Genomic DNA, 83,589 nt, shown 5'->3' on the forward strand with positions numbered 1-83,589 from the left:
ACATCAACTTCTATTTTATCTTCTAATCCTTTAGCAAATCCGCGCAATATTTGTGATAAAATAACACCGGAATTACCTCTAGCTCCCATAAGAGCACCTTTTGCTAAGGCCTTAGCAACTTTACCTACAGGCTCATTCTTTAAATTTTTTATTTCTTCTACTGCAGCTTTAAAGGTCATAGACATATTTGTACCAGTATCTCCATCTGGTACTGGGAATACATTTAATGAGTTTACGTATTCCTTTTGTTCTTCTAATGTATTACTGGCGTTAACCATCATATTATAAAATATTTCACCATTAATTTTTAAAATGCTCATTTATGTCTTTCCCCCTTAGACTCTTACACCTTGTACATTGACTGTTATAGTTGATACTTTTATTCCTAAAAAGTTTTCAACATTGTACTTTACTTTTTGTATTATATTGTTTGCTATTACGGAAATTTTAGTACCGTATTCTACAACCACAAATAATTCTATAGCAAGTTCTTCTTCTTTGTAATTTATTTTAACTCCTTTGTGTAAGTTTCCACCTTTTATTAATTCCCAAAGTCCATCTGTTGCATTTTTAGAGGCCATACCTACAACTCCATAACATTCCATAGTTGATAGGCCTACAATATTAGCTATAACTTCTTCTGTATAACCTACCAAACCATATTCGTTAGTTATCTTAATCATAATAACTCCTCCTTGATCATTTCCATATAGTTTATTTTATATTAATTATTACTTATATTCAAGGAAATAATAATAAATAGTCTTTAATATCATTATTAATTTTATATTTCACTTGCATGTTTTATACATTGTATGCTAAAATAATGATTGTTTGAATTGAAGATGAAAAATCTTGATGTTTAATTAAGGAGGTGTTTTCAATGTCAAGAAAATGTGATATTTGCAATAAAGGTGTTGTCTTCGGTGTTCAATATAGTCATTCACACCGTCAATCAAAGAGAACATGGACTCCGAATATCAGAAGAGTTAAGGCAATAGTAAATGGAACTCCAAAAACTATACACGTTTGCACTAGATGCTTACGTTCTGGAAAAGTTCAACGTGCAGTTTAAAAATAAAAAAATGCAGTTGTCGTTAAACAATTGCATTTTTTTATTTTATGTTATTTTCGCATAAATATTTTTAATATTGAGGAAAGAAACTTTGGCAACTTAATAGCAATAATTTTCATAGATCCTCCTCATTTCAATTGCTAATGATGGTTGTGATTCATTATCTGCCATCCAAGGATTATGATACCTACACCGGATGCAGCTATCCATCCCCAAATGGGTACTATTATAGTTAGTACAATACCACCACCGATGCATGTTAGCACAAGTCCTAATTTTTTTCTAATTTTTCTGGACAGTTTCAACTAACTAATCACACCTCATCATTATTTCAATAACTATTATATGACTAGAAAACTTAATATGTTCCAAAAAATTAATCTTTGGTATAAGCAATTAATAAAATCCCTTTATTAAAAGTAATTTCCACATCTTTTCCAATAAATTCATTAGATATGGTTATGTTATCATAGGGTAATAGATTATAACCATTAAGCGCATACTTACCATTTTTAATACTAAGTCCTTCTACAGTGCCACCATAAGAAATTAAGGAGAAATATACATCTTTATTTGCTTCTAAAGTAGTACTTTTATCTACCATAAATAAAGTATTATTATCGTCTTTTATCGCCGCCTTTACCCCTGCCTTTAAACATTGATAAAGCAAACCTACATTTGCCAAAGTATGATCTATTCTACTACCTGTGGAACCCAAGAAGACAATTTCTTTAACATTTAACTCTAAAGCTTTTTTTAGAGCTAATTGACTGTCGGTAAAATCCTTTTCCTCAGGAACTCTAAGAACTTCTGTAACTTTATCCTGTATATCTTTTAGCAAAATTGGATTAATCGAATCAAAATCACCAACAATAATATTAGGTTTTATCTTATTTTCATACAGGCACTCCATTCCCTTATCAATAGCAACAATATAATCTGCATTTTTAGCTTCATCTAAAAGTAAAGCTTTAGAAGGAGCATTTCCACCAGCTACCAATAAAGCTTTCATACACACTTTCTCCTTTCTTTTTCCTTGTATACAACTGTTTAGCTTTATAATTGAAATATAAGCTTATACTACTTATTATAATTTCATTTATTGCAAATTTACAGTATAAGTTATTACTCCACCTTCTTCAAGTTCTTCCCCTGCTTTAGGATACTGATCAACTACATGATATCTTACATATCTACTATCTCTAATATACTTAGTTTTGCCAATTTTAAAACCATTCTGAGGAACAATTATTTTGGCTTCAGATTCATATTTTCCTATAAGATTAGGAACTTTTTTCTTGGCTACACCGCTGCTGACTTTAACTTCAATAATTCCACCTTTCTCAACGGATGTTCCCATTTCAGGATTGGTACTTATTACTTTCCCTTCTGCAACCTCATTACTATTTTCTATCACTTCTTTATATACTAAACCAATAGATTCAATAAGATTTTTAGCTTCTTCTTTGCTCTTTTCAGTTATATTAGGTACAACCACAGTATTAGCAGCTTTTACTCCTTCCTTATGAATATTAATTATTCCAGCAATACTCATAACTGCTACTATTCCAATTATAAAAACCAGAATACATACCAAAGTATACACTATATAATTTTTAGTTTTATCATTTACTTTAGGTTTAGTTACATCTTTATCCTGTTTATGCAGAAAATCTTCTTCATATGGTTTAGGAATATTAATAGCAGGCATCACCTGAGTATGATCTTTTTCAATTGAATTTGATACCATCCCATAATTAAACTCCTTTTGTATACTTAGCAAATCAACTAAAATTTCACTAGCATTTTTATATCTGTTGTTAGGATGTTTTTCTATAGATTTCATAATAATATTATTTAAATAAACCGGTATACTACTATTAAGCTCTATCGGTTGAAGTACTGTTTCTTCTTCATTCTTATTGGATGGTTTTAATAGATTTTCATATTTAAAAGGAAGTTTTCCTGTAACCATTTCATACATTACTATACCTAAAGAATATATGTCGCTTCTCTCATCTGCATAACATTTTGCCAACTGTTCTGGAGATAAATATGGTACCATCCCTAACAATATGTTTAAATTAATTGTTATTAAATGTTTATCACCTTTTATTAAAGAGAAATTAGTTACCTTAACGGTTCCGCTTTCTGTTATCAATATATTTTCAGGTCGAATATTTCCATGAATTATATTACTTTTATGAGCACATTCTAAAACTTTTGCTATTTGAATAGCTATATTTACAGCTCTTTCATAGCTGAGTCTTACATTCTCAACTATCAAATCTTTTAAAGTTTTTCCTATAACATACTCCATGACCATGTAATTTAAATCTTCTTGATATACTACATCGTATATATTCTCTATATTACTATTAGATAGCTTAGCTAACTCAGTTGCTTCCAATTTCAACTTTTCAAGTACAAAAGGAAGGTTTATGCAATTCTTTTTTATCATTTTAATAGTAACATATCGATTTAACTTGTTACATCTGGCTTTATAAACTTCAACTAAATTATCTTCTCCAATCTTCTCCAAGATTTCGTATCTGTCATTCAATGTTTTTCCTATCATTATTCACTTCCCTCCTATAACCAAACTTTATAGTACCTTTGCACTTTATCGATTTACGCCTACTAGTTTAGGAGACATTTTCATTTTATTGTACTTACTATTAATTTATTCATAGAATCTTTGTTCTGAATTTTTATAATCCATTACCTAAAAACATAAATATCACCCAGAATAATGATGTTACTTCTTTATTCTGGGTGAATCTCATACATTAGTTATTATAAGTTTTTATCTTTATTAGTTCTTCTAACATAGTAAGATAACTATTATATCTATCTATGTTTATTATCCCCTTATCTACAGCAGCTTTTACAGCACAATTAGGTTCCTTATGATGAAAACATCCTTTAAATTTACATTCAGCTATATAATCTTGAAATTCCGGAAAACAATATTGCAGTTCTTCCTTTTTTATCATGGTTATATCTAGAGAAGAGAATCCAGGTGTATCTACAATAAACCCACCTTCTACATCTATAAGTTGACTGTGCCTTGTAGTATGTTTACCTCTATTGTTTTTCTCACTAATTAGGCCAGTAGCCATAACTTCTTTTCCACAGAGTTTATTAATCAAAGTAGATTTACCTGCTCCAGAAGGGCCACAAACCACAGTAACATTATTAGCTAGATGTCTTTGAAGCTTTTCAACCCCTTGATTATTCTTAGCTTCTATAAAAAAATATTCGTATCCTATGTTTCCAAAATATCTTTCTACAAAAGCTTTATCCTCTTCATTAGCCAAATCCTTTTTATTAATACAAACTAAAATCTTTAGATTTTTGCTTTCACATAATACTAGAAATTTATTCAAGAGGTCTAAGTTAATATCAGGGCTTTTAATAGAAAACACCACAAAAGCTTGAGTCACGTTTGCTACATTAGGTCTAATCAATTCATTACCTCTAGGTAATATTTTTTCTATAACCCCTTTATTATTTTTTATGCTTATCTCAACCCTATCGCCCACTAACGGAGTAAGTTCATTATGTCTAAACTTACCTCTTGCCTTACATTCTATAACATCTTCTTCAACTTTTACATAATAAAATCCACCAATACCTTTAATAATTCTTCCTAACATATTTGCACCTCTAGTATTATAGTGTTACTTTATGGATTTGGAGGTAGATTATTATCGCTAGTTTCACTCCCACCATTTGCTCCTCCTACTTCACTTTCTGCTCCAGGATCTGGTAATTGAACTGCTAATCGAATTGTGGTTCCAACATCCACTTTAGATCCAGCACTATAACCATCGACTTCCACAACAACAGCAGAATCGCTCGCATTTGTAGGAAATGGTTGTATTTTGAATTTATTATTTTTTACTTGTGGAAGCTTTTTTACATCTCCAAGACGCATCCCTATAAGGTTTGGTAATTCTACTTGCTCTAAAACATAGTAGCTTACACTTATCTCTTTTCCTTCTTCTACTTCTGTATTTGGGGCTATACTTTGATCAGATACTTTCCCTACTTTGTTTGGATCATCAGTTGTTTTTGGATTTTTCTCTTTAAGGGTTAACTTTGCATCAATAAGTAATTTTTCTACTTCATCAATGCGTTTATCTTTTAATTCTGGCACTTTAGTCATCTTAATCTCTTTACCTTGGCTAATTACAAAATCAATTTTTCCACCTTGCTCTAATTGTTTACCAGCTTCGGGAATTTGCCTAATAACCTTGCCCTTATCAACGGTATCACTATACTCTCGAGTTATTTTACCAATTTTAAAACCATAGGATCGTAACACCTGTTCTAGTTGTTCTTCTTGTATTTCTGACATATTTGGAACTATCTTAGTTTCTGCACCAAGACTAATTCTGACTTTAACCCTTCTTCCTTCCTTAACTTTAGATCCTACTTCTGGTTCCACCACAGATATAACCTTATCTTTCTCAACCTGTGAATCATTTACGAATTCTTCCTCATAAACTAAACCTTTAGCTTCAATAGCCTTTCTAGCTTCATCTCTTTCCATTCCTACCACATCAGGAACTTCTACTTCTCCCTTTTGGCTAACTTCACCTTTATTATTGGTATTATTTTGATTTCCTCCTATAAGCTTAACAGCACCTATAGCTCCAATAACCAAAATAAAAAATATTACTAAGGCAATAATTAAATATTTTTTAGTCTTATTATTTAACTTAGGTTCATCATCATAAATATATTCATCCTCTTCTTTTTCACTATATCTAGGGGCATTAACCGGTTCCAAAACTCTAGTATTATCATTTTCTATAGTTTTTGTATCAATTTTATAATCTAAATTTTTTTGCAGGTTAAGTAAATCTATTAAAACTTCTCTAGCAGATTGATACCTGTTATTAGGATCCTTCTCTATACACTTCATAATTAATGCATTTAATCCGCTAGGTATATTGCTGACTAGTTGAATTGGCGGAATAGCCTTTTCTTGTATATGCTTTAAAGCAATAGTAACAGGGCTTTCAGCATCGAAGGGTACCTTTCCAGTAACCATTTCATATATTACTATTCCTAAAGAATATATATCAGTTCTTGCATCAACATAATTACCACGGGCTTGCTCCGGTGAAAAATAATGAGCTGAGCCAATAACCTTATTGGAATTTGTTATAGTTACATTGCTACTAGCCTTAGCTATACCAAAATCAGTGACCTTTACTACTCCCTCTTCAGTTATCAAAATATTTTGCGGCTTTATATCTCTATGAATAATATTATTTCTATGAGCACAATCTAAAGCCTTGCTAATTTGAATTGCAATATCTATAGCTCTTTCATAACTTAGTCTAACATTTTCATTAATTAATTGCTTTAATGTTTTTCCCTTAACATATTCCATTACTATGTAGTTAATATCACCTTGAGTTCCTACATCAAAAATATTTACTATATTGCTATCAGATAAATTAGCAACGGCTGTGGCCTCACGCTTAAACTTTTCCACTACAAGGGGATCGTTGTTAAGATTATCCCTTTTTAATATTTTTACTGCATTATACCTATTTAACTTATGACATCGTGCTTTATAAACCTCTGCCATGCCACCTTCGCCGACTTTTTCCAGTATTTCGTATCTGTTATTCAATATGGTTCCTATCATCATTACACTCCCCTTCAATAACCATCAACGTTATGTTATCCTTGCCTCCTCTTTCCTTAGCCAAATTTACTAAATCACGACATACCTCCATATTATTGCTATTTCCCTTAATATATTGGTAAATCTCTTCCGGTTGCACTTCGTTTGTAAGTCCATCGCTACATAAAATAATTTTGCTAATACCTATAGGATCAAGTACAAAGATATCTACATCCACATTAGGACTAGTACCAATTGCGCGAGTGATTATATTCTTATTAGGATGATGCTTAGCCTCTTGTTCTGTTATAGTTCCCTCATCGACTAACTGCTGAACTAAAGAATGATCTTTTGTAATTTTACTAATTTTATCTTCCTTTATTATATAACAACTAGAATCACCTACATTGGCTACCAGAGAGTAATTACACTTTTTAAAATAAGCTGTAATAGTTGTCCCCATTCCTTTTAAGGAAGAATTTTCTTTAGCCTGATTATAAATAACACTATTAGCATATACAATAGCATCCTTTAGTAAAGCCTTTAAATCCTCTGTATCCTTATGTTCTTTAATATATTGTATAACTGATTCCACAGCTAACTTGCTGGCAATTTCACCAGCATTATGTCCTCCCATACCATCAGCCACTATATATATTTTAATATTGTCTATAATAGAGTATGAAAAATAATCTTCATTTATTTGTCTTACATTCCCAACATCCGTTAATGCCCCCAGCATATATTCACCCCTCTCTTAAGCCTTATTACTTTCGATATAGCTTTTTCTTAATTGACCACAAGCAGCATTTATATCAGATCCTAATTCTCTTCTGATAGTTGTATCAATTCCTCCTTCTATTAATTTTTGCTGAAAAGATTGAATACTAGAAAGGGAAGATTTTTTAAAAGAACTTTCTTTTACTTCATTCATAGGAATCAAATTCACATGACATAGCATACCTTTTAATAGTTTAATTAACTGATCTGCATCTTCTTTCCTATCATTTACATTATTTATCAAAGCATACTCAAAAGTTATCCTTCTTCCAGTTATATTTATATAATATTTACAGGCTTCAACAATGTCAACAATTAAATACTGATTTGCTATTGGCATTATTTTCTTTCTTTCTTCATTCCAAGGGCTATGTAAGGATATGGCTAAGGTTATCTGTAGCTTCTTATCTGCTAGCTCATAGATTTTTGGAACTATGCCACAGGTAGAAAGTGTTATATGTCTTTGACCTATATTTAAGCCCTGTTCCCAATTTACCAACTCAATAAATTTGAGCACATTATCATAATTAACTAAAGGCTCTCCACTTCCCATAATAACAACATTAGAAATTCTTTCACCTATAAAGTTGCCAGCTACTATAACCTCAGCTAGTATTTCTCCAGCTGTCAAGCTTCTAACTACACCATTAATAGTGGAAGCGCAAAATTTGCAACCCATTCCACAGCCAACCTGTGACGATACACATACGGTGTTACCATACTTATACTTCATAACAACCGTTTCAATTACATTACCATCATGATATTTTAATAGCAATTTTACTGTGCCATCTATATTAGATTTGTAATGGGTTACTATTTCAGGAAGTTTAGTGGTAAAGTTACCTTTAAGCTTCTGTCGTAAGCTTAAAGGAATATTAACCATATCCATAAAGTCTAAAGTTCCTTTATAAATCCAATCAAAAACTTGCTTAGCTCTAAAGGCCTTTTCTCCGTTGTTTTTCATCCAGCCCTGTAATTCTGCTAATGTAAAATCAAAAATATTTTCCATATTCACGTCTCCTATTTTTTTCTCCTTAATTTAGCTATAAAGAATCCATCCATATCAGTGCTGGGCAAAATAGTTAGCATGCCATCTTCATTATATAGAAAATTAATATGCTCACCAAAATTTAATTTTTCCACTTCAAACTCCTTATTGTTCTTCAAAAATTTATATATCCTTTTTTCATTTTCCATTACATTTAAGGTACAGGTAGAATATACTACGGTTCCTCCTCTTTTTACATATCTACAGGCATTTTCTAAAATTTTATCCTGAATATGATACAAAGCTTCCAGATCTTTTTGATTTTTAGTCCACTTTATCTCTGGTTTTTTTCTTATTATCCCAAGACCAGAACAGGGTACATCAACTAGTACACCATCAAAAGTATCTTTAAGCTTATCATTAAATATAGTAGCATCTACTACATCAGCATTAATATTATTAATTCTCAGCCTTTTAGCATTATCTAATATCAAATCTATTTTATGATCATATAAATCCCAAGCTAAGACGCTACCGGTGCCCTGAAGTAGCTCTGCCATATGAGTACTCTTTCCACCAGGAGCCGCACACATATCTAAAAGCTTCTGATCTTTTGAAACCCCTAAAGCTAACACTGCTAGCATTGCACTTTCATCTTGAACCGTTATAGCTCCCTCTGAAAAAAGAGGGTTATTTTCTACATTGCTACCTTTTACAATTCTTATAGCAGCAGGACAAACAGCACCCTTTTCCACATTATAATTGAGACTTTTTAATCGCTGATAAACTTCATCAGGATTCCAATGTAAACTATTCACCCTAACAGTAATGGAAGGAGTGCTGTTCAGTCCAGAAAGAATTTCCTTAGCTTTTTCTATACCATATTGATTTACAAAGAGCTTAACCATCCATTTTTCAAAGGAATGTTCAAAAGCTAACTCACTAACTATTTCTTTTTCATTATTGAATGCTTTATCTTTATTTCTAAGATAAGCTCTAAGAACTCCATTAACGAATTTACTTGCACCAATGGAAATCTCTTTTGCTAAATTTACAGCTTCGTTTACAATGGCATATTCAGGAACTTTATCAAGATACATAAATTGATATAGAGAGATTCTTAATATATTTAAAACTTTCCTATCTACCTGCTTAAAGGACTTATTAATTAAATTAGACAGTATTATATCTAATTTATACTTATATCTTAAAGTTCCATATACTATTTCTGTAATAAGCCCTCTATCCTTTTCCTCTACCTTATATTTATTTAAAAGTTGTCTTATTGAAATATTTGAATAAGCTCCTTCATACAAAACCATATTCAATATTTCTACAGCAATTTTTCTACTGTTCATACATATTACCTCAACTTATTCCAATATAATACCTTCTTCTATACTGTTTCCATTTAGAAAGCTCTCTACAGACATTCTCTTTCCGTTAGGAAATTGTACTTCCTTTATCAATACATAATTATCTAAAGCAGCTACTAAAATACCTTCTTTTGAAACCTTCACAATGGTACCTGGCTTCTCATCTTTATTTACTCCTTTAACTTCTGCAGCAAATATTTTCATAGCCTTATCTTGATATTTACTGAAAGCTACTGGCCATGGATTTAATCCTCTTACTAGATTAACTATATCAGCTGCTCTTTTTTCCCATTGTATATGGGCCATTTCCTTATTAAGCATTGAAGCATAACAACTTTCACTATCCTTTTGCTTAATAGGAGTGATTTCATTATTGGACATAGCCTTAATGGTTTTCACCATAAGCTCTGCCCCATCTACCATTAATATATCATGCAATTGTCCAGCAGTCATAGTATCAGTAATTTCTACTTTGCTTTGGAGAAGTATATCCCCTGTATCCAGTCCTACATCCATAAGCATAGTAGTATTACCAGAATACTTATCTCCATTTATTATGCACCAATTAATAGGAGCTGCCCCTCTATATTTAGGAAGTAGTGAAGCGTGCAAATTGATACATCCGCACTTTGGTATATCCAGCACTTCCTTAGGTAGAATTTGACCATAAGCAACCACTATAATAAAGTCTGGAGCCATTTCCTTTAATTTTTCAATGGTCTCTTTATCTTCCTTAAGTTTTATTGGCTGGAATATTTCTATGTTATGTTTTAATGCTTCCTCTTTAACCTCACTATAACCGACTTTTTTCCCTCTACCCTTAGGCTTATCTGGCTGAGTAAAAACTGCAGTCACATCAAAATTCTCTATACAAGCTTTTAATGTAGGTACTGCAAATTCCGGTGTTCCCATAAAAACAATTTTCATAGCTATTCTTCCTCGTTTCTAACTAATTTATCTGTAAATAAAATACCATTTAAGTGGTCAACTTCATGACAGATAGCTCTAGCAAAAAAGCCTTCAGCCTCCAATTCAAATTCCTCACCCTTTTCGTTAAGAGCCTTAACTTTTATTTTTGCAGGTCTTTCAACTTCTCCTTGTCTTCCAGGTAAGCTTAGACATCCTTCAACATCAATACAACTTCCGCTTTCTTCTATGATTTCAGGATTGATAAATACATGTACACCTTCCCCTACATCCACTACAGCAATACGCTTCAAAATTCCTACTTGAGGTGCTGCTAATCCAACACCATCTTCATGATACATTGTTTCTATCATATCCTCTACTAAAACCCTAATTCTATCATTTATTTCATCAACAACTCTACATTTCTTTCTTAATATTTCATCATTATCTTTTCGTATATTTCTTAAAGCCATAATTATACTCCTTCCTTTAAGTTAAATTATTCGGATTAACATCTAAATTTAGTTTTACTTCTGTATAAACATCTTTTAACTCTTCATAAACAATATTTTTAATTTTTCCTGCAGTATCAAAAGGAAACTCTCCTTTAAGTATTATCTGCCATCTATACATATCTTTTATCTTTGAAATTGCACAGGGACAGGGTCCAAGCATACTAATTTCGTTATTACTCTTTAAAAAATCCTGAATTTTAATACCTAAGGATTTTATAGTACTAATTAGTAGTTTTTCTTTCTTACAACTAAGATTAATATTAATCATTTCCTTAAAAGGTGGATAATTCATATCCTCTCTTATCTTTATTTCTTCATTATAAAAACCATTATAATCATTAGTCAGTGAAAATTGAATACTATAATGATCTGGAGTATAAGTTTGAATTATCACTTCTCCAGTTTTGCTACTTCTTCCTGCTCTACCAGATACTTGAGTCAACAGTTGAAATGTTCTTTCTGCCGATTTATAATCTGGTAAATTCAAGGTTAAATCTGCTGCCAATACTCCCACTAAGGTTACATTAGGAAAATCTAATCCTTTAGCAATCATTTGAGTACCTATTAGAATTTGGGCTTCTCCCCTCTTAAAACTTTCATATATATCAATATATGAATTTTTCTTTCTTGTGGTATCCATATCCATTCTTAAGGTTTTTGCCTTAGGAAAATGCTTTTTTACTTCTTCCTCCACCCTCTCCGTTCCTATTCCAAAATACTTAATATATTTGCTGGAACATTTAGGGCACTTGCTTTGAGTGGGCTCTCTATAACCACAGTAATGACAATGCATTAAATTATCTTCTCTATGATAGGTCAATGTTATATCGCACTGTTTACACTTGTATACAAAACCGCATTTTCTACAGGAAACAAAGTTGGAAAATCCCCTTCGATTTAGAAATAATATTATTTGCTCCCCTCTAGCCAAAGTCTCATTAATAGCACTGTGCAACTTTACACTAAAAATGGATTTATTTTTGTTAGCTAATTCTTCTCTCATATCTACTAATGTCATATTAGGTAACTTAGCATTATCTACTCTATTTTTAATCTCTAACAGTTCAAATTCACCTAATTTTGCTCGATAATATGAGTCTAAAGATGGAGTAGCTGTACCTAGAACCAGTTTACATCCTTTTCTTTCAGCTATAAACTCAGCCACTTCACGGGCGTCATATTTAGGATTACTTTCAGATTTATAGCTGTTTTCATGCTCTTCATCAATTATAATTATGCCTAAATTTTCAAAGGGTAAAAATAAGGCTGATCTAGCTCCAATAGCAATCTTTGTTTTTCCTTTCTTAATACGCATCCATTCATCAAATCGTTCACCATCAGACATTTTACTGTGAAAAACACTTATATTATTACCAAATCTGCCCTTAAAACGCTCTACCATTTGAGGTGTTAGGGATATTTCCGGTACTAGTACAATACTATCCTTTCCTTCTGCTAACATCTTATCCACTAAATGAAGATAAACTTCCGTTTTGCCACTACCAGTAACTCCATGTAACAGAAACTTGCCTGTATTTTTACTTAATATTGATTTAACAACCCTTTGCTGTTCATCATTAAGCACCTTTGCAGAATAGATATTATATTGCCTTGAATCTAATCTATCTATAACAGTTTCTTCTGTAGTAAGAATATCATGCTTAATTAGCGTATTTATAGAACTTAATGAATATCCAAAGTTATTACTTAAAGCACTTTTTGTATATATACCAGCATTGATCTTTACAGTATTATAAATTTCTATATAGGGACTTTTGCAATACTTTCCTTCCAAAGGAGATTTAACATATAATAAGTCAGCAGTTTTTTTTCTAATGCCTTTTGTTATGCCTGTAGGTATAATTAACTTAATACAGTCTATGTAAGTAGCTAGATAACGCTCTTTCATCATATTTATTAGATTTAAATCTGATTCTTTAAATAAAGGAAAATCGTCACAAATTGCTTTAATGCTTTTTATATAGGGTATTTTTTTCTCCAGGTCTTCCTTTAATTCCAGAACAAATGCATCAATTAATTTATTCCCTAGCCCAAAGGGAACCTTTACCCTATGGCCAATTTGAATTATTCCTTTTAATTCCTCTGGAATCTTATATGTAAATAGTTTATCCACCATTATAGACTCATTATTAACTACTACACCGGCATATTTATATTCCATGACCTCTCCCCTTAAAAGAAAAAAGCGCTCTAGCGCCTTTTCATAATAGTATTAAAAATTTCTCTTGCTGCTTCCCTTTTGCTCATTTTATCAAGAGCTTTAATCTTTCCATCCCTAGAAATTATATTGATTCTATTATAATCGGATCCAAAGCCAGTATCATTTCCTGTAATATCATTGGCTATAATATAGTCCAAATTTTTCTTTTTTAGCTTAGTGGTTGCATTCTGAATCAAGTCATTGCTTTCTGCAGCAAAACCTACTAGTATCTGATTTTCACTCTTTCTCTTTCCTAGCTCCGCTAATATATCATTATCTTGAATTAGCTTTAAGTTTAGAACTTCACTATTCTTTTTTATTTTTAGGTCACTATATTCTTCTACCTTAAAATCAGACACAGCGGCACACTTTATAATTATATCATTACTATCACAATTTTCTAAGACAGCATTCATCATTTCTCCATTAGTGTTAACTGATATAATATTCATTCCTTGAGGTTTTTCTATTTTTGCGTGGCCTGTTATTAACGTTACTTCAGCTCCTCTATCTCTTGCTTCCTCAGCTATAGCATACCCCATTTTACCTGAAGAGTGGTTTCCTATATATCTAACAGGATCTATAGGCGCTATAGTAGAGCCAGCGGTAACTAGAACCTTTTTACCTTCCAAATCTTTATTTACATATAATTGTGACAAAACTAATTCCGTTATATACTTAGGATCCGGTAACTTGCCCTTACCTACATCTCCACAGGCTAGTCTTCCAGAATCCGGTTCAATAAATTTATAGCCAAAGGACTTTAGTTTTTCAATATTTTGCTGTACTATAGGATTCTCATACATATTCGTATTCATGGCAGGGGCAAAAATAACTGGTGCTTTGGAAGCCATTATAGTAGTTGAAAGCATATCATCTGCAATACCATTGGCAATCTTACCAATAATATTTGCTGTTGCTGGTACCACTAAAATTAAATCAGCTTTTTTTGCCAATGAAATATGTTGAATCTCCCATACCTTAGGCTCTTCAAACATATCTACTATTACTGCATTTGAGCTTATAGATTGAAAGGTCAGTGGCCTTACAAACTCTGTAGCATGTTCTGTCATAATCACATCTACATTTATATCTTTCTTCTTCAAGGCACTTACTATATCTAAAGCTTTATATGCGGCAATACCACCACAAACTCCTACTACAACATTTTGCTTGTATAACATTACTTGATACCTTCTTTTTGTGTTTCGTAAAGTATTTTACCAGCATTCACTTCGTTTATCGCAACAGTTAAAGGTTTGTTTGAAGGTACTCTAACCATTGGCTCAGAACCATCTATTAACTGTCTTGCTCTTTTCGCTGTAACAGTAACCAATGTATATCTATTATCTACTTTAGTTAATAATTCAACTATTGATGGATTAATCATAGAGTTGTTCATGTATTAAGCCCTCCTTAGAATCTAAAATATCATCTTTTATTCTATCAACTCGACACTTTTCCGCAACTATTATTGCTTGGATCTTTTTAACCGCATCCTCTACAGTGTCATTAACTACAGCATAGTTATATTTTGAAACATAATTAATTTCTTGATATGCTGCTTTAAATCTTGTCATTAAAGATTCTGGTGTTTCACTTCCTCTTTGTATTATTCTTTTTTTAAGTTCTTCCATTGATGGTGGTAATATAAAAATGAATACACCACCTTGATAAGCCTCTTTCACTTTTAAGGCTCCTTGAATATCAATTTCTAGAATTACATCTTTTCCTTCATCTATAGCTTTCAAAGCTTCTCCCTTTGGGGTACCGTAATAATTGCCATAAACTTCAGCATATTCCAAAAAGTCATCTTTCTCTATTCTTTCTAGAAACTCTTCCTTAGTTATAAAATAATAGTTCTTACCATGTACTTCTCCTACTCTTGGAGCTCTAGTAGTTGCAGAAACTGATAACCAAAAATCTGATTTCTCTAATAAAGCTTTACAAATAGTACCTTTTCCAGCACCGGATGGTCCAGATAAAACTATCAAAATCCCCTTTTTTTTCATTATTCATCAACCTCATCAATTGTTTCTTCATCCTTAGAAGATAATCTGTGTGCTACAGTTTCTGGTTGAACTGCTGAAAGAATAACATGGTCACTATCTGTGATAATAACAGCTCTTGTTCTTCTTCCGTAAGTTGCGTCAATCAACATACCTCTATCTCTTGCCTCTTGAATTATTCTTTTTATAGGTGCTGATTCTGGACTTACTATGGCAACCAGTCTGTTAGCAGATACAATGTTACCAAAACCAATATTAATTAACTTAATGCTCATTGTTTTCCTCCTGAATTATTCAATATTTTGAATTTGCTCCCTAATTTTTTCTATTATATTTTTTATATTTAAAGCAGAATTGTTTATATCAATATCATTGGATTTTGAAGCGATGGTATTAGTTTCTCTGTTCATTTCTTGAACTAGAAAATCTAATTTTCTACCTACCGGCTCATCAGAATCTAATGTAACTTTCATCTGCTCAATATGGCTTTTCAATCTTGTTATTTCTTCATCTATACTACACTTATCAGCATAAATTGCCAACTCTAAATTTAATCTGTTCTCATCTATTTCTACATTATCTAACAGTTCCTTTAATCTATCCATTAATTTAGCCTTATATGTAGGAACCAAAGAGTCAGCTTTTCCTTCAATTAAATTAACCTCTGTAACGATTTGATTACACTTACATAATATATCTTCCTTAAGCTTGCTTCCTTCAACTCTTCTCATTTCTTTAAAGGATTGAATAGCTTCCAATATAGGATTCTTAAGCATTTCCCAAAGAAGATCTACATCTTCTTCATTTTCTTTAACATAAATAATATCTGGATATCTTGCAACTAAAGATACTGATATATCATCCTTAAGTTGTGGATATCTATCCTTTATATCAGCTAAACATTTTACATAACTGTCAGCTAAAGTTTGATTTAACTGGGCACTAACTCCTAATTTCTCATAATTATTATATGTAATAAAGAGATCTATTTTTCCCCGGCTTATATTTTCACTAATTAATTTTCTAATCCTATCTTCTAAACTATTTAATAATCTTGGCATTCGGATATTAATATCAAGATATCGGTGATTAACGCCCTTTATTTCCACATTAAAGCTTATTTTACCTTCAACTTCATATCCAGAACGACCAAACCCTGTCATACTATATATCACTATAAATCATCTCCAGTCATAATACACTCTTCTAACAATTATACTAATTATACAAAATCTTCACCTACTATTTCAAGGAGTTTTTTTTATTTGCTTCATCTTATTCGTTAATTCTCCTATTTTCTTTATTTTAATAACTTATTTCTCCTTGAATATAGCTCTAACTTCGTCCATATTTTTAGTTTTGCTTAAGGCCAATATTAACTTTATTCTTGCTTTTTGCCCAGGCATATTATCTACAAAAATAACTCCCATATCTCGGAGCATTTTACCTCCTCCAACATAACCATAGGAATCATGTACTCTACCTTCAAAACATCTTGACACCATTGCTACAGGAATACCCTTTTTAATTGCTCGATCTATACCTGTAAGCATAGCTGGTGGAACATTTCCTCTACCTAAAGCTTCTAAAACTATTCCTTCATCTCCCTTATCTATGCAATAATCTATTAAACTTGAGTCTTGCCCCGCTGTACATTTAATTACATCAACCTTTGCATTAATGTTATCTACCAAAATCTTCTTTGATAAAGTGTTTTTTCTATAGAAAATAACTTCATTATTATCTACAATACCTAAAGGCCCAAAACCTGGTGTGGAAAAGGCATCTATACTTAGAGTATTTACCTTTGTTACTTCACTTGCACTATTTAATTTTCCATTAAAACATACAAGCACGCCTCTTTTCATAGCCTGTTCTGAAATAGCTGTGCAAATTGCTTCAGCTAAGTTAGAGGGTCCATCATATCCAAGTTCTGAACTGCTTTTCATAGCACCAGTAAATACCACAGGCTTAGGTGTATCAATAGTTAGATCTAATAAATATGCTGTTTCCTCCATGGTATCTGTACCATGGGTTACTACTACACCATGAATATCCTCTCTAGCTAATAGCTTTTTTACAAACTTAGATAGCTCCAACATATTTTCTATACTCATATGAGGACTAGGTAAATTAGAAAAAGTATATGTTTCAATTTCACAAAAACGTTCTATACCTGTAACCATCTTCATTATCTCCTCACCAGTTAGACCTGGTACTGCTGCCTTTATCCTTTCGTCAACTATCATTGATATAGTTCCACCGTTAAATACTACTGCTACTTTCTTCATATGTCCTCCAAATTTCATTAGTTATTTCGAAATATATCATTGTCAGTGATAATTAACTCCGACAGTGATACATATTATCTTTTGTCTGAATCCATTTCCTTTAATAGTGTGCTGTTCTTTTCTTCAAAAAGTTATTCAATCATAACAGCCCTATTTTTATATTCTATATCTATATACCCTTTAGATTCAATAACTTTTTTAGCTTCTTGAAAATCCATGGATAAACCTCCTTTATTAATTAATAATAATGTCGAGTACTATTTCTCTTTATTTTTCTATTAACCATTATTTTATTGAAAGGACGTGCTTTTATGTGGAAAGAATTCAAGAAGTTTGCTATGAGAGGTAATGTAATAGATCTAGCAGTAGGTATTATAATCGGTGGAGCTTTCAACGGTATAGTTTCTTCATTAGTTGAAGATATTATTATGCCTTTAATCGGTATTTTGATTGGAAAAATTGATATCAAAGGACTAACATTGATAATCGGTTCTGCAAAAGTAACTTACGGTATGTTCTTACAAAATATTTTAAACTTTTTAATCATATCTTTCTCTGTATTTATAATAGTTAAAACCATTAATAGGCTTAGTAACTTAAGAAAGGTAGAAGAAGAGAAAGTTGAAGAAATAAAGCAAATATCAAGAGAAGAGGAACTTCTATCAGAAATTCGAGATTTATTAGCATCAAAAATTAAAAGTAAATAAAAAGCATCTATTTAGATGCTTTTACCCTTCTCTGTGAAGCATTTCAATATGTGGTATATTATCTTCTAAATATGGCTCTGACACTGGCAAAAATCCTACACTTCTATAAAATTCTAACAAATATAATTGAGCTGATATTCTAATAGTCCCTTCATTAAATTCTCTCTTAATAAACTCCATAGCTACTTTCATCATTTCTGAAGCTATTCCTTTTCTTCTATAATCTTTTCTTACTACCACCCTGCCAATGGATGATTCATTGTAAGATATACCTTTAGGTAATATTCTCACTGAAGCAATAATTTCACCTTGTTGATTTTTTCTAAATAGTTGATAAGAAACCTTATCTTTATCGTCGCAATCCAAATATATACACTGTTGTTCAACTACAAAAATTTCACTTCGCAGTTTTAAAATATTGTACAGTTCTTCTGGAGATAGATCTTTAAAATGTTTTATTTCCCAGTCCATTTAATTCCTCCTTTAGTGTAATACCATATAAATATTTACTGCATATATAGTATCACATCATAATTAAAGGTACCATAGCTAAGCAATATTAACTTCTATCTCCTTTTTCGCTTAATAAGTATAAAAAATGAGCCGTTTAACCTCGGCTCAATATTATGTTTAAGAACTTAAATCATAGGTCACATCTTCTGCATTTACTCTATAAGCTAAACTTGCTAATTCGCTTTCTAATTCTTCAATTCTATGATTTAATTCTTCAATAGTATCCTTTAATATTAAGTTTTCTCTTGTTTTTTCATCAATTTCCTTCAAATCTAAATCCACATACTTTTTATCCGGTGACTTTTTACATACTACACACTCTACAGTCCAAATTTCCAAATCCTTGTCCTTTTTCACTCTAGCTTTAAATTCTTTACTATTACATTTGCTACAGATATTTTCTAGGGTCTCATACTTATCCAGTTTTATATTAGCTACAACAGTGCCACATTCAGAACATATGGCATCATATTCACCAGACCTTTGATTCAAATTAAATACTACACTTCCACATTTAAAACAGCTTTTTGTAATCTCCATACCAATCACCCCTATAACTATTTATGCTTATAATGGTAATTTTATTACAGAGCTAATATATAAAAATATCTAAATTCTTCTAAATTATTTTCCTATTATTTAATAGAACTCTGTAAACTTCCATAGCATATAACAATATACTAATGCTGAATGATCAATTTATAAGAGGGATATAATTTGCAGGAGAAAGACCGATGCACAATTAAAAAACGTTGCAAATTATCAATACTTTTCTTAACAATTTTACTGTTCTCAATACCTATACTTCTTATTTATGATTTCCTATTAGTACACCAATCAAAGGAAAAAAATCTTTTCAATGCTACTACCAATTTCCCAAGAAAAAATGATATCACAAACTCAGCAAAGGATAATCAAATAAAAAAATCCTTTCCTTCCGTTGCTGCAGAAGAAGTTTATACCTATGGCCGAAGTGAGGGAAAAAAATATGCTTTTTTAACCTTTGACGATGGACCAAACCCCATAGTAACACCTCAGATATTAGAAATTTTAAAAACTCATGATGTGAAAGCTACATTTTTTGTATTAGGATGTAATGCTAATAGCTACCCTGAAATTTTAAAAAGAATTTTTGACGAAGGACATGCTATAGCAAACCATACCTACAGTCACGATTATAAAAAAATATATCCAAATAACAAAGTAAATACTGAAGCATTTCAAGATGAGGTAAATGAAACAAAAAAAACCATTGTAAAAATTTTAGGTTCTCCCTCTTCTTCACGAGTTGTAAGGTTTCCCGGTGGTTCCTTCGAAAATTGGAAAAAATCAATGAAAGATAAACTAATATGTGAAGGCATGTATTTTATTGATTGGAATACTGAAAATCATGACGGATTAAAACATAATGTATCAACAGAAGAGCAATTAAACACTATAAGCCACAATATTGACTGTGCCGAAAGTCGTGATGAAAATCTTGTAATTTTAATGCACGATTCTGTTATGAAACAATCAACAGTAGATGCACTGCCAACTATAATAGAATTGATAAAAGCTAAGGGCTATACTTTTGCAATAATACATTAAATAAATCCACAAAACCCTTCTGTAATTTGCTAAAGCAATGTCCAACACATTGCTTTTTTATTTTGAATAATTAAAAATCTTTTGTGAAAAATAGTTATGTAAAAAACTATTAGCAGTTAAATTTACCATTGAAAATCTTTATGTTGAAGTTATATTACTTTCTAAATTATCAAATAATAGATTCAGGAATTATTTAAGGAGTTGGTTTTTATGACAGTTTCAGCAAATGTAAAGCAAACACTGGCTAATTTAAAAGGTGTAGAAAGTACATTGAAAGTTTACTCTCTACAAAGTAGCAATAAAGAAGAAAAAGAAATTTATAAGTCCGCTTTAAATACAACTAATGAAGTTATAAAAGACCTGGAAAACAGAATAAAGGTACTTGAATTCCAAGAACCTCAATATAAAGGTAATTAAGTAGGTGAGAAGAATGGAAAATTGGATAATTGTACTTATAAGAACTATTGCTATGTTCGCTTTAACTATCCTCTTGATCAGACTATTAGGTAGAGGTAGTTTATCAAAAATAACCCCATATAAGTTTGTTAATTATACAATAATTGCCTTAATGATCACCCTTATCACTTTAGGTTTCGTCCCCAACATTACACATTCTATCATAGCTTTAGCTGCATGGTTTGCCTTATTTTTCAGCTTAGACTTCTTATCCTTAAAGAGTAAGGCCTTGCATGATGCCATTAACGGAAGAGAAACCATAATAATGAAAGATGGTAAGGTTATGGAGGAAAATTTAAAAGAAGTACGATTAACTGGTGAGGAGCTTTTAAGAGAATTACGATCAAAAAATATCTTCAACTTAGCGGACGTTGAATTTGCTGTTATGGAATCCACTGGTGAAATAAATGTGATGCTTAAATCTGATAAGAAACCTATTACTGCTCATGATTTACAAAGAAAGGTTGCTCCAAAATCAGAACCACAAACTGTAATATTAGATGGTAATATATTAGATGAATCCCTAGCTAATCGCGGTTTAAATAGAGCTTGGTTAAAGGTAGAATTAGCTAAAGCTGGAGTTTCTTTGGATAATGTGTTTATAGGTCAAGTTGATTCTTCCGGTGATTTATACTTAGATTTATTTGATGATTCAGTCCAAGTACCACAACCTAAGGTGAAAGAATTGTTATATGCGAATCTTCAACAATGTCATGCAGATTTACTTTCCTATGCTCTTGAAACAGAGGATAAAAACGCAAAAGAAATGTATACTAAAAATGCAGACAAACTAAAAGTTTTGATAAATAAACTTGAACCTTATTTATTAAGTTAGAAGGTGGTGACTTTATGTCAAATAAGAAAAAGAAAAAGAAAAAGTTAACCCCTACTCAACAGGAATATCAAGATTTGGCTAAAGAAATTGCTCCAAAGCGACCAGTGTTAAGAAATTGTTTTAGGGCCTTTATTGTAGGTGGGTCTATTTGCGTATTTGGTGAATTATTAAAATGGTTTTTCATTAAGTATTTTAACTTAACTGAGGATACTGCTGGCGATCCTGCTATGGCTATTTTGATAATTTTATCTATTCTATTTACAGGCTTAGGGATTTTCGATCACCTTGGTCAATGGGCTGGTGCAGGGACAGCTATCCCTATAACAGGTTTTGCAAACACTATGGCTTCTGCGGCTATTGAGCATAGGACAGAAGGATATGTTTTAGGTGTTGGTGGTAATATGTTCAAACTATCTGGGTCCGTAATTGTTTTTGGTACGGTGGCTGCTTTTATTGTGGCAATTATAAAACTAATTATTAGATCGTTAGGTGGGATTTAAATGTTAAAAGGACATCAAACTTGGGTATTCAATACTAAACCTACAATACTTGCATCAGCGGCCATCGGTGGTCCTTTCGAGGGTAAAGGACCTTTAGCAGATGATTTCGATGTACTTCATCAAGATGTTTGGCTAGGACAAGATAGCTGCGAGAAGGCTGAAAAAAAACTGTTAGAGCAAGCTTGTGAAACCGCAATAAGTAAAGCTAATGTAAAAAAGAAAGATGTTAACTTTTTTATTAGCGGAGACTTAATGAATCAAATAATATCTAGCAGTTTTACTGCTCGTACATTAGGTATGCCTTACCTAGGAATCTTTGGTGCTTGTTCTAGTTCTATGGAAGGATTATCATTAGCTTCTTTAATAGTAGACAGTGGCGCTGCAAATTATATAGTAACTGGAGCCTCTAGCCATAATATAGCTGCAGAAAAGCAATTTAGGTATCCAACAGAATATGGAGGTCAAAAACCCCCTACTTCACAATGGACTGTAACAGGAGCTGGTGCTGCCCTATTGTCTAGCAGTGGTTACGGACCAAAAGTTGCAGCTGCAACTATCGGTAGAATTGTAGATATGGGCCTTAGCGATCCTTTTGATATGGGAAGTGCCATGGCTCCTGCCGCAGTGGATACCATCGAAGCTCATTTTAGGGATTTAAATTTACCTCTAGATTATTACGATTTAATTGCCACAGGAGATTTAGGAAGTGTAGGCCATAAAATTGCTGGACAATTACTAATTAAACATGGTTTAGAAATACCACCGGAAACATTTACAGATTGTGGAATGTTGATATACGGTAAGGATCAACCAGTTTTTGCAGGTGGTAGCGGTTGCGGTTGTTCAGCTACAGTAACTTACGGCCATTTTTTACGCAGAATGAGAGAAGGAGAGCTAAAAAGAATTTTGATTGTAGCTACTGGAGCACTACATTCGCCTCTATCCTATCAACAGAAGGAAAGTATCCCATGCATAGCACATGCAGTGTCTATAGAAATATGATAGGTTGCCTTTTAATGATTTTTACTTGAAAGGAGGTGAAAATTATGACAGTAGCAACTCAGATGCAGCAAGCTATTGCAGGTATTGAAAGCGCTTGTGCTACAATGAAAACATTCGCTCTTGAAACAGAAGATCAGCAAGCAAAAAAAGATTTTCAAGCAATAGCAAAAAATTTAGACAGCGCTTTGCAAACTCTAAAGGGCAGACAACAATACATTGAACAACAAGAACCTCAGTATAGACAGCAGTAATTTAATAAAAGAGCATCATGGTTTTATGCTCTCTAATATAAAATTCATACAAAGCATCAAGCCTAGGCTTGATGCTTTTTTATATTCTTTTTAACAAATATCTAGAATTTTTATATATAGTATATCACATTTAAGCTGTTTATAATATACTATATATGATATTATAATATTATAATGTAGCATAATTTAATAAAGGAGGATTGCAAGTTGTCTACTATTTTAGTTATGGGTGGTACAAACTTCGTCAGCAGTTCACTGGCAAAATATTTGATAAAAAAAGATCATAATGTGGATATTTTGACCAGAGGGATACGCAAGATTGATTACACAGGATATAGAAATCATATTATCTGTGACAGAAAATCCTTAAATGAACTACTAAAGTCTTTACATGATATTAAATATGATTATGTATTTGATATCTCTGCCTATACAAAAGAAGATGTAGAACTTCTGTTAAACTCTTTAGATTTAAGTAAATTAAAAAAATATATATTTTGTTCTTCTGGTGCAGTTTATAAACAAAGTAACAATATACTGGTTGAATCTGCAGAAAAAGGATTTAATCCTAATTGGGGTATCTACGGTACGAATAAATTAGAAGCAGAAAACTTCATTATCAACAGTAAAATCCCCTACATAATTCTTAGGCCTACTTACATTTACGGAGAATACAACAATTTATATAGAGAAGCCTATTTTTTTCATAGAATTATAAATAAAAAAGCTATACCTATTCCTTGGGGTAATAATACTCAAACTCAATTTTTACATATTAATGATTTCGTTAGAATATGCGAAAGTGCTATGATCAGTAACATTCACAATAGAATATATAATGTTACTAATCCAGATATTATAGACTGGGAAACTTTAGTATTAACTTGCGGAAAAGCTATAAATATAGATCCTATAATCAAAAAAGTAAATGTTAATGAAATTGACTTGGAAGCACGATGCTACTTTCCTTTTAGAGATGTGACCTACCTACTTTCAATAGAAAGATTAATAGAGGATAAACTATATGTCCCAGCTATTACACTATTGGATGGCCTAAAATCTGCTTATAAATGGTACGTGTCCAGCGATTTTCAATATGTAGATTATAGGATGACTAAAATGGATGAGCTAATCTAATATATAATGGTTTTCTGCTTTGATACTAACTTATTTTAAATCAATGACATAAAAAGTTGCTAATATTGTTATGAACAAAAAGCCACTAGTTAAACTAGCGGCTTTTTATTTAATTTAAGTTAAAATCTTTGTAACCTAAGTATATCTTGAAAATTGCTTTATAATTTGTACACTATGCTACGGTAATTTATTACCTGCAGCTCTATATATTTCATACCATTCTTCTCTAGTTAAATTAACTTCAGATGCTTTACAGATTTCTTTTAATCGTTCACTATTTGTAGTCCCTACTATAGGCTGAATCTTAGCAGGATGGCGCAATATCCAGGCTATAGCAATAGCGGAACTTGTTACGTTCCATTTCTGAGCAATTTCTTGCAGTTTTGCATTTAATTCTGGAAACTTTGGATTATCTATAAAAACACCTTCAAAAAAACCATACTGAAAAGGAGACCATGCTTGAATTGTTATATCTTTAAGCCTACAGTAATCTAATATACTACCATCCCTACTGATAGAAGCTTCATTTTTCATATTTACATTTAAGCCAGCATCAATCATTCCAGTATTTGTAACACTTAACTGTAGTTGATTAACAATTAGTTCCTGTTTAATATACTTAGAAAGTAACTCAATTTGCATTGTGTTATGATTACTTACGCCAAAATGCCTTACCTTTCCACTGCTGTATAAAATATCAAAAGCTTCAGCAACTTCCTCTGGTTCCACTAGGGCATCCGGTCTATGTAATAATAATATATCTATATACTCTGTTCTTAATCTCTTCAAACTACCTTCTACTGAATTTATAATATGCTCCTTTGAAAAATCGTAATAACCTTTTCTTATACCACATTTTGATTGTAAAATAAAATTGCTTCGTATGCTCGGTCTCATATCTACAGCCTCAGCAAATATTTCTTCAGATCTACCTTCACCATATATATCAGCATGTTCGAAAAAATTTATACCTTCCTCCAAAGCTGTATTCACGTGATTAGATACTTCTTTAACTGAAAGCTCAGAAATTCTCATACAACCAAGAGAAATTTCTGAAGCTGTTAATTTTCCTTTTCCTATACTAATTTTTTTCATATGTTTCCCTCCTATTCATCGAATTAAATCATAACTTTATTATAATTAATTATCACATAAAAAGATACTTTTTATAAAATAATCTATAAAAAATAGCGACCAAAGGCCGCTGATAATAATACTGAATCTTAATATTAATTTAGGTAATTTAATAACATTAGTAATAATTTTATTAATCCATATGTAAATCAATAACTATTTTTCCGTCTATAAGTTGAAAAATTTTATTATGCTTTAAGGATTTTGAGTTATCCTTAACTATATCACCAGACTTGAAAACAGAAAGCATTATTCCTATAAGGACCATGTTTACTGTTATACTTGTACCTCCATAGGATATTAATGGTAGTGTTAAAGGACTAATTAGAATTATTCCTAAATTACTAAAAATATAAAGCAAGGCTTGCATAATAAGAGTACTTAATATTGATAAAGTAATTAGTCTTGACACCACACTTTTTTGTTTTAAGCAAAGGTTAATTGAGCGAATTAGAAAAGTTCCTATTACTGCTACAATAACTGCAAATGATATCCACCCATATTTATAAATTAGTGCAGTTAAGAAGTAATCAGTATCTTGACATGGAAGTTGTCTTAGATAATCTCCCCCCAAGTCACCAATACCTATAAAATTTGAATGTCTAATCATATTTTTCAATATACTATAGATATATCCATCACCCGTTGGATCTGTAGAAGAAGGATTAAAAATGTTTTCCAGTCTTCGAACCCTATAAGCATTATTTATAAGGAATGTTGGTAGTATTAAAATACTGGGAACATAATAAAACAATATTGCTTTTATTTTACTTATATTAAACCACCCTTTAATGATTGCATAGGTAACTAAACTATAGCAAACAAAGGCATATATCATTATGCTTGAAATAGTAGTTAAAAAAATACCGATAAATAAGGGTATAATAAAATACAACCAACTCAAAATAATTCCATAGTAGCCTTTATTTCTTAAGTTGTATATTATAGCCGCATAGACTGTTGGTAAAAGCATAAATAAAAAACTAACATGAGGACTGTATCCATAAACATTACTGTATCCAAAATAAACACCAAAAATAAGCAAAATCACTCCAATGTAAATTCCTTTGCTGTGTTTAACTATAAAGGTAAAATCTAAAAAAAACATAATAATCATACAACAAATAGCTATAATAGTGCATACAATATTTGCTGTTAATGTAGAAGACATAGAATTATCAATTACAATAATTCGTATGGTCAAACCTAGGAAAAGCCAAAATGCCGTTAGAGCAATTATACTCCATTCAGTTTTAGGTCTATGAGTTCTGTCAAGCTCAGAACCAACTAATATAGGATCTCCCATTTCCTTAATTGCTTTTTCAGTGGCCGTTGACTCATCCATTCCCATTTGTATAAAAGCATCTCTTTGATCAATTATGTGATTTTCTAATTCTTCTGAGATTACATCATGGGCTTTCTTCCATCGTATCTGGTTGCAAACTTCCTTTAAGTAATCACTTATTTTACTATCCTTATGCAAAACTTCCGCCTCCTTGCAAAACTCTATTAACCGCAGTAGTATATTCTTTCCACTCCTCTTTTTTCTCCGCTAACACTTTTCTTCCTTTCTTGGTAATAGAATAGTATTTTCTAACTCTCCCACCATCAACCTGTTCCTCGTAAGAATCAATTATTTCCTGTTCTTCAAGGCTGTGCAATAAAGGATAAAGGGTTCCTGCTTTTAAAGAAAAAGTGTTATCCGAACGCTTAGAAAGTTCCTCAATCATCATATAGCCATACATATCTTTTTCTTCAAGCAATTTAAGTATAAGCATAGTAGTACTACTTGTTAGAAGACTTTTATTAATTGACATATCAGCACTCCTTTCTATATATCGAAAATCTATATATATTATATATAGATTTTCGATATATAGCAAGGATTAATTGTAATAAATTTACTTGATTTCAAAAGTAATTTTATAAAATAAAAGTATAGCTCTTTAATACCTTATATCAAAAACACCTTATATGAATAAAAAATAAATTATAGTCAAATAATTTAGAATGTTCCCTTATATAAGAGAGTAGTTTTCCCCCACTAGTCCAACTACTCTCTATTTTAATTAGATATTATTGCTTAAATTTATGACTTGAAAACTAGCAAAAGGATTTTTTATCTTCTTGGCAAAGCAATAAAATTAAAATTACAAGAATTATTAATATAGGAACCTTAAAATCTATCTTTTTCTTATCTAATTTATGAAAATCGCAACAACAGTCGATTTTTTCGCAGCACTTGCAAAATTTATAACAGCAATTATCACATTTGCAAAAACACTTGGAAAAAGACTTTTTCACAAATCCTCTCTCCTTTGTTATAAAATTATTCTAAAATTTTTCATTTTATATTCCTAAATCCATATTATGAATTACTGTTGCATTTTGTTACAATTTATACTATATTTCGACAAACTATATAAAAACCTAGAGGAAATTTACCTCTAGGTTTCTCTTTGTTAATTTAGCTATCACTTCTCTCAATCTTCATAATTTATGTTCTAAAAATAACCTCTTCTCTACTAAACATATATCTTGCAAATAATATAGATCCTACTATATATACTGCAATCCACACAAATGTTATAGCTATATGAGTGTAGTTATATATGCCTGATATTAATTCTTTTATAATACAAGATACATTTGCTAAAGGAATATGGAAGAAAAAATTTTCTATATTTTTAGCATCCATCATATATGTTGCATAGGTTGGAAGAAAAGCTATTATCATAAGCGGTGATATATATGTCTGTGCTTCTTTGAAAGATCGCGCAAATATACTAATAGCTAACTCTAGAGCTCCAAACAACATAGTTAATAATAAAGTTATTAAGCCAATTAGTATTATAGTTTTTATATCAAGACTGCCTGCACCTCCATAAAATATTCCCTTGTTCTGTTTTGTTGCAATATAGAGACCTAACAAGGAAGACAAGGTGCTCAAGAATCCCATCACTGTTATAGCAAAAAATTTACCCCATAACAATGATAATCTTCCTGCCTGTGTAGTTAAGAGAGGTTCAAGAGTACCTCTTTCCTTTTCACCTGCTCCTAAATCCACTGCTGCTCCCATTGGACCAACTATACTGTATATTATCAGTAAAAGAGGTAGCATTAAAGATAACATTAATTTTCCAAAGCCATCCTCTTCATTTTCTGTAGTAACTACTTCCACATTAATAGGATTTAAAAATTCTCCACTTATATTTCTAGCCCTCAGTCTTTGCTCAACAATTTGTTTAGAATATCCTTCTATAAGCAAATTTAAATTTTCAACAGCAATTTGTGAGGATTGACTTGAATTATCATATATCATTTTTAGATTAACGTTTTTTTCATTTTTAATACTTTCATCAAAGTTTTCTGGTATCTCAATAGCCAATAATATCTTACCCTTCTTTATGTCTTCATCTAAATCCGTTGACTCAACTACTTTTATATTTTTTTGCTCCTTTATAAAATCTACTAATTGACTACCTTGTCCTTTGTCCTTAATAGCAATATTTATATTCTCCTCAACCTTTTTTGACATATTGTCTATACTATTACCCATTACAAAAAACAAAAGAGGAAATATAACAATAGGCACTAATATACTTGATATTATAGTCTTTCTATCTCTAAACAAATCCTTAAGTTCCTTCTTAAAGACTATCCAACTTACTTTACTTCCCATCAGTATCACCTACTAACTGCATAAATATATCTTCCACATTATCATTCTTATATTTCCTCTTAAGATCCTCTACAGTACCCTCTTCAATGATTTTACCCTTATGAATAATAATAACCCTATCACAAATTCTCTCTACTTCAGACATACTGTGACTTGAAAAAATGATAGCTTTATTATCCTCCTTACATTTTCTTATAAAGTCTTGTACAATTCTTGCTGCTGTTACATCTAATCCTGCGGTGGGCTCATCAAATAACATAACAGAAGGATTATGAACAATAGACCTTGCAATAGCAACTTTCTGCTTCATTCCCCTAGAAAACTTTCCTACTCTTCTATCTATGTAGTCCTCCATATCCAACATTTCTACTAGATAATCAATGCTTTTCATAGTTTCTTTAGTTCCCATACCATTAAGTTCTGAGAAGTATCTAATATTTTCTCTAGCAGTTAGTCTATCGTATAATCCTACTTCTCCTCCAAAGAGTATACCTATTTCTCCCCTAACTTTCTTTTGATCATTAACTATATCATATCCATTGACCAATGCGGTACCCCCTGTTGGCTTAAGCATAGTTGCAATCATTCTTAGTGTAGTAGTTTTACCAGCTCCATTTTCCCCAAGTAGACCTACAATTTCCCCTTGCTCAACCTTGAAACTAATGCTATCAACTGCTTTTATAGTTTTAGAACCTTTAATTTTTGTGCTTTTAAATTCTTTGCTTAATCCTATTACTTCGATCAATATGGATCACTCCTTTCTATCTGTATATGGTTTACCTGTTTTTACACCTTTAATTATACATTAATATACATATATATAAAATACTAATTATTAAAACACTATTTGGTTTTTAAGTTAGTTAGTACTTTTTTTTATCTTTATCATATACTGATATAGGTAAGTTTTATGTTAAGAAGGAGATGCTATGCAGATTCACGTTGTTGAACCAGGACAATCTATATTTGAAATTGCTCAATTATACAACACTACAGTGGGATCCATTGTAGGGGCAAATGAAGTAGCAAATCCAAACCAATTAGTTGTGGGGCAAACATTAGTAATACCTATTATAGGAAATTATCATTGGGTTCAGCCCGGAGACAGTTTATACAGCATTGGTCGTAGATATGGAGTAAGCTTTCAAACCCTTGCTGAAGTAAATAGAATTCCCCTTAACCAAACTCTCCAAATTGGCCAAAGATTGTATATTCCTCCTAGACCTAAAAGAAAAGCAGAGATTAATGCTTATGTAGAACCATTAGGAGGTACAGTTTCAGCAGCGTTAGAAGAATCAGCAAGAAAAGCTGCACCTCATTTAACTTACTTAGCCCCCTTTAGCTATCAAATTCAAAGGGACGGTTCACTAAAAGCTCCACCTTTAAATGATTTTCCATCTATCGCCAGAAGCAATAATGCTACATTGATGATGGTTGTAACTAATCTGGAAGAAGGTCAATTTAGTGCAGAATTAGGTAGGATAATCTTAACTAATGAGCAAATTCAAAATAAGTTACTAGACAATATCATTTCTACAGCTAATCAATATAACTTTAGTGATGTACATTTTGATATGGAATATTTGCCCCAAGAATTAAGGGAAAACTATAATAATTTCTTAAGAAAAGCTAAAAGCAGATTATCTGCTGAAGGTTTGCTACTTTCTACAGCCCTAGCTCCGAAAACAAGCGCAACACAAGCAGGACCTTGGTATGAAGCCCATGATTATAGAGCCCATGGTGAAATTGCAGATTTTGTAGTATTAATGACCTATGAATGGGGATACAGTGGTGGACCACCTATGGCAGTTTCCCCAATAGGTCCGGTAAGAGATGTAATCGAATATGCATTAACAGAAATACCCGCCTCCAAAATTATGATGGGCCAAAACTTATATGGCTACGACTGGACCCTCCCCTTTGTTGCTGGTGGTGAGTATGCAAGAGCTATTAGCCCACAACAGGCTATTCAATTGGCATATGAGAATAATGTAGCCATAAGCTACGACACTAAAGCTCAAGCTCCACATTTCAATTACAGAGATATAGACGGCAAAGAACATGAAGTATGGTTTGAAGATGCTCGTTCTATTCAAGCAAAATTTGATTTAGTTAAAGAATTAGGATTAAGAGGAGTTAGCTACTGGAAGTTGGGTATTTCCTTCCCTCAAAATTGGCTACTTGTTGAGGATAACTTTGAAGTAGTTAAATCCTAATCTTTTTAATATAGTAAAAGTACTAGCATACACTTCCATCCACTTACTTAGGATGGAAGCTTTGTTTTTACTTACAAATATAAATAATTATATTGACAAAAAAAAGACATCCATATATAATTCATATATAATTTAAATAAGCTTTTCCGATATGTTTAGTATGTTTTGATCCATTACTTGGTACAACCCTTGTATATATGTTCTAAAAAATGTAATTGAAAGGCGATGAATTATGAATTTAAATTGGACTTTTATAGTAGAAAGTTTGCCTTTATACGAAAAAGCAATACGGTTAACTTTAAAATTAGGCTTTTTAGGTATAGCTATTTCCTTTATAGTGGGAATTTTTTGCAGTATAGTTTTGTATCTAAAAACTCCAGTTCTGAAACATATTGTACAAGCTTACATTGAACTTTCAAGAAATACCCCATTGCTTGTACAAGTTTTTTTCCTATATTTTGGACTACCTAAGATAGGTATAAAATGGAGTGAAACTACCTGCGCCATTATAGGCCTTTCCTTTTTAGGAGGTAGTTATATGGCAGAAGCCATTAGAAGTGGTTTAGAGGCTGTAAGTAGGTCACAAATCGAATCTGGTTTAAGTATAGGACTTTCTAAATTTCAACTTATAAGATATGTAATACTTCCTCTAGCCTTTTCCGTAAGCTTACCTTCTTTAAGTGCAAACTGCATATTCTTACTTAAAGAAACTTCTATTTTAGGTGCTATATCTATTTTAGATGTAATGAACGTAGCTAAGGATTTAATAGGAATGTACTATAAGACAAATGAAGCCCTTATTCTACTGGTAGCTAGTTATCTAATAATGATACTACCTCTTTCCTTCCTATTAACCTGGCTGGAAAGGAAGGTGCGTTATGCAGAATTCGGGAATTAATGTATTCTTTGAAGGAAAATACTTTCTTAGGTTACTTGAAGGTTTATGGATAACTTCAAAAATTGCATTTATATCTATTATTTTGGGTACAATCCTAGGGATTACAATTGGACTAAGTAGGACCACTAAATTAAAAATTGTATTATTTATTAACCGCTTATTCCTTGAGTTATTTAGAATAGTACCTCTTTTGGTTTGGCTTTATATATTTTATTTTGGTGTTACAACAGCACTAGATATTGATTTGAGCGGTGAAGTAGTTTCAATTATAGTGTTTACACTGTGGGGAGCTACTGAGATGGGCGATATAGTTAGAGGTGCTATACAATCCCTCCCTAAGCATCAAATAGAATCTGGAAAAGCTCTTGGTTTAAGCACTATAGGACTATACAGATATATCTTAATTCCACAAGCCATAAGAAGAATGGTTCCAGGAACTATTAATTTGGCTACTAGAATGATAAAAACCACTTCTTTAGTAGTTCTAATAGGTGTAACGGATGTGGTTAAAGTAGGTCAGCAAATCATAGAAACTACTAGATTTGACTACCCTACCGCTGCCTTCTGGGTATATGGGTTGATTTTTATATTATATTTTATAATATGCTACCCCCTATCTCAAATATCTAAAAAACTAGAAAGAAAATGGAATAGTTGAGGTGATTACTATAAATACGACTAATAATTCTGTATTAATTGAAGTTAAAGAACTAAAAAAGAATTTTGATGATAAAGAAATATTAAAAGGCATAAACCTTACTTTGCACAAGGGAGAGGTTTTAGTTGTTTTAGGACCCTCCGGTTGTGGAAAAAGTACCTTCTTAAGATGCCTTAACGGCTTAGAAAAAATACAAGGTGGCCAAATTATTTTCAAAAATAAGGATCTGACAGATAAAAATACTAACTGGCAAGAAGTACGTGAGCAAATAGGAATGGTTTTTCAAAACTATGAACTATTCCCTCATATGACAGTTATAGATAATATACTTCTTGGTCCTTTAAAAGTTCAGAAGAGAAATAAGGAAGAAGCTTTAGCCCAAGCTGAACAACTTTTGAAAAAAGTAGGCTTACTAGATAGAAAAAACTACTATCCTCGACAGCTTTCAGGTGGGCAAAAGCAGAGAATTGCTATTGTAAGAGCTTTATGTATGAATCCTGAAGTAATGCTCTTTGATGAAGTTACTGCTTCACTAGATCCAGAAATGGTAAGAGAAGTTTTAGATGTTATTTTGAATTTAGCTAAAGAAGGAATGACTATGGTAATTGTTACTCACGAGATGAGTTTTGCAAAATCAGTGGCTGACAGAATAGTATTCATGGATGAAGGTAAAATTTGTGAAATATCCGATCCTGAGCAATTTTTTACAAACCCACAGACGGAACGTGCTAAGCACTTTCTAAATATATTTCAATATCAATAATATAAAAAAAGAAAGGAAGATGAATTTATGAGTAAACTAAAAAAGCTTTTATCAGTTTTACTTCTAGGTACCATAGTAGTAGGTGGCTTTACAGGCTGCTCTTCATCCAAATCAAAAGAGGAAAACAATGTTAGCTCTATAGAAAAAATTAAAGAAAGAGGTACTATAAAAATTGGTGTTTTCGGGGATAAAGCCCCTTTTGGTTATGTAGACTCTGAAGGTAAGCATCAAGGTTTTGACGTATATATAGCAAGAAGGTTTGCAAAAGATTTATTAGGAGATGAATCAAAGGTTGAATTTGTAACTGTAGATGCTGCTAGTAGAGTTGCATTCTTGGAATCTAATAAAGTTGATATAATAATGGCAAACTTCACCGTTACTGAAGAAAGAAAAGAAAAGGTTGATTTTGCAAATCCTTATATGAAGGTATCTTTAGGACTTGTATCCCCAGAAGGATCACCAATTACTTCTGAAGATCAAATGAAGGGTAAGAAAATAATTGTAGCAAAGGGTACCACCGCTGAAACTTACATGACTAAAAATCATCCAGATGTAGATTTAGTAAAGTTTGATCAATACTCAGAAATATTCCAAGCTTTAAAAGATGGCCGTGGAGATGCTATACTAAACGATAATACAGAAGTTATTGCATGGGCAAAAGAAAATCCTGGATTTGTTGTTGGAGTTGCCTCCATTGGAAGTCAAGATACTATAGCTCCTGCTGTAGCAAAGGGAAATAAAGAACTTCTTGATTGGATAAACAAAGAATTAGAAGCTTTAGGAAAGGAAAATTTCATTCATAAAGCTTACGAAGAAACTCTTTTAAATGTCTACGGTTCAGAATTTGAAGAAAATCTTGTAATTGAAGGTGGAAAAGTTGATTAACATAGAAAGAACTATGGAGAAATAATCTCTATAGTTCTTCTTTATTATTTGAAAATATCTATATTTCTTTGCTACCTAGTAATCTTTTATCTTATTAGTCCAGATCTTTCTTGCTTAAAAACTTCAATTTCTAAAAAGAAATGCAATATTTAATTATAATAACAAAGTAATAATTATTGGAATAGTAATAATGGAAAGCAAGGTACTAAAGGAAACCACAAGAGCCGAATATTCTTTTTCCCTATTAAATCTTTCCGCAAAAAGAGATGTAGTTGCCCCTGCTGGCATAGCTTGAATTAAAATATAGGTTTTCATTACCAAGGAATGATCAGAAATTAAAATAGAAATCCCATATAGTACTGCTGGAATTATAATAAGCTTTATAAAAGATCCATAGTAAATAGTCTTATCTTTAATTACAGCTTTAAAATCTATGGATGCTAACAAACTTCCTATAATGATCATGGATATAGGACTTGTAAGATGACCAACAAGCTCTATTGTATCCTTTAAAACCGGTGGCAACTTTATAGAAAACACCATCAATAACAAACCAATAAACACAGCAATTATTCCTGGATTCTTAAGTAATTTTTTAGCATCCTTAAAGTCAGAAGTATCATTAAAAAGCGTAACTCCATAAGTCCAAATAAATAAATTAAAACACATATTAAATATAGCTGCATAAATAACAGCATCTTGTCCTAACACTGCAGCTGTTAAGGGGATTCCAATAAATCCGCAATTAGAAAAAACTAGCCCAAATTGCAATACATTTCTTTTTCCCCTTTCAATTTTTATTAAAAAAGGCTTTACCATTAATGGAGTTACTATAAAAATAATTATTCCATAAATAAATGCCTTAATGGTATTGCAAGCTAAATCAGAACTTCTATCAAAATTAAAGGAAGAAATGATAAGTAATGGAGTTGTTATTTCAAGGAGCATCTTTGATAATCCATTGGTTAAATTAGCATCAATTATCTTTCTTTTTCTACCATAAAACCCTACTAAAATAATCAAAAATAATGATATAATTTTATTCATAACCTGTTCCATGGCACACACCTTCAGTAATTTTTTGTTTTTATTTCTATATACAAAGAACCACTTCACCCTAAGTTTTTATAATTTTTCAATCAGTTTCCTTTCAGTAATCTAATTTGACATATTTATAATATATGTTCATAAGCTCTTATGTTGAAATAATTCATCTTTCTATTTTTATAAATTCATTTAGGTATCTATATTATAAAAATAACTCTACTATAAAAACTACAATACAAGAAGCAATTGAAACTTTAAATAAGTTAGCCCCTCTATAAGCTAATACAATAGCAGTAATAAGTGCAAGCAATCCAGACCATTGATTGCTTGTAGCAGTAAGGATGGCAGGAAAGGTCATAAGAGCTAATGTAACATAAGGAACATAATATAAAAAGGAACGAATAGTTTTATTTTCAATTTCTTTCTGTATGAATGTTAGCGGTAGTAATCTAATTAAATAAGTTACCAGGGCCATAACTAAAATATATATGTATACATTATTCCCCATTGATATCCCCCTCCTCCACAGGAAATAAAATAGCTGCTATTCCCGCAATTACTACAGTCAGTATTATAATTTTAAAACCAGGTGATATTAGCTTAAGCAATGGTAGTTTTGTGAATATTAGGCTGAGCAACATAGAAATCAATATAATTCCAGCTATAATCTTATTTTCTTTAGCAGGCGGAATAATGACCGCCAAAAACATACCATAAAGTGCTACACTTAATGCACTAAGAATTCTATCCGGTAACAAATTACCAGACAATACACCTAAAAAAGTTCCTAGTGTCCATCCTGGTACAGCAACACTAATTACTCCATAGGTATAATAAGGATTTAACTTACCTTCAAAATGAGCAGAAATTCCAAATATCTCATCAGTAACACCTGTGGCAACAAAAAAACGATGTATAAATGCAGTCTTATTGCTTAGTTTTTGGCACAATACACAAGACATAAGACTATATCTTAAATTTATAATAAGTTGGGTAATAGCCATCTCAAAATATCCTGCTGAAACTCTAATCAATCCAAGGGCTGCAAACTGTCCTGCAGAAGTAAGATTTGTAGCAGACATAATTACAGCTTGCAAAACTGTGATCCCTGCTTCCTTTGCTGCTATACCAAAGGTAAAGGACACTGCCAAATATCCCAATGCAATAGGTATACCATCACAAAGTCCTCTTTTCCAATAACTAAAATTACTTTCCATAATACCCCTCATCCCTTACTATTATAATTGAATATCAAACTTCAACTATTAATTTTAACATTAGAGTTACAATAAGTAAAATTATTTTTATTTTTCCTTTAAGGCCACATTGACCCAAAAGCTATCTTTATATTAGCTCTACCTTATTTTTTATGCTTATTCTAATACACTATTATGTGTTATAATAAAAGCAAAAATCTTATTGAAAATCCATTAGTTATTTACTTAGAGATAGGGAGATAAAAAAACTTATGAGTAAAAAAAGGAAATCTTTATCAAGAATTTTTATTGTAATTTTCTTTTTAGTAGCTGTAGCATTGATAAGCAAAATTAGTGAACCTTCAGAAATCAATCCCCAAAATACATTGACTATTTCAACTGACACAAGCAGCAACTACAATTATCAAAGTAAATCCTCCCCAAATTCAATAAATAAAGGAAATAATAATAGTGAAACTAAGGAAAAAGATAATCCTTCTATGTTTCATAGTTACACTATTGTATTAGATCCTGGTCATGGAGATTATGACTCCGGTTCTATAGGTGCCAAGGGTACTTTAGAAAAAGATATTGCCTTAGATGTAACTCTAAAGTTAGGTAAAGTTTTAGAAAGAAAAGGTATGAAAGTTATTTATACAAGGGAAGATGATACAGTTTTTTCTACAGATATAAATGAAGATCTTATAGCTAGAGCAAATATTGCTAACAAAAATTCCGCAGATCTATTTATAAGTATACATTTAAACTGTTGTGATTCTCCTGAAGTTAGCGGTACAGAAACATATTACCATCCAGCTAGCACTAGTGGTAAAGCTTTGGCGGAAAAGGTTCAATCAGAAATAGTTAAAACAAGAAAACTAGCGGATAGAGGGGTAAAAGCTGATAATTTCTTAGTTCTCCGTGCTTCAAAGGCACCAGCTATTCTGGTGGAACTTGGATACATAAGTAATAGCAAAGATGAAACTATACTTAATAATAGTAGATACCAAGAAATATTAGCCAAGGCTATTGCTAATGGTATTGTTACATATCTTGAAGTTGAGTAAAATAAAAAAGACTCTATGGATATATTTTTAAAATTAAGTTACTTAATTCATAGAGTCTTTTCCTGTATCTTTTTATACTATTCTTCTATTATCTCTCCATCCGTTGAAATAACAACTACCCTCCAGGGAATTATCTTACCACTATTTATAAGAGCTTGTTTTACTGCATTTTCTATACCACCACAGCAAGGAACACCCATTCTGAGAACCATAATACTTTTTATGTCATTGTTTTTTATTATTTCTGTTAACTTTATTGAATAATCAACATTATCTAGCTTTGGGCATCCAATTAATGTGATTCTATTTTTCATAAATTTACTATGAACATTTGCATTTGCATAAGCGGTGCAATCTGCTGCAACTAAAAGTTTAGCCCCTTGAAAATACGGAGCATTTACCGGTACTAGTTTAATTTGGCAAGGCCATTGCCTTAATTCAGATTTAACCTCATAATGTTCCTTATTTTTTACTTCCACATTGTTTCTCTTAAACTCCTTTGTTTGAATAGAAGGACAAGAAAATTCTATTAAAGGCTTATTAATTTGACTTTTACTTTCCTCTCTTTGATGATTATTAAACTCATCAACCTCCTTCTCTATTACTTTAAGTGCTCCCATTGGACATTTAGGAATACACTTTCCTAATCCATCACAATAAGATTCTGATATTAACCTTGCCTTTCCATCTATTACTTTTAGAGCGCTTTGATGACAACTACTTGCACACAGGCCACAACCAACACATTTTTCTTCATCTATTGAAATGATATTTCTTTTCATAATATCCCATCCTCTATATGTATTCTTGCATTTTTCTTTACTTTTCTCATAGTTAATTATATTATAACTATTAAAGTAATTCAGTATCTCCAGATACAAAAAGGTTGGTGTTGGCAATTGAATAAATATATTAACATACTTAAAACTTCAGATTTATTTTGCAATTTGGAAAATGAAGAAATTTCTTTAATGCTAGAAAACATAAATTTTAAAATAAATGAATATAGTAAAAATCAATACATAGTAAATACTGGTGATGCAATTGAATACTTTGGAACAGTTCTAGAAGGTCAAGCAACTATTCTAAAGGAAAAAGCTCAAGATGAATTTATTATGACTATTGCAAAAGCAGGAGACCTATTTGGAGAAATGTTTATTTATTCAAGTCATCACAGCTGGCCAGTGACGGTAAAGGTTCAAAATTATTGTAAAGTCTTGCTTATTAGAAATTCTTCTCTTATAGACAGTGGTAATAGCCATAATTCTTGGTATACTAAAACATTGCAAAATTTGTTAAAAATAATATCAGATAGAGCATTTTTTCTTAATAAAAAGGTTGAATATCTTTCAATAAAAAGTATCCGAAGTAAGATTTGTGCTTACTTATGGGATCAATATAAAAAGACTGGTGACACTAATATAACTTTATCCTTAAATAGAAATGAGCTAGCCAGTTTTTTAAACGTATCACGGCCTTCTATGTCTAGAGAAATATGTAAGTTAAGAGATGAAGGAGTAATTAATTTTCATTTATCTACATTTAAAATAAAAAAAATAGAAGCCCTAAAAGAGCTTGCTTTACAATAAAATTCTTTAATTTTCAGTTAAAAGATACTGATAATAAATAATCCGCTAGTATATTATAAATCTAGCGAATTATTTATTATTTTATGATACTTTAGATTTTTAAGCTATCACCTTGCCTCTACAATTAAAGAGTAAGAAGTTTCCTTATCAAAACCGCTTCTCTTGAAATCCCCATAGGTTTTAATCTCATTAAACCCAGACTTTTTTAACATAGATACTGCATCATCATGGAGCAAGGGAATTAAATTTACTTCATTTATAATTTCGTTGTTTTCAACATGCAAAATAGTTTTAAATTTGACTTTTCCTGATGATTCATCTAAATTATAGAGCCTTTCAAATTTTAAAGGAACTTCTTTATTTTCTATAGTTGGTAAAGATGTAACTTTCTTAGAAAGTATTCTGTCATAATTTATTATCTGAAATACAAAAACTCCGCTATCAACCAATAGTTTTCGAAGAGCTAAGAAAAAACTTTCAATTTCATTATAATTATCAAGATGAACTAAAGAGTTACCTATGCAGTATATTGCATCAAACTTATCTTCATCAAATTTCTTACTTAAATTAAGCATATTACCTTGCATAAATTCTACGTTGCTTTCCTTATCTTTAGCTTTTTCGATCATTTTACTATCTAGATCTATTGCCTTTAAATTATATCCTTGCTTTTCTAATTCCAAGGCATATTGTCCTGTCCCACAAGCCACATCTAAAATATTCTTCGGCGGATTACCAATAGTATCTGTTAAAAAATCTACTGTAGCTTTAGATAATGGAAATATTTTATCATAATAATTTGAAATATCCGTATAAAAGGCCATAGCAGTCACTCCTTATATATTTTATATACCTTTAAATTATAAATATATTTTATCTTTTTTACCAGCATAATAACCTTTATCTACATTATAGTGGCCTTTAATATATACTTTTATTAATCATTTAATCGTCTTTGCTTAATAATTACCAAAGCTACACATAATATGGCTACCGCAAAAGATATGACTATCAACATATTAAAAAAAACAGACCTCAGGTTTTCAAAGCTATAATTTGACAGTGATACAATACTATTGTTAGCCTTAACATACCAATAATTAGGGGTGAAACTAGCTATTCTCAGCACACTTTTACTCAACAAGCTCTGATCCACAAAAACCCCACTAATAAAGCATGTTCCTAAGGTAATAACATTTGATGCCACTGATAAGGTATTTTTACTTTTTACTATATTTCCAATTAAAAATCCTATACTTAAGACAGCTAAAGAAAATACAAAAGAATTTAGTAGAAGTAGTAACCCCTTTGCTGTAAACATATAACTTCCGTACATGAAGAAACTAGTACTTATCATTATAAACCAGAATAAAACTGTATAACTTAAACTACCCAGAATAAGTTGAAAATTGATATTTCTTATTTTTACTGGTGTACAAAGATTTCGCATTTTCAAATTCCTATTATTAAAAACCAGCATAACTGAGCAAATTCCTAAAATTAATACTCCTAGTATTGAATAAGCCATATAGTTATAATAGAAACCAACTTTTTGATTTTTATCAACTTCCTCTATAAAGTTATTTAATTTAACTTCCGTTTTTTCACTTAAGTCTTTGTCAATATAGCTTAATAACTTTTCAATTGTTAAATTTGGACTGGCATTAATATAGGCTCTAGCAGTATTTAAGTACTTGTTGACCATATTGTTAATATATACTTCGCTACTTGACCCCGGTACTGCTGTTGTATCTAGTGTAATATCCTTCCCAGAAAGAAAGGTTTCTGTAAAACCTTTAGGTACCTTGATAATATACTCTACTTCTCTGTAAAACAAGGCATCTTGTAAACTTTCTTTATCTTCTGGCAGCTTTATAATATTACAATTTTGATCAAGATATCCTTCTAACCCCTTTATAAACTCTGAATATTTATCATTATTAATGAAGGCAATGTTAACTTTAGTTTCTTGAAAAATAGAATCTCCTTTTTGTATATTCATTTTACTAGCACTTATAGCTATAGACAGAAATACTATTATATAAATCAAAATTTGAGCGAAATTCTTCAAAATTATTTTATAAAAAGCTTTATAGACTTGCATACTTCTGCCTCCTTAATATAAAGTAGGTTACTGAGCTAAATACAAGTACAAAAATACATAATAAGCCTATATTTAAATAAAACTTTGAATAAGTGTCGTAATAATAAAGGGAATAAAAACTATCCGTTATTAAATTAGCTGGATTTACATAGGATAATATAGACATCTTATTGTATATGGTATATTTTACTTTGAAATTCATCATACCTGACATAAAGGACATAATCATAGTAGCTCCTATGAATATACCAATCTTTAGCCCTACACCTTTATTAATTAAAGCTCCAATAAAAGTACCATAGGTAATACCTGTAATAATACTTATCATACAAGTTAACAAAACATATGCGAATTGATTTCCGAAACTAATCTTTAGTACTAGATTTAAATAAGTCAGTAAAAGGAATAAGCCAATTATCTGAACTGTAGTAGCTGCTAATATAGAAGCTAGAAACATCTTTAATTTATTAGTAGGTGTTATATTTAATCTAGCACCTTGTGGAGACTGATTAGCCTGCAACACTTCTACTTCCTTTATACCCCACAAACCTCCATATAAACAAGTCATTGCTATCAAAGCATAGAAGAACTGTACAACTACATCAGGTTCTTCTTTACCTAAAGAAAACTTTTTCGTATAATCTTGCCTAGTTGACAGATCTTCTATAAGTTTATTGTCCACTGAACCTTGCTTCATATTAATAATGTTTACCATAGTTGATCTACTTTGTTGAAAATCATCTAAAAAACTTTTTATAATGCTTTCATTTATACCTGATTCCTTTACCACTAGATTGATCTCATCATCGAAATAAATATAACCTTCAATTTTGTTATCTGCCAGTAACCTTTCTCCTTCTTCTTTGCTTACATAGCTTATTTTAAATAGACTCTTTCCGTTAGAAGTCTCCTTTTCCTCCGATACAGCTTCAATATCATTAATAAAGTTAAGATAGTCTTTATATTGTTTATTTTCAACGATAGCAACTTTAATCTCTGTAAAACTTTCTGCACTTGAAATGTTAGAGAGCGCCATATTAAACAAGGTTGCTAAAATTAGTGGAAACAAAAGTGTCCAAAACATATTTTCCTTATCTCTTATAAAACATTTAAGCCTATATTTATAGTTATGCCAAAACATAATCCCCCTCCTTTAATCTCTAAGTTCTTTACCGGTTATTTCTAAGAACACGTCATTTAAAGTAGGTGGTTCTGAATATACTTTCCCAATAGTTGCATTATTTGATTTCAAATATTCCAATACAGCTACTAAATTATCCTTGCCTCTACTGGACTTAAGGATTAATAAATTATCCTTGTAATCAACTTGAACAACATTTCTAAGTTTTTTAATCCCTTCGAATATGCTGTTACTTATATTGAAAACTTCCACAGTTATCTTTTCACCAGAATTAATCATAGATTTAAGCTCTTCCTTGCTACCTATTGCTATAATTTTACCCTTGTCCATAATAGCAATTCTTGTGCAAATTTGCTCTACTTCCTCCATATAATGAGAAGTATATACTATAGTCGCTCCCTGCTTATTAAGCCTTTGTATACCTTCTAATATTCTATTTCTGCTTTGTGGATCCACCGCTACAGTAGGTTCATCTAGTATAATAAGTTGAGGCTTGTGCGCAATACCACAAGCTATATTCAGCCTTCTAAGCAAACCTCCACTTAGCTTTTTAGGATAAAACTTTCTATAATCTTTTAAACCTACAAATTCTATAGCTTCTTCTACTAACTGTCTTCGCTTATTTTTATCTTGAACATACATACCGCAAAAGTAATCAATATTTTCATATACATTTAATTCCTCAAAAACTGCAATATTCTGCATAATAACACCGATTTTTCTTTTTATGTCATAAGCATCTGGAGACATTGGTTTATCGTATATTTCAATGCTACCTTTATCATACTTTAATAAGGATAAAACACAGTTTATTGCAGTAGTCTTACCGGATCCATTAGGACCTAAAAGTCCAAAGATTTCTCCTTCTTTAACTTCTAAATTGAAATGATCTAGAGCTACTAATTCATCATACCTTTTTACCAAATTCTTAACCTTTATTACCATTTCAAACCTCCAAATAAATGATTTGATATATTAATAATAAAGGATTTACTTATCATATATAAGTGATTTTGTTCCTATTCTAGCATTACATATGTAACATTTACCTTGAGTAGATTCCTGTGAAATGTTAATATTTACTTATAGAAAATAAAAGTAAAGGTAGGTTATTTCGATGAAAGATTTAGTTAATAAGACAATTCTTTTTCTTATTTGTATGTCTTTATACCTGCCTAAGGCAAATAGTATTTATATAATCGTTCCTATTTTAATTACAATAAGTTTCAGTGCCATTTTAAGTTACTTAGACTCAGAATATATAAAATTATGTATTTTTATTTTATTTTTATTTTTGTGCTTTCTAAAAGCTTCATTTTTATTTTTCATCCCTCTCATATGCTACGACGGCTTCTTTCTTAAATTTAAGTGGACTGGTTTTCTATCCTATTTACCTTTAATCAACTATTCAATTAACTCATTATCCGACTTTAATTGGTTAATAGCTACATTAATATTAGGCACTTTTATATTAAAAGATCGTACCCTTGCCCTGGAACAGCTTGGAAAGAACTTTTATAAACTCCGTGATAATACAAAAGAAATTTCTCTTCAGCTAGAAATGCAAAATAAAGAGCTTTTAGAAAAGCAGGATTATGAAATTCATTTAGCTACCTTGACTGAGAGGAATAGAATAGCAAGAGATATACACGATAATGTAGGGCACTTACTATCTAGATCTATATTGCAAATTGGCGCTTTACTTGCCACTAATAAGGATGAGCTAACAAGAAAATCTTTGATAGAAATAAAAAACACCTTATCAGAGGCTATGAACAGCATCCGTGCTAGCGTACATAATCTTCATGAAAAATCCATAGACCTGTACAGTGAAATACAAAAGCTAGTTGACAATTTTACCTTCTGTTCTATTAAATTTAATTATGATTTAGAATCGCAACCGGAAAAAAATATTAAATATTGCTTTATTGCTGTAATTAAAGAAGCATTATCAAATATAATTAAACATTCTAATGCCACTGAAGTATCTATTTTATTGAGAGAACATCCCGCTCTATTTCAATTAGTGGTTCAAGACAATGGTTCCAATGCTAGTTATAAAATGGATAATGGCATAGGATTAAAAAATATAATGGATAGAGTGGCAACTATAAATGGCAATATTAATATAAATACTTACCACGGCTTTAAAATTTTTATTTCTGTTCCAAAAAATAATACTTTAGAAAGGGTTGAATCCAATGAAAGTAGTAGTTGTTGATGACGATAAGTTAGTATGTGCTGCACTAAAGACCATATTGGAATCAGAAAATATCTCTGTAGTAGGAATTGGCTATAACGGTAAAAGTGCCATTGAATTATACAAGAATTTGAAACCAGATATTTTATTAATGGATATAAGAATGGAAACCATGACTGGTTTGGAAGCAGCAGAAGCTATACTAAATTATGATAATAATGCGAAAATCCTTTTTCTTACTACCTTTTGTGACGATGATTATATAGTTAGTTCGTTAAGGATTGGTGCTAAAGGATATATTATTAAACAAAATTTTGAAAGTATAGTCCCTTCTTTACAGGCGGTATTTATGGGACAAAATGTCTTTGGTAATGATATTGTTTCAAAGATTCCTAAGCTAATTAATAAAAATGAAAAGATCGATTATTCAAACTATGGTATTACAGAGAAGGAACTAGAAATTATAACTGCTGTATCAGATGGCCTTAGTAACAAGGAAATTGCCAGCAAGCTATATTTAAGTGAAGGTACTGTTAGAAATAGTATAAGCAATATTTTAGATAAATTAAATTTAAGGGATCGAACACAATTGGCAGTGTTTTATTATAAGAATTTATAAAAGTTATCCTCTAGCACTGATCCATTTACAATAGTCTAAAAACTTCACTTAGAAAATTTTAAACACCCAAAATACGCCAAAAGGACAAGTGTACTAAAAAAGCAAAAACTGTGAAGCGTTGATATATCAACGGTTTCACAGTTTTAAAGTCTGGGTAACAGGACTTGAACCTGCGACCTCATGAACCCCATTCATGCGCGCTACCATCTGCGCCATACCCAGGCGACGTAAATTATTATACCATATATATCTAGAAAATCAAGCTTGAAAATTCATATTTTTATATTTAACTTATACATGCTCAAAATCTGTAGAATACAGTATTTTGAGTCACGTATAAGTTAAATTATTTATACTAGAAGACCTATAATATTATGCAAATGAGTCCTCCATTGCCTTCGTTAATAATCTTCTGTAGTGTTCTTTGAATTTTACTTTGAACATCCTCTGGCATTCTAAATAATTTATTTTGTAGTCCTTCTTTTACTAACACTTCTAAGGACTTACCAAACATATTACTCTGCCAGATCTTAGAAGGATCGCTTTCAAATTGTTCTAAAAGAGATTTAACTAATTCTTCACTTTCCTTTTCTGTACCCACTATAGGTGATATTTCTGTTTCAATTTCCGCTTTAATTAAGTGTAAGGATGGAGCACTGGCCTTTAACTTAACCCCAAACCTATTACCCTGCCGAACAATTTCCGGCTCCTCTAATTTCATTTCTGTAAGCTGAGGTGCTACTAAACCATAACCTGTTTCTCTTACCTCTTTCAGAGCTACTTCTATTTTGTCATATTCTGTTTTAGCCTTATATAATTCCTTCATTGTAGCCAATAGCTCTGTTTCATTCTTCAAATCACAACCACAAACCTCACTTAAGATGTTATAGAATATAGACTTTTGTGGAGCCAACTCAATTCTAGCCGTTCCTTCACCCATATTCATTTCGCTTACTATTCCATTTTCAAGGAATTCTATTTCTTCTAATCCCTTAATAGATTGCTTTATATCTCTTACCCTATCTATTTTTTTGCATAGATCCTTTATAACATTTATAAAGTTTACCTTCAACCAATGGTTAGCTTCAAGTTTTTCTATCCACTCAGGCATATCGATATTTATTTCCTTTACAGGAAACTCCTTCAATACTCTATGCATAACACTGGTTATGTTATCTTGAGTTAGATTTAGAATATCTAGAAGTTCTACTGGAACATCATACTTCCTTTCTAATTCTTCTTTCAAAGCAATAGTTTCTGGATCATTAACCTTTGCAGAGTTAAGTATAATTATAAAAGGCTTATTAATTGCCTTAAGCTCTGCAACTACTCTTTCCTCAGCTTCTACATATTCTTCTCTTGCTATATCTGTTATTGATCCATCTGTAGTAATCACTATACCTATAGTAGAATGTTCGTTTATAACCTTCTTAGTACCTAATTCCGCTGCTTCTTCAAAGGGTATTTCATAGTCATACCAAGGTGTTGTTACCATTTTAGGTTGAGTTCCTTCTATGTAGCCTGCTGCACCTTTTACAATGTAGCCAACACAGTCTACCATCCTAACCTTAAATTTAATACCATCTTCTATAATAACTTCTACTGCTTCGTTGGGAACAAACTTAGGTTCTGTGGTGTGAATAGTCTTTCCAGAGGCACTTTGGGGAAGTTCATCTTTTGCTCTTTGCTTCTTATAAGTATTCTCAATATTAGGTATAACCATCATATCCATAAACTTCTTTATGAAAGTAGACTTACCTGTTCTAACCGGCCCCACAACCCCTACATAGATATCACCTTGTGTTCGTTCCGCGATATCCTTGTATATATCAAAACTTTCCAAAATGTCCCCTCCCAATTATAATTATTAACATTATATATATATTAGGACTTATATTTTTTTATGACTTTCTATTTTTTTTAAATAAAAAATAACCGACAGAATTTGAATCCTGCGGTTATAATTTCATAGTTAGCTTTTTTAAAGAATTATTACTTTTCTATAAAGCTTATAAGAACTTTTCATCCTTTTTATCTCTAGTCATAAGCTCAAAAACTGCATCCTTAGGATTAAGATCTTCAAAAAGAATCTTATATAATACATCTGTTATAGGCATTTCTACATTTTCTCTTTCTTTTAGCATATAAAATGCTTTGCAGGCACTTATACCTTCCACTACCATACCAACTTCTTGCACTGCTTCCTTCATAGTATAACCTTTTCCAATTAGAATACCCGCTCTACGATTTCTGCTATGGATACTTGTACAAGTGACAATTAAGTCTCCCATACCAGTTAGTCCATAAAACGTATCCCTTTTTCCACCTAACTTTGTACCAATCCTTACAATTTCGTGCATCCCTCTGGTCATAAGAGCAGCCTTTGCATTATCTCCATAACCAATACCGTCACAAATACCAGCAGCTAATGCAATTATATTTTTTACTGCTCCTCCAATTTCTACTCCTATAATATCAGAATTGGTATATACTCTTAAAGCAGATGACATAAAAAGATCTTGAACCTTTTCTGCAGCTTTCATATTTGTAGATGTAACTACTACAGTAGTAGGAATAGCTATAGATACCTCTTCTGCATGACTTGGTCCTGAGAAAACAACCACATCATTATTAGGATTTTCCTCACTAATAACCTGAGAAAGTCTTTTTAAACTATCTTCTTCAATACCTTTAGCAATACTTACAATTATCTGTGCCGGTTTTATGTATTCACTTATTTTTTTAGAAATTAATCTTACAACATGAGAAGGAACTGCTATCACTACAAAATCTGCACCATCAATAACAGTAGCCATATCCGTTGAAGCTTTCACATTATGAGGTATAATTATATTTTTTAAGTATTTTTCATTAGTTCTTTTATTATTAATTTCTTCAACTACCCTTTCTTCTCTATCCCACAAGTAAACTTCATAACCTTTTTTAGCAAGGTGAATGGATAATGCTGTACCAAAGCTACCAGCCCCAATAAAACCAACCTTACTCATTCTTCTCTTTCCTTTCTCTAAACTGAAGTTTTATACCAGTTCCTTTAAAATCAAAACTACTTCTTAATTGATTTTCAAGGTATCTTTCGTAAGAGAAATGTAATGCTTCGCTATCATTAACAAAAAACACAAAAGTCGGTGGTTTTGTACCTACCTGAGTGACATAATAAATCTTAAGTCTTTTTAAACCTACAACCGGTGGTTCTTTCATAAGTACCGCTTTATTGATTACTTCATTTAACACTCCAGTAGCAATTCTTCTATTGTAACTGTCATAGCATTGCTTTGCTATTTCAAGAACCTTATGTACTCTTTGACCTGTCTTAGCAGATATAAACAAATATGGTGCATAATTAATGAATTTTAATTTGCTTTCTAATTCTTTTTTGAATTTATTCATAGTCTTATCGTCTTTCTCAATAAGGTCCCATTTGTTTACTATTACCATAATAGCCTTATTCATTTCATGGGCATATCCTACTATTTTTTCATCTTGCTCACTAACGCCCTCTTGTGCATCAATCATTAATATACATACATCTGCTCTTTCAATAGCTGCTAAAGTTCTTATAACACTATATCTTTCAATTTCTTCTTTAACCTTACTCTTACGTCTAAGCCCTGCAGTATCAATAAGTACAAACTTTCCCTGTTCTGTTTCTAAATAACTATCCACTGCATCTCTAGTAGTTCCAGGTACATCACTTACTATAACTCTATCTTCTCCTAAAAGCTTGTTAATTAAAGAGGATTTTCCTACATTAGGTTTTCCCATAAAGGCTATTCGTATAAATTCGTCCTCTTCTTCATTGTCATTATCTACATCAAAATGCTCAACAACTTTGTCTAACATATCTCCTAAGCCTAAACCTTGTGAGGCTGAAATAGTTATAGGATCTCCAATACCTAAATTATAAAATTCATAGGCATTATCCTCTTCCTTTAAGGAATCAATTTTATTAACTACTAATACAACTGGCTTTTTACTCTTTCTTAACATCTGTGCAACTTCTTTATCTGCCGCGGTAAGCCCTTCCTTTCCATCAACTATAAATATTATTACATCTGCTGTTTCAATAGCAATCTGCGCCTGTCTTCTCATTTGACTGACAATGATATCTTCACTTTCTGGTTCAATACCACCAGTATCAATAATTGTGAAGTTGTATCGTAACCATTCAGCCTGAGCATATACTCTATCTCTAGTTACTCCAGGGGTATCTTGAACTATGGATATTCTCTGCCCTGCCAATTTATTAAATAAAGTGGATTTTCCTACATTAGGCCTTCCCACAATTGCTACTATTGGTTTTGCCATAATCATTCCTCCTACCAATTGTTATTAATTATTTCTATAAGATCTTCTCCTGTATATTCACATACAATAATATCTCTATCCAGTTCCTTTTTCATTTCATCTAAGGTTATGTCATCTAAAAAAACTTCTTCTCCGCTTCTCAGCATATTAACAGGAATTATTATCTTTCCAGGTCCTAAGTTACCCTTAACTTGGCTAATAATATCTTTACCTGTCAATAGGCCTGCTACGGTTATTGTTTCTCCAAAATGCTTATTTAAAACCTTCTTTACATCTATCACTAATTTATTATTTTTTTTCATAATAAGTTCTGCAGTACTTTTAATTTCTTCAAAGGCTAAAACACCGGTGATAAAAGTGAAATGTCCACTTATATCATCTCTTAAAGCTGGCAAGTTTTCTTCTATAGCATTTCTCAGGAATCTAATCATTCCTACGCCATCTTCTAGTTGGTGGAACTCTCCATAAAACTCTTTATCCGGTATTTCTCTTTTAGATAAAACATAAAATTCATCAGATAATCTAACAAAAGGAGTGCCAATTTCTTTTATATATTTTTCTTGAAGATGCTTTATATTATTTATCTCTTCTCCAGCAGTTTCTTCATTATATGTAGTTATATTGAACAAGCCCTCTCTGTATTTTGTGACCCCAACCGGCACTACTGCAACATTTTGTATGGCTGGATATAATTTATACAAATCCTCAACAGTTTTTAGTAATTCTTCACCATTATTAATCCCCGGTACACTAACAATTTGAGCATTCATAGATATGCCCGCTGCTGCTAGCTTTTGAAGCCTTTCATATATGTTTCCTGCAAATCGATTATTTAACATCTTCTTTCTAAGCTCCGGATTTGTAGTGTGAACGGAAACATTAATTGGACTAATTTTATATTTAATTATTCTATCTATGTCGCTGTCTTTCATATTAGTTAAAGTAACAAAATTTCCTTGTAAAAAGGATAATCTTGAATCATCATCTTTAAAATACAAACTTTCTCTCATTCCAGGTGGAAGCTGATCTATAAAGCAGAAAATACACTTGTTAGAACAACTTTTAGCTTGATCCATCATGGAATTTTCAAATTCCACCCCTAGCTTTTCATCATAATCCTTCTCTACTTCATAAACCCATACTTCTCCGTCAGCCTTCTGTACTTCAAGTTCCACATATTCATCTGCCATTAAAAATCTATAATCTATTATATCTTTCACTTCATTGCCGTTTATTGTTAGTATAACATCTCCTACTTCAAGCTCTAATTCTTCTGCTATACTTCCAGGTTGAATTGCACTTATTTTTGCTGACATGCTGTCACCTCATTTGTTTTTTGATTAAAACTCTGTAGATTATGATACCTTAATTGAGGTAGTTAGTCAACAAATTATGGTATAAAGCTACCCTTCCTTTTTAAGCTTTAAAAAGCATAAAAAACAAGCCCTAATATTTAGGCTTGCTATTCTATGTTTTATCAAAATTGATTTTTTAATCATTTAAGTCTATAAGTTCTCCTGTAACCACATATATAGTAGATTCACATATATTTGTAGCGTGGTCTGCCACTCTTTCTAGGTATTTACATACAAATAGAAATTGAGCGATTTGATTTATATTTTCTTCCCCCTTAATCATTAGGTCTAAAAGTTCAGAAAATACTCTATCATATATAGCATCTATTTCATGATCTATTTTCACAGTTTCATAGGCCTTTTTTAGATCTGCCTGTAAATAAGAATTTAGAGATTCTCTAACAAACTTTTTTACAATTATCGCCATTTGCGGAATATCTATTAGTTCTTTAATATACTTTTCTTTTATAAGTGCTTTTGCTATTTTTGCTATATCTACAGCATGATCTGCCATTCTTTCTAAATCAGTTGCTATTTTTATAGCAGTGAAAATATTTCTCAAATCTTTAGCTAAGGGATGTTGCATAGCTATCAATCTAATAGATTTATTATCAATTGTCTTTTGAAGTTCATCTACAAAATCATCATTAGAGATAACTGCATTTGCAAGTTTTTCATCTTGTTGAACTAAAGATTCAATAGATAAATGAATTTGGTTTTCAACAAGATCTCCCATTTTCACTATCTCATTATGCAGCTTTTGAAGGTGATTATCGAAAGCTGATCTTATCACAATTTATTCCTCCTATTCTATAAACGAATTTTCTTATTATCCAAATCTACCAGTTATATAATCCTCCGTTCTTCTATCCTTTGGTCTATGAAATATTTCTTCTGTTTTGCCATACTCTACTATTTCGCCATTTAAGAAAAATGTAGTATAATCAGCTATTCTTCCAGCCTGCTGCATATTATGAGTAACTATTACCACTGTATATTTCTCTTTTAAAGTGTTCATTAACTCTTCTATTTTCAGCGTAGATACAGGATCTAATGCTGAGGTAGGTTCATCCATTAACAATACTTCTGGTCCCACAGCTAAAGTTCTTGCTATGCATAATCTCTGCTGCTGTCCACCAGATAAGCCCAGTGCATTAGTTTTTAAACGATCCTTAACTTCATCCCACAAAGCTGCCCCTTTAAGACTTCTTTCTACTATTTCATTAAGTTCAGCCTTTTTCTTTATACCATGAATTCGTGGTCCATAAGCTATATTATCAAAAATAGACATTGGGAATGGATTAGGTCTTTGAAAAACCATACCTATCTTTTTTCTTAATTCTATTACCTCATAGTCAGTGTAAATATTTTTCCCTTCATACATTACTTCCCCTTCAATTTTGACAGTAGGTATAAGGTCATTCATTCTATTTAAAGTTCTTAAAAAAGTTGACTTTCCACAGCCTGAAGGACCAATAAGTGCAGTTACTGCATTTTTTTCCAAAGCTAAATTTATACTTTTTAATGCTTGACTGTTTCCATACCAAAGCTTTAAATCTCTTGTATATAATATACTCATTTTCCCCTCCAACACCTATAAATCTACATATAATTAGTAATCGGCTTTACTAAAATATCTGCTAATAGATCTAGCTAAAAAGTTTAAGAATAACACTATTACTATTAGAACTACACCTATGGCTGAAGCTAGTTCTATATCTCCAAATTCATTGGTAACCAAGTATGCATGAACTGTAAGAGTTCTTGCACTGGACATTATATTTTTAGGCATAGCTGCTACAGTACCAGCTGTTAAATATACCGCTGCTGATTCACCAATAATTCTACCTATAGCCAAAATCACTCCTGCTATTACTCCAGGCACTGCGCTAGGTACTATTATCTTATATAAAGTTTGAAAATGAGTGGAACCTAATGCTAATGAAGCTTCTTTATAAGAAGGTGGCACTGCCAAAATAGCTTCTTCTGTAGTTCTGATTATAAATGGCAAGATCATTATAGATAGAGTTAAAGAACATGCTAATATAGAATAGTTGAATTTTAAATAGGTCACAAAAAACAATGCTCCAAAAAGTCCATATATTATAGATGGGATTCCTGCTAAGCTTTCTATAGCAAATCTGATAGCTTTCACTAATGCGCCCTGTTTTGCATATTCCTGTAAGTATACCGCTGCTAAAATTCCAATAGGAGTGGCAATAAGTAAAGTTAAAGCAACTGTATAAAATGTTGTTATAATCATGGGATAAATGCCGCTGTGCTCTCCTAATGGATATTTACCAAAAATAAAATCCCAACTAACTAATCTAAATCCTTTTTTTAAAATGTAGCCAATTATAATAACTAGTGTCATTACAGTAATTAAGGTAGACAGGCAAAATAATATGTTAAAAAGTTGATCTTTGAATTTTCTCATTCTAATTTTTCCCCTTTGATTTAATTTTCGATAAGATAATATTTAACAACATAATAAAACTGAATAAAACTATACCAGTAGCAAAAAGCATATCTTGATGAGTTCCAAAGGCATAACCCATTTCCAAAGCTATGTTAGTAGTAAGAGGTCTAACGCTATCTGTAAGGCTTTTAGGAATATGGACACTGTTTCCTGCTACTAAAATTATTGCCATAGTTTCCCCTATAGTTCTGCCCATACCTAGTACTACTGCAGCTAAAATACCACTTTTTGCTGAAGGTAGAACAACTTTTATTATTGTTTCTACTTTTGATGTTCCTAGTGATAAAGAAGCTTCTCTATAACTATTAGGTACAGCCCTAATAGAAGTTTCTGACACTGTTATAATAGTAGGAAGCATCATTATGCACAAAACAATAATCATTGCTAATAAGCTTTGACCTTTAGCTAAGTTAAAAAAACTTTTAATATATGGCACTATCACAGCAAGTCCAAAAACACCAATCAAAACTGAAGGAATACCGGCTAATAGTTCAATTGCTGGTGAAATAAATTTAGCCACTGACTTTGGTGCAATTTCAGATAAAAATGCTGCAGTAAAAATTCCTATAGGAACAGCTATCAGCAATGCCCCAAAAGTTCCCAATATTGAAGCTACTATCATTGATAAGACACCGTATTTATTAGCAGAAGGAAACCATTCAATACCAGTTAAAAACTTTATAAAAGAGTACTTTCCCGATAGAAAAGGAATTGCTCCCCTATAAAAAACAAATCCTATAATTAAAAGCAAACTTATAACTGCTATATAAGCACAAAAAGCAAAAATATACTTACTTCCTTCATCAATTATATATTTTTTTCTATTGCTTCTATCGGAACTATTGTTCACATTCAATTTTTTTACCTCCTAGTTAACATTTGAACCTATTGTTGAGTATGATATAGCTTATAAAGAAAAGTCTCAACTTAATGAATAAGATCGAGACTTTTCTTATCTAGTTTATTTTAATGGAATAGCTCCTCTTCCAGCGGCAATTTTTTGTCCTTCTTCACTCTTTATGAAATCTATGAAATCTTTACCTTCTTTTGATAACTTGTCTTCTTTATAAACTAGAAGAAAAGGTCTTGATACCTTATAAGTCTTTGCTATAACATTCTCTGAATTTGCGTCTACACTATCAATTTTTAAGGCTTTAATTGCATTATTAACTTTTCCGTCTTTAAACACTACTTCAAAAGAAACATAGCCTATGGCATTTTCATTACTGTGAACTAGAGTTTTAACAGCTCCGTTTCCATGTGATATTTGTGCCCCTTTAGTCATTTCTTCAGATTTAAAACCTAAGATTTCCTGAAAGGCATCCCTGGTGCCTGAACCTTCTTCTCTTGAAACTACAACTATTGGTTTGTCGCTACCACCAAGTTCTTTCCAATTTTTAATCCTACCAGTAAATATGTCTTTTACTTGAGCTGTAGTTAAATCTGATACTGAATTATTAGGATGAACAATTACAGCAATACCATCATAGCAAATCACTTCTTCTTTTACTTTTGATCTTTCTTCATCTTTTAAATCCCTTGAGGACATACCAATTTCACTTACCTCTTCAATAGCATTTTTAATTCCTGCTGAAGATCCAATCTGTTGTATCTCAATCTTTACATTTTTCTTCTTCTCTTGATAAACTGTAGCTAAATCCTCCATTAATGGTCCTACAGAAGTGGAACCAGAGATTGTTATAGTTTTAGTAGCAGCTTCACCATTTTCATTATTTGTACAGCCTGATAAGGATGTAACCGCTAATGAAATAATAAGAGACCCTATAGCATATTTAATTCTTTTTCTTTTCATAAATTATCCCCCCATCTAATTTCCTTTTTTATTAAGGTTGCAAATTAATAATATAACTTGAAAGTTAAGGCCGTATTATGTTATTGTTAAATAAAGTTAACATCACAAATTAATATAAAATACTACTTTACTTCAGTTTTAAATATAGGTAAATAAAATAAGCTTTCTCTCAGCTATACTGAGAGAAAGCTTATTTTATAGAAGTTCTCTTATTTTATACTAGGTATTTTAACTATAAATTTAGTACCTTCTCCGTATCTACTTTCCAAATCAATAGTTCCATGTAGTCCTATTGCAATATGTTTAACAATTGCTAAACCTAATCCTGTTCCACCATTACTTCTAGATCTAGCTTTATCAACGATATAAAATCGTTCAAAAAGTCTAGGAAGATGCTCCTCTTTAATACCAGGTCCATTATCTTCTACCCAAATAATACAGTTATTTTTTTCTTTATCTATGCCAATTTCAACTTTATCTCCAGCATCGGAATATTTAATAGCATTATCTACCAAATTAATTATCATCTGTTTGAATTTATCTATGCTACCTTTAATGATGCTGTTATTTTTCAAGTTCATTAGCAAATCTATATTTTTACTTTCTGCAGTATTTTTCATGAGATTAAATACTTGCTCTACAGCTATGTACACATCAATTTCTTCATTATTATTTTCTTCATGGGAGTTTTCCAGATTTGACAATACTAATATATCGTTTATAAGCCTGGTTAGTCTTTCAGCTTCGTCATTTATTATATCCAAAAACTTATCTCTTTTATTTTTATCTTCAACATATTTCAATGTCTCTGCAAAGCCCTTAATAGAAGTTAATGGTGTTTTCAGCTCATGAGAAACATTTGCTACAAATTCAGACCTCATCTTCTCTAACTTTTTTATATCTGTTATGTCATGAATTACAGCAACAGTTCCAATATGTTCACTTTCATTTAATAAATCCGCCGTTCTTACTCTTAAAATTTTTTCCGAAGGCCAAGCAATTTTTATCTCTTTAGTACCAACATGATCTCCATGTAGAGCTTTATCTAATTCAAAATCCTGTATATAATCAAATAGACTTTCACCGATAATATTGCCCCTAATACCAAATAACTTTTTGGCATAAGGATTTATCATAATAATTTTATTGTTTCTGTCAATAGCTACTACACCACTATCCATACTTTTTAGTATAGCTTCCAATTTACTCTGCTTATCCATAGAATCTCTAATGGTAAACTGCAATCTATTTGCCATATAATTAAAAGTCTTACCTAGCTGTCCAATTTCGTCAGAAGAAGTTACTAAAACTCTTTTATCAAGTTCTCCTCTTGCAACCCTTCTTGTGACCTTTTCTAAGTCCTTAATTGGTTTAAGAAGTATATAAGATAGTCTTGATGATATTAGAAAAGTCACTAAAAATCCTAGTATCAATAAAGAAAGGTAGTACTTTATGTTTATTTGGTTAATTATTTTTACACTTTCTACAGCTTTTGCACTTCTAATTATATAATCTCCTTGAATTTTAGTTGCCACATATACCATATTTTTATCTAGAGTAGGACTATAATGAACATCGCTTCCAAATCTATTTTCTCTAGCCATTGCCACTTCTTTTCTATCATTATGGTTTTCCATATTTTCTGCGGAAGTAAAAGAATCGTATACTACAACCCCTTCATTATTAATTATTGTTAACCTATAATCATAACCCTTTAGATCTTCTGAAAAAGAAAGACCATTCCAATTGCTGCTTAAATCATATTGCTCTATTATTTTTGCAATTAGTTCATTGTGAAATTGTAATTCCTTTTTAGCTGTTTCAGTATATTCATAATTTGCTAAGACTACATATAAAGCACTAACTAAAATCATTCCAAAGAAAACTGCTACTAGTATAAAACCCATAAGTTTCTTTTTCATATCATTCTCCAAAATTAAATCTATAACCTATTCCTCTAACAGTTTCTATATATTGAGGATTTTTATCATTCTTTTCAATCTTTTTTCTTAGATGTCTTATATGTACATCCACTGTACGGGTTTCCCCTATATATTCATATCCCCATATTTTATCTAATAAAAATTCTCTCGTAACTACTCGCCCTTTACTCTTAACCAAAATCTCCAATAATTCGAATTCTTTCAAAGTTAAATCTACTTTATTATTACTTTTAAGAACCTCATGTTTTTCAAAATCTATATGAATATCATCAAAGTGAAATACTTTCTCCAAAGGTTGAATGGAGCTTCTTCTTAGAACTGCTTTTACTCTAGCCAACATTTCTCTTACAGAAAAAGGCTTTGTTATATAATCATCCGCTCCCAACTCCAATCCCAATATCTTATCAACTTCTTCACTTTTAGCAGTTATCATTATAATAGGAGTATGGCACAAGTTGGAATCCTGTCTTATTTCTTTACATAGCTCATATCCATCTAATCCTGGCAACATCAAATCTAAAAGTATTAATTGAGGACTTTCTAATTTAGCCAATTTTAACGCTTCGTTGCCATTAGCAGCTGTAATTACATTATAACCATTATTTTCTAAGTTGAATTTAATTAACTCTACGATATTATCTTCATCATCCACTACTAAAATTTTTTCCTCGGCCATAGTGCCGCCCCCCTTTAGTTCTCTTTAATCCTCCACATATATTAAAGATAGGAGCCTTCCGCTTTTTCCCTTTAACTTTCTATAAGAATGTAGCTTAACAGCCTTTTTTTCTTCGGAACAGAAGGTGCATAAATTCACATCATAAATATGTTCCAAAATAATACCTTTATTATAACACTGTGCTTTTATACATTTGCTCAAACTCAATCTATTTTCCTCAATAATATCCCATCCCTTGTAAACTTCATCAAGAGAAAACTTCTCAATTAGCTCTTCACCAACTTGGTAACAGCATCCTCCTATATGAGGACCTATATACACATATAAACTTTCCATAGAGCAATTATACTTTTTCGCCATAATTTCAATGGTTTTGGCTGTAATACGATTATAGGTGCCTTTCCACCCACTATGTATTGCAGCACATACCTGTTTTTCTTTGTCATATATTAAAACCGGTACACAATCAGCTGTAAAAACGCCTATTGCCACATTCTTTTCCTTTGTAATAAGCGCATCTCCTTCTTTTACAGTGCCATCATAAATATTTACAATATCGCTATGAATTTGCTTAGAAAAACCTACATCTTTAAGGTTAAATAAAGTTTTCACCTTATCAATATTGTGCCTAAAATTATCAGAATGCATATAAAAATCAGCGTCATTTTCTGCGGTGAAAAATATAATTCGCCCTTTATCATTGATAAGCTTCAAAAACTGTAACTGCTTTTCATTGGAAAAATCCATAATTTTACCTCAATCCATTCAGAATTAATATTAATTTTACACAAATTCAAAAATAAAACAATAACTTGTACAATTATTTAACTTACTTAACAGAAACTTAACTTATACTTGTATAGTGAGTATTATTTACTAAAACTATATTTGTTTAGTAGAAATTAATTTTGTTATCTCCTCTATAAAAGTATTCACATCTTTGAACTGCCTATAAACTGAGGCAAATCTTACATAAGCAATATCGTCTACTTCCTTTAATTTCTCCATAATAACCTCTCCTATGTACTTAGAGGTTACTTCTGTTAGCATTTGATTGCTGATTTTCTTTTCAACCTCATCTGCTATTTCCTCGATTTGACTTCGAGATACTGGTCTCTTTTCACAGGCTTTTATTAAACCATTTATTATTTTGGACTTATCAAAAAATTCTCGTCTAGAGTCCTTTTTTTCCACTAATATAGGTAAATCTTCTACCTTTTCGTAGGTAGTATATCTTTTATTACAATTTAAACATTCTCGTCTTCTTCTAATGGATAGATTATCCTCTGTAGATCTGGAATCCACAACCTTGCTTTCTCCAAAACCACAATATGGACACCTCATATGTAACACACCTTTCAGCTTTACTAGCTTAATTATATCACATAAAATAGAATAATTTAAACTATTCTTCTACACCTGTACTATCAGCCTCTACTAAAATTACATCAACACCTATCTTTTTTACCTTGGACCAAGGTATCTCCATCATATCCTGTTTACCAAACCATGAGTTTTTTTGAATGGGTAAGAGTAGAGATTCTATTTTATAGTTATCACAATCAATCTTAAAGTCCTTTATAAATCCAATTTTAGCTCCAGTATTGATATCAATAACCTCCATTAGCCTAAGATTATTTATAGAATACATTATCTCCTCCATCTTACTTCCCCCCTTTAGTTATCTAAATATAATTTTATGTATTCAAATATATGTTATTATTAAAAAATCTATTCTATTTATATATATTTAAAATCCCACATTAAATTAGCAGAACATAAAAAACTAATGGCTGCACCTTTAGGTACAGCCCTTTTTATACTATTCACATTATAATGCTATTATACGTATTTTCTCATATGCCTTAAGGCAGTCTTTTCTAATCTTGATACCTGAGCCTGTGAAATACCTATTTCCTCCGCTACTTCCATTTGGGTCCTACCATCAAAAAATCTTAAAGTTAATATTAACTTTTCCCTATCATTTAGCTTTTTCATTGCTTCCTTAATTGATATATTCTCCAACCAGCTTTCATCTAAATTTTTACTATCACTTATTTGATCCATTACATAAATGGCATCCCCACCATCATGGTAAATAGGTTCAAAAAGCGAAACTGGATCTTGTATTGCATCTAAGGCAAAAACCACTTCTTCTCTTGGAACCTCTAACTCCTCAGCAATTTGAGAAATCGTTGGCTCTTTATTGTTGCTATTTACCATTCTATCCCTTACCTGAAGAGCTCTATAAGCTATATCCCTTAAAGAACGGCTAACCCTAATGGAATTATTGTCTCTTAAATATCTTCTTATTTCACCTATTATCATAGGTACAGCATAAGTAGAAAATTTAACATTTTGATTTAAGTCAAAATTATCAATAGCTTTCATGAGGCCTATACAACCTACTTGAAAAAGGTCATCTACATTTTCTCCCCTATTATTAAATCTCTGTATAACGCTTAGCACCAATCGAAGATTACCCTTAATAAATTTTTCTCTAGCGGCTTTGTCTCCTTTTTTCATAGTATGTAGGAGTTCTCGCATTTCTGACTCTTTTAACACTGGTAACTTAGAAGTGTTTACTCCGCATATTTCCACTTTATTGATCATCATCCAGTCATCGCCCCTTTAGAGTAATTGCATTTAAATTATCTCCTGAGGAGGGCTTTTTTATACTATAGACAAACTATAACATTTTATTAATTTCTTTCTTCAATCTTTTAATAATTCTTTTTTCTAATCTAGATATATAGGATTGTGAGATACCTAACATGTCTGCAACTTCTTTTTGAGTTTTTTCTCCGGTGCCATTAAGACCAAATCTCAAAGTTACAATTTCTTTTTCTCGCCGATTCAACTTAGTCATAGCTAACACTAAAAGCTGCTTGTCAATTTCATCTTCAATAAGATTATAAACTATATCATTATCTGTGCCTAAAATATCCGAAAGCAAAAGTTCATTACCATCCCAATCGATATTCAGAGGTTCATAAAAAGATATTTCTGCCTTCACCTTACTATTTCTTCTTAGATACATTAATATTTCGTTTTCTATGCATCTTGATGCATAAGTGGCCAACTTAATCTTTTTCTTTGGATCGAAGGTATTTACAGCTTTTATTAATCCAATAGTCCCTACGGAAATTAAGTCTTCTACACCTACTCCAGTATTTTCAAATTTTCTTGCTATATATACCACTAATCTTAAATTTCTTTCTATTAGAATAGACCGTACGCTTTCATCACCTTCTACTAGCTTTGTTACTAAATCGTCTTCTTCTTCCTTAGATAAAGGAGGTGGCAGAGCATCATTACCGCCTATGTAATATATTCTTTTATATAAAAATTTTAACCCTAATAATAATTTACTAAATAAGGATAACAGACCCATTTTAAATCTCACCCCTCATATTATGTCTCTTGATAATAATCCTTGATATTCATCGTGATCACTTAACTTAGTATCACATATTCCTATAATACCGTTTTTAAACTGAAACTTATCTTCATCATAGTTTATTTTAATTTTATCCGGTTTGAATCCATAAAGGAAATTAGCCTGTCCGCTTACCGCTTTGAAAGGAATATACAACTTATTATGTACGCTGATATCAATATTTGTAAGGGCATCTTTTTCCACAATTATTACAGGTAGATTAGTAATGGGTTCTTTTAATTCGTTACCAGTGTCTAAGAGTGCTTTTATTTTTATTATTTGCCCTTGAACAAAGATCTCAATATTATAAGTATATTTTTTTACCTTCTGCAAACTTATTATATACGTCAGTAATCTATATCCAATTATGTAGATTACCATTAAGACTAAAAGTAATTTTCTAGCAGAAAAATTTTCAATTTCTAACCGATAAGTATTCTTATTTTCCAAATATACTATAATTCCAGCCACCACAAAAGTATAAGCTAGATAAAGCAAAGTAGCTTTTAAAACAAAAAAAAACTTACTTTTGCCGAAGGCACCATAAACTATTAGAAAAGCAGTTAACAGTGTGACGGGGATAGTAGTCATAAACTTTAATTTATCAATAAAGATTACTAAAGTATATAAGGCCGCACAGACTGAAGTTATAAAAAACCTTTTATAATTAATCTTAAGACTAAGAGTCTGAGCAGTAATAAATAATAAAAAATAGTTAACTATTAAGTTTTCTAATAGAACTAAGTCTATGAAAATCACCACTAGCACTCACTCCCCATTACTCCCTAAACCAATTATAAATCCTATTGGGTCAAATATTTTGTCATTTTTGCTACTCTCTTTGGCACTTTCATATGTTAAATTTCTACAGTATATATGAAAAATATATTACTTAAGTCACTTTTAGATTTCAGCTGTCATAATAATTAAAATAGTACATCCTATAAAAAGAACATAAAAAAAGACCATGCATTCTTGCACAGTCTTTTAACTTATCTTCTTTGTTTTCTTAAAAAAGCAGGAATCTCAAGGTCATTATCATTATAGTCCCTAGTAGTAGCTACCTCTTCAAGAGGAAGTTTTTCTTCTTTTGATGCTGGTTCAAAATCAATTTTTCTTTTCTCTGGTCTATCATTATCAAAACCAGTAGCTATTACAGTAATTCTTATTTCATCCTGTAAATTTTCATCTATAACAGCACCAAAAATTATATTTGCGTCAGGATCTGCCGCCTGCTGTACTATTTCAGCAGCCTCATTTATTTCCAATAATCCAAGGTCTGGTCCACCGGTTACATTAAGTAGAACACCTGTAGCTCCTACAATAGAAGTCTCTAATAAAGGACTAGAAATTGCTTGTTTAGCTGCCTGTTGGGCTCTATCTTCACCTTTAGCCATACCTACGCCCATATGAGCTAGCCCCTTGCTTAACATTACAGTTCTAACGTCAGCAAAGTCCAAATTAACTAAACCGGGTATAGTGATAAGGTCGGATATACCTTGAACCCCCTGTCTTAACACATCATCTGCCAACTTAAAGGAATCTAGCAAAGAAGTTTTCTTATCCACCATAGATAACAATCTTTCATTTGGAATTGTTACCAATGTGTCAACTTTTTCCTTTAAATTCTTAATTCCTAGTTCAGCATGAAGCATTCTTTTTCTTCCTTCAAATGGAAAAGGTTTAGTAACTACTCCTACTGTAAGTATTCCTAGGGACTTAGCTATTTCAGCTACTACAGGAGCTGCACCAGTACCAGTACCTCCACCCATTCCACAGGTTATGAATACCATATCCGCTCCCTTTATCGCTTGAGCTATTTCATCTTTACTTTCTTCTGCTGCTTTTTGGCCAATTTCTGGATTTGCCCCAGCACCTAGACCCTTTGTCAGCTTTTCGCCAATTTGTATTTTTTGCGTTGCCTTAGATAATAGTAACGCCTGTTTATCTGTATTTATAGAGATAAATTCAACATTTTTTAATCCCTCTTGGATCATTCTGTTAACTGCGTTATTACCTCCACCACCGCAACCTATAACTTTAATTTGTGCAAATTGTTGAACGTCTACATCAAAATCTAACAAGATAATACCTCCCTTTTATCTAAAATCCTGAATAAAATGCTTTAGTTTGGACATAATTCCTTTTTTTCTTTTTTTAATACTTTCATCAGAGGAATTTGAATCCTGTTTTCTACTAATAGTAATAGTTTCTAAAACCAATTTTAACATTCCCATAGGAATAGAATAAACATAATTATTCTTTTCCATAACATCATTTTCTATGAAATTGATAGACTTATCAATTCCTTCTTCAAATTTCTTTATGGTATCTTGGTAATGTATAATACCTCCGCCAGTAATGAAGATATAATCAAGAGACTTCAAACTTTTTTGATTATGAATCTCTTCCAAGGCAAAACTAAGCAATTCATCAGCTCTTGCTTCAATAATTTCATCAATCATATTACCATTATACTTGTCATATATATTGATTTCATTATTATCAGTCCCGTTTTCTCTTTCAAGTTTTAATTGCTTTTGGTTCACTTTAATATTTTCTGCTTCTTCAAAGGATATGCTTAAACAGGTAAGGATATCTTTCGTAATATTATTACCACCTAATGGTATGTGACCAGTGTAAATTATACTGCCGTTTTCATATATGAACAAGTCAGTACTTTCAGCGCCTATATCAATTACTCCTAAGCTTTTATCCTTATTTTCATCATTAACTACAAGCTTTTGCAAGGCTAAACTCTGAGGTATCATTCCTTTTATTTGAATACCAGCGGCTTGAACACACTGTACTAGATTTTCAATATTTTTCTTATTTGCTGTAAATATCCTTGCATTAAGAGATAATTCCTTACCTCTTAGACCTAGAGGATTACTTATTGCCATATGATTATCTACTATATATTCAAAAGGATAAACCCAGAGAACTTCTTCATTTTCTGATAGAACGCTGTCTTTTGCCAGATTTAGAGCCTTATTAATATCGTCCTCAGTAACTACTTTACCGGATATAGTTTCCAAAGTTACTCTTGAATCAACTATTTTGCATAAAGCATTATTAACATTTATATATGCCTTATTAATTGGCTCATCTAATAAGCTTTCTAACTTTGCTTTACAAAGCTTAATGGCTTCTGTTGTTTGCTCAATATTAACTACGACAGACTTTTCAATACCATAATTCTTTACGGAGGTAACTGCAATTACTTGCATTTGCTTTAAGCTATCTACCTTCGCTACCACAGCACTAATTTTAGATGAACCTATGTCAAATGCTACCAGTAGATTATTCATATTAACCTCCTCCTATTTCATTACCTTCAAACTAATATATTCAACATTAATTTTATTTTTCCTCCATTTTTTCGTTAATTTTTAATAAAACATAATAGCTTTTTAAAAAAATAAAGAGGAAAGTTCCTCCTTATTTTAATTTGCCTTTTCTAACTCATTTATACTTACACTTCTGGTATGAACGGTATGACTCCATTCTTTATTATCCTTATCTAATACACCCATAACAGAAATAGGTATCCATGTAAGTACATATATTGGATATACTAAATAATATAGGAAAATTTTCAAACTTAGCTTCTTTTCCAGAGCTAAAACTAATGGTGTATATATAAACTGCATAATAAAAACAAAAAGAGCACCGATATTAATAAGATTAAAATCAAAAAAAACTCCAGCATTAAATTTTGCTAAATAATCACCTAAATTAGCAAAGGCTTTTGAATAACCAACAATTTTTTGTATACCATTCATAACAACACCAAAACCAGCCAATATTGTTATAATAGGCTGAATACTATAAATAGCACAGTCTAAAGCCACAAAATCAAGCTTTGTTACTGCTCTTTTTATAAGCTTCCAAAAATACCTTGATGCCACGTCTGCAAAACCTTGCATCCATCTTTTTCGCTGCCACCAAGATTGTGATAAGGTTAGTGGTTTTTCATCGTAGATTACTGCATCATGAGCCCAACCTACTCTTCTGCCGTTAAGTACAAGCTTACAGGTAAATTCTAGATCTTCTGTTAAACAGGTAGCTCCCCATCCTAATTCCTTTAAAGTTTCAGTGGCAATACAAAAACCTGTTCCACCTAATTGACTAGAAAGACGTAAGTTGCTTCTAGCATTTTGGAACATTCTATTAGAGGTCCAGAAGGAAATAGAATATCCACCTGTTATCCAAGTATCATTAGGATTTTTACTGTCTAAATATCCTTGAACAACCTCAAAACCTTCACAAAGCTTATTGTTCATTTCCTTTAGAAATTGCTTTGATGCTAAATTATCTGCATCAAAAATCACTACTGCATCGTACTTTTTTTTCATTTTGAAAATTTTGTCAAACATCCATTCAAGAGCATAACCCTTACCTCTTTTTTCTTTATTAGTTCTCTCATATACAATTGCTCCGGCTTCTCTTGCTAATTTTGCAGTATTATCGGTACAGTTGTCAGCAATTACAAATATATCATATAATTCTCTTGGATAATCCAAATTTAATAGGCTATGAACAATATTTTCAATTACTTTTTCCTCATTATGAGCTGCTACCAACAAAGCAAAAGACTTTTGAGGTTCAAATTTCTTTTTACTTTTTATTCTGATGAAACCGAACATGGATAAAAGTACATAGTATACTGAATAGATGAATAGAGCTTTGGTGAACACTGTCACAATAATATCAAATATGTTTTTTATAAACTGCATCTACTAATCCCCCCTGATTCAAGGTTATTTTAGCACAAAAGAGAATCTATTACTATAGCTTTTAATTTTTTTCTGTAACTTTTTAAATGTAGAAAAATAAAATAATATATTACCAAACACTTTTAAGTTAGTAGCATATATTGTATATATTATTACCATTTTTAATAAAATAATGTAACAAATAAAAGTGGCTAATTACGAACCGCCACTTTTACCTGTCTTCCATCAACTTATATATTTTTATAACAATAAATCCTATAGATATTTCTTACAGCATAATAAGTCTTGTTATCATATTCTTATCAATAGAATAATTTAAAGCAGTTTCTTCTGTTATAATTCCTTTCTTATATAATTCAGTTATAGCCATATCCATGGTTTTCATACCATATTTACTACCGGTCTGAATAGAAGATTCTATTTGATGAGTCTTACCCTCTCTAATCAAGTTTTGGATAGCTGAGGTAACTACCATAGTTTCTAAAGCTGCTACTCTTCCTTCACCATCGGCTCTAGGTAACAGTTGTTGAGATATAATCCCCTGTAAAACCGCCGCTAATTGAATTCTTATTTGCTGTTGTTGATGAGGAGGGAATACGTCTATAATTCTATCTATAGTTTTTGCTGCACCAATAGTATGTAAGGTTGAGAATACTAAATGACCAGTTTCTGCAGCGGTGATGGCTATAGATATAGTTTCTAGATCTCTCATCTCTCCAATAAGAATTACATCTGGATCTTCTCTTAATATAGATTTTAGTGCTTTAGCATAGCTTTCACTATCTTTACCTATCTCTCTCTGATTTATCACAGATTTTTTGTGCTTATGTAAAAATTCTATTGGATCCTCTAAGGTTATTATGTGATTTGATTGTGTTGAATTAATTTCATTTATCATAGCAGCTAAAGTTGTACTTTTACCACTTCCTGTTGGGCCGGTCACTAACACTAACCCTCTTTTCTTAGTGGTTAATTCTCTAATTACATTAGGAAAACCTAATTCCTGTAAAGTAGGAACCTTTAAGCCTACAGCTCTTATAGCTAATGCATCACTACCTCTTTGTTTAAAAATATTAACTCTAAATCTTCCTGTTCCAGCTATTGAGTAAGAGGTGTCTATTTCACCTTCCGTTGAATATTCTTCATATTTCTCCTTTAACACCGTTCTAGCATAGGCTTCTGTATTTTCCGGTGTTAAATTTTCTTCTTTAATTGATATAAGTTTACCATTAATTCTCATAATAGGCGGAACTCCAACAGTTAAGTGTAAATCAGATGCTCCAGATTTAAGTGTCAATTCTAATAGTTCATTAAGCGCTAACATAATTTACCCCCTTGTAAGAAAATGAAGGGATAGATCCCCGACTTTTATGTAATAATCCAATAATCTAATATTATTCTACAAAATGTTATAAATTCCTTTTATAATTTTAATATTATAAAAGGAATTTATATAATGGTCAATCATATTTAATCTTTCCATTAAGCTCCTTATTTAATTTTTTTAGAGCTCTTTTCTCTATCCTAGATACATAAGAACGTGATATACCTAATAAATTTGCTATTTCCCGTTGAGTCTTAGTGTTACCATCTATAAGACCATATCTCATTTCTATGATTATTTTTTCTCTCTCTGATAAACAAGTATTAATTTTAGAATATAATTTTTTAACCTGTATTTTATTTTCTACTATTTCAATTACGGAGTCCTCATCACTGCTTAATACGTCCATAAGGGATATTTCATTACCCTCTTTATCAACACCAATGGGATCCTGTAAGTATACCTCTCCTTTTATTTTCTTATTATTCCGTATTAGCATCAAAATTTCATTTTCTATACATCGGGCAGCATAAGTAGCAAGTCTAGTACCTTTCGAACTATCAAAGGAATCAATGGCCTTAATTAAACCAACAGTACCTATGGATATTAAATCATCTATATCTTTGCCAGGGTAGGAGTATTTTTTTACTATGTGAGCTACTAGCCTTAAGTTTCTTTCTACCAAAATACTTTTGGCAACAACATCTCCTTCCTTTAGCTTGACTAGATAATATCGTTCCTCCTTTTCATCCAAGGGCTGTGGAAAGGAATTGCCACTAGTTACATAGGCAGTTAAGAAGGCAACGCTTCCAAACATATCCAATAGATAGTTAACAAACAACACAGGTTGTTCCCCCTAATAATGCTTATTAATATTCTATTCCAGCCCTATGGATTTGTTTCCTATTTAAAAAATCTTTTCTACCACACTTTTGAAAATTGGAGCAGCAGTGGAGCCACCACCTTCATTTTCCACATCAATATCCTGTACATAAACAATAATAGAATAATACTTGCCGTTATTTCTCACGAAACCTGCAAACCATCCATCAGAAAACTTCTTTGGTTCACCATTTTCCACCGTATATCGAGTATTTGTACCAGTTTTACCTCCACAATCAACCCCATTTATATAAGCTAACTTACCGGTTCCCTTTTGATCCGTCACCACTTTCCTCATATGTCCCTTTATTATAGAAGCAGTTTTTTCATCTATGACTTTGCTTTTTTCAGTGCTAAACTTTTGAATTTCATTACTATTATTACTTACTAAAGAATCTACTATATATGGCTTTACATATGTTCCATTATTAATCACAGTATTAACTATAGCCAATGCTTGCAGAGGAGAAATCCTTACACTCTGACCAATGCCAATCATCGATAAAGAAGAAGCAGCATAAGAAACATTTTTTAATTTATCATAGTCTTTGCCAAATAATTTTTTTAGATCCAACTCCTCTGGTGCTACAATATCCCCTGTTACTTCATAATTGCCACTAAAGTTCAGTACTTTTTGAAAAAAGCCTTGATTATAAGCGGTCATATATATTCTTTTAAATCCTACTAAGGAAGCTAACTTTTCAAAATAGGTATTACAAGACATGGTATAGGCCTCTGCCATATTAACTAACCCATGATTATTTTCACTTTCAGTGCATTTTAAGGTTAAATTAGCTAGACTCTTATCTTTTTCTAAGGCTGCTTCTGCCACTATAGTTTTAAATATTGATCCTGGTTCAAAACCATTTTCCGTAGCTGAACATAAATTTATGTTAGGTTTCCATGAATCTCTTTGAACCATAGCCTTAATTTTTCCCGTTGAAGACTCCATAACCACTACCCCAATTTGATTATAATCCTTCCATTTCTCGTTACTTATTAATTCTTTAATTTTATCCTCCATTTCCTTGTCAGTGGTTAGTTTTATATTTACGTTTTTTTCTGGAACTACATACTTTTCATCCTTTATATCACCATTTACATCTTTATCGAAGGATATATAAGGGAAAGAATTGCTTTTAGTTATTTTAGCTATATAACCTTCAAGGGAATTTTCATCCTTAGGATTGTTATTGTTATCCAAACTACTGGTAAGTATGTTTTGATAATCCCAAACTTTATAACGATCTACCACGGTTTTTACGAAACAGTAGGTTCCCTTTATCCCCTTAATATCCTTTAGTTTATAGTAAGTTTCTTCATCTACTTCGTAGTACAATCTTTTATTTGTCATGTTATATTGAAGTTTAGATAAATCATAATCCTCATTATATCCCCTTAAGGTATATATTAATGTATTTAATTGAGATATATCAGTATTTCGATTATTCTTAATGTAGCTATCCACATCTATCACAAAATAAAATTTATTTTCATAATCCAATAGTTCTTTATTATTGCAGTCTAACAACATATATTTTATATCACTAATAGGCTCATTAATTGTATACTGATTATTAGTTATTACACTAAGCTCACTGCCCTTAAATATCTTTATATAAACTGTCCTTATAATTAACAATGATAATATGATACATAATACCCTTGCTGCTTGTACTGCTCTTTTTTTTACTCCTATAGATAGCATAAACCACTTCACCTCAGCTAAATTCTAGCCTATAGTAAAGCGGTTTATTCAATGAGCCTATTATTTTTTCACAATTAACATATCATTTACTTCAAGCTTTTCATCACATTTAATAGTATAAATCATTTGAGCTACTGGAGTAGATTCCAACTTATTTCCTTCTAAGTCTCTCATATCATTAAGTTTGATATTAAAATAAGGTCCTACAGGTCTTAAAACTTCTGCTTCATCACCTTCAAATACCTTATTTCTCTGTTCAATAGTAGCTATTTTAGTTTCTTCATCGTAGCTTCTAACTACTCCTGCTATATCATAATTTCTAATGTATGATGAATTTTCATAAACTTGCTTATTTGGATCATCGAAATAGAATCCTGTATAATACTGTCTGTGACTTACTTTGTCTACATCTTCTAGCCATCTTTTATCAAAGACATAATTCTCAGGATCATTCCAATATGCATCTAGAGCTTCTCTGTAAGCCTTAGTAATTACAGCTACATAAAAGGCACTCTTCATTCTTCCTTCAATTTTAAAGGAAGAAATACCCGCAGAAACTAACTGAGGTATATATTCAATCATACATAAATCCTTAGAATTCATTATATAGCTACCTTTATCATCTTCCATTATCTGATAATATTCTCCTGGTCTCTTTTCTTCTGTAAGATAATATTTATATCTGCATGGCTGAGCACAGGCACCTCTATTAGCATCCCTTCCAGTTAAAAAGTTTGATAATAAACATCTCCCTGAGTAAGCCATGCACATGGAACCATGAACAAAAGCTTCAATCTCACAATCCAGTGGAAGCTTTCTTCTCATTTCTTCAATTTCCTTCATTGACAATTCTCTTGCTAATACTATTCTTTTTATACCTTGTTTGTACCAAAAAACAGCACTTTTATGATTTACATTATTGGCCTGAGTGCTTAAATGCAATTCTAAATTTGGAACAACTTCTCTCGCTGTCATTATAATACCAGGATCAGATACTATAAGAGCATCTGCACCAAGATTGTATAATTCTGTTAAATATTCTTCTAAGCCTTCCAAATCTTCATTATGAGGAAATACATTCATGGTTACATATACTTTCTTTCCTCTATCATGAGCATATTTTATACCTTCTTTTAAGTCTTCATTAGTAAAATTATCTGCAAAGGCTCGAAGATTCAATTTACTTCCGCCTAAATATACTGCATCAGCACCAAAATCAATAGCAGTTTTCAATTTTTCAAGATTACCCGCTGGTGATAAAATTTCTGGTTTTTTCACATCTAATCCTCCTAGTTTTTAAAGCTTCCTCTTTATAACTGCTATACCGTCTCCCATGGGAAGTATACTAGTTATAAGTTTATCATCTTTAGTAACCATATCAATAAATTTCTTCATTCTCTTTACTATAGTAATTTTTCTTCTTACCAAAAATTCCCTAGATACTACCATACCTTTATAGAGTACATTATCCGCAATAATTACACCTTCATCATTCAATAATCTCATACAGTGTGGGAAAAATTCATTGTAATGACCTTTTCCAGCATCTATAAATATAAGATCATACTTTTCCTTCAAGCCTTCTAGTACCTCTAAGCAATCTCCCTGAAGCACCTCTATATTTTCCTTTAAGCCAGCTTTTTCAATATTAGTTTTTGCAAGAGTTATCATCTTTTCATCTCTTTCTATAGTATCAATATGTTCAACACTTTTACTACTGTTATACATAAGAATAGCAGAATATCCTATGGCCGTTCCTAACTCTAATATCCTCACTGGCTTAATTATATTAACCATTTGCTCTAGATAATTGGCAACTTCCTTATGGATTATTGGAACCTTATTTTCCTTTGCATAGTCTTCTAACTCCTTTAAAATGCCCTGGCGCTCCGGTATTAATTCCCTAATGTACTGTTCCATAAAATCATAAGTGATATTGCTCATTTGCTTCCTCCAAGTCTTTTAATTACTTTGATATTTTCTTACCGCCTCATTATGCTTTTCTAAAGTTACATTAAATTCATGAGAGCCATCATTTCTTGCACAGAAATATAAATAATCAGTTTCTACAGGATTTAATGCCGCTTCTATAGAGGCTTTTCCAGGATTGCTTATAGGACCTATTGGTAGTCCTGAGTTGGCATATGTATTATAAAGGGAATCAACCTTATAATCAGCCAAGCTTAACTTCTCCTTATGAACTCCTAAAGCATATTGAACTGTAGGATCCGATTGCAAAGGCATACCTTTTTTTAGTCTATTGGCAAAAACTGAAGACACCAATGCTCTTTCCTCAGCTACTTGAACCTCACCTTCAATGATAGAAGCTATGGTTATTATTGCATCTATATCTTCATCCTTTAATTCAATAGAACTGTTAGCTCTAACCTCTTGAATTCTTTTTTCGAAATTATTTAACATAACTTTGATAATAGCATTTCCATTGGAACCTTTAATAAAATCATAAGTGTCAGGAAATAAGAATCCTTCTAAAGCATATTTCCTACTTGAATCTTTTTTTATATATGAGGGAAGTTCATATTTTTGGCAACTTTCAATAAAATTCTTTTTAGTTATTACTCCTTTTTCTTCAAGAATAGCTCCTATTTCCTCCAAGGTTTTACCTTCAGGTATTGTAACCCTAGCAACACCAGCATCTTCTGCTGGTTCTGCTTGATCAATAGCTAAAAGCAACTCATCTAAAGACATATCAGCACTAATTTTGATTTCACTTTTCTTAAGGCTAATATCAGCAGGATTGAGTTTCATATAAAGTCTTACAAAGAAAGAATTTTTAATCTTACCTTCCTTGTTTAGCTTATTAATGACAGAGTTAATGGTATCTCCACTAGTGATAGCTATTTTCTCAGACCCATTAATGTTTCTTAAAGGTTTTTTTATAATACTTAAATAATAGGCTCTGGAACCAATAACTATACACATAATCACAATCCAAACTTTTGCTACGATCTTGATTATCTTTTTTTCCATTTTATTTCCCCCATATAAAATGCGTTTATCCGTTGTTTCTTCTAGCTGCCTTCTTTCTCATTTCTGTATTTAGTATTCTTTTTCTCATTCTAATAGATTTTGGTGTTACCTCTACCAATTCATCATTATTTATGAATTCTAAGCATTGTTCCAAGGACATTTTTTTCACTGGTGTTAATTTTAACGCATCATCGGATCCAGAAGCACGTGTGTTACTTAAATGTTTCTTTTTACATACGTTAACCTCTATATCATCTGCTCTAGAACATTCTCCTGCAATCATACCTTCATAAACTTCAGTACCCGGTTCTATAAACAATGTTCCTCTTTCTTGAGCATTAAATAGACCGTAAGTTACAGCCTCACCGCTTTCAAATACTACTAATGATCCCCTAGATCTCTGAGGTATATCTCCCTTATATTCCTCATAGCCAGTGAATATACTATTCATTATACCGTTACCTTTGGTATCAGTCATAAATTCATTTCTAAAACCTATTAATCCTCTTGATGGAATAGCAAACTCTAATCTTACATATCCATTCACCGCAGAGGTCATATTTTTCATTTCAGCCTTTCTAGGTCCTAGCTTTTGAATTACTGCTCCCATAAATTCTTCAGGTACGTCTATAGTTAATAATTCCATAGGCTCTAAGGTTTTTCCTTCTTTTTCTTTAAATATTACGGAAGGTTTTGATACTTGGAATTCATAGCCTTCTCTTCTCATGGTTTCTATTAGGATAGAAAGATGTAATTCTCCTCTACCACTTACTTTAAAGGTATCTGGTGATAATTCCTCTACCCTTAAACTTACGTTAGTTTCTAACTCCTTCATAAGTCTGTCTCTTAAATGTCTAGATGTAACGAATTCACCTTCTCTACCAGCAAAAGGAGAATCATTTACTATAAAATTCATGCTAAGTGTAGGTTCATCTATATCTACAAAAGGTAATGCTTCTGGAGCAGCACTATCTGCGATAGTTTCACCAATGTTCACTTCACCTAAACCGCTTACCGCTACAATATCTCCAAGCTGTGCTTCTTCTACTTCAACTCTTTTCAGACCACTATATACATAAAGTCCTGAAACTTTTACATTATGAGAACTTCCATCTCTATGAAGTACAGTTACATTTTGATTCTTTTTAATAACTCCTCTTTCAATTTTACCAATGCATATTCTTCCTATATATTCATTAGAATCAATTGTAGTAACCAATAACTGCAATGGCTTATCTACATAACCCTTTGGTGGCTCTACTTTTTCAATTATAGTAGTAAATAGGGGATCCATGTTAGAGCTTGGTTCATCTACATTAAGGGTAGCATAACCTTCCTTTGCAGAACAGTAAACTATAGGGAAATCCAACTGCTCATCATCTGCGCCTAACTCTACAAAAAGATCGAAAACTTCATCAATAACTTCCACTGGTCTTGCATCCGGTTTATCAATCTTGTTAATTACTACTATAGGCTTTAAACCTAGTTCTAATGCCTTTTTTAATACGAACTTTGTTTGAGGCATTGTTCCTTCGTAAGAGTCCACAACTAGTAGAACACTATCTACCATTTTTAATACTCTTTCTACCTCTCCACCGAAGTCAGCATGCCCTGGAGTATCTACAATATTTATCCTAATACCCTTATAGCTAACTGCGGTATTTTTAGACAATATAGTTATTCCTCTTTCTTTTTCCAGATCATTAGAATCCATAATTCTTTCTTCGACCTTTTCATTATTTCTAAAAACATGACTCTGTTTTAACATAGCATCAACTAATGTAGTTTTACCATGGTCAACGTGAGCGATAATAGCGATATTTCGTATATCTTCTCTAATATATTCGTTCATTTTTTCCTCCGTCTATATATAAACTTAAGATAATAATCAAAAATAAAATTGGATACCTTGTACCCAATTTTACCTGTGTCATATTAATTCTAATATTATGATAGTGAAATGTCAACTTATTAAAAACTATGCTATTTAATTGGTTTATTTCTACTTATATGTCATATAAATATAAGAGGAGTTGGGTTTATTCAACCTATCTTAAATCTCCATAATTATAGGTAGTATCATTGGCTTTCTCTTAGTTTTCTCATACAAGAAATTTCTTAAATCCTCTTTCATAGTAGTTTTTAAGGTTGCCCAATCTCTAATGCCATTTTCCTCACATTCTCTTAAAGCATTTTTAACTACAACTCTTGATTCTTCCATTAAGTCCTCAGATTCCCTTACGTATACGAAACCTCTAGAAATAATATCTGGTCCTGCTATTACATTACCACTTTCCTTTTCGATGGTTACAACTACCGTTAGTATACCATCCTGGGATAGGTGCTTTCTGTCTCTTAATACTATATTTCCAACATCGCCAACACCTAATCCATCTACGAAAACATTTCCTGATGGAACGCTACCATTGGCCTTTATTGAATCTCTGGTGACCTCAACTAAATTTCCTATGTCAACAAGCATAATGTTAGACCTATCCATACCTAGTTTAACAGCTAATTCTGCATGCTGCTTTAGATGTCTAAATTCACCGTGTACTGGCAAGAAAAACTTAGGTTTTACCAAACTATGCATAAGCTTTAGTTCCTCTTGACAGGCGTGGCCTGAAACATGAACTTCAGCTAAATCTTCATATATTACTTCCGCTCCATTTTTAAATAGTTGATTTACAACTCTTGAAACAAACTTCTCATTTCCTGGAATTGGGGTAGCAGAGATTATCACTGTATCCCCTGGACTTATGCTAACTTTTTTATGTTCATTGCTAGCAATTCGAGAAAGAGCAGACATAGCTTCTCCTTGACTGCCAGTAGTAACGATAGTTACTTTTTCAGGTGGATACTTATTTATAGCATCAATGCTTATAAGAACATTATCATTAGCTTGAATATATCCTAATTCTGTTCCTACAGCTACAATATTTTCTAAACTTCTACCAGAAACCGCTACCTTTCTTCCATACTTTTCTGAAGCGGTTATAATTTGTTGAATTCTATGAATATTTGAAGCAAAAGTTGCTACGATAATTCTACCCTTAGTCTTGGCAAATATTTTTTCAAAGGTCTCACCTACAGTACTTTCAGACATAGTATAACCCGGTCGCTCTACATTTGTACTATCTGCTAACATTACAAGTACACCTTTGCGACCTAGTTCTGCGAATCTGCACAGATCTATAACTTCTCCATCTATAGGAGTATAGTCTATTTTAAAATCTCCTGTATGCAAAATTACACCCAGTGGAGTATGGATAGCTATAGCCACTGAGTCAGCTATACTATGGTTTGTTTTAATAAATTCAACTGACATTTTATCTAATTTTACTATATCCTTAGGACTTACTGTTCTTAAATCAGTTACACTTAGTAAATTATGCTCTTTAAGCTTAGTTTGCAGTATACCTAAAGTTAACTTTGTACCATATACCGGTACATTTAATTGCTTTAATACATAAGGTAAAGCTCCTATATGGTCTTCATGGCCATGAGTAAGAAATATTCCTTTAACTTTTTCCGCATTTTTTAATAAATAACTTATGTCTGGTATGACAATATCTATTCCGAACATTTCTTCATCAGGGAACTTTAAGCCGCAATCAATCACTATTATTTCCTCTTTATATTCAATAACGTAAAGGTTTTTACCAATCTCGTTAACGCCACCAAGAGGTATAATCTTGATTTTATCCTTCTCCTTCCTCATTAAACCGCCTCCTTCTACTTCAGCTCAGCCTCTGAACACTCCTTACATAATCCAAAGAACTTGACGCTATGATTGGTTATTCTAAACTTGTATTTTTCTTCTATAGTTTGCTCTATTTGGTCTAATAAATCTCCCTCTACTTCTAATACCTTAGAACATTTATTACATACCAAATGATGGTGTTGATGATTCTCCTCCTCATGAACCAATTCAAATCTACTTATATTGTCACCAAGATCTAATCGGCTGACTATACCCAATTCCTCTAACATAGCAATAGTTCTATATACTGTAGCAAGACCTATTTCAGGGCAATCTATTTTAACCAAATCATAAATTTCTTCAGCTGTAAGATGTTGTCCCTCACTATTTACTATACCATCTACTATGGCTCTCCTTTGAGGTGTAAGCTTATAGCCCTTAGCTTTTAAGTTTTCTCTCAATTTATTTACTTCATCAACACTCATCTTTGACATTTGCATCCCTCTTCTTACTAAACTTATTCAATTTCTGAAAAAATAGCTTCATAAGCCTCACATACCATTTGAAATTCTTCATCATCTTCAATAGTTACTAATACGTCATTGCCATCATCATCTTTATCTATTCTTAATGCAATGGCTTCTTCCTCTTCCCCTTCTACAGGAATTACAATAACATACTCCTTATCCTCGATATCAAATTTAGTTATTACATTAAATTCAGTTTCTACACCTTCTTCATCGGTCAATACAATTCTTTCTACATCGTTTTCCATGTTAATCCTCCCTTTCTGTTCTTTTAACTTTTTGACATTCTATCAAGATAACCTTGTAATATATACATAGCCGCCAGTTTATCAACGATTCTTTTTCGTTTATTTCGTGATAAATCTGCTTCTAACATAGCTTTATGAGCTGCAACAGTAGTAAGCCTTTCATCCCAAGTATCTACCTTAACTCCAATATAATCTTCTATTTTTTTCGATAATTTTAAAACCTTTTCTCCTGAAGGTCCTATAGTTCCATTCATGTTTTTAGGTAAGCCTACTACAATAAGTTCACAGCTATATTCTAACACATATTTCTTTATTTCTTCCAAGTCTTTATTTAAGCCTTGACGTTTAATAGTACATATTCCTTGTGCTGTAAAGCCCAAAGGATCACTTACCGCTACACCAATTGTTTTTTCACCAATATCTAATCCTAAAATTCTCATAGCTCTCCACTCTTAAAATAAAAATGCCCTAAAAAGGGCATTTTTTTATTTTATATCTAAATAAGATTTTATAACCTCTTCAAGAATTTCATCACGTTCTAACTTCCTAACTAACGCTCTAGCTCCATTATAGTTAGTTATGTAAGTAGGATCTCCGGAAATAAGATATCCAACTAATTGGTTCACCGGATTATATCCTTTTTCCATTAGTGAATCATAAACTTGAGTTAATATTGCCTTAGTCAAATCCCTTTTATTGTTTATAAAATTAAATTGCATTGTATTATCATTCTTTTCCATATTCCCCTGTCTAAAACCACTTTCATGATTTCTAACAGACTTCACCCCCTTGCTATAACGCTTTAGCGAAAGGCTATTTATATATTAATTCCATAGACAATATAATATTATTATATACCCATAACAGTTACTTTATATTTATATTATAAAATATATTTTAGTAAAAGTATACTATTTAACCAAAGTTTCTAGTAACTTTTCTACAAGATCTATAGCTTCTGTTAATTTTTCTGGTTTCTTTCCTCCAGCTTGTGCCATATCTGGCCTTCCGCCACCACCACCACCAGCTACTGTTGCAACTTCTTTAATGATTTTTCCACAATGAACGCCCTTATCTACAGCATCCTTAGTTGCCATAGCTAGAAGTAGTACTTTACCTTCATATACGCTACCTAAAACTACCACACCGCTTTGAAGTTTATTTCTTAGTCTATCACCTAATTCTCTAAGATTCTCACTATCCATATTATCTACAGTAGCTGCGATATACTTAACGCCCTTAACTTCTTTAATATTATTTAGTAATTCTCCTTCTGCTCCCTTAGCTAATTCTTTCTTTAATTCATTTATTTCTCTTTCTTTTTCCTTTAACTCTTGAACTAATGACTGAGCTTTATTAACTACTTCCTTTGGAGAACATTTTAAGTTACTTGCAACTTCTTTTATAGTTTCTAAGCTACTATTTAAATGTTTTATGGCATTAAAACCTGTAACTGCTTCTATTCTTCTTACACCAGCAGCAACACCAGTTTCAGAAATTATTTTAAATAATCCTATTTCTCCAGAGTTAGCTACATGGGTTCCACCACAAAGCTCCATACTGAAGTCTCCCACAGAAACTACTCTAACAAGATCTCCGTATTTCTCATCAAAGAGAGCTAAAGCACCTTTGGTTCTTGCTTCCTCTAAGGTTAACTCTTCAGTAACCACTGGTTCTGCTTTCATGACATTTGCATTAACCAAGGCTTCCACCTTTGCTATCTCTTCCTCTGTCATAGCAGTAAAATGAGTAAAGTCAAATCTTAACTTATCTTCTTCTACCAAGGAACCAGCTTGATGTACATGATCACCTAATACTGCTTTTAATGCTGCCTGTAATAGATGAGTACCGGTGTGATTTTTTCTAATGTTATCTCTTCTAACACTATCTACTTCAAGAGTTATATTATCCCCTGTATTTAGACTTCCTTCTATTACCTTAACAAAATGAAGGGTCTTTCCACCTACGTTCTTTTTACAATCCTCTACAATAGCTTTAAAGCTATCATTATATATTAGACCGGTATCTCCAACCTGTCCTCCCATTTCTGCATAAAAAGGTGTATCATCTGAAAGAATAAATCCCTTATCTCCTTCTTCTAGGCTTTCCGCAAATTGATTATCTTTAATTATAAGTGAAACTTTTGAATCATACTTAATAAATTCATAGCCCACAAATTTAGTATTATATTCTGCTGGAATACTATTTGCTACATTTTCATCAGTACCCATGTAATTAGATTCTCCTCTTGCACTTCTTGCTCTTTCCCTTTGAAGCTTCATTTCATTATGGAAGCCTTCCATATCAAGAGTGAATCCCTTTTCTGATAAAATTTCCTCTGTTAGCTCTACTGGGAAACCATAGGTGTCATATAGTTTGAATACAAACTCTCCCTTTAGAACCTTTTCCCCAGACATTTCCAACTCCTCGATGTACTCATTTAATATGCTCATGCCAGAGTCAATGGTTTCTTCAAATCTTTCCTCTTCTAATTTAATTACATTTTTTATGTATTCTTTTTTCTCTTCTAGCTCAGGATATGCTCCTTTAGAATTTTCTATAACCACTTCACATATCTCATATAAGAATGCACTCTTTAATCCCAAAAGTCTACCATGTCTTGCTGCTCTTCTTAAAAGTCTTCTTAAAACATAACCTCTGCCTTCATTAGATGGAAGCACACCATCACATATTAGCATAGTTACACTTCTAATATGGTCAGTGATAATTCTTAAGGAAATGTCCTTTGTGCTGTTTTCTCCATATGTACAGGAAGCTACTCTGCAAACCTCATCCAATATGGACTTTATTGTATCTACTTCGAATATAGTGTTTTTACCTTGCATTATAGTAGCTATTCTTTCAAGCCCCATACCGGTATCTATATTTGGATGTTCTAATCTATTGTAGACTCCATTTTCATCCTTATCAAACTGTGTAAATACAAGGTTCCAAAATTCTACTACCCTATCTTCCTCTGCTGCTGCAACAAACTCTTCTAGTGTTTTAATAACACCTTCACCTCTGTCGAAATGTATCTCAGAACAAGGTCCGCAAGGTCCTTGACCTATTTCCCAGAAGTTATCCTCTTTTCCTAAACGGAATATTCTTGCAGGATCAATATCTGTGCTTTTTGACCAAATTTCAAAGGCTTCATCGTCCTCATGATAGATTGTTACATAAAGCTTATCTTTAGGAATTTGCAAAACCTCTGTTACAAACTCCCAGGCCCATGGAATAACTTCCTTTTTAAAATAGTCACCAAAGGAAAAATTACCAAGCATTTCAAAATAGGTAGCATGTCTTGATGTTTTTCCTACATTTTCAATATCACCAGTTCTTATGCACTTTTGACAGGTAGTTATTCTAGTCTTTGGTGGCTTTTGCAATCCTGTGAAGTAAGGCTTTAGTGGAGCCATACCAGCATTTATTAATAATAAACTCTTATCGTTTTTAGGTACTAGTGAAAAACTTTTAAGTCTTAGGTGTTCTTTGCTTTCAAAAAATTTTAAGTAAGCTTCTCTAATTTCATTTAAACCCATTGCTTTCATATGTATATCCCTCCTATAATCTTTATAACAAAAAGACCTTCATCCCTCAAGGGACGAAAGTCTATTCCGCGGTACCACCCTAATTACAGAAAAATTTCTGCATCTCATTAAAATAAAGCTCAAGGACAGCTTCGAAAGACCTACCAAGAAGTTTGCAGCAACCACTTCCTCTCTGAATGGATCGATCAGTCTACTAATTCCCATCATCACTTATTATTAAATTTATAGATGAATTATAATTTATTGAAGGAAATCTGTCAAGAATCATTTAAGAATACATATAATAATCCAAGTCTTCAACAATCACTTTAGCAATTACAGCTATTGGAACAGCCATAACCATACCAATAAATCCACCTACTTTCCCACCAGCTATAAGTAGCAAGATTATAAATAAGGGATGTATATCCACTGTATCACCTGTTATTTTCGGTGCTATAATATCTCCTTCAATTTGTTGAATTAAATTCAAAAACAATATAGACCAAATAGCTTTTTTAGGTGAATCTAACAGTGCTATTATAACAGCAGGCAAGGAACCTAAAAGAGGACCAAAATAAGGTACAATATTAAATATACCATTTAATAAGGATAACATTATAGGGAAACCTATATCTAATATTAATAAAACAAAAAAGGTCATTATACTTATCAATGCACATAAGAGAAGTTGGCTTAATATATATTTAGATAAGGCTATATTTATATTTTTACCCAGTTTTCTTATTATGCATCTCTTTCTAAGAGGAATTAAAAAAATAAGACTCTTACTTAAAACATCTCCATCAGCTAAAATATAGTATATTAATATAGGAATAACGGCTAAAGAAAAAACATTACTAGTCTTTTCAAAAATGCCATCCACAAGATTATTAAAAAAATTGGAAGCCAAATTTTCGCCTTTCTTCAAAAGCATATTTATAGCATTTTTTAAGTATCTATTATTAGATAAACTCTCAATAGTCTTGTTTATATTTTCTATAAAATTTTGCATCTCGTCAAAAGTATGGTCCAAAGTTAAGGTTTCTTTAATTATATTAGGAATTAAGAATGCAAATAATAAAACAATCATTAACAAGACAGCCATTAACAAGATTATTGATGATATTTTTTTACCAATACCTTTTTCCATCATTTTGCCTTGAACAGGTTTTAAGACATAAGCTAGTACAAAGGCTATAAAAGCTGTTTTAATAACTTCCTTTAGGATTGGATTAGTGTATAATAAATATACTATTAATAAAGAAATTAGAGTTATTGAAACATACCGTATGATTTTATTCATAATAATGCCCACCACTTATACTATGACGTAAAATACTAAATCTTATATTATTCTTTCCATAATACAAAACATTACCATCTCCAATAATTATATCATTTATTAACAAAACACCTTTTCCAACTTTAATTTTTCTCAATATTCCAGGACTGATAATCATGCCTTTCATATTAAAGTCACCATCGAAAAGCAGATCTTCTACTATGCCTATAATATTACCTTGTAGATCTATTACCTCCATACCCTTGACAGAAGAAAAAGTTAAATACCTTATGTCCCTTACCTTGTCAACAATCAAATCATCATCAAAATAAATAACATCTTCTATTAAAGCTATTTTACTCTTTTTACCAAATATATTTGTACTCCTTATAGCAAAACCCTTTATTTTCCTTTCACTAAAGTTTACAGCTAAATCAGTAACCGTTCCAACTTTTTTGCCATTAGAATACATAACCTTCTTTGATAAAAAATCCTTCAACCTATACATTTAAAAACTCCTAATCCTTTATTATAATGTTATTATTTCTCAGTTTGGAAAAATTATTATAGAAGATAAAATTAAAAAATCATAGATTAAAATTATTGTACAAAATAAA

At 31.5% G+C, this 83,589-nt stretch carries 89 protein-coding genes, 1 tRNA gene and 1 other annotated feature (1 of these 91 cut by a window edge); of the genes, 18 read left to right on the top strand and 72 right to left on the bottom strand.

Features of this window, described 5'->3' with window-relative positions:
* Positions 1-320, bottom strand: the 5' portion of a protein-coding gene (locus N3C_RS02690; RefSeq protein WP_074364534.1) for a DAK2 domain-containing protein. 1,306 nt of this gene lie to the left of the window's left edge; only the first 320 of its 1,626 coding nucleotides appear in the window; it begins with the start codon at positions 318-320; its stop codon lies beyond the left edge, outside the window.
* Positions 321-335: 15 nt separating this feature from the next.
* Positions 336-686, bottom strand: coding sequence for an Asp23/Gls24 family envelope stress response protein (locus N3C_RS02695; protein WP_074364535.1), 351 nt, complete (start codon positions 684-686; stop codon positions 336-338).
* Between the two features lie 197 nt (positions 687-883).
* Between N3C_RS02695 and rpmB the strand changes: the two genes are divergently transcribed.
* A complete protein-coding gene (rpmB, locus tag N3C_RS02700; protein ID WP_074364536.1) occupies positions 884-1,075 on the top strand; it encodes a 50S ribosomal protein L28 in 192 nt (63 codons plus the stop codon).
* Between the two features lie 140 nt (positions 1,076-1,215).
* Here rpmB and N3C_RS14940 read toward each other — a convergent pair whose 3' ends face one another.
* The 18 genes from N3C_RS14940 to N3C_RS15495 form a co-directional block, all read right to left on the bottom strand.
* Positions 1,216-1,380, bottom strand: coding sequence for a hypothetical protein (locus N3C_RS14940; protein WP_178377754.1), 165 nt, complete (start codon positions 1,378-1,380; stop codon positions 1,216-1,218).
* A 71-nt stretch (positions 1,381-1,451) separates the two neighbouring features.
* The gene (locus tag N3C_RS02705; protein ID WP_074364537.1) at positions 1,452-2,087 is read right to left on the bottom strand and encodes a thiamine diphosphokinase; all 636 of its coding nucleotides are present in this window, start codon (positions 2,085-2,087) and stop codon (positions 1,452-1,454) included.
* 87 nt (positions 2,088-2,174) lie between these two features.
* Entirely contained in the window at positions 2,175-3,653 is a 1,479-nt protein-coding gene (locus N3C_RS02710; protein WP_074364538.1) for a protein kinase domain-containing protein, read from the bottom strand.
* Between the two features lie 211 nt (positions 3,654-3,864).
* Positions 3,865-4,734 (bottom strand): ribosome small subunit-dependent GTPase A, encoded by an 870-nt coding sequence (gene rsgA / locus N3C_RS02715; RefSeq protein ID WP_074364539.1) that lies wholly within the window; start codon positions 4,732-4,734, stop codon positions 3,865-3,867.
* 29 nt (positions 4,735-4,763) lie between these two features.
* Entirely contained in the window at positions 4,764-6,743 is a 1,980-nt protein-coding gene (gene pknB, locus N3C_RS02720; RefSeq protein ID WP_074364540.1) for a Stk1 family PASTA domain-containing Ser/Thr kinase, read from the bottom strand.
* Positions 6,721-7,464, bottom strand: a complete 744-nt coding sequence (locus tag N3C_RS02725) for a Stp1/IreP family PP2C-type Ser/Thr phosphatase (RefSeq protein WP_074364541.1) — start codon at positions 7,462-7,464, stop codon at positions 6,721-6,723. Before N3C_RS02725 ends, pknB begins: the two co-directional genes overlap by 23 nt.
* Positions 7,465-7,479: 15 nt before the next feature.
* Positions 7,480-8,514 carry a dual-specificity RNA methyltransferase RlmN gene (gene rlmN / locus N3C_RS02730; RefSeq protein WP_074364542.1) on the bottom strand — a complete coding sequence of 345 codons (1,035 nt, stop codon included), beginning with the start codon at positions 8,512-8,514 and terminating at the stop codon, positions 7,480-7,482.
* Positions 8,515-8,525: 11 nt separating this feature from the next.
* On the bottom strand, positions 8,526-9,851 hold the full coding sequence (gene rsmB / locus N3C_RS02735; RefSeq protein WP_074364543.1) for a 16S rRNA (cytosine(967)-C(5))-methyltransferase RsmB: 1,326 nt from the start codon (positions 9,849-9,851) through the stop codon (positions 8,526-8,528).
* 15 nt (positions 9,852-9,866) lie between these two features.
* On the bottom strand, positions 9,867-10,796 hold the full coding sequence (gene fmt / locus N3C_RS02740; RefSeq protein ID WP_074364544.1) for a methionyl-tRNA formyltransferase: 930 nt from the start codon (positions 10,794-10,796) through the stop codon (positions 9,867-9,869).
* A 2-nt stretch (positions 10,797-10,798) separates the two neighbouring features.
* Positions 10,799-11,251 carry a peptide deformylase gene (gene def, locus N3C_RS02745; protein ID WP_074364545.1) on the bottom strand — a complete coding sequence of 151 codons (453 nt, stop codon included), beginning with the start codon at positions 11,249-11,251 and terminating at the stop codon, positions 10,799-10,801.
* A gap of 16 nt (positions 11,252-11,267) precedes the next feature.
* Positions 11,268-13,475, bottom strand: a complete 2,208-nt coding sequence (gene priA, locus N3C_RS02750) for a primosomal protein N' (protein ID WP_074364546.1) — start codon at positions 13,473-13,475, stop codon at positions 11,268-11,270.
* Between the two features lie 29 nt (positions 13,476-13,504).
* Entirely contained in the window at positions 13,505-14,698 is a 1,194-nt protein-coding gene (gene coaBC, locus N3C_RS02755) for a bifunctional phosphopantothenoylcysteine decarboxylase/phosphopantothenate--cysteine ligase CoaBC (protein WP_074364547.1), read from the bottom strand.
* Positions 14,698-14,916 (bottom strand): DNA-directed RNA polymerase subunit omega, encoded by a 219-nt coding sequence (rpoZ, locus tag N3C_RS02760; RefSeq protein WP_074364548.1) that lies wholly within the window; start codon positions 14,914-14,916, stop codon positions 14,698-14,700. Before rpoZ ends, coaBC begins: the two co-directional genes overlap by 1 nt.
* Positions 14,897-15,526, bottom strand: a complete 630-nt coding sequence (gene gmk, locus N3C_RS02765; protein WP_074364549.1) for a guanylate kinase — start codon at positions 15,524-15,526, stop codon at positions 14,897-14,899. The genes rpoZ and gmk overlap by 20 nt, the downstream gene beginning before the upstream one ends.
* Positions 15,526-15,798 (bottom strand): extracellular matrix/biofilm regulator RemA, encoded by a 273-nt coding sequence (gene remA / locus N3C_RS02770; RefSeq protein WP_074364550.1) that lies wholly within the window; start codon positions 15,796-15,798, stop codon positions 15,526-15,528. Before remA ends, gmk begins: the two co-directional genes overlap by 1 nt.
* 15 nt (positions 15,799-15,813) lie before the next feature.
* Positions 15,814-16,698 (bottom strand): YicC/YloC family endoribonuclease, encoded by an 885-nt coding sequence (locus N3C_RS02775; RefSeq protein ID WP_074364551.1) that lies wholly within the window; start codon positions 16,696-16,698, stop codon positions 15,814-15,816.
* A gap of 138 nt (positions 16,699-16,836) precedes the next feature.
* Entirely contained in the window at positions 16,837-17,814 is a 978-nt protein-coding gene (locus N3C_RS02780; protein ID WP_074364552.1) for an asparaginase, read from the bottom strand.
* Positions 17,815-17,945: 131 nt separating this feature from the next.
* Entirely contained in the window at positions 17,946-18,032 is an 87-nt protein-coding gene (locus N3C_RS15495) for a small, acid-soluble spore protein, H family (RefSeq protein ID WP_373432794.1), read from the bottom strand.
* Between the two features lie 93 nt (positions 18,033-18,125).
* On the opposite strand from N3C_RS15495, the gene mscL reads away from it, so the two are divergent.
* Positions 18,126-18,521, top strand: coding sequence for a large conductance mechanosensitive channel protein MscL (gene mscL / locus N3C_RS02785; protein ID WP_074364553.1), 396 nt, complete (start codon positions 18,126-18,128; stop codon positions 18,519-18,521).
* Positions 18,522-18,542: 21 nt separating this feature from the next.
* On the opposite strand, the gene N3C_RS02790 is transcribed toward mscL, so the two are convergent.
* Positions 18,543-18,992 carry a GNAT family N-acetyltransferase gene (locus N3C_RS02790; protein ID WP_074364554.1) on the bottom strand — a complete coding sequence of 150 codons (450 nt, stop codon included), beginning with the start codon at positions 18,990-18,992 and terminating at the stop codon, positions 18,543-18,545.
* Between the two features lie 159 nt (positions 18,993-19,151).
* Positions 19,152-19,574 (bottom strand): hypothetical protein, encoded by a 423-nt coding sequence (locus tag N3C_RS02795; protein ID WP_074364555.1) that lies wholly within the window; start codon positions 19,572-19,574, stop codon positions 19,152-19,154.
* A 177-nt stretch (positions 19,575-19,751) separates the two neighbouring features.
* Between N3C_RS02795 and N3C_RS02800 the strand changes: the two genes are divergently transcribed.
* The 7 genes from N3C_RS02800 (at position 19,752) to N3C_RS02830 (ending at position 24,805) form a co-directional block, all read left to right on the top strand.
* A complete protein-coding gene (locus tag N3C_RS02800; protein WP_074364556.1) occupies positions 19,752-20,624 on the top strand; it encodes a polysaccharide deacetylase family protein in 873 nt (290 codons plus the stop codon).
* A gap of 210 nt (positions 20,625-20,834) precedes the next feature.
* The gene (locus N3C_RS02805) at positions 20,835-21,041 is read left to right on the top strand and encodes a DUF1657 domain-containing protein (protein ID WP_074364557.1); all 207 of its coding nucleotides are present in this window, start codon (positions 20,835-20,837) and stop codon (positions 21,039-21,041) included.
* Between the two features lie 13 nt (positions 21,042-21,054).
* Positions 21,055-21,915, top strand: a complete 861-nt coding sequence (locus N3C_RS02810) for a DUF421 domain-containing protein (RefSeq protein ID WP_074364558.1) — start codon at positions 21,055-21,057, stop codon at positions 21,913-21,915.
* 14 nt (positions 21,916-21,929) lie between these two features.
* Positions 21,930-22,415: a stage V sporulation protein AC gene (gene spoVAC / locus N3C_RS02815; RefSeq protein WP_074364559.1), complete on the top strand. Its 486-nt coding sequence runs from the start codon at positions 21,930-21,932 to the stop codon at positions 22,413-22,415.
* Positions 22,416-23,417, top strand: coding sequence for a stage V sporulation protein AD (gene spoVAD / locus N3C_RS02820; protein WP_074364560.1), 1,002 nt, complete (start codon positions 22,416-22,418; stop codon positions 23,415-23,417).
* Between the two features lie 44 nt (positions 23,418-23,461).
* Positions 23,462-23,668, top strand: coding sequence for a DUF1657 domain-containing protein (locus tag N3C_RS02825; protein ID WP_074364561.1), 207 nt, complete (start codon positions 23,462-23,464; stop codon positions 23,666-23,668).
* A 207-nt stretch (positions 23,669-23,875) separates the two neighbouring features.
* The gene (locus N3C_RS02830; protein ID WP_074364562.1) at positions 23,876-24,805 is read left to right on the top strand and encodes an NAD-dependent epimerase/dehydratase family protein; all 930 of its coding nucleotides are present in this window, start codon (positions 23,876-23,878) and stop codon (positions 24,803-24,805) included.
* Positions 24,806-24,982: 177 nt separating this feature from the next.
* Here the strand turns inward: N3C_RS02830 and N3C_RS02835 are convergent, their stop codons facing one another.
* The 6 genes from N3C_RS02835 to N3C_RS02855 form a co-directional block, all read right to left on the bottom strand.
* Positions 24,983-25,900 (bottom strand): aldo/keto reductase, encoded by a 918-nt coding sequence (locus tag N3C_RS02835; RefSeq protein WP_074364563.1) that lies wholly within the window; start codon positions 25,898-25,900, stop codon positions 24,983-24,985.
* Between the two features lie 172 nt (positions 25,901-26,072).
* Entirely contained in the window at positions 26,073-27,422 is a 1,350-nt protein-coding gene (locus N3C_RS02840) for an FtsW/RodA/SpoVE family cell cycle protein (RefSeq protein ID WP_074364564.1), read from the bottom strand.
* Entirely contained in the window at positions 27,415-27,756 is a 342-nt protein-coding gene (locus N3C_RS02845; protein ID WP_074364565.1) for a PadR family transcriptional regulator, read from the bottom strand. The genes N3C_RS02840 and N3C_RS02845 overlap by 8 nt, the downstream gene beginning before the upstream one ends.
* 286 nt (positions 27,757-28,042) lie before the next feature.
* Positions 28,043-28,243 (bottom strand): hypothetical protein, encoded by a 201-nt coding sequence (locus tag N3C_RS14815; protein ID WP_143312583.1) that lies wholly within the window; start codon positions 28,241-28,243, stop codon positions 28,043-28,045.
* Between the two features lie 193 nt (positions 28,244-28,436).
* On the bottom strand, positions 28,437-29,621 hold the full coding sequence (locus tag N3C_RS02850) for an ABC transporter permease (protein ID WP_074364566.1): 1,185 nt from the start codon (positions 29,619-29,621) through the stop codon (positions 28,437-28,439).
* Entirely contained in the window at positions 29,611-30,366 is a 756-nt protein-coding gene (locus N3C_RS02855; RefSeq protein ID WP_074364567.1) for an ABC transporter ATP-binding protein, read from the bottom strand. The genes N3C_RS02850 and N3C_RS02855 overlap by 11 nt, the downstream gene beginning before the upstream one ends.
* A gap of 184 nt (positions 30,367-30,550) precedes the next feature.
* Here N3C_RS02855 and N3C_RS02860 point away from each other — a divergent pair, with 184 nt between their 5' ends.
* The 5 genes from N3C_RS02860 (at position 30,551) to N3C_RS02880 (ending at position 35,041) form a co-directional block, all read left to right on the top strand.
* Positions 30,551-31,837, top strand: a complete 1,287-nt coding sequence (locus tag N3C_RS02860) for a LysM peptidoglycan-binding domain-containing protein (RefSeq protein ID WP_074364568.1) — start codon at positions 30,551-30,553, stop codon at positions 31,835-31,837.
* A 232-nt stretch (positions 31,838-32,069) separates the two neighbouring features.
* On the top strand, positions 32,070-32,735 hold the full coding sequence (locus N3C_RS02865) for an amino acid ABC transporter permease (protein WP_074364569.1): 666 nt from the start codon (positions 32,070-32,072) through the stop codon (positions 32,733-32,735).
* Positions 32,716-33,393, top strand: a complete 678-nt coding sequence (locus N3C_RS02870) for an amino acid ABC transporter permease (protein ID WP_074364570.1) — start codon at positions 32,716-32,718, stop codon at positions 33,391-33,393. Before N3C_RS02865 ends, N3C_RS02870 begins: the two co-directional genes overlap by 20 nt.
* 10 nt (positions 33,394-33,403) lie before the next feature.
* Positions 33,404-34,156, top strand: a complete 753-nt coding sequence (locus N3C_RS02875; RefSeq protein WP_074364621.1) for an amino acid ABC transporter ATP-binding protein — start codon at positions 33,404-33,406, stop codon at positions 34,154-34,156.
* 27 nt (positions 34,157-34,183) lie between these two features.
* Entirely contained in the window at positions 34,184-35,041 is an 858-nt protein-coding gene (locus N3C_RS02880) for a cysteine ABC transporter substrate-binding protein (RefSeq protein ID WP_074364571.1), read from the top strand.
* A gap of 153 nt (positions 35,042-35,194) precedes the next feature.
* Here the strand turns inward: N3C_RS02880 and N3C_RS02885 are convergent, their stop codons facing one another.
* The 3 genes from N3C_RS02885 to N3C_RS02895 all read right to left on the bottom strand — a co-directional run bounded on the left by N3C_RS02885 (position 35,195) and on the right by N3C_RS02895 (position 37,305).
* Complete coding sequence (locus N3C_RS02885) at positions 35,195-36,100, bottom strand: AEC family transporter (RefSeq protein ID WP_074364572.1); 906 nt, start codon at positions 36,098-36,100, stop codon at positions 35,195-35,197.
* 190 nt (positions 36,101-36,290) lie between these two features.
* Entirely contained in the window at positions 36,291-36,596 is a 306-nt protein-coding gene (locus N3C_RS02890) for an AzlD domain-containing protein (RefSeq protein WP_074364573.1), read from the bottom strand.
* Positions 36,586-37,305: an AzlC family ABC transporter permease gene (locus tag N3C_RS02895; protein WP_074364574.1), complete on the bottom strand. Its 720-nt coding sequence runs from the start codon at positions 37,303-37,305 to the stop codon at positions 36,586-36,588. Before N3C_RS02895 ends, N3C_RS02890 begins: the two co-directional genes overlap by 11 nt.
* Positions 37,306-37,556: 251 nt before the next feature.
* Here N3C_RS02895 and N3C_RS02900 point away from each other — a divergent pair, with 251 nt between their 5' ends.
* Positions 37,557-38,351 (top strand): N-acetylmuramoyl-L-alanine amidase family protein, encoded by a 795-nt coding sequence (locus N3C_RS02900; protein WP_074364575.1) that lies wholly within the window; start codon positions 37,557-37,559, stop codon positions 38,349-38,351.
* Between the two features lie 77 nt (positions 38,352-38,428).
* Here N3C_RS02900 and N3C_RS02905 read toward each other — a convergent pair whose 3' ends face one another.
* Positions 38,429-39,133, bottom strand: coding sequence for an ATP-binding protein (locus N3C_RS02905; RefSeq protein ID WP_074364576.1), 705 nt, complete (start codon positions 39,131-39,133; stop codon positions 38,429-38,431).
* 117 nt (positions 39,134-39,250) lie between these two features.
* Here N3C_RS02905 and N3C_RS02910 point away from each other — a divergent pair, with 117 nt between their 5' ends.
* On the top strand, positions 39,251-39,940 hold the full coding sequence (locus N3C_RS02910; RefSeq protein WP_074364577.1) for a Crp/Fnr family transcriptional regulator: 690 nt from the start codon (positions 39,251-39,253) through the stop codon (positions 39,938-39,940).
* 107 nt (positions 39,941-40,047) lie between these two features.
* Here N3C_RS02910 and N3C_RS02915 read toward each other — a convergent pair whose 3' ends face one another.
* From N3C_RS02915 to N3C_RS02930, 4 genes are all read right to left on the bottom strand, one after another.
* Complete coding sequence (locus tag N3C_RS02915; protein ID WP_074364578.1) at positions 40,048-40,764, bottom strand: class I SAM-dependent methyltransferase; 717 nt, start codon at positions 40,762-40,764, stop codon at positions 40,048-40,050.
* Between the two features lie 113 nt (positions 40,765-40,877).
* Positions 40,878-42,044: an ABC transporter permease gene (locus N3C_RS02920; protein WP_074364579.1), complete on the bottom strand. Its 1,167-nt coding sequence runs from the start codon at positions 42,042-42,044 to the stop codon at positions 40,878-40,880.
* On the bottom strand, positions 42,031-43,185 hold the full coding sequence (locus tag N3C_RS02925) for an ABC transporter permease (protein ID WP_074364580.1): 1,155 nt from the start codon (positions 43,183-43,185) through the stop codon (positions 42,031-42,033). Before N3C_RS02925 ends, N3C_RS02920 begins: the two co-directional genes overlap by 14 nt.
* Positions 43,186-43,197: 12 nt before the next feature.
* The gene (locus tag N3C_RS02930) at positions 43,198-44,130 is read right to left on the bottom strand and encodes an ABC transporter ATP-binding protein (RefSeq protein ID WP_074364581.1); all 933 of its coding nucleotides are present in this window, start codon (positions 44,128-44,130) and stop codon (positions 43,198-43,200) included.
* 172 nt (positions 44,131-44,302) lie between these two features.
* Here N3C_RS02930 and N3C_RS14945 point away from each other — a divergent pair, with 172 nt between their 5' ends.
* Together N3C_RS14945 and N3C_RS02940 are read left to right on the top strand one after the other, a co-directional pair.
* Positions 44,303-45,406 (top strand): sensor histidine kinase, encoded by a 1,104-nt coding sequence (locus N3C_RS14945; protein WP_074364582.1) that lies wholly within the window; start codon positions 44,303-44,305, stop codon positions 45,404-45,406.
* On the top strand, positions 45,387-46,004 hold the full coding sequence (locus N3C_RS02940) for a response regulator (RefSeq protein WP_074364583.1): 618 nt from the start codon (positions 45,387-45,389) through the stop codon (positions 46,002-46,004). Before N3C_RS14945 ends, N3C_RS02940 begins: the two co-directional genes overlap by 20 nt.
* A 149-nt stretch (positions 46,005-46,153) precedes the next feature.
* On the opposite strand, the gene N3C_RS02945 is transcribed toward N3C_RS02940, so the two are convergent.
* The 36 genes from N3C_RS02945 to N3C_RS03120 form a co-directional block, all read right to left on the bottom strand.
* Positions 46,154-46,226 (bottom strand) — tRNA-Pro (locus N3C_RS02945).
* A 142-nt stretch (positions 46,227-46,368) separates the two neighbouring features.
* The gene (spoIVA, locus tag N3C_RS02950; protein ID WP_074364584.1) at positions 46,369-47,847 is read right to left on the bottom strand and encodes a stage IV sporulation protein A; all 1,479 of its coding nucleotides are present in this window, start codon (positions 47,845-47,847) and stop codon (positions 46,369-46,371) included.
* Between the two features lie 166 nt (positions 47,848-48,013).
* Complete coding sequence (locus tag N3C_RS02955) at positions 48,014-49,012, bottom strand: NAD(P)H-dependent glycerol-3-phosphate dehydrogenase (protein WP_074364585.1); 999 nt, start codon at positions 49,010-49,012, stop codon at positions 48,014-48,016.
* Entirely contained in the window at positions 49,005-50,330 is a 1,326-nt protein-coding gene (gene der / locus N3C_RS02960; RefSeq protein ID WP_074364586.1) for a ribosome biogenesis GTPase Der, read from the bottom strand. Before der ends, N3C_RS02955 begins: the two co-directional genes overlap by 8 nt.
* 11 nt (positions 50,331-50,341) lie before the next feature.
* Positions 50,342-51,646: a DUF512 domain-containing protein gene (locus N3C_RS02965; RefSeq protein WP_074364587.1), complete on the bottom strand. Its 1,305-nt coding sequence runs from the start codon at positions 51,644-51,646 to the stop codon at positions 50,342-50,344.
* A 175-nt stretch (positions 51,647-51,821) separates the two neighbouring features.
* On the bottom strand, positions 51,822-52,478 hold the full coding sequence (gene phoU, locus N3C_RS02970; protein ID WP_074364588.1) for a phosphate signaling complex protein PhoU: 657 nt from the start codon (positions 52,476-52,478) through the stop codon (positions 51,822-51,824).
* A 36-nt stretch (positions 52,479-52,514) separates the two neighbouring features.
* Positions 52,515-53,264 carry a phosphate ABC transporter ATP-binding protein PstB gene (pstB, locus tag N3C_RS02975; RefSeq protein WP_074364589.1) on the bottom strand — a complete coding sequence of 250 codons (750 nt, stop codon included), beginning with the start codon at positions 53,262-53,264 and terminating at the stop codon, positions 52,515-52,517.
* A 33-nt stretch (positions 53,265-53,297) separates the two neighbouring features.
* Entirely contained in the window at positions 53,298-54,122 is an 825-nt protein-coding gene (gene pstA, locus N3C_RS02980) for a phosphate ABC transporter permease PstA (protein ID WP_074364590.1), read from the bottom strand.
* Position 54,123: 1 nt separating this feature from the next.
* Positions 54,124-55,020, bottom strand: a complete 897-nt coding sequence (gene pstC / locus N3C_RS02985; protein ID WP_074364591.1) for a phosphate ABC transporter permease subunit PstC — start codon at positions 55,018-55,020, stop codon at positions 54,124-54,126.
* A gap of 105 nt (positions 55,021-55,125) precedes the next feature.
* Entirely contained in the window at positions 55,126-55,977 is an 852-nt protein-coding gene (locus N3C_RS02990) for a phosphate ABC transporter substrate-binding protein (RefSeq protein ID WP_074364592.1), read from the bottom strand.
* A gap of 209 nt (positions 55,978-56,186) precedes the next feature.
* Positions 56,187-57,899 (bottom strand): two-component system histidine kinase PnpS, encoded by a 1,713-nt coding sequence (gene pnpS, locus N3C_RS02995; RefSeq protein WP_074364593.1) that lies wholly within the window; start codon positions 57,897-57,899, stop codon positions 56,187-56,189.
* Between the two features lies 1 nt (position 57,900).
* Entirely contained in the window at positions 57,901-58,596 is a 696-nt protein-coding gene (locus N3C_RS03000; RefSeq protein ID WP_074364594.1) for a response regulator transcription factor, read from the bottom strand.
* A 24-nt stretch (positions 58,597-58,620) separates the two neighbouring features.
* Entirely contained in the window at positions 58,621-59,343 is a 723-nt protein-coding gene (pgeF, locus tag N3C_RS03005; protein ID WP_074364595.1) for a peptidoglycan editing factor PgeF, read from the bottom strand.
* A 135-nt stretch (positions 59,344-59,478) separates the two neighbouring features.
* The gene (nrdR, locus tag N3C_RS03010) at positions 59,479-59,940 is read right to left on the bottom strand and encodes a transcriptional regulator NrdR (RefSeq protein WP_074364596.1); all 462 of its coding nucleotides are present in this window, start codon (positions 59,938-59,940) and stop codon (positions 59,479-59,481) included.
* Between the two features lie 61 nt (positions 59,941-60,001).
* A complete protein-coding gene (locus tag N3C_RS03015; protein WP_074364597.1) occupies positions 60,002-60,259 on the bottom strand; it encodes a YlmC/YmxH family sporulation protein in 258 nt (85 codons plus the stop codon).
* Positions 60,260-60,438: 179 nt separating this feature from the next.
* A complete protein-coding gene (sigG, locus tag N3C_RS03020; RefSeq protein ID WP_074364598.1) occupies positions 60,439-61,212 on the bottom strand; it encodes an RNA polymerase sporulation sigma factor SigG in 774 nt (257 codons plus the stop codon).
* Between the two features lie 73 nt (positions 61,213-61,285).
* Complete coding sequence (sigE, locus tag N3C_RS03025) at positions 61,286-61,990, bottom strand: RNA polymerase sporulation sigma factor SigE (RefSeq protein WP_074364599.1); 705 nt, start codon at positions 61,988-61,990, stop codon at positions 61,286-61,288.
* A 15-nt stretch (positions 61,991-62,005) separates the two neighbouring features.
* Positions 62,006-62,797, bottom strand: coding sequence for a sigma-E processing peptidase SpoIIGA (locus N3C_RS03030; protein ID WP_074364600.1), 792 nt, complete (start codon positions 62,795-62,797; stop codon positions 62,006-62,008).
* 230 nt (positions 62,798-63,027) lie between these two features.
* A complete protein-coding gene (gene ftsZ / locus N3C_RS03035; RefSeq protein ID WP_074364601.1) occupies positions 63,028-64,119 on the bottom strand; it encodes a cell division protein FtsZ in 1,092 nt (363 codons plus the stop codon).
* Positions 64,120-64,134: 15 nt separating this feature from the next.
* Positions 64,135-65,346, bottom strand: a complete 1,212-nt coding sequence (gene ftsA / locus N3C_RS03040; protein WP_074364602.1) for a cell division protein FtsA — start codon at positions 65,344-65,346, stop codon at positions 64,135-64,137.
* 135 nt (positions 65,347-65,481) lie between these two features.
* The gene (locus N3C_RS03045; RefSeq protein ID WP_074364603.1) at positions 65,482-66,774 is read right to left on the bottom strand and encodes a glycosyltransferase family 2 protein; all 1,293 of its coding nucleotides are present in this window, start codon (positions 66,772-66,774) and stop codon (positions 65,482-65,484) included.
* A 268-nt stretch (positions 66,775-67,042) separates the two neighbouring features.
* Positions 67,043-68,098, bottom strand: a complete 1,056-nt coding sequence (locus N3C_RS03050) for a type IV pilus twitching motility protein PilT (protein ID WP_074364604.1) — start codon at positions 68,096-68,098, stop codon at positions 67,043-67,045.
* 136 nt (positions 68,099-68,234) lie between these two features.
* A complete protein-coding gene (gene sigK, locus N3C_RS03055) occupies positions 68,235-68,942 on the bottom strand; it encodes an RNA polymerase sporulation sigma factor SigK (RefSeq protein WP_143312584.1) in 708 nt (235 codons plus the stop codon).
* Between the two features lie 63 nt (positions 68,943-69,005).
* Positions 69,006-70,688, bottom strand: a complete 1,683-nt coding sequence (locus tag N3C_RS03060; RefSeq protein ID WP_074364605.1) for a penicillin-binding transpeptidase domain-containing protein — start codon at positions 70,686-70,688, stop codon at positions 69,006-69,008.
* A 60-nt stretch (positions 70,689-70,748) separates the two neighbouring features.
* Positions 70,749-71,966, bottom strand: coding sequence for a peptidase U32 family protein (locus N3C_RS03065; protein ID WP_074364606.1), 1,218 nt, complete (start codon positions 71,964-71,966; stop codon positions 70,749-70,751).
* An 18-nt stretch (positions 71,967-71,984) separates the two neighbouring features.
* Complete coding sequence (locus N3C_RS03070) at positions 71,985-72,632, bottom strand: O-methyltransferase (RefSeq protein ID WP_074364607.1); 648 nt, start codon at positions 72,630-72,632, stop codon at positions 71,985-71,987.
* A gap of 18 nt (positions 72,633-72,650) precedes the next feature.
* Positions 72,651-73,679 carry an endolytic transglycosylase MltG gene (gene mltG / locus N3C_RS03075; protein WP_074364608.1) on the bottom strand — a complete coding sequence of 343 codons (1,029 nt, stop codon included), beginning with the start codon at positions 73,677-73,679 and terminating at the stop codon, positions 72,651-72,653.
* A gap of 25 nt (positions 73,680-73,704) precedes the next feature.
* Positions 73,705-75,531, bottom strand: a complete 1,827-nt coding sequence (gene typA / locus N3C_RS03080) for a translational GTPase TypA (protein WP_074364609.1) — start codon at positions 75,529-75,531, stop codon at positions 73,705-73,707.
* 201 nt (positions 75,532-75,732) lie between these two features.
* Positions 75,733-77,400, bottom strand: coding sequence for a ribonuclease J (locus N3C_RS03085; protein ID WP_074364610.1), 1,668 nt, complete (start codon positions 77,398-77,400; stop codon positions 75,733-75,735).
* Positions 77,401-77,414: 14 nt separating this feature from the next.
* Positions 77,415-77,876 carry a Fur family transcriptional regulator gene (locus N3C_RS03090; protein ID WP_074364611.1) on the bottom strand — a complete coding sequence of 154 codons (462 nt, stop codon included), beginning with the start codon at positions 77,874-77,876 and terminating at the stop codon, positions 77,415-77,417.
* A gap of 23 nt (positions 77,877-77,899) precedes the next feature.
* The gene (locus N3C_RS03095; protein WP_074364612.1) at positions 77,900-78,157 is read right to left on the bottom strand and encodes a DUF1292 domain-containing protein; all 258 of its coding nucleotides are present in this window, start codon (positions 78,155-78,157) and stop codon (positions 77,900-77,902) included.
* 23 nt (positions 78,158-78,180) lie between these two features.
* Positions 78,181-78,597, bottom strand: a complete 417-nt coding sequence (gene ruvX, locus N3C_RS03100) for a Holliday junction resolvase RuvX (protein WP_074364613.1) — start codon at positions 78,595-78,597, stop codon at positions 78,181-78,183.
* A gap of 45 nt (positions 78,598-78,642) precedes the next feature.
* On the bottom strand, positions 78,643-78,897 hold the full coding sequence (locus N3C_RS03105) for an IreB family regulatory phosphoprotein (RefSeq protein WP_074364623.1): 255 nt from the start codon (positions 78,895-78,897) through the stop codon (positions 78,643-78,645).
* A 171-nt stretch (positions 78,898-79,068) separates the two neighbouring features.
* A complete protein-coding gene (gene alaS, locus N3C_RS03110) occupies positions 79,069-81,708 on the bottom strand; it encodes an alanine--tRNA ligase (protein ID WP_074364614.1) in 2,640 nt (879 codons plus the stop codon).
* Between the two features lie 46 nt (positions 81,709-81,754).
* Positions 81,755-81,924 (bottom strand) — a binding site (T-box leader).
* A 52-nt stretch (positions 81,925-81,976) separates the two neighbouring features.
* A complete protein-coding gene (locus N3C_RS03115; protein WP_074364615.1) occupies positions 81,977-82,993 on the bottom strand; it encodes an AI-2E family transporter in 1,017 nt (338 codons plus the stop codon).
* Positions 82,986-83,480: a PRC-barrel domain-containing protein gene (locus N3C_RS03120; RefSeq protein WP_074364616.1), complete on the bottom strand. Its 495-nt coding sequence runs from the start codon at positions 83,478-83,480 to the stop codon at positions 82,986-82,988. The genes N3C_RS03115 and N3C_RS03120 overlap by 8 nt, the downstream gene beginning before the upstream one ends.
* Between the last annotated feature and the right edge of the window lie 109 nt (positions 83,481-83,589).

Origin of the sequence: Clostridium sp. N3C (assembly GCF_900095445.1) — a bacterium.
GTDB lineage: Bacteria > Bacillota > Clostridia > Clostridiales > Clostridiaceae > Clostridium_AU.

What these genes read in the sequence shown, in the direction of transcription:
- rpmB (WP_074364536.1), top strand. Translation starts at nt 884, where the DNA reads ATGTCAAGAAAATGTGATATTTGCAATAAAGGTGTTGTCTTCGGTGTT.
- N3C_RS02705 (WP_074364537.1), bottom strand. Translation starts at nt 2,087, where the DNA reads ATGAAAGCTTTATTGGTAGCTGGTGGAAATGCTCCTTCTAAAGCTTTA.
- N3C_RS02710 (WP_074364538.1), bottom strand. Translation starts at nt 3,653, where the DNA reads ATGATAGGAAAAACATTGAATGACAGATACGAAATCTTGGAGAAGATT.
- rsgA (WP_074364539.1), bottom strand. Translation starts at nt 4,734, where the DNA reads ATGTTAGGAAGAATTATTAAAGGTATTGGTGGATTTTATTATGTAAAA.
- pknB (WP_074364540.1), bottom strand. Translation starts at nt 6,743, where the DNA reads ATGATAGGAACCATATTGAATAACAGATACGAAATACTGGAAAAAGTC.
- N3C_RS02725 (WP_074364541.1), bottom strand. Translation starts at nt 7,464, where the DNA reads ATGCTGGGGGCATTAACGGATGTTGGGAATGTAAGACAAATAAATGAA.
- rlmN (WP_074364542.1), bottom strand. Translation starts at nt 8,514, where the DNA reads ATGGAAAATATTTTTGATTTTACATTAGCAGAATTACAGGGCTGGATG.
- rsmB (WP_074364543.1), bottom strand. Translation starts at nt 9,851, where the DNA reads ATGAACAGTAGAAAAATTGCTGTAGAAATATTGAATATGGTTTTGTAT.
- fmt (WP_074364544.1), bottom strand. Translation starts at nt 10,796, where the DNA reads ATGAAAATTGTTTTTATGGGAACACCGGAATTTGCAGTACCTACATTA.
- def (WP_074364545.1), bottom strand. Translation starts at nt 11,251, where the DNA reads ATGGCTTTAAGAAATATACGAAAAGATAATGATGAAATATTAAGAAAG.
- priA (WP_074364546.1), bottom strand. Translation starts at nt 13,475, where the DNA reads ATGGAATATAAATATGCCGGTGTAGTAGTTAATAATGAGTCTATAATG.
- coaBC (WP_074364547.1), bottom strand. Translation starts at nt 14,698, where the DNA reads ATGTTATACAAGCAAAATGTTGTAGTAGGAGTTTGTGGTGGTATTGCC.
- rpoZ (WP_074364548.1), bottom strand. Translation starts at nt 14,916, where the DNA reads ATGAACAACTCTATGATTAATCCATCAATAGTTGAATTATTAACTAAA.
- gmk (WP_074364549.1), bottom strand. Translation starts at nt 15,526, where the DNA reads ATGAAAAAAAAGGGGATTTTGATAGTTTTATCTGGACCATCCGGTGCT.
- remA (WP_074364550.1), bottom strand. Translation starts at nt 15,798, where the DNA reads ATGAGCATTAAGTTAATTAATATTGGTTTTGGTAACATTGTATCTGCT.
- N3C_RS02780 (WP_074364552.1), bottom strand. Translation starts at nt 17,814, where the DNA reads ATGAAGAAAGTAGCAGTAGTATTTAACGGTGGAACTATATCAATGATA.
- N3C_RS15495 (WP_373432794.1), bottom strand. Translation starts at nt 18,032, where the DNA reads ATGGATTTTCAAGAAGCTAAAAAAGTTATTGAATCTAAAGGGTATATA.
- mscL (WP_074364553.1), top strand. Translation starts at nt 18,126, where the DNA reads ATGTGGAAAGAATTCAAGAAGTTTGCTATGAGAGGTAATGTAATAGAT.
- N3C_RS02790 (WP_074364554.1), bottom strand. Translation starts at nt 18,992, where the DNA reads ATGGACTGGGAAATAAAACATTTTAAAGATCTATCTCCAGAAGAACTG.
- N3C_RS02795 (WP_074364555.1), bottom strand. Translation starts at nt 19,574, where the DNA reads ATGGAGATTACAAAAAGCTGTTTTAAATGTGGAAGTGTAGTATTTAAT.
- N3C_RS02805 (WP_074364557.1), top strand. Translation starts at nt 20,835, where the DNA reads ATGACAGTTTCAGCAAATGTAAAGCAAACACTGGCTAATTTAAAAGGT.
- N3C_RS02810 (WP_074364558.1), top strand. Translation starts at nt 21,055, where the DNA reads ATGGAAAATTGGATAATTGTACTTATAAGAACTATTGCTATGTTCGCT.
- spoVAC (WP_074364559.1), top strand. Translation starts at nt 21,930, where the DNA reads ATGTCAAATAAGAAAAAGAAAAAGAAAAAGTTAACCCCTACTCAACAG.
- spoVAD (WP_074364560.1), top strand. Translation starts at nt 22,416, where the DNA reads ATGTTAAAAGGACATCAAACTTGGGTATTCAATACTAAACCTACAATA.
- N3C_RS02825 (WP_074364561.1), top strand. Translation starts at nt 23,462, where the DNA reads ATGACAGTAGCAACTCAGATGCAGCAAGCTATTGCAGGTATTGAAAGC.
- N3C_RS02835 (WP_074364563.1), bottom strand. Translation starts at nt 25,900, where the DNA reads ATGAAAAAAATTAGTATAGGAAAAGGAAAATTAACAGCTTCAGAAATT.
- N3C_RS02845 (WP_074364565.1), bottom strand. Translation starts at nt 27,756, where the DNA reads ATGTCAATTAATAAAAGTCTTCTAACAAGTAGTACTACTATGCTTATA.
- N3C_RS02850 (WP_074364566.1), bottom strand. Translation starts at nt 29,621, where the DNA reads ATGGGAAGTAAAGTAAGTTGGATAGTCTTTAAGAAGGAACTTAAGGAT.
- N3C_RS02860 (WP_074364568.1), top strand. Translation starts at nt 30,551, where the DNA reads ATGCAGATTCACGTTGTTGAACCAGGACAATCTATATTTGAAATTGCT.
- N3C_RS02865 (WP_074364569.1), top strand. Translation starts at nt 32,070, where the DNA reads ATGAATTTAAATTGGACTTTTATAGTAGAAAGTTTGCCTTTATACGAA.
- N3C_RS02870 (WP_074364570.1), top strand. Translation starts at nt 32,716, where the DNA reads ATGCAGAATTCGGGAATTAATGTATTCTTTGAAGGAAAATACTTTCTT.
- N3C_RS02880 (WP_074364571.1), top strand. Translation starts at nt 34,184, where the DNA reads ATGAGTAAACTAAAAAAGCTTTTATCAGTTTTACTTCTAGGTACCATA.
- N3C_RS02885 (WP_074364572.1), bottom strand. Translation starts at nt 36,100, where the DNA reads ATGGAACAGGTTATGAATAAAATTATATCATTATTTTTGATTATTTTA.
- N3C_RS02890 (WP_074364573.1), bottom strand. Translation starts at nt 36,596, where the DNA reads ATGGGGAATAATGTATACATATATATTTTAGTTATGGCCCTGGTAACT.
- N3C_RS02895 (WP_074364574.1), bottom strand. Translation starts at nt 37,305, where the DNA reads ATGGAAAGTAATTTTAGTTATTGGAAAAGAGGACTTTGTGATGGTATA.
- N3C_RS02900 (WP_074364575.1), top strand. Translation starts at nt 37,557, where the DNA reads ATGAGTAAAAAAAGGAAATCTTTATCAAGAATTTTTATTGTAATTTTC.
- N3C_RS02905 (WP_074364576.1), bottom strand. Translation starts at nt 39,133, where the DNA reads ATGAAAAGAAATATCATTTCAATAGATGAAGAAAAATGTGTTGGTTGT.
- N3C_RS02915 (WP_074364578.1), bottom strand. Translation starts at nt 40,764, where the DNA reads ATGGCCTTTTATACGGATATTTCAAATTATTATGATAAAATATTTCCA.
- N3C_RS02920 (WP_074364579.1), bottom strand. Translation starts at nt 42,044, where the DNA reads ATGCAAGTCTATAAAGCTTTTTATAAAATAATTTTGAAGAATTTCGCT.
- N3C_RS02925 (WP_074364580.1), bottom strand. Translation starts at nt 43,185, where the DNA reads ATGTTTTGGCATAACTATAAATATAGGCTTAAATGTTTTATAAGAGAT.
- N3C_RS02930 (WP_074364581.1), bottom strand. Translation starts at nt 44,130, where the DNA reads ATGGTAATAAAGGTTAAGAATTTGGTAAAAAGGTATGATGAATTAGTA.
- N3C_RS14945 (WP_074364582.1), top strand. Translation starts at nt 44,303, where the DNA reads ATGAAAGATTTAGTTAATAAGACAATTCTTTTTCTTATTTGTATGTCT.
- N3C_RS02940 (WP_074364583.1), top strand. Translation starts at nt 45,387, where the DNA reads ATGAAAGTAGTAGTTGTTGATGACGATAAGTTAGTATGTGCTGCACTA.
- N3C_RS02955 (WP_074364585.1), bottom strand. Translation starts at nt 49,012, where the DNA reads ATGAGTAAGGTTGGTTTTATTGGGGCTGGTAGCTTTGGTACAGCATTA.
- der (WP_074364586.1), bottom strand. Translation starts at nt 50,330, where the DNA reads ATGGCAAAACCAATAGTAGCAATTGTGGGAAGGCCTAATGTAGGAAAA.
- N3C_RS02965 (WP_074364587.1), bottom strand. Translation starts at nt 51,646, where the DNA reads ATGTCAGCAAAAATAAGTGCAATTCAACCTGGAAGTATAGCAGAAGAA.
- pstB (WP_074364589.1), bottom strand. Translation starts at nt 53,264, where the DNA reads ATGAGTATATTATATACAAGAGATTTAAAGCTTTGGTATGGAAACAGT.
- pstA (WP_074364590.1), bottom strand. Translation starts at nt 54,122, where the DNA reads ATGAGAAAATTCAAAGATCAACTTTTTAACATATTATTTTGCCTGTCT.
- N3C_RS02990 (WP_074364592.1), bottom strand. Translation starts at nt 55,977, where the DNA reads ATGAAAAGAAAAAGAATTAAATATGCTATAGGGTCTCTTATTATTTCA.
- pnpS (WP_074364593.1), bottom strand. Translation starts at nt 57,899, where the DNA reads ATGAAAAAGAAACTTATGGGTTTTATACTAGTAGCAGTTTTCTTTGGA.
- N3C_RS03000 (WP_074364594.1), bottom strand. Translation starts at nt 58,596, where the DNA reads ATGGCCGAGGAAAAAATTTTAGTAGTGGATGATGAAGATAATATCGTA.
- pgeF (WP_074364595.1), bottom strand. Translation starts at nt 59,343, where the DNA reads ATGGATTTTTCCAATGAAAAGCAGTTACAGTTTTTGAAGCTTATCAAT.
- nrdR (WP_074364596.1), bottom strand. Translation starts at nt 59,940, where the DNA reads ATGAGGTGTCCATATTGTGGTTTTGGAGAAAGCAAGGTTGTGGATTCC.
- N3C_RS03015 (WP_074364597.1), bottom strand. Translation starts at nt 60,259, where the DNA reads ATGGAGGAGATAATGTATTCTATAAATAATCTTAGGCTAATGGAGGTT.
- sigG (WP_074364598.1), bottom strand. Translation starts at nt 61,212, where the DNA reads ATGATGATCAATAAAGTGGAAATATGCGGAGTAAACACTTCTAAGTTA.
- sigE (WP_074364599.1), bottom strand. Translation starts at nt 61,990, where the DNA reads ATGGGTCTGTTATCCTTATTTAGTAAATTATTATTAGGGTTAAAATTT.
- ftsA (WP_074364602.1), bottom strand. Translation starts at nt 65,346, where the DNA reads ATGAATAATCTACTGGTAGCATTTGACATAGGTTCATCTAAAATTAGT.
- N3C_RS03045 (WP_074364603.1), bottom strand. Translation starts at nt 66,774, where the DNA reads ATGCAGTTTATAAAAAACATATTTGATATTATTGTGACAGTGTTCACC.
- N3C_RS03050 (WP_074364604.1), bottom strand. Translation starts at nt 68,098, where the DNA reads ATGTTAGCGCTTAATGAACTATTAGAATTGACACTTAAATCTGGAGCA.
- N3C_RS03060 (WP_074364605.1), bottom strand. Translation starts at nt 70,688, where the DNA reads ATGCTATCTATAGGAGTAAAAAAAAGAGCAGTACAAGCAGCAAGGGTA.
- N3C_RS03070 (WP_074364607.1), bottom strand. Translation starts at nt 72,632, where the DNA reads ATGAGCAATATCACTTATGATTTTATGGAACAGTACATTAGGGAATTA.
- mltG (WP_074364608.1), bottom strand. Translation starts at nt 73,679, where the DNA reads ATGGAAAAAAAGATAATCAAGATCGTAGCAAAAGTTTGGATTGTGATT.
- typA (WP_074364609.1), bottom strand. Translation starts at nt 75,531, where the DNA reads ATGAACGAATATATTAGAGAAGATATACGAAATATCGCTATTATCGCT.
- N3C_RS03085 (WP_074364610.1), bottom strand. Translation starts at nt 77,400, where the DNA reads ATGAGGAAGGAGAAGGATAAAATCAAGATTATACCTCTTGGTGGCGTT.
- N3C_RS03090 (WP_074364611.1), bottom strand. Translation starts at nt 77,876, where the DNA reads ATGTCAAAGATGAGTGTTGATGAAGTAAATAAATTGAGAGAAAACTTA.
- N3C_RS03095 (WP_074364612.1), bottom strand. Translation starts at nt 78,157, where the DNA reads ATGGAAAACGATGTAGAAAGAATTGTATTGACCGATGAAGAAGGTGTA.
- ruvX (WP_074364613.1), bottom strand. Translation starts at nt 78,597, where the DNA reads ATGAGAATTTTAGGATTAGATATTGGTGAAAAAACAATTGGTGTAGCG.
- N3C_RS03105 (WP_074364623.1), bottom strand. Translation starts at nt 78,897, where the DNA reads ATGGAAAAGAATGATAATACAATGCAATTTAATTTTATAAACAATAAA.
- alaS (WP_074364614.1), bottom strand. Translation starts at nt 81,708, where the DNA reads ATGAAAGCAATGGGTTTAAATGAAATTAGAGAAGCTTACTTAAAATTT.
- N3C_RS03115 (WP_074364615.1), bottom strand. Translation starts at nt 82,993, where the DNA reads ATGAATAAAATCATACGGTATGTTTCAATAACTCTAATTTCTTTATTA.
- N3C_RS03120 (WP_074364616.1), bottom strand. Translation starts at nt 83,480, where the DNA reads ATGTATAGGTTGAAGGATTTTTTATCAAAGAAGGTTATGTATTCTAAT.